This window comes from Streptococcus sp. ELY_90, assembly GCF_058314475.1.
The window spans coordinates 1-115343 of the sequence record NZ_JBZFUJ010000002.1 but is presented as its reverse complement, the minus strand read 5'-3'; the positions used below and the strand labels follow the sequence as shown (position 1 = coordinate 115343).

The window sequence follows — 115343 nt, the reverse complement described above, 5'->3', positions numbered from 1 at the left end:
TGCATTTTCGGTAATAATGGACAAAGTCAGGCCTTGATGCGTCAAACCCAGATTGCCTGACATTTTAATAATAGCTGACAATTCGTTTTTGTCAGCTGATTCCAAATTTAAAATTTCTTCTTTGACAGATGTCGTAAAACTCATAATTCCTTCATTCTAATCAGGCTCATCAATTCGGCAACAACACTGTCACCATTGTGAAAGGCTCCGCCATTTTCCAGACAGAGGAAATTTGATGAGACGACTCTTGGTACCTGCTCTTTAAGACCGGCAAAATCGTGCTCTACTTGAACCAGATACTCGTCAAATTTATTAGAATTCATATATTCCTTAGGTACCTTTTCAACATTGACCAAGACGGTATCAATAAATTTTTGCCCTAAATGCCGATTGAGCACGCGCACATGGTCGGCATCGGTAAAATGCTCTGTCTCACCGTACTGTGTCATGATGTTACAGACATAAGCCACCTCTGCCTTCGTTTGACAAAGTGCCTGACCAATCTCATCAATGACTAAATTCGGCAAAATGGATGTAAAGAGTGAGCCCGGACCTAAAACAATCATGTCACTGTCCATAATGGCATCAACAACCTTGCGGCTGGCCGCTGGTTTTATATCATCGTAGCTGTTGGTGACATAAACATGGTCTATCATTCCCTTATGCTTAGCAATCTGGCTCTCACCGACAACTTCCTGACCGTCCTGAAAGACCGCATGGAGTGTCAGAGCTTTTTCACTGGAGGGATAGATTTTGCCGGTAACGTGGAAAAATTTTGACAGAATCTGCATGGCATTGTAGGTAGAGCCTTGCATTTCTGAAATACCGGCAATGATTAAATTGCCAAGCGGGTGCCCGGCAAGCGCCCCGTCCTCGGCATTAAAACGGTACTGGAAAATCTTCTCGTAAAATCTGGGCATATCGCTCATCGCTACTAAAACATTGCGAAGATCGCCGGGAGGTGTCATCTGCATGACGTGGCGAATAGCACCTGAGCTGCCGCCATCATCTGCTACCGTGACAATAGCTGTAATATCCACATCTTCATGACGCAGACTGCTTAAAAGGACAGGCAGGCCTGTACCGCCGCCGATAAGGGTTATTCTTGGTTTTCTCATGAGCGATTCACTGTCTCCTTACGTCGATTCTTATCACGATGGCTTTCATGAACGGTCCAATTTTGCTTCAGATCTTCCGCCAAACGATGGGCAAAGGCCACGCTGCGGTGCTGGCCGCCTGTGCAACCGATAGCGATGGTTAAAACAGATTTCCCTTCCTTTTGATAGCCCGGCAGAATAGGTTTTAACAGCGCTAAAAGATGTTGGTAAAATTCTTCTGATTCCTCGTGATCCATAACATAGTCTGAGACATCTTTGTCAAGCCCAGTTTTGTCGCGCAGTTCAGGTTTATAGTATGGATTGGGCAGAAAACGCACATCAAATACCAAGTCGGCATCCAAAGGCAGACCGTATTTAAACCCAAAACTGACAACTTCCAGGTGAAAGCTGTCCTGGTCTTTTTCACCTGAAAACTGATCTGAAATGGTTTTGCGCAGCTGCCGCGGTGTTAATTCTGTCGTATCAACAACATTCTGACTGAGATTTTTTAAAGGAGCCAGAAGTTTTCGCTCAAGGGCAATACCGTCCAAGACACGCCCGGTCGTTGCCAAAGGATGGCTGCGGCGGGTTTCTTTGTAGCGTGACACCAGCTCACTGTCAGTAGCATCTAAAAAGAGAATGCGAAAATTAATAGAATCATTCAGTTCTATCTTGTCCAAAATTGAGCTGACTTCCTTGAAAAAAAGACGGCTGCGCATATCAACGACCAGGGCAACCTTATCATTTTCACCGCTGCTTTCAACCAATTCCAAAAATTTAGGCACTAAGGCCGGCGGCATATTATCAATCGTAAAGTAACCTAAGTCTTCAAAAGACTGGATGGCAACGGTTTTCCCGGCACCGCTCATGCCTGTGACAATGACAAGATCAATTTTTTTGTCAGACATTTTCACTACTCCTTTTTTCTAACTCTCCCACTTTTTCAATCAAGGCCTGATTTTGCTCCTGCATATCTGCTAACTGTTTGGTGATAGAAACCAGCATTTCTGCCTGCAGTTTCTGAATTTCCAAAAGATCTGACTGGTCTTGGTGCACCAAGTGGTCAATTTTAGCATGCAGCAGCCTTACGCCCTCTTCAGATTTCTTGTTAACATTATAATCGTTTTTAGCCTGCAGACGGTCATAGTCCGAAGCACGGTTTTGGCTCATCATAATCAAGGGAGCCTGGATGGCCGCTAAGGTAGACAGAGCCAAATTCAAGAGAATGAAAGGATAGGCATCAAAGACCAAACCAAAGGGTTTGATAACATTGAAAGCCATCCAAAGAATCATCAAGGCGACAAAGCAGATGATGAAGGTCCATGAACCGCCAAAGCGCGCGACATCATCAGCTATCCGCTGACCAAATGTAATTTTACTGTCCCACTCTTCCTGCAGATCTAAGGGCTTATAATCTTGATTCTTAGTTACTTCATAGACCGTTTCACGGACATAATCGTTCTTTTTATTGGCTTTTTTAACAATTTCCTGTAAAAACATCAAGCGATACTGCGCCAGATTCTTATGGCTGATAAAGCTTTGCTCAGTCAGCTGAGGATGATGCTGCAAGAGGAGCTTTTGCAGTCGCTTATCCAAATCAGATAAAAAAACCCCTTCCTCTAACAGATAGCTTTTATGGTCAATAGCATCCACTAACCGTTCATCCTTGGTCATATCCTGCCTTCTTTCTATTGCTTCTATTATAGCAAAAAAAACCGCTTCAGCGGACTTTTTTAAGAGGCGGATCGCTAAAAAACGGACCTGAAACAGCGCCCGCTTTTAATCACGGTTAATCGTTACCCCCAGAACAGTTAAATGCCCATTGCTGACCAGAGTAATAACCAGGCGTGCCAGTTCTTTAGCGGGCATGTCAAAATCAGATTTGATCCACCACATGAGCGTTCCTGTAAAAATACTGGTCAGATAAGCAACAATAAAATCCGTAGGCACTGACTCTCCGGATTCTGTAACATTTAATTTTTCCAGCAAATCAGCATACTTTTCTCTTAAGAGCTTACTAAAATTTTCCTGCATGATTTCCTGCGAAATACTCTTTAAAGCAATCTTGGCAATGGAGCGATTTTTCTCCAGACTGTGATAGAAATTGGCCAACAAATTTTCAGCTTTTCTCACCTGCACGATATCGCCGTTTGTCACCTGAGCCGCATCAATCATATCAGATAACTGCTGCAGCAGCTGCCTGTGAATCCCCTGCTGCAGCTCATCCTTGTCCGCATAATGGGCATAAAATGTCGCACGGTTAATCATGGCTTCATCGGCAATGTCCTGCACTGTAATTTTTTCATAAGGCTTTTCACTCAAAAGCTTAGTAAAAGCATCAAAAATCAGTTTTTCTGTCCGCAGGTAACGAATATCTGTAAATTTCATGAGCATTCTTTCTATTAAGACTAAACATATTCTCTAATCAATTCACTGAAACAGTCACCCGGATCAGCCATCATAAGCAACACTTTGTTTCAGGGTGTTGTTTAAGCAACAGTTTTCAAAAAATCAACGATTGAATTTGTCTTGCTGAGTTCTATAATAATATTATAACAGACAGACTGTTGACTAAGCAACAGATTGTTGCAGGGCCGACAGCCTGTCGCCTAAAATAAAAGAAAGGACCAAAACGGGCAAAATTTCAGCAGCTCATGCTGTCTTGTTCAGATTTTCAGAGCTATCAAACTTGTCATAAGCTCAGTATCTGGACAGACTTCTCCATTTTCTGCCGTTTTTTGCCTGTATGTGCTGTCTTACTATGTATAAAGCAGGAATTGATGTTGGATCAACAACCGTTAAGCTGGTTGTCTTTGATGAAGACTATCATTTAATTTTTTCACGCTATGAACGCCATTTTTCAGATGTCAAAACTGCTACTGTCAAAGTACTGAGAGAAGCTATTGCTGACATCGGCGATCAAAAGGTCAGTATTGCTATCACCGGTTCAGGGGGAATCGGCCTGTCTGATGCTGCTGATATTCCCTTTGTCCAAGAGGTTATTGCGGCTACTACAACAGTTGAAAAACTGATTCCTGAAACCGATGTGGTGATTGAGCTGGGCGGTGAAGATGCTAAGATGACCTTCTTTGGCGATACCCTGGAGCAGCGGATGAACGGGACCTGTGCGGGCGGTACCGGAGCCTTTATTGACCAAATGGCAGAGCTTTTAAAGACTGATGCCAACGGGGTTAATGAACTTGCCAAGAATTATGAAACCATCTATTCCATTGCCAGCCGCTGCGGAGTCTTTGCTAAAACCGATGTGCAGCCTCTCATCAACGAAGGCGCCCGCAAAGAAGACATTGCCGCTTCTATTTTTCAAGCTGTGGTTAATCAAACGATTGCAGGTCTTGCTTCAGGCCGTAAGATTACAGGGAACATAGCCTTTTTAGGCGGTCCGCTTTTCTTTATGAGTGAGCTGCGTCAGCGTTTCATCGAGACTTTAAATATTGCCCCTGAACATGTGATTTTCCCAGAAAATCCACAGCTCTTTGTTGCCATGGGAGCAGCTCTTGAAGAAGAGCAGGCCCAGCTGAGCCTGACACAAATTATTGACAATCTTGAAAAAAATACCTCGCAATCCTTGGTTCCTCAAAATACCTTGGACTGTCTTTTTAAAAATCAAGCAGATCTGGAAGACTGGCGTGAGCGCCATGATGAAGCCAGCGCTCAGTACAGGGACATCGGCAGCGTTTCTGGTCCCGTTTTCTTAGGGATAGATGCCGGTTCGACAACTTCAAAAGTCATCTTAACGGATCCCAGCGGCAGCATTCTCTTCCAGCACTACAGCAACAACCAAGGCCAGCCCTTGGAAAATATCATTGCTGTTCTGAAAAAATTGTACCGCCAATTGCCTGATGAAGCCTTTATTGCCCGCTCCTGCGTGACCGGCTACGGCGAAAACCTAATCAAAGCCGCTCTGCGTGTGGATTACGGTGAGGTTGAAACGGTCGCCCACTTCAAGGCCGCCAATTATTTCAATCCCGGTGTTGACTTTATTTTAGATATCGGCGGTCAAGACATGAAAGCCATGTCTGTCCAAGACGGAGCGCTGTCGAGCATCCAGCTCAACGAAGCTTGTTCGTCGGGCTGCGGTTCTTTCATTGAAACCTTCGCCAAATCGCTTAAATACGATGTCAGAGATTTCGCTCAGGCTGCTCTGTTGGCTGAACATCCTGTTGATTTGGGATCAAAATGTACCGTTTTTATGAATTCAAAAGTCAAGCAAGTTCAAAAAGAAGGTGCCACCGTTGCTGATATTTCTGCCGGACTTTCTTACTCAGTCATTAAAAATGCGCTCTATAAGGTTATCAAACTCAAGCGCCCTGAAGATTTAGGCGAAAAAATTGTCTGCCAGGGCGGCACCTTTTACAATGAGGCAGTCCTTCGCGCCTTTGAACTGGTATCAGGCCGCCAAGTCGTTCGTCCCAATATCGCCGGGCTTATGGGTGCTTATGGCTGTGCACTCATTGCTCAGGAAAAATACGAAGACGAGCTTGCCTTGGAACATCAAGGACAAACAGATCAAACTGCTGACCGGCCGGAAATAGCTATGGCCTAAAGGAGAATGCTATGTCTGAACAACTGACTCAACGCAAACGTTCAAGCATCATGAATCTGGATGAATTAGATACGTTTACTGCTGAAAAAGAATTCACACGCTGCGGTCTGTGTGAAAACAACTGCGCCCTGACTGTCACTATTTTCAGCGACGGTTCAAAATTTGTTACCGGCAATCGCTGCGAACGCGGGGCTGAAAAGGTTACTAAGATTAAATTTGACCGCAGCCGGCAAAAAGAAAATCTGGTTGATTACAAATACAAAAAACTCTTTAAGTTTAAAGCATTGTCAAAACGCGATGCCGTTCACGGTGTGATAGGCATTCCGCGGGTGCTCAATATGTATGAAAATTATCCTCTCTGGCATACAATACTGACTGACCTTGGTTTTCGCGTACAAATCTCACCGAAATCTGACAAGAAACTTTTTGAAAAAGGAATCGAAACGATTCCGAGCGACACAGTCTGCTACCCTGCCAAGATGGTGCACGGCCATATCCAAGCCCTGATTGACAAAAAGGTTGATGCCATTTTTTACCCAAGTGTTATCTATGAACGCATGGAAAACAGTAAGGCACCCAACCATTACAACTGCCCTATCGTCCAAGGTTATCCGGAAGTGATTGAAAAAAATATGGATCCCATTCGTGACGGCCAAGTTAAATTTTATCACCCATTCGTCAATTTAGCTGACCCGGAAACCCTTGTTCACTCTCTGAAACAAGCCTTTGCGAACTACGATGACATAACAGCCGAAAAAATTCGTAAGGCTGTTGAACATGGCTACCAAGCTTTGGCTGATTTCAAGGCTGATTTGCAGGCCAAGGCTGATGAGCTGCTGACCGCCCTCAGCATGAAGGGAGAAAAAGCAATCGTTCTCTCTGGACGCCCTTATCATCTTGACCCGGAAATTAATCACGGCATTGCCAATATCATCGTTCAGGAAGGTTTTCATGTTTTGACAGAAGATATGGTCTCAGGCTTAGAAGAAGTCTCTGGTTTGCGCGTTATCAATCAATGGGTCTACCATTCCCGTCTCTATGCAGCAGCCAAAGTCGTCGCTAAAAATCCCAATCTGGAATTGGTTCAATTAAACAGTTTCGGCTGCGGTCTTGATGCCGTAACGACTGACCAAGTTGAAGAAATCATGCGCGGCCACAACAAACTCTATACCGTCCTTAAAATTGATGAAGGCAGCAATATGGGAGCTATCCGCATCCGCCTGCGTTCGCTCAAGGCCGCTGTCAAAGAGCGCGATAATAAACTTAAAAAAGCCAACTTAAATCACATCTTCAATCAAACGCCGCAATTTATCAGTGACAGTCAAGGCGGTGAAGAGGAAGATATGCCGGCCGATAAACCTGTCTTCACTAAAGCAATGAAAAAAACGCATACGCTGCTCATGCCCATGCTGTCTCCCATTCACCAAAACGGGCTGATCGAAGAAGCCTTCAAGCAAGCCGGTTACAATGTTGTTATCCTGCCTGCCATGGACCGAAAAGCCGTTGATGTCGGTCTCAAGTTTGTCCACAATGACGCCTGTTACCCTGCTATCATCACTATCGGCCAGCTGGTTGAAGCCTTAGAAAGCGGCAAATACGACCTCAGCAACACCAGTGTCATGATGACTCAGACAGGCGGCGGCTGCCGGGCAACAAATTATATCCCACTCTTGCGCAAGGCCTTAAAAGATGCAGGCTTCCCGCAAATTCCGGTTGTTTCGATTTCCATGGGCAATCAGGGGACAGAAGAAACCCCGGGCTGGAATATTACGCTTCCTTTTGTCAAACGGCTCCTCATTGCCGTGCTCTATGGTGATCTTTTCGAACGTGTTCTCTACCGTGTCCGTCCTTACGAAAAAGTCCCCGGCACGGCCAACGCCCTCTATGATAAATGGCTGAGCACCGCCAAGAAAAATATCAAATCCGGTTCTTACTTCGAATTCAACCGCAACATGAAACGGATCATCAAGGAATTTGATCAGCTTGAAACGGTTGATTTTGACAAAAAACCCCGTGTTGGTGTGGTTGGCGAAATTCTAGTTAAATACGCACCTACTGCTAATAACGACATCGTCGGTATTATCGAAAGGGAAGGCGGTGAGGCCGTCGTTCCTGATTTGATCGGTTTTATGAACTACTCCCTTTTCAACCAAATTTGGAAGGCTGATGAACTCAATATGAGCCAAAAGACCAAGCGTCTGGCTAAACTGGGCATTGATGCCATCAATCTCCTTGAAAAACCGGTGAATAAGGCCCTTGAAAAATCGCAGCGCTTTGAAGGCATCGAATCTATTTATGACATTGCTGACGGTGCATCCAAAATTATTTCCATTGGCAATCATACTGGTGAAGGCTGGTTTTTGACAGGTGAGATGATCGAACTTCTCAACAACAACGTTAAAAATATTGTCTGTCTGCAGCCGTTCGGCTGTCTGCCAAATCACATTGTTGGTAAAGGCATGATCAAGGAGCTGCGCCGCCAATACAAGGGGGCTAATATCGCTCCAATCGACTACGATCCGGGCTCATCAGAAGTCAACCAGCTCAACCGTATTCGTCTCATGATGACCACAGCCAAGAAAATGCAAAAAACTTAAAAACTTGCTGACTGACATAAAAAAGCAAACCAATCAAGTTCTTCACCAATTGGTTTGCTTTTTTTCTTTTTCAAACGTCAAAAACTCGGGCAGCATAAGCCCCGAGTTTTTTGATTCGTCTCTCATCAGTCAATATAAGCAATCACTTCAATTTCAATCTTAGCGTCTTTGGGCAGACGGGCAACCTCAACAGCTGAACGCGCCGGAAATTCCTGACCGAAAGCTGTCGCATAGACTTCATTGAAAGGTACAAAATCCTTGATGTCAGCTAAAAAGCAAGTCGTTTTGACAACATGGTCAAAGTCCGTGCCCGCTTCTGATAAGATAGCTGAGATATTCTTTAACACCTGCTGGGTTTGTTCCTGAATGGTTTCGCCGACAATGTCGCCTGTTTGGGGCGACAGGGCGATTTGGCCGGAGGCAAACAAAAGATTGCCGGCAATTTTTCCTTGAACGTAAGGCCCGATAGCTGCGGGCGCTTTATCTGTCTGAATTTTTTTCATAGCTCTTCCTTCTTTCTGTTTATCTGGTTTATAATTGCTGGCCCAGATCATCGACTGTCCGGATGGCCTGAGCAAATTTTTCAGGGTCAAAAGGCGTATTGCGGTATTCATTGGTTGTCAAAGCCACCTCAACAATCTTAGGAATATCGTCCTGACTCAAACCCAATTCTTGCAGGCTTACTGGCAGCCCTAATTCCTTGTTGAACTTGGCGACACGCTGCAGTTCTTCCTGCTCATCAAAATAAGCATGCAAAACCAATACACCGTAGGAAACAACCATACCGTGGAGATATTCCCCTTCACGCTTAATGGCAGTTGTTCCATTGTAAAAAGCATGCGCATGACAAGAATTGTAGTAAAAATCAGGCTGATTGACTAAATTAGAAGCATAGCCGGTTGATACCACAATATCAAGCGCAATCTCTTCCACTGCCTGAGAAGCCTTGTTATTGCGAACATCTTCCAATCCTTGCTGGCCATAGCGGTAAAAGGCGTCCTTTGAAGACAGAGCCACAGCCTCACCCAATGTTGCGGTATGAGGAAAGGCTGCTGCTCCTTTTTTCTTTGCTTCTGAAATCGCATGCTCTACCTCAGGAGCTTTCGAAATACCATCACCAATACCGGCCCAGAAGTATTTTTCAGGTGCTTTGGCAATGACTCGTGTATTGATGAAAATATGGAGCGGTGAGTCAGGATAGCCATATTTTAAAAGGGAATGGTCATCATTATAAACGACCGCTATTGCTGTTCCGGCTGAACAATTAGAACAAATCGTGGGGAAAGTAAAGGTCGGTTTATCCAGTTCTTTAGCAACCATTTTAGCGGTATCCAGTGCTTTTCCGCCGCCAAAACCAAAAATAGCATCCGCCCGCTGCACATCAGGATTAGCTGCCAGTTTATCAATGTTTGTTTGTGTCGAATCAACACCGTAAACAAAACTGCCCGTCACGTCAATATCTGCCTGTGCTAAAATAGCACGGACCTCATTCTCACTGCTGGCCAAGGCTCTTTTCCCTCCAATTAAGACCACACTTTTAATATGGTAGGGCTTTAAGACCTCAGGAATTTCCTGATAGCAGTCTTCACCGTAGCTGTAGTTTGCCATTACAGTAGTTGTCATTATATCTCCTCCTATGAAATAAGTGGCCATCGTCTTTTTCTAGGCGGTGACAATATCTATTAATGAGGCAGAAAGACAAAAAATGGTCTTCAAACAGCTTGAAAACCACCTCTTATAACTGCCTGATGCTTTCTATTATAGCAAAATATTCAGAAAATTAAAATAAAGACTTTATTAAAAAACCAGTCCCGGCTGCGGGACTGGCTGCCATCAGAAGCAAGCGCCAAATTAAGATAATTTACGGTTCAATCCGATGGAGCATCCGTGGGAAAGGAATGGCTTCACGGATATGTTTCGTTCCTGCCACAAAGGTTACCATGCGCTCTAAACCAAGACCAAATCCGCAGTGGGGAACAGAACCGTATTTGCGCAGGTCAAGATAAAAGGCGTAGTCATCCGGATTAAGGCCGTTCTCTTTAATTTTCTCAAGCAAGGTGTCATAATCCGTTTCACGTTCAGATCCGCCGATGATTTCACCATAGCCTTCCGGAGCAAGCAAGTCGGCACAAAGCACACGTTCTGGATTGCCCGGTACCGGTTTCATGTAAAAGGCTTTTAAGCTGGCCGGATAGTTGACGACAAAAGTTGGCAGGCCAAAGTAGTTGGAAATCCATGTTTCGTGGGGCGAGCCAAAATCATCGCCGTGCTCAACATGTTCATAATCGGCATCTTCATCTGCTTCATGCTCCTGAAGAAGTGTGATGGCATCATCGTACGATACACGCTTAAACGGTTCAGCAATGTATTTTCTGAGTAAATCAGCATCACGCTCTAAAATGTCAAGAGCCTGCGGTGCCCGATCGAGAACACCCTGAATAAGAGCCTTGACATAGGCTTCCTGCAAATCAAGGGACTGTTCATGTGACATGAACGGGTATTCCGCATCCATCATCCAAAATTCTGTCAGATGGCGGCGGGTTTTTGATTTTTCAGCACGGAATACCGGTCCGAAGTCAAAGACCCGTCCAAGCGCCATAGCACCTGCTTCCAGATAGAGCTGGCCGGACTGGCTGAGAAAGGCCGGCTCACCAAAGTAGTCTGTTTCAAAAAGATCGGTCGTGTTTTCAGCTGCATTGCCTGATAAGATCGGACTGTCAAATTTGATAAAGCCGTTTTGATCAAAAAATTCATAAGAAGCATAGATAACTGCATTACGAATCTGCATGATGGCCATCTGCTTGCGCGAACGCAGCCAGAGATGGCGGTGATCCATCAAAAAGTCTGTTCCGTGTTCTTTAGGCGTGATAGGATAATTTTCTGATTCGCCAACGACTTCAACACCTGTGACATCAAGCTCATAGCCGAATTTTGACCGTTCATCTTCCTTGACAACACCTGTTACCAAGACAGCTGTTTCTTGGTTGAGGTGCTTGATAGTATTGAATTTTTCGGTTCCTTCTTCTTCACCGAATTTTTCGATAAAGTTTGGTTTAAAAGCCACGCCCTGAAAAAAAGCGGAGCCGTCACGCAGCTGAAGAAAGGCAATTTTACCCTTGCCTGACTTGTTGGCAACCCAGCTGCCTATGGTTACCTCTTCGCCAACGTGTTTTGGAACATCGATAATGGATACTAAGTCTTTAGACATGTTTAGTGGTTCTCTTTTCTACTTTCTTATTTGCTTATGATTTCTTTGATGGAGATGAAGCTGATGACAGGTTCTGAGGAAGTCTTGCCATAGTGCCTTGTTCGACTTTCGACAGTCACAAGATAGTGTCTATCCAGAGACGTTTTTTCCCATGGACGTTTATAAGACAGTTTAAACTGGTGGCGGCCACTTGCCAGCACTTTCCCTTTAAGATAGGCAAGGTCTGAGCGTCCTGCCCACAATTGATAATCAGCTCCGTAAAACGGCGACAAATCTTCAGTGGTTATATCATCTAAATCCAGCTTTTCTGAAACATCACTGACTTTCCAGCCATAGCCGGTCGATCCATTGGAGACAAAAGTCAGCTTAAAGGTATCATCAGACTTTTGAATCTGAATGTCCCCTCGGTCAAAGGCAAGGTGCATGGCCTTATTTTTAACGGTCGTGAGCTCCCTTTTGGTTTGAAAAAGGACCCAGCTGAGACCTATGATGATTATAAGCAGAATGGCCGGGATGGCATAACGACGAAGTATTTTAGCCATGGCTTAGTTCTCCATAAAGACCTTGAGACGGCGGACTGCTTCTTTTAAGGTATCCATGTCAGTCGCATAGCTCATGCGGACATTTTCAGGAGCTCCAAAGCCTGCCCCCGTCACCAAAGCAACACCGACTTCTTCCAAAATAGCCGTTGTAAAGGCAGTCACATCTGTATAGCCTTTCATTTCCATGGCTTTTTTAACATTTGGAAAGAAGTAAAATGCTCCCTGCGGCTTCACTAACTCAAAACCGGGAACTTCTGCCAGCAGCGGATAGATCGTATTGAGACGTTCCTCAAAGGCCTGACGCATTTCTTCAACACTGTCCTGATCGCCGGTCAGAGCTTCAATAGCCGCATACTGAGCCGCAGTTGTCAAATTAGATGTTGTCTGGCTGACAATTTTTGAAATGGCTGCAACAATTTCAGAATCTGCAACAATATAGCCGACGCGCCAGCCGGTCATTGAATAAGTTTTGGAAACGCCATTGACAACAATCGTCTGCTTACGAATCGTTTCTGACAAACTTGAAATTGGAATAAATTCAGCACCGTTGTAAACCAAGCGGCCATATATGTCATCAGCCAAAATTAAAATATCATGTTCTACAGCCCAGTTGCCGATAGCTTCCAGCTCTTCTTTGCTGTAGATCATTCCTGTCGGATTGGAAGGGCTGTTGAGCAGAAGCATCTTAGTCTTATCTGTCCTTGCTGCTTCCAGCTGATCCAGACTGGCTTTAAAGTGATTGGCTTCACTGGTTTTGACAAAAACCGGAACCCCTTCATTCATCTTAATCTGATCAGCATAAGACACCCAAAAAGGCGTCGGAATGATGACCTCATCCCCTGAGTCAATAAGGGCGGCAAAGAGCGCATAAAGCATAAATTTAGCACCGGTTCCGGCAACGACCTGACTGCGCTCTACAGAATAGCCGTAAAATTTTTCAAAGTAGCGGCTGACGGCATCTTTTAGCTCAGGCAGGCCTGAGGCAACCGTATAAAATGAAGCGCTGCCGTCTTGGATAGACTTAATAGCTGCATCCTGAATATGCTTAGGCGTTATAAAGTCCGGCTGCCCCACAGAGAGCTCCAAAATATCCCGTCCCTGTGCTTTCAGTTCTTTGGCCCGTGCACTGGCAGCCAACGTAACTGATTCTTCCATCTCTAAAACACGCCTTGATAATTTAACCATCCTGTCTCCTTCTTCTCAAACACTGACTCATAGCATTATACACTAATACTTTTTATTATATCAAACATAGCCTAAATTTCAATTGCCATTTTGAATATTCTTAACGGTCCGCACAGCTAAAACTAAGATTTTAGAAAACGTTTGACTTGAAAAGATGCCTTCATTGTGTATTTATCATTTTCTTTCAGATTAGGTCAAAAAACAGGCATTTCAAAAAGGAGTGCCTGTTTTGGTTGATATCAAGACCTTAAAAAACGAGACGTTTCATCGAGGATTTTTTGAAATCCCTGACTGTTAAGAGGGAACTGTGCAGATAAGGCATCATAAATGGTCTTACCATATCTCTTGCGTATAATCCGGCTGTCTAAAATGACAATGGCTGACAGCTGGCTGCTGCTGCGCTTTGTTCGGCCGATAGCCTGCCGCAGGCGTAAAATTGCACTGGGCAGGGCATAATCATAGAAAGGATTCTTGCCTTCCTGTCTGAGCCTGCGATTCAGTTTTTTAACAAAGAAATTTTCAGGATTGTCAAAAGGCAGACGCGTAATAACTTCAATCAGCCGATCCTGCTCAACAAAATCAACTCCCTCCCAAAAACTGCCGGTTCCCAAAAGAAGACCAGTCTCTCCTCGGTCAAAGCGCCGTTTGACATTAAAAGCCGTCCCGTTTTTGTCCTGGGTTAAATGAGGCAGCTGAGCTTCATCAAGCCGTTCAGACACGGCAAACATTGTTTTTTTAGAATTAAAGAGCGCAAGCACAGGTTCTTGGAGCTGCGCCAAATGCAGCAGGCGCTCTGCCAGCAGATGCTCATAATCTGTATCTGACAGCTCACTGATATCAGGCATACTCTCATCAATCCAAATAGCCTGCTGCTTAGATTTATCACTGGGCACACTGTCAAAGCTAAAGGTTGTAAAGCCCAGCAGATTTGCTAGACTGACCTGAGGACTGATACGAAGGGTAGCCGAAACCAGATACGTTTTCTTGGTCGGCGGCAAAAAACCGGTGAAATCTGTAAAATCCAAGCGGGCAGACTTGAGCAGCACAAGCCGGTGATCCGGAGAAACTTCTTCTTCAAACCAAAAATCCGAAAAAGGCTCTGCAAACAGCTGCTGCAAATCAGCCAAATCCGCAAGATCAAGTTCTGCCAGATTCTGTCTCAGATGCTTGACATCCTCTTCTTTAAGCTGCTTTCTTCTTCGTTTATAAAAAAGCGTCAGCAAATGATTCAGTTCAAACTGGATGCTCTCCAGCAGCCGCTTCTCTAAAATATCCTGAGAATTTTCCAGGAGCTGACTCAATGTCTGCAAGGTCTTAGTCATGTTAAGCTGTTTTTGTGAAAATTGCTCCAAAGCTAAAAATAATTTTTGTGCCTCATCAATAACTAAAATCTGATTTTCTACAAAAGCCTTGTCATCTTCGATCCGTGTCAGCAGATAGGCATGATTGGTAATAATTATTCGGCTGTTCTGAGCCCTCTGATAGCTTTTTTGCCAGAAGTCGCAGCCGTCAAAAAGCGAGTGCCTGCTGAGACGGCCATCGTGCCTGATTTCATCGAAATAAGCGGCATAGCGCTGTTTCTGCCTGATTTCATCCAGATCACCGGTTTTTGTTTCCAGCAGCCAAACCAGAAGCTGCATTTTATAGCGGTTTAACAGACGGTTGTCATCGCTTCTTGCTAAAGTCTCGTAAAAACTGTCCAATTTGAGGTAGTTTTGAGGGCTTTTCAAACTGTGGCAGTTGAGGTGAAAAACCTCCCTCAATGCTTTGGCTTCATTAGCCATAATCTGATCCTGCAGCACCTTAGTCGGAACACTGACAATAATCTGCTCTGTCGCAGCATTATTAAGCAAAGGCAGCAGGTAGCCGTAGGTTTTGCCGATGCCTGACTGCGCTTCGATGAAGCTGGCTCTGGGATCGTCAAATTGTTTTTCAATAAGATTGGCAAATGCCAGCTGCTTGGGTCGGTCTTCAAGATTCAAAAGAGCAATATTGGTTGCAAAATCCTGAGATAAATGGCGTTCCTGCAGCACAGGCTCCTCTTTTCTTAAGACAAGTCCTGCTACTTCCTGATAGTCTTTTGTCAGGTGAACAGGAGCCAGCTCCAAGGCTTCTTCAATCGGAATCCTCGACTCATAAAGCAGACTGTCAGAAAAAGATAAAATTTTCTCCAGCGTTATCCTGGGCAAAGCAGCCATTTTCTTTTTCAGCTTTAAAAACAGCTCAGCGGTTGCTCTAGCGTCAGCGATTGCTGTATGGGCATCCGACAGTTCAATTTCCAAAAGTTCCGTCAGATTGCTTAGTGAATATTTTTCAAAAGTCGGGTAAAAAACCTGTGCCAGCTCAACTGTATCCACACGAGGGTTCAAAAGTTCATACCCTTCTAAAAAAAGATGTTCAGCCAAAAGATTGGCATCAAATTTAACATTGTGAGCAACAAAAATACAATCAGCAATCAGCTCGTAAATATCGGCAGCCACCTCGGAAAAATCAGGAGCTTTTTTTAAGCGGGCATCGGTAATCCCCGTCAAGCTGACAATGGCTGGAGAAAGCTTCTCGTGAGGATTGACATCCGTTGCATAAGTCTCTGTAATGCGATCATTTTCTATAATGACAATGCCCACCTGAATAATAGAAGCTGAACTGCTGGCACTTGTTGCTTCCAAATCTACCACAGCATACTTTCTTGAATTACGTTCCGTCATAACACTAAAATTATATCATATTTAAGGGGAAAATGATGGCTTATCCTCATTCCCAAATACCCAGACACAGGCTTCTCCCGCATGTGAAAATAGTTCTAGCTATTTTTTCAAAATGTTCTATGTTATAATAGGCTTAATTCTATTTTACAAGGGAGACTGCTGTGAAAAAGAAAACCAAGCTGAACAACTACTATCTTGAGATGAAAGAGCACTATTTGGAAGTCCCATACTATAAGGAAAAAAGACGGATTCGGGTGCTTCTGCCTAAGGACTACGACAAGGAAGACTGGGCTTCTTACCCCGTTCTCTACATGCATGACGGTCAAAATATCTTTTACAGCAAGGAATCTTATTCTGGTTATTCTTGGAAAATTATCCCTACCATTAAGCAGCACAAAGAGCTTCCCAAACTGATTATCGTGGGGATTGACAATGCCGGCACAAATCGGCTTAATGAATATGCTCCTTGGATGACAGATGTGGGAACAACACCCGAAACCGCCAGCAGCGGCGGCGATGGCATGGCTTATGGCGACTGGGTAGTCCATACGGTTAAACCCTTTATTGACGAACATTACAGAACCAAATCTGACCGCCAAAACACTTTACTGGCCGGCTCATCTATGGGCGGTATCATTACTGCTTACATGGGGGCAGCTTATCCTGATATCTTTGGCAATCTGGGCGTCTTTTCCTTAGCTTCCTGGTTTAGCGAACGTGATTTCCTGCGCTTTTGCGACCACCATCCTTTGAATAAAACCAGCAAGGTCTTCATTCAGGTCGGCACCAAGGAAGGCGACGAAGTGGACGAAGCCTTTGCTCCCAATATGAATCAGGCCTACATTGACTGCACTCTCCACTACTACCAATCTCTCCTGCGCACAAAGCATCCCATGGAAAACATTGATTTGCATATCATGGCCAACGAAATCCACCATGAAAAATACTGGGCCGATCATTTTATTGACTTTTTAAAATTCACCTTAAACGAATAAAGCAAAAAACATGACAGGCTGCTGCTTATCACAGCAGCCTGTCATGTTTTTATATGATTTAAAAATAATTCAGAAAAACTAAATCCGTCCTTCTTCTTCCAGTTTTCCTAAGAAATAGGGCATCTGCACGCGCCACCATTCCCAATCATGGGCAACATCATGCCCCCAAAAATCAAAACAGGCCGGAATTGATTTAGCTTCAAATGCTTCCCGAAGACGGATGGTATCAATCACATGCGGCTCTTCCCAAGCTCCCTGACCAACAGCCACAATAAAACGATTGCAGCGGTACTGATCCAAAAACCACGGATCATTCTGATTCCACAAATAATCGATAGGCGAATTGTAATAGACAGCTAAATCACCGGCAAAATCGCCTGTGAAAAAGCGCGCATCATAAACACCGGATAAGGCAACAGAAACATCAAAGAGATCCGGATGGCGCAGCGCAAAATTGACCGTATGAAAAGCTCCCATCGAACAGCCCGTAGCAATCATACCGCCGTCCCAATTGGATTCATAACGAATCAGCGGTACCAGTTCATGAATAATGTAGCGATCATAAGCTTCATGCGCTAAGGCCATATCATGACCCAACTTTCCTTCAGCCAGCCAAGATTCCTTATCCAGGGAATCGGGCGTGTAAAATTTAACCAAACCGCGGTTGATAAAATCCTGACAGGCTTCAATCATGCCAAAATCGCCATATTCATTTTGGCTGCCGCCTGACGATGGAAAAACAATGACGGGCTTGCCCGCATGGCCGTAAACATTAAAGTACATTTCCCGGCCGAGCTCTCCCGACCATTGGCTTCTTCTCTCAAAATGCATAGTTAAAATACCACTAGCGAATCAAAAAATACTTGAAATGGGGTAACAGCTTAAAATCAGAATTTGTTAAACGGTTTTAGCCCCTTTTCAAGTCTTTTAATGGCGCTTATTCCTTTCACACTTGTTGTTTCGATGATAGCAGCTTACACTTTAGCATGGGCAAACTGAACAATATCCCGTAATTCAGCCATTGTTTCAGTCCGTGCAAGAATACCGACCTCACCCATGATTTTTGAAAAAATTCCCGGTACAGATTCGATATCAATGATGTGCTGTCCGTATTGGGCCTTAATGTCCTCCAGCGTGTGAGCATAGCGTTTATTGGCCTTACGCGAAATATAAACAACATTGTAGCGGTGCTGCACATCTGCTGTAAATTGATTGTCTCTGACCACCTTAGCGTATTGATCAAAAATATCAAAGTCATCTGCATAATTCCACATGTCAATGGTCAGGCCTCCCGGCGGACGGCAGTTCACTTCCAACGCCATCAGCTCTTTTGTCTTTTTAATGCGGAAAAATTCAAAATGGAAAAACCGTTCCTTGACATTGAAGGCTTCAACACACTTCTCACCCAGCTGAATCAAGTCCGCTGAAAAATCGCGGGGAACATAATAGAACATATCGCTGTCTTTTTCTACCGTATCAAGAACAGCTTCAGAATATTCCAAACCGGAATAAAAAACAATATTGCCGTCGTGATCTGTCAAGCCATCAAAGGTAATGATATCGCCGTCGATGAATTCTTCCATGATGTATTCAACTGCCGGATTTTGATAGCCAAAGAAATCTTCCAGTTCTGCAGCTGACTTAATCTTATAAGTATCGGAAGCCCCAACCCCGGAGTTGGGTTTAATAATAACCGGAAAGCCGAGCTCTTTGGTCAAGGTTCGGGCATCGTCAGCTCCGGTAAAGACGCGTCCGCGGGCAACTTTTAAGCCGGTCTTGCGGAAGATTTCTTTCATCTGTGCCTTGGTCTTGATGGACAGCATATCCTCATTTTTATAACCAAACACATTGAAATCAGTCCGCAAGCGGGCGTCTAATTCCAGCCAGTATTCATTATGCGACTCAATGCGGTCAATTTTCCCATATTTATGGGCAAAATAAGCGACAGCACGGTAAACCTGATCATAGTCTTCCATATTATCCACACGGTAATATTCGGTTAAATGATCGCGCAGTCCTTGGCTTAGCTGTTCATAGGGAGCATCCGCAATCCCCAAAGTATTTATGCCGTTTTCATACAAACGGTGGGCAAAGGTTTCAAAATTTGCCGGAAAATGGGGGGAAATCATTACAAAATTCATTTTTCTATCCATCAATAAATCCTCTTTTTGTTTCTACTTCTTTAGTCTAGCATAATTTTTAGGATAATTCTATGGAAATGACAAAATTTTCTGATTATTTACTTGTTAAAAGATACGCAAAATGAAAAAAGACCCTGAGGCCTTTTCTTAATATTTTAATGAAACTGCATGCCGCCATCAACAAGCAGGGTTTGACCCGTAACATAATCCGAATCAGGTCTTGCCAAGAAAGCAACAACATTGGCTACATCTTCCGGCTCTGACAAACGCTGCAGGGTAATATCCTTAGCAAACTGCTGCATGCCCCACTCGTCATCCTTGCCGGCGTTTTTGCCAACTTTGTGAGCAATGTCATACATCATCGGTGTCTTGACAATACCAGGTGCAAAGGCGTTAACAGTGATGCCGTCCTTGGCTAAATCACGCGCTGTTACCTGCGTGATGCCGCGCACGGCAAATTTTGTTCCTGAATAAAGGGTTAATTCCGGATTGCCAACCACTCCTGCCTGAGAGGTGGCATTAATAATTTTGCCGCCGTGCCCCAAAGCCTTAAAATGCTTCTGAGCTGCCTGTATTCCCCAGATGACACCGCCGACATTGACACCGTAAACCTGCTTAAACTGCTCTTCAGTGATTGATTCAACCGGAGTTGTCGGACCAAGTCCGGCATTATTGACAACAACAGTCAAATCACCAAATTTTTCAACAACCTTGTCAAAGGCTGCAAAAACATCTTCACGCTTAGATACATCTACGCTGAGAGCAAGAGCATCTGTTTCTGAAAGACTGGCAGCGGCATCCTGTGCTGCCTGAGTATTGTAATCAAGAATAGCTACCTTAAAGCCATCCTTGTGAAGACGCTTGGCAATAGCAAGACCAATTCCCTGTCCTGCACCGGTAACAATAGCAACTTTTGTCATAAAAAACCTCCATTTCCCATATAGCAGCAGTATAAACAGGACATGGCAAAAAGTCAATGTAAAATATTGTTCAATTTCTTTCTTTTTAATTTCAAAAGAAAAACAATTTTGTTAAACTAAAGGTATGGAAATTTTACAAACATTAAATGACGCTGCACTTGAAAACACCTACTACCTTATCAATGATCAAGCTGTTCTCCTGATTGATCCGGGAAGCAACACTGATGAGATCATAGCACAGTTAAAAACAATCAACAAGCCGATTGCTGCTGTTTTGCTCACCCATGCCCACTATGATCACATTATAAGCCTTGATGCGGTGCGCCAAAACTTTGATTTCCCGCCTGTCTATATTTCTGAAAAAGAAGCTTCTTGGCTGACAAGCCCAGTAGACAACCTGTCCGGACTTGCCCGTCACGATGACATGGAAGACGTTATCGTGGCTCCTGCTGATTTTTACTTTGACTATGATAAGATTTATCAGCTGTCCGGATTTACTTTCAAAGTTGTTCCGACCCCCGGCCATTCTTGGGGAAGTGTCTCTTTTATCTTTGATGAGGAGGAAAGTGTTTTCTCAGGCGATGCTCTTTTTAGAGAAGCGATTGGCCGCACTGATCTGCCGACCGGCAATTTTGATCAGCTCATTAACAGCATCAAAGAAAAGCTCTTTACTCTCCCCAATCACTTTCAGGTTTTCCCAGGACATGGATCTGCAACCCATATCGGTCACGAAAAGAATTTCAATCCTTTCTTTTAGCTGACAGCTGCCGGCATAAAACCTCTTATAAAATGGCTGAAGCACTTACAAAACTGACTGATCAGATCAGACAAAAGGGAGCAGAATCAAAACCGTAATTTATTAGAAATCGGTTTTGATTCTGCTCCCTTTGCAGTTACAGTCTGAGGAGATTATCAGTAATTCATTTTCTTATATCTTTAAGAAGCGTCTCATAGATAACACGGAACCAATGGAGCCAATAATAATACCAATGACAAACATCGCTCCAATCAGATAAAAGACAAATGGATTAGGCTCATAAAGAGACAAATTTTGAGTTGCCAGATTAGGGTTAAACTGATCAAAGGCAAACTGATAGAGATAAAAGACAATCAATGACGGAACAATCGCGCCAAGAAGTCCTACCCAAGCACCTTCAAAGAAGAAAGGCATTCTGATATAACCGTTTTTAGCACCAACCAGACGCATGATTTGAATTTCATTGCGGCGGGAAAGAATGGTGATTCGAATGGTATTAGAAATCAAGAAGATAGCAACTAAGACCAAAAGAGCTGTTCCGACAAGCCCCCAAGTTCGAATGAAGTTGGCAAGCCCAAAGATCCGCTCTGTATCAGTACCGCCGTAAGCTACTGAATCAACACCTGAAATTTTGTTGATGGCCTTGGCTACTGTTTTAACCTTGCGAGGTGAGGTTGTCTGCACAATGTAAACATCGTACAAAGGATTGGAGTCCCCGTCAAACAGGGTCCAGTCATCACCCATTGTTTTCTTCAGTTTTTCTAACTGATCATCCTTACTTGAAAAGGTAATCGTTTTAACATTTTTGATCTTTTTAATCTGATTATAAACCTTGTGGTAGTCAGGGTTATCAATCTTTTTGTTTGAATTGTCAGGATCAACATAAGACTGCACATTATCTTTGGAATCAACCTGCAAATAGGTGTTGATCTGAACATTTTTTTCAATGCCGGATGCTAATTTTTCGGTATTCAAGAGAAAAGCTGCAAAAATACCGACTAAAGTCAGGGTAATGGCTACAGATGTAATAGCGGCAATAGACATCCAGCCATTGCGCTTGATATTTTTAATGGATTGCCATAAGTGACGGAAAAATCTTCTAATCATTGTATCCGTAGTCTCCTTCCTCCTCATCGCGGACAATGCGGCCGTCTTCAATGGCAACCACACGGTGGCGAAGTGTATCTACAATCTGACGGTTATGGGTTGCCATCAAAACAGTAGTTCCCTGAAGGTTAATACGTTCCAGCAACTGCATGATTTCCCATGAAATTTCAGGGTCCAGATTTCCTGTCGGTTCGTCAGCAATCAGAACCTGAGGATTATTGACAATAGCTCTGGCAATTGCAACCCGCTGCTGTTCCCCGCCTGAGAGCTGATCAGGAAAAGAACGCATTTTATTTTTGAGTCCGACCAAGTCAAGCACTTCTGCTACACGTTTTTTAATCACACGCGGCTTTTCGCCGATAACTTCCATGGCAAAAGCGATGTTTTCAAACACTGTTTTATTGGGCAGAAGTTTATAGTCCTGAAAGACAACACCGATACCGCGGCGAAGAATGGGAATATCCCGCTTTTTCATTCTGGCCAGATTAAATTTGCCGACCTTAAGAGAGCCTTTGGTCGTTCTTTCTTCACGGTAAAGCAGTCTGATAAGGGTGGACTTCCCTGCACCTGACGGCCCTACCAGATAGACAAATTCACCTTGATTGACAGAAAGCGATACATTTCTCAAGGCAGTTGTACTGCGGTGATACTTTTTGGTAACACCTTTCATTTGAATTAATGCCATGTCTTGCATTTCCTTTTCTTTAATAATATCTTTGGAGAATAGTTCTCCTTTGTAAAAACTGGTTTTCTACTCCATACGCCATTTTAAAAAGGCATCAATGAAGCCATCCAAGTCACCGTCCATAACCTTATCAACCTGCGCAACTTCATAGCCTGTGCGGTGATCTTTCACCATGGTATAGGGGGTGAAAACATAGGAGCGAATCTGACTGCCCCAAGTGATTTCTTTTTTGTCACCCTTAAGGGCATCTACTTCCTGAGCTTTCTTTTCCTGCTCCAGCTGATAGAGTTTAGCCTGCAGCATTTTCATGGCCCGGTCACGGTTGCCGTATTGTGTACGGTCAACTGTTGAAGCCACCACGATACCCGTTGGTATATGGGTCAGGCGAACACCTGTTGAAACTTTGTTGACGTTTTGACCGCCGGCTCCTCCGGAACGGAAAGTGTCCATCTTAATATCCTCATCCCGAATATCTACTTCAATCGTATCATCAAGTTCAGGCATGACTTCAACAGAGGCAAAGGAAGTGTGGCGGCGTTTAGCCGAGTCAAACGGTGAAATTCTTACCAAGCGGTGAACGCCCATCTCTGACTTCAAAAGACCGTAAGCATTTGGACCTTCAAAAGACAGCGTCACAGACTTGATGCCGGCTTCATCGCCCGCCTGATAGTCCAAAACTTCCACCTTGAAATGTTTGCTGTTGCCAAAGCGTGTATACATTCGCAGCAGCATGTCGCCCCAGTCCTGGGCTTCCGTGCCGCCGGAACCGGGATGAATTTCTAAGATCGCATTATTTGCATCGTAGGGCTCTGATAAAAGAAGGGTCATTTCATAGCTGGCCATTATCTTGTCCAGTTTTTCCAGACTTTCTTCCAGTTCAGCCTGCATCGAAGGCTCCTCATCGGCTAATTCATACAAAATCTCAGCCTCATCGGCTAAATTTTCCATGTTATGGAAAGTATCATACTTAAGTTTTAGGTCATTCAGCTCTTGTGAAGTCTTCTGAGCGGCAACATTGTCATCCCAAAAGTCAGGCTCAGTCATCCGATTTTCTAAGAGAGCAATCTCTTCTTCCAATCGATCTAAGTCAAAGAGACCTCCCAAAGCCAGTCAGCTTTTCTTTATTTTCTGCTAATTTTTGGCGTATTTCTGCCATATCCATTTTCCATACCTCATTTTCCAGTATCTGTTTTATTCTAACATAGTTCATTTAAAATTGCCATCTATTAATCAGGGCATTTTTTTCTTTTATAATATCGTCATTTTCTGAATCAATGCTTAAAATAAAGTCCCGCAGTTCTTCTGTCGGTTTTTTGACAATCTCTCCCAAAGCCCAGATGGCTGTCGCCGTGTGAATGGGATTTTGGCCGCTGTCAATGATTTCCAGAAGCTTTACAACAGCACTTTTATCGTGGGCATTAGCCAGAGCAATGATAGCATTGCGCTGCAAAATATTTTTCCCCCGCCATGAGCCTGCAATCATACCGAATTTTTTCTTAAACTGACTGTTAGACAAATTTAAAAAAGGAATCAGTTCCGGCTCTGCCAGCTCTGGATCAATAGTACTGGCCAAAGGATTATTGAGCCCTTTATTGTAGGGACAGCAGATCTGGCAGATATCGCAGCCATAAATAACCGTCTTCATTTTCTTTCTGAATTCAAGAGCCATCATGCCCTTATCCTGTGTCTGAAAGGAAAGACAGCACTTAGCATTCATGGTGCCATCGCCAAGCAAACAGGACGTCGGACAGGCATCCAGGCAGCGGCGGCAGTCTCCGCAGTCATAATCTACAGGACTGTCCGGCTCAATTTCCAGATTGGTAATCAATTCTCCCAGATACATGTAAGAGCCGAATTCTTTAGAAATGACCAAACCGTTTTTGCCGATAAAACCAATGCCGGCCCGCTGAGCCACGGCTGTATCAACAAGCGCTCCGGTGTCCACCATTCCTTTATACTCAAAATGTTCCGTCAGTTTTTCGATTCCCTCAGCTAAGCGTTGGAGCTTATCCTCCAGAACATAATGGTAATCCAAGCCCCAGCTGTTAGGAGTAATCTTGCCGCGCCGGTACTGTGTTTTAGGCGGTTTCTCAGGGAGTCTGTGCGGATAGGCTACAGCAATGGAAATGATGGTTTTGGCGCTTGCTAGAGAAAGCTTAGGTTTAATCCGCTCTTCAATATTTTTATGTTCAAAACCTGAAGAACGCCCTTCCTCAACTGAAGCGCGCAGCGATTTTTCCAAGTAAGCAAAATCATCGGCAGTTGTAAAGCCAATCTTTGAAATCCCGATTTCCCGGGCCAGTCTTTGGATTTCTTCTTTAATGTTCATAAGTCTATCTTAAAGGATTTTTAAACAGAGAGCAAGTCGCAGGCTGACAGAAGCACAACTAAAAAAGCAGGGCAGAAAATCAGTCAGCTGACGGTGCTGATTCTCTTGCCCCGCTGTTTGTACAGCTTGAAGCGATGCGAAAGTAAAGCTGATTCAGGCTCACTTTGCTTAAGCAGACAGAGTGCTTCAAATCAGCTGTTAATACTTATCAAAATGCTGATAAAGATACTCCAGATGTTTAATTTCATCGCAAATACGATGTCCGATATTGGTATCTTTGACTAAAATACGGCGGCTCGACTCCTCAACCAGACGTCTGGCTGAAAGGATATCATACTTGCCCATTAAAACATCCTGACTGTTTGTAAAGGGCTGGTGTGCCACCAGAAGCATGCCATAGCTGTTAAAAACCAAGGTATAGCCTGCAAGACCTGTTTTCTTTTGATAGGCTTTGGCAAAACCGCCGTCGATAACAAGCATTTTACCGCCCGCCTTAACAGGGTTCTCGCCGTCTTTTTCCTTTACAGGCGTGTGGCCGTTGATAATGTGTCCTTCTTCACTCAAGCCAAATTCCTTGAGGATATCCCGGCAGATACTTTCGTTATTTCGCAGCCGGTAATAAGGATTTTTGATTTCTTCATGCGTTGCCTTATCTTCAATGAAATACCGTTCAAATGTGGTCATGGCTTTTTTCCCGAAAAGAGAGGAATTTTCACCAATCCAGAGATACCAAAACAAATCCGTTGAAAAGTCCTCGTGCTTATCAGGATGCCGATAAGACTGGCGAATTTCCTTCTCATATAAATCCAGCAATTCTTTGCCGGAATAGCTGCGGTCCTTGATTTTCAATGATTTAAAATCACCGTTTTCATGCAGGGGAATGCAGCCGTGAAAAAGCAAATTGCCGTTGTACTGCAAATACATGGAACCTTTTTCAAATAAAAAATCAACATGGCGCTTCAAGCTTTCTGATGTCTGAAAGGCATGCATCAGCTGCTGCAGAAGTTTTTCTTCTTCTGCATCTAGTGCATAGGGCTTGTCAGGCACAATACGGCTGCTGTTGAAATCTGACAGGGCATACTCTTTGCCTTGCAGGCAAATTGTCTTATTCGCATAGTCTATCATGTCCAAAACCTGCCGGTGCTCCAGCTGGAAATCCGGCCGACGGTGAATTAAACGGCTTTCTAATTTAAATTGTAAAATAGCCGTGGCCTGCTGAACAAGATTGAGCAAGTCACTATCTTCCTGAGACAGCCGTCCCTCATCTAAAATAGGATCAAAAGCCGGCACAGGCTGATAATATTTGCGGCTGTAATCAACCAGTTTTCTCAGATTGATGCCGTAGCGGTCTTCAATCAAAGTTAAATTATTATATCTGGCAGCAATACGAATGACATTAATCATGCAGACATAAGAGCCCGAAACAGCCCCCATCCAGGTAATGTCATGATTGCCCCACTGAATGTCAACATTGGGCAGTTTTTCCAAACGGTTTAAAATGATATCAGGGTATTTGCCGCGGTCATAAATATCACCGACAACGTGCAAGACATCTACAGCTAAGCGCTGAATAACATAGGACAGAGCAATGACCAGCTCTTCCAGCTGGCTGAGGTCTGTGATTTTATCAATGATAGCATCAAAGTAGCCTTCTTTATCAGGGTTTCTTTCTATTTCTGCCAAGAGTTCTTCGATAATATAAGCAAAATTAGCCGGCAGACTTTTGCGGACCTTGGAGCGCGTGTATTTATTACCAAGATATTTCAGAACCTGAATCTGAACGGGTACCATAGTAATCAGCTTTTCCTGCAGAGCATCTTGCGAGAGATCTTGTCTGTCAAGAGCTATTTTTTGTTCAGGATAGTAAACAAAGAGGCAGAACTCTTGAACATCTATAGCAGACAGCTGATAGAGGTCAAAACACTCCTGAATTTTAGACTTAATAGAGCCTGAGCAGGTTCTCAAAATATAATCAAAGGCCGGGTATTCCCCATGCAGGTCGCTGACGAAATGCTCGGTTCCCTTAGGCAGATGGCAAATCGCTTCCAGATTGATAATTTCAGTCAGAATATCTGCTCTGGTGGGAAATTTTTCTTTAAGTAGTTGATAAAAGGCCTTCATTTGTCCTCCTTTAGCTATACACTCCAAAAAATCGCTGACCATGCTAAAAAGCTTCTGCAGTAAACAGCAGCTGCATAAAAAATTATAAAGCTTTTTGGCAGCGCTGTCAATCAACGGCAGGCGGCATTTCCAGCCCCACTAAATTACCAAAACAGCCCTGCTTGAACCTGCTAATTATCCAAAATGTCTACGTGAACTTCCTGATAAATCCAGTCTAGATCTTCTTGCTTAAAATGCCCCGTATGCGGCGACAAAGCGTTGGCTGTTCCTGCTGCCACAGCATAAGGCAGACAATCTTCAGGAGCCTTATTTTTGTTCAAATCAGCCAGTATGTACAATTAATTTTTGCAAAAATGGTTGTCGCAATCTTTCTGCCCCTCTCATTTTGAAAAATCGTGGTACAATATTTTTATGACAAAACTTGCTATTATGAGCGATCTCCACATTGACCTCAACCATTTTGGAACCTTTGAGATGCAGACTCTTAAGCAATTGCTGCAGGCACAGCATATTGACCATCTTCATCTGGCAGGAGATATCTCTAATCATTTTTACAGCCACACGCTTCCTTTTATTGACGAATTGCAGAAGGATCTGACCGTCACCTATAACCTGGGCAACCATGATATGCTGGATTTAGATGAGCGTCATATTCAGGCTTTTGATTTTCAGACACATCAGGTCGGTGAGGCATCTTTGCTGGCGCTTCATGCTTGGTATGATTACTCTTTTTCTGCCCAAGATCCTGCTCAAATCGAGCGGCTGAAAAAAACATTTTGGTTTGATCGGCGCCTGCAGCGGCTGAAAGATGACCCCGCTATAGCTCAGGAATCATTGGCAAAACTTGATCAGACTCTGGCTTCTTTAGAAAGTCAAAAGCTAATTGTCGCCATGCACTTTGTTCCCCACGAGCAGTTTATTATGACCCATCCGCGCTTTGCTCCCTTTAACGCTTTTTTAGGCAGCCAGAAATTCCACGACCTCTTTGTTCAGCACAATATCAAAGACGTCACTTTCGGTCATGCTCACAGAAGTTTCGGCGACGTCGCCCTCGATGGTGTTACCTATCATTCCAGACCTCTTGGCTATATCCGAGAATGGGATTTGACTATTGATTTCGTCAATCAGCACCCCGAATACAATCCTACCGGCAGCTGGAATCTCAGTAAACGCTACAATGCGGTCAGACATCTGACAGCTTTTCAAGCGTATAAGAACAAACATTTGGCCAAAGAGCTGCTTAACTCCATGACGATATTTGATCTTTAAAGCCCTAGCGCTAACACTCTTATGCAAACAAAAAAAGACTGGCAAAAATAATTGTCAGTCTTTTTTGAAAAGCATAAAGCGCCTCCAGAAGCACTTATTTTCTTCCCAGCTTTGAAAATACAGTTTGCCGGGATTTTCAAAATACTGGTGAAAAAGGCAAAATCCCCTCAACTGCTGTGCTTTATTTCCGTCTGTGACAGAGACCTTCTGACTCTGTCCGCTTCTTCCGGTTTATCTGTAATAATGCCTTTAACACCAGCTAAATAAGCTTTTTTCATATCACTTTTTTTATTGACAGTCCAAAGCCTGAGCGGCTTTTGCTTTCCTTTTTGAGACTTGCTGTCCAAAAAGTACGAACGATGACAGTGTATTGTTTCAATAAACTTTAAATGCCGTCCCAGCCAGTAATAAAAGGGTTTTAGTTTTACCAAATAAGCCCGCTCAGCCTTGGGATCGTGCTTTTTCATTAGAAACAAACTAAAGAAATTAAAACTGGAATACATATGAGAAAAAGGCCTTTTTTTAGCAAGCATCAACTGTGCAATCTGTTTTTCAATTTTAGGATAAGGGTACCTATTAGTTTTCAGCTCAATATTCAGAATGCCTGTAAAGTGATGCTCCTCTAAAAAAGTTAGAACCTCTTCCAGAGTTGGCACTTTTTCACGAAAATAAGACGGATGAAACCATGATCCGGCATCAAGGGTTTTAACCTGCTGCAAAGTCAGATGCCGCACAAGCCCCCGACCGTTTGTCGTGCGGTCAACAGACTCATCATGAATAACAACCAGCTGATTGTCTTTGGTTCGGTGAACATCAAGTTCAATGCCGTCGCTGCCAACACCTGCCGCCTCCGCAAAAGCAGCCATTGTATTTTCCGGACGGTTGGATTTACTTCCTCTGTGAGCAAAAATTTGAGTCATCAGTTTCTTTCTAAATACATAAAGTAACTTTATTTTACCATAAATTCTTACCTGAAACACTTATTCCGACTAGAAATAACCGTTTCATCAAGTGAAAATTTATCCAGCTCGCTTTCAGCATATAAAAAAGGAAAGCACTGCAGCTTTCCTTAAATGGACTTTAGACGCCCAACTTTTAAATAGCTTTTTGATCTTGTCCCAATGCCCGCTGAACAGCTTTGACTATTTCAACAATAACCAGCATGAGCAGACTTCCTATAATAACAGCCAGCCACTGCGTCACACTCAAATGCGCCACGTGGAAGAATTTATTAAAGCCCGGAACAACGATTGTGACCATCAGAATAATGAAGGCCAAAGGAATGGACCAGTTGAAGAGCTTGTTGCGGAAAAGTCCGACTTTAAAGACAGATTGGTAAACAGACTTAACATTATACGCATGAACAAGCTGAATTAAGCCCAAAGTAGCAAAGGCCATCGTTAAGGCATCTTCATGGATATCCCGCATGGCTGAATGTTCCGGATAAAGCAGAGACCATCCGTAAACACCAAGTACCAGAAGTGTCTGCAGGAGACCTTGATAAATTATGGCTCCCATAACACCGCCTGAGAAGAAGCTTGACTTGCGGCCGCGCGGTTTATGTTTCATGACACCAGGCTCAGCAGGCTCAACCCCAAGCGCAATCGCTGGCAGCGTATCCGTTACCAGATTGATCCAAAGCAAATGAACAGGTTCAAGCACATCCCAGCCAAACAGTGTCGCAAAGAAGATGGTGAAGACTTCGGCCATGTTAGCTGAAAGCAAGTATTGGATAGATTTTTGGATATTGGAGAAGACCTTGCGCCCTTCTTCGACAGCTACGATAATGGTTGCGAAGTTATCATCGGCAAGAACCATATCAGAAGCACCTTTAGAAACTTCCGTACCGGTAATTCCCATACCAATACCAATATCGGCTGTTTTCAGAGACGGTGCATCGTTAACCCCGTCACCGGTCATGGCAACAACCTTGCCTTCATTTTGCCAAGCCTTGACAATACGAACCTTGTGTTCCGGCGAAACACGCGCATAAACAGAGTATTGCTTGAAGACCTTTTGGAAGTCCTCGTCAGAAATCTCATTGAGTTCTGCACCTGTAAATACATGGTCAACGCCATCATCATCAATGATACCCAGACGTTTAGCAATCGCTTCTGCTGTATCTTGGTGATCTCCGGTAATCATAATCGGACGAATACCGGCTTCCTTGGCTACACGAACAGCGTCTGCAGCTTCCGGACGTTCCGGGTCAATCATTCCGACAAGACCTGCAAAAATCAGGTTGTTTTCAACAACTTCTGTTTCCAAAGTCGGAATCTGATTATCGTACTTATAGGCCATCATGAGAACGCGGAGAGCTTGCTTAGCAAGCGATTTGTTGGTTGCAAGGATGGTCTTTTTATCGTCTTCAGTAATCGGACGAACTGTTCCGTTTTCCTCAATCTGGGTGATACGTTTAAGGAGCTGATCGGGCGCTCCTTTTACCGCAATGAGGTACTGATCCTGATCTATCTTATGAATGGTTGACATCAGTTTGCGATCAGAATCAAACGGCAGCTCTGCTACGCGCGGTTCTGCCTTGAGAACATCACGAATATCAAAATTATGATCCAAGCCGTACTGCACAAGGGCGGTTTCAGTAGGATCCCCCAGTAATTTTCCGTTGACATCAAGTTTGCTGTCATTGGCAAAATTCATGACCCGCAGCGCCATATTGTCAGTATCAATATCATCATTAGCATCAACCAGCTGACCGCTGTAGTATAATTTTTCAACAGTCATTTGGTTCATGGTCAGCGTCCCGGTCTTATCCGAAGCAATAATTTCGGTTGACCCGAGTGTTTCAACAGCCGGCAGTTTACGGACAATAGACTTACGTTTAGCCAGTGTCTGAGTTCCCAGAGAAAGCACAACCGTAACAATCGCCGGCAGTCCTTCAGGAATAGCAGCTACGGCCAAAGCAACCGCAGTCATCAAACCTTTAAGCGGCGGCTCATGACGGACAAAGACACCGACAATAAAGGTAATAATGGCAATCGCCACAACCAAATAAGTTAAAACTTTGGAAAGTTGATTGAGGTTTTGTTTCAGCGGTGTATCGGTTTCATCAGCATTGGCAAGCATGCCGGCAATATGACCGACTTCTGTAAACATACCGGTGTTGGTAACCACACCCATACCGCGGCCGTAAGTGACATTGGAATTTTGATAGGCCATGTTTAAACGGTCGCCGATACCGGCATCCTCAGCAATTTCAGCTGCCAAATCTTTGTCAACAGGAACCGATTCACCCGTCAGAGCTGCTTCTTCAATTTTCAGCGAAGCCGCTTCCAGCAGCCGCATATCAGCCGGCACAACATCGCCCGCTTCCAGCAGGACCACATCACCGGGAACCAATTCTTTAGAGTCAACCTCCGTTACATGCCCGTCACGGCGGACACGCGCTAAAGGACTGGACATTGATTTAAGAGCTTCAATAGCCGCTTCTGCCTGACCTTCCTGATAGACCCCAAAAGCTGCATTAAGGACAACAACCACAAGGATAATGACAGCATCTGTCAGGCCTTCCATCCCTTCAGTAATCACTGAAAGCACAGCAGCCACAAGCAAAATGATAATCATTAAGTCTTTGAATTGATCCATGAACTTAGCGAATATCGAACGCTTTTCGTCCTCATCCAATTCATTGTGTCCGTAATCAGCCAGACGCTGTTTGGCCTCAGCAGTTGTCAGCCCCTTTTTAGAGGTCTCCAAACTGGATAAGACAGTCTTTTCGTCTTGGACATAGAAAGCTTCTTTTCTTTGTTCTTTCGACAAAATATTTCTCCTTCTCGGTCTTTAAAAGAAAAAGACCTGTTTATTTGATAAACAAGTCTCGCTATTTAATATGTTGCCGGAAAACAGTTTCGTATTGACGACAACATCACGGCAAAACCGCTAGCTACTCCCTTGATAACTTTCATTATACCATAAATAAAAGCCTTTTCAATATTTTAAAAAATAAAAACGTTTTATTTCAGCAGATTTAAGAAAGTCAAAGTTTTTCATTTTTCAACACCTTCACCTGAAGTTGGGTTGTAAACAGCATCTGCTTCTCTTTTTTCACCGAAGACATCGGCTACTGAAAAACGTACATACTTGACACAAAGTCTGTTCTTGTAGGCATAAACAAGATGCAGCAATCCGTCTTTAGTCTGATAAAGCGTTGGATATTCGTATTGGGCATTATTTGTTTTGTTTTCTGTTCCCATAAACCCTTCTGCCGCTTCGAAAATTCGGCCGATAGGCCAAGTTTGCCCAAAATCTTCTGAGATTGAAACAGCAACTGGATTACGCAGGCCCGGCCAAGCAACCTTGCCAAATTCTGGATGAGGAGCGGCATTAACATTATAGGCCAGAGCAATTTCACCTGACTGCAACTTGACAGCACTGATGCTGGCATTATTATTGGGTAAAACAGTTCTTTGCGGTACAGTCCATGTATCGCCGAAATCATGAGACTCACTAGTATAAATATTGTCTGCAAAACGGCTTCTCATAAAAGCCACTAAATGTCCTGGTTCTGTTTCAATAATATTAGCATGTACCCGGCCATTGCTTTCCGGCATGCGAACACGTTTCCAAGTTTGACCGTCATCATCAGAAACCCGAAATTCAGTTGGGTCATTAGTCAAGCCTTCTGCTGAATCTTCACACAGCCAAGTTGCAAAAATCCAGCGGCCGTTGCTCAAAATCTGAATCGCCTGACGCGAGAAGGTTCCTTCTTCTGGGAAGAGAACCTCTGGCTCTCCCCATGTCTGGCCTTCATCACTTGATTTTTGAACCATGATAACGGAAGTAAATTGCATGTTATCCTTGCCTTCTTGACGGCTGAGCTGAGACGTATAAATCAGCCAAATTTGCCCATCGGGAGCACGGAAAAAGGCAGGATTTTGCTCACTTCTGTCCTTCCCCTTAGAAACAATAACAGGAACAGACCAGACTTGCCTTTCTGGGTCAAGTTTAGAAAGAGCAATAGAAATATCACCGCTGCCTTCAAAACTTCCTGCGAACCAAGCACATAAGAGACCGCCGTCTTTGGTTTCGATTAAAGCGGGAGCGTGAGCTGTTGCTTTGCCGCCAGTTGGGATCAGGGAAAAATCTACACCCAAAAATTCATCTCGATAAACAACCCCATCAGGGTCTGACATTCTTACCTTTGGTAGCTCTGTAACCATAGTTCACCTCTTTATTTTATTTCTTATTTTATGACTGTTTTTGTAAAAGTTAAGGGTCCATCTACAAACTATTTTGTGCCCTTTTTCTCTATAAGAAAACAAATAGGAATCATTCTTGCTGCTGTCTTCATTAAACAAGTTGATTGCATTAAATATTTTCTACATCTGCATTATGAATTTTCTGCTAAGCGAATGGCATAGTCAATCGCATTTTCCAAGCTCAATTCACTTGCTGTCCAGTGTCCAGCCTGATCAAAGGCAGTTCCATGATCAACAGATGCACGGATAATTGGCAAGCCCAGTGTGATATTGACCCCTTGAACAGCTTGCCAAGATCCTTTTTCCTGATCGTAGACAAAACCAAGCAGTTTCAAAGGAATGTGACCTTGGTCATGATACATGGCCACAACAATATCATACATACCGCCATTAGCTTTGGAAAAAAGTGTGTCCGCAGGCAAACTGCCCTCTACATTGATTCCTTCAGCCTTAGCCGCCTCAACAGCCGGATTAATCTGTTCAATTTCTTCGCGGCCAAAAAGGCCATTTTCACCGCAATGAGGATTAAGTCCTGCAACAGCAACTCTAGGCTCTTTAATGCCAAGATTCTTACAAGCTTTATCAGCAATGCGGATAACATCCAAGACACGTTCTTTAGTCGCACGATCACAAGCCTCACGCAGTGACACGTGGGTAGACACATGGACAACACGAAGGTTGCCGTCTGCCAGCATCATGGTATATTTATCAGTTCCAGTCAGATCAGCATAAATTTCAGTATGACCGGCATAGTGGTGACCTGCTGCATTCATGGCTTCTTTATTAAGCGGATTAGTCACCGTTGCATCAATTTCTTTGGCTAAAGCTAGCTCAATGACCTTTTTGACATATTGGAAAGCTGCATCGCCGCCTGTCGTTGACACTTGACCAATTTCAAAATCAGCCATATCAACTATCCCTAAATCAATCAAATCAATCGTCCCATACTCATACTTACCGTCTTTAGCATTCTGAATAATATTAACCTTTAAATTAAGCTCAGGATGTTTGGCTAAATAATAGGTGAGCACTGATGCGTCGCCAACCAAAAGCGGATGGCAGCGTTCATAGAGTTCAGGTTTATTAAGGGTTTTAATCGAAATTTCAGGTCCGATTCCGGCAGGATCTCCCATAGTAATACCAATAATTTTTTTAGTCATTTGTCCCTCCTTATTTCACTTTCTTGCCTTTTTACAAAACTTGTTGATAGATTTTACGTGCATCGTCTGCTGTTACTGGGCGCATATTGTTCACCAGAAGACGCTGAACTTCCATACCCGAAGCCACCAATTCTTCCAAATCGCTTTTGGGAACACCAAACTCTGTCAGGCTTTTTGGAATTTGGAGAACGTCAACAATTCGATCCATTTCTTGGATAATATAATGAGATTTTTCATCGATTGATAAAGATCTATCACCGTCATGAACAACACGGTCATAGGCCTCTGCCAAATATTCCTTGATAGCTGGCTCATTAAATTTCATAACGGGCATTAAAAGAATGGCATTGGAGACCCCGTGTGCAATATGGTATTTACCGCCTAATGGATAAGACAAGGCATGGATAGCCGTTGTTCCAGAAGCTGTAATGGCGACACCAGCGTAGAAAGCTGCAATCAGCATCTTTTTCTTTGGCTCCATAGCATCTGGGTTCAAAGTCGCTTCTTCAATATTATTAAAAATCAAGTCAAACGCTTCTAAGGCAAATGAGTTTGAAAAAGGGTTGCGTTTTTTAGATGTAAAGCATTCAATCGCATGGCACATAGCATCTACACTGGGAGCTGCTGCAATTTTTACCGGCAGATTTTTAATAAAGCGAGCATCTAAAACAACAAAATCCGGAATCATTTCTGCATTGACAATACCCACCTTAAGGTTTTTCTCAGGAACAGATACGATAGCATTGGGAGTTGCTTCAGAGCCCGTTCCTGCGGTTGTCGGAATCAATAAACTAAGCACTTGTTTTTTAGCCAACAGTGGATCATCCAATAAATCCTTGACACCATAGTCGTCGGTTGAAAGAATAGAAGCCAGTTTAGCAGAGTCCATGGCCGATCCTCCGCCAATTGCAATGATAAAATCAGCATTTTCAGCCTTAAACTGATCGACTACTTTCTGAACTTGATGATAAGTCGGTTCAGCAGGAATGTCTGATACGATTGTATAAGGAAATCCTAAATCTATCAAAACTTCCTCAAGCACTTTAACTAAACCCGCCTTGATGATTCCCTTATCTGTGAAAATCACGATTTTTTTTGTGGAAGCCGGAATAACAGTCTTTATTTCTTCTAGAGCATGTTCCCCAGCCAAGACATTTTTAGGCATTTTCAAACTGTAATCAGTTAACATAGTTTTCCTCCTTTTGTATCATTTTGCTAATATCTTCAAATAATTCCCGATGTCCAAAACCACCGGATTTTGTTATAACTTGAATCGTTTTGCCTTTCCAAGTCAGTTCAGCTAAAACGACGCCGGCACTAACTTCACATATCGGCTTGATCTGATTAATCTGCAGTACCTGCATAGACTGATAAAGTGTATCTCCGCCTGTGAAAAGAAATGTTCGAACTAAGTCCCTTTCTAAAAGCTGCTTAGTGAGTTCTCCTAAAGAGCGGCCGATTTTAAAACGAATAGCATTTCTGTCTAACCCTTGTGCTCGAGCATAAGCTACAATATCCTGGCTGGTTTTTTCACCCAGCGTTTCAATAATAGCCAAATCACTTTGCAAAATACTTTCTAAATAAATCTTCAACTGATCTTGACCACTGTCGCTCTGCCAAAAATTTTCTTCCAACAATTCCTGAGAACTCAAAGAAATACGCAAGTGGTGTTTTTCCTGAGCGTACTCAATTTGCTGTCTGGTAATCGGGTTAACTGAGCCACAGATAACAAGGAGCGGTTTAGTAAGCTGTGGCTTTAAGATTTTCTTTTTAAGAAAAAGCTGCTTAACCAGATACTTAGCAAAGCCTGCACAGCCGATACTAACTGACAGTAGGTTTTGCTGATAGAGGTCAGCTGCAATTTCTTCTATCTCTTCCTCTGTTTCACTGTCGAATAGAAGTAACTGTTGCTGAGCTTGCAAAAATGAGTGACGGCTTACCAGTGATGTTTCAATACCAGCCTCCTGACTGAGACGTTTGGCAATATCACTTTCAGTCACAGGTTCATAAGGGTCTTTGGCAAAAACACTATCTGAAACAGGCGCCTCATCAATGTACAGTTTTCCGCCCCGAACCACTCGCTTGATAGCTGGGTATGCAGGAACCATTACTGCTTTTTTCTCCTGAAATTGGTCTAAAAGTGCTTTAATCTCACTGCTGATATTCCCTCTAAGAGCTGAATCTACTTTTTTATAAAAATAAGGAATACCGTAATTTTTAGCATCAGACAGAATGTTGCTAACTATCTGATACGAATCTTCAAAGGACAGATAACGGCTTTCTGTATTGATGACAAGTACTTCTATTTCATCTTCTAAACTGGCATAATCTACTGATTGATTAGTTGTTACTAATGTATTGATACCTTGACTTGAAAACTGAACTCCTGTATCGAGAGCACCCGTAAAATCATCAGCCAAAATTAGCAGCTGTAACACTGCAACACCTCCTCTGATTATTTATAGTCCTAGTTTATACTTTGTCAGGAAAAAATACTAGGTTTCAAAAAAAATAATTGTCTTTTTTTGAATCATCACAAAGAATATTGAATTTTTTTAGAAATATTTATATAATGGTTTATAAATGAAACAGGAGGCTGTTATGAGACCTATTCGCTTACTTGGTATTGCTCCCTATGAGGAACTGAATCACTCTATGAATCTGGTTGCCCAACAATTTGATTCATTATCCATAGATGTGTTTAATGCAAACTTACAAGAAGGGAGAGACTTAGCTATAAAATTAGCTCATAATGATTATGATGCTATCATTTCTCGCGGAGGTACAGCTCACCTTATTCAAGATGCTGTTAATATACCGGTAATCGACGTTTCAATTTCTGTTTATGATATTTTGAGCAGTATCAAATTAGCTTACAATTACAGTCAAAACATCGCGATTGTCGGATATGAAAGCATTACAAAAAATGCTCATCTTATCTGCAATGTCCTGCAATATAATATCAAAATAATCACAATTGACCAGCCTGAACAGACCGCTGATATTCTAATACAACTTAAGCAAGAAGGCTGTGAATTGGTTCTTTGTGATGCAATCACTAATCATACAGCTCTTAGACTTTCATTGAACACAATTTTAATTACTTCTGGATTAGAAAGTATCAAAACTGCTTATAAACAGGCTATAACATTCACCAAATATATTCAAAAAATAGAAACTCAGCGAAATTTACTTCAAGAGGTACTCTCAAAGCAAGCGCTGGCAACACTGGTCTTGGACAAAGACTTCAATCCCATCTCGTCTAATCTCTCAGAAAAACTTACCCATACTTTAATCCGTTTTCTAAAAAAACAAAAGCACCTGGATAATCGACAGCTCTACCATACACACAAAGGACAAACATATCAGGTTCGGAGCAATGTCTTAACCCTTAATGATCAACGTTATTATCATTGTGAACTAAAAATGGTAACACCCCCTCTAATTCACCAGCAATTCGGTGTTACATTTAACAGTCGTTCAGTAATTGAAGATACGATATCGCAAAAACTGCTTTTTTCTTCTTTTATTCAAGAAAAAAACCTAGTTCTCATGTCCCAGCTCCTAAAACATTACAATGCTATGATAATTTTTGGAGAAGAAGGAACAACAAAAACAAGCCTAGCCTATTCTTGCTTTTTGAAATTTCAATATCATACGGCAAATCTTATCAGTATAAATTGTAAATTATTTGGTGAGCGTCTTTGGAAATACCTTAGCCACACCAGTAACAGTCCTTTGCTTTACTCTGGCAACACTCTCCTCTTCCAACATTGTGAACAGCTGTCTCTGGAGGATTTACGCAAACTTTTAGAACTTATAAAAAGCAGCAACTTATTGCAAAGACAAAACGTTATATTCACATACACAACAAAAAAAGCCGATCCCGACAAGCTGATTTTTAAAGAAATCATGCAAGAACTTGACTGTGCCAGCCTGTACTCCTCTTCATTATCTGAACGCCGTACAGAATTAGCAAGTATTATTACTCTCCTGCTTAATAAAGCCAATATTGAGTGTCATACACAGGTTATCGGCTTTGAACCTCAGGCAATGCATACTCTTCAAGAATTTCAATGGACTGGTAATTTTTATCAGCTAGAAAGGGTTATTAAAAAGTTAATACTGTCTGCGAATTCTTATTATATTTTAGAGAATGAGGTAATAGAGGTTCTATCTGAGGAACGCAAACATCAAAATCATCTGCAGCTAACTTCCACAAACCATTCAAAAAAGTCTGAACCGGTAATTATCGAAGAAAAAACTCTCTTTGATTACAGTCAAGATATTGTACGCACTGTTCTTGAATATAATAAGGGAAATCAAACAAAAACCGCAAAGCAATTGGGTATCAGCAGAACAACGCTTTGGCGTTATCTCAAAATGAAATAAAGGTTTTGGGTTAGCCCCAAAACCTCAGACCGAAGACAAACTTCTTTTTGGAGGTTTGTCTTTTTTTAAAATTCTCCAGAAAGTATGTCCTGAGGTGACAATAACTAAGGCATTTACTTGAATTTGACCAAAATAAAAAGGCTTTCCTGCCATCATTTTTACTAACTTTTTGAGATTTAAACACGCTAAAATCAGCCCAACCTTATCCTCCATTTTGGACTTGCCAATCTCTCTCGTATATCTGAGATTGTGATATTCTTTAGCTGTCCCAAAGAGGCGTTCAATGGTTTCTTTTCGATGTTGGTAACGTTCCCTCATCCCTCTTTGATAGCGAATGTCCTCACAAATCTCCATATCCTCTTTCCAAAGATGTCTCGTGACGATTTTTTGATGCTTCTGACTCTCTGTGCAGCTCCCTAATAAAGGACAAGCGGCACAAATCTTGGCCTTACTCTTATACTCCCGATAGCCCTCACGAGTCGTTGTACTATATTCTAACGTCTGATTTTCGGGGCAAAGGTAACAATCATAATACGCATCGTAAACAAAATCCTTAGGCTGTAACAGCCCTTTCTTTCCTTTCGGTCTGGTGTAAGGAAAAACAGGGGTGATGTTCTTTTCTAAAAGAAATTTGGCAATACTTGGCGTCTTGTAACCTGAATCGGCAATGATAAAGCTAGGCTGGAAGGGCTCAATCTTGGCAAACAGCGCAGGAAAAGCCTGGCTATCATGAACATTCCCTGCTTCTACACTATAAGCTAAGGCCCAGCCATGTTTGTCGCAGGCAACCTGAGCATTATAGGCAAAAACTTCTTTATGCTCACCTTTATGAAACCAGCCGCTCTCCGGGTCAGTCGTTGAGACTTTCTTTTCTTTAGCCTCGCTTTTTGCGGCGGGCTTTAGCGACTTTTTTACGTGCTTTTTCCTGTCCAAATCAATCTCAAGTTCCAGCTGGTCACTCATAAATTTAGCCTGTTGTTTCACCATTTCCGTGCGATACTTGTGATTATTAGCAGCGGCTTTGACGTGAGTGCCGTCCACGAAAATCTCATTGGGGTCAATCAAACCAGCCATCAGAGCTTGATGCAGCACCTGATTAAAAATTTCAGTAATGACCTGTTTGTCTTGGAAACGCCGACTGTAATTCTTACCATAGGTGGTGAAATGAGGAACCTTATCGTCCAAAGTCAACCCCAGAAACCAACGGTAAGCAGTATTGACTTCAATTTCCTTGATGGTCTGACGCATGGAGCGAATGCCATAGAAACATTGAATGAGAGGGATTTTGATGAGCATCACAGGGTCTAAACTCGGACGCCCATTATCACAAGAGTAAGTCTCCTCAACTAAGTCATAGATGAAGTCAAAATCAATCACGGCCTCAATCTGACGCAGAAAGTGATCCTCAGGAACAAGCTGGTCAAGCGTATAGAACCCGTATTGATGACGGTTATAATCTGGCTTTTCTTTGTGAAACATGGCCTTACCTCACAAACTGTTTTCTTTTAGTATACTCCTAAACAGAGCAAAAAGCTCTTAGAAATTCAATTCTAAGAGCTTTGTCTTCAGTCTGAGGTTTTGGGTTAGCCCCAAAACCTTTTTGCAATGCATCTTATTTTTTTAAAATATGGATAGCAAATCCGCCAAATTCACCATCAATATAAATATTTTTTAATTTTCCATCTTCAGTTAACTGAATCGTATCATCTAAAAAATTAAAACCTTTTTCTTTTAATTCTTCAACAGCAGATTCTACATCTGCAGTAGTCATGGCAATATGACCGTTTTGTCCTAGATATGGACTTTTAAGACATTCAAAATAACTGCCTGCAAATTCTGACTTCATCCCATGTCTAGGTCCTAAATTAAACATTAAACTTAACAATTTAGCTAGTTCTAATGCTTGTTCTTCAGATTCTGTGTTAATCCCAATGTGGGCCAATTCAAATGTATTTTTCATAATGAAACCTCGAAAATATTAAACCGGAAACAAAAGCAAAGCTCCTGCTGTAAGTGCCAATAAACGGATAAAGTACTGAGGAATAGTAAATTTCCAAAATTCAATCATCGTGTACTTTCCTGTCCCCATAATCAGAGCCGGCATTCCATCTACAGGTAAGAAATGACCGCACCAGCCAGAAATAACAATGGCTGTTGCCGCTGCAGTTGGATCAAATCCAAGTTTTAAACAAGTTGCAATTGCCAATGGAGCAAAAACATACACAGTGCCAATTGTGGATCCAGTCAAAGTGGCCAACAAACTTGTTAAAATACAGAATGCAAATATCAATAAGAACGGATTGATGTTAGAACCTAGCATGCCAGCTACAGATTTACCAACCAATTCTGTGAGACCGGTTCCCCCTAAAGCATCTGCCACACCAATAACCCCTGCTGACATGATAATGATTGGTGCGCTGATCGCATCTCTTATTTCTGTAAAATCCAGAACACCTACTAAGAAAATTGGGATAACCGCAATACCTGTCAAAGCATACCCGGCATCACCGACATAACTTTGTGAAACCATCCCAATTACAGCAAGTGCAAAAGACAAATAAGTTACTATTTCTTGTTTTTTAGTAAGATGCGTTTCTTCTTTTTGATCTGTTTCATCATCGGAAGGACCTTTAGAAATTGGATGCTCTGGTAAAAAATTATAAGCCAGAATTGACCAAACAAGGAATCCTAAAGATAAGAAGAGATTAACAATTGAAAATTTCACCAGATTAACGTTAGTAGCTGCTCCGGCAGCATGCAGTACAGCAACAGTAATTCCATACTGTAAGGCTGTATTAAATGGAATCAAAGGGTGATTAGCAGCAAAGCCGGCGGGCATTAAAACCTTAGATGGTGCAAGTGCCTTATTTTCAGGCAAAGCAGATAAGAGCCCAATGACTAAAACATAATAAGCTGTAGAACCTGTACCAAACAAACTTGTTCCCAGCATGACAATGACAATCAATAAGATGTAAGCTTTATAGCCACCCTTTTTAGCCATATTAAACATCGCTGCTTTAAATTTAGTAATAAAACTCGTCTTCTGTAAGGCAGCAATGATGGCCATAAAAGCAGCAAGCATCATGATTGTTGAATTGGCAAATCCTGCAAAAGCCCCCTTAATATCAGTTATCCCTGTCACAACCAAAAGAAGCAAAGCGATAAGCGGCGGAGCTCCAAAAGGCAATTTGTCTCTCATAATTAAAATAATCATAAAGACAGTAATTGCTAACACAATAATCATCTGACTTGTCATAATTATCCTCCTTTATTTACTCTTGGATTAATTCATTCCTTTTTCTTTATTAGCTGCTAAAACAGTCTTCAAAGCAGCTATTCCTTCTTCGGGTAAATAATTGAATGGACGGCGGCAGTCGCCAACAGGATAACCTAATAATTTTACAGCTGTTTTTACTACCGTATTTGGATTTCCATATTTGAAAACAGCTCTAAAATCAGCAATAGAGTCCTGAGCTTGTTGAGCTTCTTCAAGTTTCCCTTCTTGGAAAAGATTGTAAATTGATGAAAGAACATGAGGATAGACATTTGAACAGCCTGCAATTCCTCCTGTTCCGCCTTCTTTTAAAGCTGGCAAAATCAAAGCATCATTTCCAGATAGCACAAAGAACTTTTTATCTAAATTTTTCGTCCTGTGGATATATTCTTTGAGATTCTCCCAATCACCGCTTGAATCCTTTGCACCAATGATATTATCAACATCTCGTGCCAATTTTTCAACTGTTTCAGGCAGGAGTTTATTCCCTGTCCTCGCTGGAATGTTATATAAAACAATTGGTAAGTCAACTTCTTTTGCAACCGCTATATAGTGATCATACAGTTCCTTTTGTGAAGCAAGAGCAAAACTTGGTGTGATAATAGATAAAACATCTGCTCCCAATTCCTGTGCGGCTTTACTTAACTGGATTGTTTCTTTAGTAGAGATACATCCTGTACCAGCATAAACAGGAACTCTTCCTTTAACTTGTTCAATAGTCGTTTTCAGAACTTCGATCTTTTCTTCATAGCTTAAAATGTATCCTTCTCCATTTGTTCCAAACGGAAAAATGCCGTGCACACCTCCTTCAATGAGACGTTCAATTTGATTTCGCAGTTCATCTAAATTTACCGACTCGTCATCTCGCATTGGAGTTAAAATAGGAGTAATGATTCCTTTTAGCTCAATATTGTTCATGTGTAACTCTCCTTTACCCCAAAAGGGGATTTCTTGTTTTTGACAACCATAATTATACTATTTTGGTAGCAGTTTAGAAGATTTTTGCAAGGAAATACGAAACAAAATGAAACATTATAAAATAAAGTTCAGTCATTTATTCCATTCTTTGTTTTTAGTTCCTTTTTGAAACGTTTTTGCATTCCTAATGTCCTTAACTTTATTACATCATGATATGAATGAGGGATTCTCTCTAAAATGAAATCAATGCCTCTCTGACCTTCCTAGATCTTTAAATTATTTTCAGTCAGCATCTTATAGCTGAGTAACTGAAGTAGCGATATTTCTTTCTGAATAATACAAAATAGAATCAAAAAAACGAATGAGTTCTGCAACTAAGGCCACTGCAGGTTGCTATCATTCGTTTTTTTCATTTTTATATAATTGTTTAGTCTGTTTGTTGCCCATCAAGCTTTATAAGAAAATTTGCAGGCTTATATTTTAAAAACAGTATTTCACTTTACAATAAGTTATTATCATTTCCTATGACCATTTCAATTCTAAGTGATAGTCTGCAAAGACGGTCTGTGACTCTGGATCTGGAGCTTTCAATACATAGTCAATCCGGATAGACTGCTGAGTTTGGTCCATTCTAAATAAGCTGGTTTCTGTGACAAAGTGCTGAAGGCCTGCAGGGGTAGGCAGGCTGACTAAGGCCCGTTGATTCTTGTGAAATCGCATGATGGTTTTGGGAGTTGAAAAACGGGTCATGACAAGTTCTTCATGGCTGCACTTGATAATGACTTTCTCGTCTTCTTCATTGACAAATATCAGGTAATGAAAGCCGTTTTTTTCTGTCACATCAACAGGATAAGACTCTTCAATGATTTCAATGTCACCGTCCAAATCAATCTCATTTCGTAAATGAAGCTGCATACTGTCTCCTATCATTTGACTTTCTTTCACTGCTTCTTTGCCCGCTTATCTTTTGATAATGGAAGAGCGCAATAGGGTTCCTCCGGTAAAAAGGGCAATGAAAATAACTAGAATCTTAAGATTATTAATATCTAGGCTGCTAAGGAAAAAGGCTGCTGTCAAAACGCCGAGAACTCCGCCTATAATAATTCCCAGCGTCCCCGGCCAATGCACGCGATCAGACTTGATAAATTCTAAGGAACTGGCAGTCAGAATCATTGCCGCATCCAGCATCATAACCGGCAGAGCAATGGAAGGGTTAATTCCCATTAACGAAAAGAAAATCAGCTCGGGCGCATAATTACCAAGACCCATAGTCATCAGCATACCGATGACAAAGTCAAAGATAATCCCCACCAGAAGCCAGATACCTGTTAAACCGCGCACATCAGATGAGATACCGGCTCCCGGATTAGTCAGCATCCGGTAGACCATCACCAAAGCCGCAATAATCAGCAGAATCCCCAGCACACGCTGTACCTGTCGGGTATTCCAGTTTTTAGTAATGCGGCTGCCAACAAAGGCGCCGGTAAAAGAAGCTGCGGCCATACAGACCAACGTTGTAATATCGACCTTGACAATCGTTACAAAACAAAGCGCCTCTACCAAGACAGGAATTACATGGGCCGTTGACATGGTGGCTGGTATTTGGCGGTCATCCTCAACTAACTTTGTTGCCTTAAACAAAGTTGTCGTTGTTGCAAAAGTGCCGATTCCCAAAGTATCAAGCAGATCAGTCAGATAACCAATCCAAAAACCTGTTAAAAATTTTTCTTTTAAATTAATCCGATGTTTTTTAGCATGTAATAAAATAGTTCCCATAATCCCGATAATCAGGGTAAATAAGAGCAGCTGAATGACATGGAGTATTAAATTATTCGTCATTCATTCATTATAATGCAAATTGAGAAATCCGTAAATACAAAAAGAAATTTTTTCTATTGCTGATACCCAGAAAACAGGCATTCTAAACAATTTTTGTTATAATGGAAGTATGAATGAAAAAGTATTTCGCGATCCTGTTCATAATTATATTCCTGTTGAAAACGAAGTCATTTATGATCTCATCAACAGCAAAGAATTTCAACGGCTGCGCCGCATCAAACAGCTCGGTTCTTCCAGCTTTACTTTCCACGGTGCCGAACACAGCCGTTTTTCGCATTGTCTGGGAGTTTATTATCTGGCCAGACGCGTCACGAATATTTTTGACAAGAAATATCCTGAAACCTGGAATAAGGATGAATCGCTCTTGACTATGACCGCTGCTCTTCTTCATGATATCGGTCACGGAGCTTATTCGCATACCTTTGAAAGACTTTTCGATACCGATCACGAAGCCATTACCCAGCAAATCATATTGAGTCCGGAAACAGAAATCAACCGTATCCTGCGGAGTGTTTCCTTTGATTTTCCTGATAAGGTGGCCAGTGTTATCAATCATACCTATCCCAATAAACAGGTCGAGCAGCTGATTTCCAGTCAAATTGATGTTGACCGAATGGACTATTTGCTGCGGGATTCTTATTTTACCGGTGCCAGTTACGGTGCCTTTGATTTGACCCGAATTCTGCGGGTTATCCGCCCGATGGAAAATGGTATTGCCTTTTCCAGAGACGGCATGCACGCTGTTGAAGATTACATCATCAGCCGTTACCAGATGTATATGCAGGTTTACTTTCATCCGGCCAGCCGAGCTATGGAAGTGCTGCTGCAAAATCTCCTCAAGCGCGCTAAATATCTCTATCCGGGAGAAAAAGAATTCTTTGCCATCACATCGCCTCATCTCGTTCCTTTTTTTGAAAATGCTGTTACTTTGGAGGACTATCTCAGTTTGGATGACGGCGTTATGAACACCTATTTTCAGACCTGGATGAACAGCGGTGATAAGATCCTGGCCGATCTGGCCGGCCGCTTTGTTAATCGCAAGGTTTTCAAATCCATTACTTTTGATGAGGACAAGCTGTCTGAACTGGATAAACTAAGAGAGATTGTTTCCTCACTTGGTTTTGACCCCGATTACTACACAGCGGTCCATCTTAATTTTGATCTGCCTTATGATGTTTACAAGCCGGATGTCAAAAATCCACGGACACAAATTGAAATGCTGCAGGAAGACGGATCCATTGCCGAACTGTCGACACTGTCTCCGCTTGTTCGTACCCTGTCGGGGACAATACACGGCGATCGGCGCTTCTATTTCCCAAAAGAGATGCTGATTAAAGATGATTTGTTTGCTGAAGCTAAGGAAACCTTTGCGGGCTATATCAAAAACAAGCATCTGACCATACCTGACAGCTCAAATTAAACGGAAATTCTCACTGTGCTCTTTGCTGTCTGTGTAAGCTGATTAAGCCGGATGACACTCTTTCAGGCGCGCTTAGGATAAATTCTTTCCGTCAGCATGACAAACAGCGTGATTTTTAGTAAGATAGTTTGTAGAAAACTGTATTTAGAAATTAGGAAAACTTATGTCAATTAAATTAGTTGCTGTTGATATTGACGGCACACTGCTCAACAATAAACAAGAAGTAACGCCGGATGTCTTTTCAGCCATTCAGGACGCTAAGAAAAAAGGGGTCAAAATTGTTATCGCTACCGGACGTCCCATCGCCGGCGTCACTGGCCTCTTAGAAGAACTCAACCTCAGAAACCAAGGCGATTATGTCATCACTTTTAACGGCGGTCTGGTGCAGGATACGGCTACAGGAGACGTTCTTGTTAAAGAACCTTTAGCTTATGAGGACTATCTTGATATTGAGCTGCTCAGCCGTAAATTGGGCGTACACATGCATGCTATCACTAAAGAAGGCATCTATACGGCCAACCGCAATATCGGCAAGTTTACGGTTCACGAAGCCAGCCTTGTCAATATGCCGCTCTACTACCGCACTCCCGAAGAAATGGCTGACAAGGAAATCGTCAAAATCATGATGATTGATGAACCGGATGTCCTGGCCGCAGCGATTGCCAAGATACCGGCCAGTTTTTATCAGGATTTTACCATCGTTAAATCACGTCCTTTTTACTTAGAATTTATGAATAAAAAGGTCAGCAAGGGAACTGCAGTCGCTAATTTAGCACAAAAACTGGGACTCAGCAAAGATGAAACCATGGCAATCGGCGATGAAGAAAATGACCGTACCATGCTTGAAGCAGTAGGCAATCCTGTTGTCATGGAAAATGGTATCCCTGAACTTAAAAAGATCGCAAAATACATCACCAAATCAAATGACGAAAGCGGCGTTGCCTACGCCCTTAGAGAGTGGGTCTTAAACTAATGTACACTTATAAAATCGGTATCTCGGCTGAAGAACACGACCGCTTTGTTCAGGAGAGTCAGCAGACAAACCTCCTGCAAAGTGCCAGCTGGGCTCATGTGAAAGATAACTGGAAAAGCGAACGCATCGGTTTTTACGAAGACGGAAAGCTGCTGGCTGCTGCTGCTATCCTCATCAAGCCTTTGCCCATGGGCATGTCCATGCTTTACATCCCCCGCGGACCGATTATGGACTATGAGGACACGGCATTGCTGAGCTTTGTATTAAGCTCCCTGCAAAAATACGCCAAAACTCAGCGCGCCCTTTTCATCAAATTTGATCCCTTTATTTTGCTCAGCCATCATCAAGTTGACGAGGAAGCAGTTCCTAACCCCAAGGCTCAGGGCATTATCAAAAGCCTTGAAAAACTGGGCTGTGAGTGGCTGGGACAGACAGCTGATATGAGTGAAACCATTCAACCGCGCTTTCAGGCCAATATCTATGGCAAAGATTTTGCTGAAGCCAACCTGTCCAAAAAAATCCGTCAGTCTATTCGCACGGCCAAAAATAAAGGGGTTGCCATCCAATTCGGCGACTACGACCTTTTAGAAGATTTTGCCATTTTGATGAAAAAAACCGAAGACCGTAAAAGTATCCATCTCAGAGGAATTGACTACTACAAAAAGCTTTTGGATACTTATCCTAACCAGTCTTACATTACCTTAGCAACACTGGATTTAACAGAGCGGCTGAAGACTTTGGAAGAGCAAAAGAAAAAGGCTGAACAGACCTTAGCCAATTATGGTGATAAGGTTAAGCCCGGCAAGATTGACAATACCAAAAAAGAAATCGAGCGTTTGGCCGATGAGATAAGCTTTTTACAAGAACAATTAGAGGCAGGCAAAGATATTGTTCCGCTGTCCGGCACTCTGTCACTTGAATTTGGCGGCACTTCTGAAAATGTCTATGCCGGCATGGATGAAACATTCCGCCGCTATCAGGCAGCTATCTACACATGGTTTTCAACTGCCCAGCATGCCTTTGAAAGAGGCAATGACTGGCAGAACATGGGCGGTATCGAAAACGACCTCTCCGGCGGACTGTACAGTTTCAAGTCAAAATTCAAACCGGAAATTGAAGAATTTATCGGTGAATTTAATTTACCGGTCAGTCCTCTCTATAAATTAGCCAATATTGCTTATACCATACGCAAAAAACGAAGGAGCAAGCACTGATGTCCTTACAAAGCATTTCAAAAGATGAATTTGCAGACCATATTCAAAAAGCCCAGCACAAATCGTTCATGCAGACCTTGGAAATGGCTGAGCTTCTTGCTAAAAGAGGCTATGATATTGACTATGTTGCTTGGAAAGAGCAGGCAGAAATTGAAATCTCTGCTATTTTATACAGCATGCCCATGACCGGCGGCCGCTATTTTGAAATTAACTGCGGTCCTGTCATCACTGCTCATGACCATCTGAGCGATTTTTACCGAGATTTAAAAGATTATGTCAAAGAAAGAGGCGCTTTAGAGTTCCTCATCAAGCCCTATGATACCTATCAAAGTTTTGACAGCAACGGTCAGGCAACAGAAGCTGAGAAAAAAGAACTCATCACACAGCTGACTGACCTTGGCTATCATTTTGACGGACTTCAGACAGGCTATCCCAGCGGTGAAGGCAACTGGCATTATGTCAAAGATTTATCAGGTCTAAGTGAACAGACCCTCCTCAAATCCTTTAGTAAAAAAGGACGTCCCTTAGTCAAAAAAGCCAAGACTTTCGGTACCAAACTTCGAAAATTAAAGCGTGAGGAGCTGCACCTCTTTAAAGACATCACCTCTGCTACTTCTGATCGCCGTGAATACACGGATAAGGAGCTGAGCTACTACCAAGACTTCTATGACAGTTTTGGCGATCAGGCTGAATTCATGGTGGCCAGCCTTAATTTTCAAGACTACTTTGACCACCTTCAGCAAAGTCAAGATAAATTAGGAACCAAAATAACTAAACTCAAGGCTGACCTTGAAAAAAATCCTCACTCCGAGAAAAAACAAAATCAGCTGCGTGAATTCTCCAGCCAATTTGACACCTTCACAACCCGCAAAAAAGAAGCTCAGGAACTTCTTGAAAAGTATGGCAATGAAGATGTTATTCTAGCCGGCAGCCTCTTTGTCTATACTCCTCAAGAAGCTGTCTACCTTTTCTCAGGTTCCTACCCGGAATTCAATAAATTCTATGCGCCCGCTCTCCTGCAGGAACATGTCATGCTGGAAGCTCTTAAACGCGGCATAACCTGCTATAACCTCTTAGGTATTATGGGAATTTTTGACGGTTCTGACGGTGTCCTGCGATTTAAGCAGAATTTCAACGGCTCCATCGTCCGCAAGATGGGCACCTTCCGCTACTATCCAAAACCGCTCAAATATAAGATTTTAAACACGATCAAAAAAATCTTACGACGATAAGCTGTTTTTTCCGCATAATCTGAGATTTGTCTTTTTTGAAGCTTTCCTTAAGTGCTAACGGACGGTAGCGACTTTCTTCGAAATTCCATACCTAAGATTTGAGTCTAAGGTCTCAAATCTTCCGAGTGCCTGAAACATTAGCCTTTCAGGCACTTTTATCACAGCGGAAAGCTTCAGTTAAGGCAGAGTTCCTTCGCTTGCAAATTAATAATATTTAAATGGAAATTTGCAGAGCTTCAAAACATATATTGTATAGAAAAATAGACTTATTTTCAGATTGAAACGCCCTGATTAGGGGTGTTTTTTACACCTTTTGATTTTTACTTATCTTTATTTTCCAATAAAAAACACTGTTAATCTTTATCAACAGTGTTTTTTATATGAGATGAACTTCTTCTTATTTTAAAAATTCAAGGACAAGAAGAAATTTATCATTTTGGGTTAGCTGCTCAGCTTATTTCACAAAGTCAAGAAGAGCAAGGAAACTATCAGCCTGCAGAGATGCACCGCCGACAAGAGCACCGTCAACGTTTTCTTTTGCCATGTATTCAGCAACGTTTTCGGGTTTTACAGAACCGCCGTATTGGATACGAACAGCCTCAGCCACTTCTTTGCCGTAAAGTTTTTCAACAGTTGCGCGAACAACACCGCAGATTTCATCAGCAATGTTAGCATCAGCAGATTTACCGGTACCGATAGCCCAGATTGGTTCGTAAGCGATAACCAAGTTAGACACTTGCTCAGCAGTCAAATCTTTAAGGTCAGCTGTAATTTGACCTTCGATCCATTCAGCTGTCTTACCAGCTTCATAAGTTTCGAGAGACTCACCGCAGCAAAGGATTGGAGTCATGTTATGGTTGAAGATCGCATGAGCTTTTTTGTTGATTTCTTCATCTGTTTCATGGAAGTAATCACGGCGTTCTGAGTGACCGATGATGACATATTCAACACCGAGAGCTGCAAGAGCTGCAGGGCTTGTTTCACCGGTAAAAGCACCAAAATCTTCCCAGTAGCAGTTTTGAGCGGCTACTTGCAATTCAGTGTCTCTGACACCTTTTTTCATCCCTTCAAGGAACAATGCAGATGAGCCAACAACAGTATCAACAAGCTCATTTGAAGGAATATTGTTTTTAACAGCATCAACAAATTCACGAGCTTCAGCAGCTGTCTTGTTCATTTTCCAGTTTCCGGCAATAATTGGTTTACGTGACATTTCACATACCTCTTCTATTTTTTATTTACATTGTCTATTTTACCATAAATTCAGGGTGATTGAAAGATTAAGAAAGTATTTTACAAAAGTCTTGACAATAAAATTTTGACTGCTGCTGCCTATCAAGAGTACCAAAAAAAGAGTCTCATACGAGACTCTTTTACAAGATAAGTTGTCTGACTTAAATTGTTATCTGGGAAAACTTAATTGTTTTTGATTAAGCTTCGATTTCTGAAACGATACCTGAACCAACAGTACGTCCACCTTCACGGATAGAGAAAGTAGTACCTTGTTCAACGGCGATTGGGTGGATCAATTCAACGTCGATAGTAACGTTATCACCAGGCATAACCATTTCAGTACCTGCTGGCAATTCAATTGAACCAGTTACGTCAGTTGTACGGAAGTAGAACTGTGGACGGTAGTTGTTGAAGAATGGAGTGTGACGTCCGCCTTCTTCTTTAGTAAGGATGTAAACTTCACCCTTGAATTTAGTATGTGGATGAATTGAACCTGGTTTAGCAAGAACTTGACCGCGTTCGATTTCATCACGTTGGATACCACGAAGAAGCACACCGACGTTATCACCGGCAAGACCTTCATCAAGCTGTTTACGGAACATTTCAACACCAGTAACAACAGCTTTTTGAATATCGTCACGGATACCAACGATTTCAACTTCATCATTGACTTTAACAGTACCACGGTCGATACGTCCTGATGCAACAGTACCGCGTCCAGTGATTGAGAATACGTCTTCGACTGGAAGAAGCAATGGTTTATCAGTATCACGTTCTGGATCTGGAATGTATTCATCAACAGTATCCATAAGTTTCATGATAACATCTTCTTGTTCAGTGTCACCTTCAAGCGCTTTAAGAGCTGAACCTTGGATAACTGGAATGTCATCACCTGGGAAATCGTATTCTGAAAGAAGGTCACGGATTTCCATTTCAACCAATTCAAGCAATTCTTCATCATCAACCAAGTCAACTTTGTTCATGAAGACGATAAGGTATTTAACACCAACTTGGCGTGAAAGCAAGATGTGTTCACGAGTTTGCGGCATTGGTCCGTCAGTTGAAGCTACTACAAGGATAGCTCCGTCCATTTGAGCGGCACCAGTGATCATGTTTTTAACATAGTCCGCGTGTCCTGGAGCGTCGATGTGAGCATAGTGACGTTTAGCTGTTTCGTACTCAACGTGTGCAGTATTGATTGTGATACCGCGTTCGCGTTCTTCTGGAGCAGCATCGATTGATGAGTAATCTTTAGGTTGATTTACTGCGCTGGGAAGACGACGTGCAAGAACGGTTGTGATTGCAGCTGTCAAAGTAGTTTTACCATGGTCAACGTGTCCGATAGTACCAATGTTAACGTGTGGTTTACTACGATCGTATTTTTCTTTTGCCATTTTGGGAAAAGCCTCCAATAAAATATATTTTATAGATAGACGGTAGGCAATACAGTCTAACTTTACCTTATTATTTTAACAAATTACACTGAAAATGCAAGCATTTTATATAGATGTCTCTATCTTTTTTTCTGAGAAAAGCTAAAATCAGCCTTTAGCAGGTAAAAACAGGCAGCTCCTTCTTTTTCTGGCTTGACATTTTTGCCGCTGCTCAATGGTGCACAAAAAATAAAGAGGATTGGCCTGTTTTTGCACATTGCAAATCCAATCCTCTGTTTAAATTGTTCATCCGGCAGTTCAATCATTGTAGAGCTCTTGATAGATTTCTTCCTCAGATGCCACAAAAACATCATCAGTACTGCGCTCTGCCTCTGCTACTTCCCGATAAATTTCCTCTCGTTTCTCATTGGCATCAATATTTAAAACAAAGCCGATAGCCACAGAGAGAACCAAGAGGCTGTTTCCGCCCTGCGACAGGAAAGGAAAGGTAACCCCCGTTGAAGGAATGAGACCTGAGATACCGCCGATATTGACAAAGACCTGCATGAGCATCATGCCGCCAACGCCCAGAGCAATCATTGAATTGAAGGAACTTTTAGCTTTGATACCGACCAAAAGAATTCTCAAAATCAAAAAGAAAATCAAAGCCAGAATCAAGCTGGCACCAATCAGCCCCAGTTCCTCGATAACAATAGAAAAAACAAAGTCTGTCTGCGCTTCCGGAAGATAGCCGCGTTTCTCAATGGAATTTCCCAAGCCGCGGCCCAGCCAGCCGCCGTTGCTCATCGCATAATAGGAATTAGCCAGCTGGTGTCCTGAGTCGGTGACATCCTGAAAGGGATTGAAAAAAGCACTGAAACGTTTGGCCACATAACCAAAAACAGGAACCTTACTCATGGTTTTGACACCAACCATATTGATGATGCCCAAAAAAACGGCCGACAGGGCAATAATTCCGGTCAGCAGAGCCGAAAACCACCGGTAGCCGACACCGCTGACTGAATACATCACGACAGCTGTCAAAACAATAATGGTTGCATTTCCCAAGTCCGGCTGCGCTGCCACCAAAAAGATTAAGACCAAAGAATAAAAGCGCCAGTCTTTCAAATCACTCAACTGCTTGGGCAGCCATTTGCGCTTGGTCAAGGCCTGATAATCATAAACTTCAATGGTTTGCTGGCGTCTGGCAAAGGTAAAGGCCAAAAACCAAACCATAATAATTTTTAAATACTCCGCCGGCTGGAAACTGATGGGCCCCAGAACGATCCAGCCGTGTGCTCCGTTGACCTCCTGAGTCCAGAAACGGGCGATAATCAGCAGTATGGCTTCTATCAGCATCACAATGGTCAAAACACCGCTGTTTTTTAAGAAATTTAATTTCAGCCGGTAAATAAAAAGAATGGCGAGCAGGCTGATAATCCAAAAAATACCTTGGTTTATAACCGAGCGAAAGGGATTCAAGCCATTCTGAATCAAGTTGGCACTAGTCGTTGAATAGACAATAATCAACCCCAAAACCGACAAAATCAAATAGGGGAGCAGTATCGAATAATTCAGCAGGTGCCGCTTATCAATTTTCATATGTTTTCCTCAAAATATCTTACAAATCTAACATTAGCATTATACCATCTTTTAGATTTAAAACAAAGAAGAGAGCCAAACAAAAATTAGCAGATATCAAAGTAATTTTACTCCGGCACTTACTTGCATAGAAAAAACACCCCAATCGTTTTTAGGCCTAACGTTTGAGGTGCGGTTCATTTTCAGTAAAATTTTAATTTTGACTGTCTGCTACAGGGCGCTGATTAACCGGAATTACGCAGACCGGTCGCAACACCGTTGATGGTGATATGAATCAGATTTTCTAAATTTTCACCCAGCTCACCGCGGCGCTGACGCTTAATTAGTTCAATTTGAATATAGTTGAGCACATTGAAATAAGGCAGGCGGGAATCAAGACTGGCTTGCAGGTAACTGTTGTCCTCCAAAAGATGTTCATGATTTTCGATAGATAAAATAATATTCTTTGTCAGCTGCCATTCATCCAAAATCGTGTTAAAGACTTCTTTTGTTTCTTCATCCTGACACAGTTTGGCATACTCAAAGGCGATGTTCATATTTGATTTTGACAGAACCATGTCGACATTGGACAAGAGAGAATGAAAGAACGGCCACGATTGATACATTTCCTGCAGCGTAGCTAGATTTTTTTCATCTTTATCAATGAAATGTTTGAAAGCCGAGCCTACACCGTACCATCCGGGAAACATAATCCGATTTTGCGACCATGAGAAGACCCAAGGAATGGCACGTAAACCGCTGATCTCTGTAATTGTTTTACGGGCTGCAGGACGTGATCCGATATTTAAACTGGAAACTTCCCGAATCGGACTGGCTGCAAAGAAATAATCATAGAAATGCTCATTGCCAAAAACAAGGTCGCGGTAAATCGCATTGCTGTCTGCCACAACTTCGTCCATAATCAGACGGTAGCCGACCAAGTTTTCAGCATCAACAATTCTTCTTGTCACGATGCGATCCAGGGTTGCTGACACCAGCATCTCCAAGTTATAATAAGCGACATCTTTGTTGCCGTACTTATTGCCGATGACTTCACCCTGTTCTGTCAGGCGGATACGATCTTTAATAGAACCAAAAGGCTGTGACGTAATCGCTTCATAAGACGGACCTCCGCCGCGCCCTACTGTTCCGCCGCGGCCATGGAAGAAGGTGATTTTCACACCCTTATCCAGACCAATCTCTGTCAATTCATTCTGCGCCTTATACAAGGTCCAGCCCGAAGACAGATAACCGCCGTCCTTGTTGGAATCAGAATAGCCAAGCATAATTTCTTGGTAGCCATTATTGGCAGCAATCCATTTTTTGACAATGGCATAATCAAGATATTGCTTCATAATATCCCGCGAATTATCCAAGTCTTCGATCGTTTCAAACAGAGGAACAATCTGCACACGCGCTTTTTCGGTGTCAACCAGACCGACTTCTTTAAGCATGACTGCCAGCTCAAACATATCAGAGACACTTTCGGTATGCGAAATGATGTGCTGCTTAATAACATCCTCACCCAGAGCATCTTTCAGCTGTCTGGCTGTTTTAAAGATAGCCAACTCTTTTTGCAGAAGCTCCGACTTTTCAACATGGGTTGCTGAAAGAATCCGCGGATCTTCCAACAGCTGGCGGAGCAAGATCCGGCATTTCTCGTCTTCAGGCAGACTGCTGTAGTCATCCACAATATTGGCCGAAGCCAATAGCTCCGCCACACAGGCTTCATGAACACTTGAGTCCTGGCGCATGTCGATAGAGGCCAAAAAGAATCCAAACACATCAACTGCCTGAATCACTTCGGTCAAATCACCGCTAACCAAAGCAGAATCATTATTTTCCAAGAGAGAGTCCCTGATGAGCTCTAAGTCATTCTGAAATTCCCGAGCTGTTTGATAAGGCTGAGTTTGCTGTTCTTCAGCAGATTCCAAATCAAGCGAAGCCTTTGAGAAATCTCCTTTTTTCAGATAAGCCAAGGTTGCCTGCAGTCTTGACTGAATGTAGTAAAATGCTTTGCGGTAAGGTTCTTTTTCACGATAAATGGAGACATCTGCCGAACGATCCGCCATCTCTTTGACGGCCTCACTGATTGTAGAAAGACTGGAAGACAAAGAGAAGGTCCGATACAAGTCTGAGAGTTTGCTGATATAATAATTCAAAATGACTTCACTTTGAACCAAAGCAGATATTTTTAAGGTTTCAGCTGTTACATACGGATTGCCGTCACGGTCACCGCCGATCCACATTCCCATGGTAATCGGTTTTGCGCCATTCAGATCAATCCCTTTTTGTTCAGCCAGCTGCTTGTATTGACTGCTGAACTTAGTAACCGCCTTAATCAAAGAGGAATTGTAGTATTCCATGACATTGGTGATTTCATTGGTAACTTTGAGCTTTTTCTCACGGATAATATCTGTCTGCATAATCAGCTCAACATAGCGGCGCAGGTCATCGTACCATTTTTGCCTGTTGATAGAACCGGACTTAGTGTCACGGTACTTGCGCAAAAGCTCATGAATCCGATTGGTCAAGTCCAGCATGGTCTTGCGCTGCACCTGAGTCGGATGGGCTGTTAAAACCGGTACGACATTGACATTTTCTAAAATTTCCTGAGCATTGTCTTGTTCAGAAACCAGATCAATCGTTGCCGATATCTTGCCAAGATAGTCAATATCATTGTTGTTTTGATAATTGACCTCATAAGCCAAATTAACATCTTCAGAGATATTAATCAAAAGCGGCAAAATTGCAAAATAACGTGAAACCACAACCATCTCGTCATTATTGAGCTGCTTGATGGCTTGCTCTAAATCCTGATGCTTTCCTTCAGCAGATAATGTTTTTAAGAGGGTAATCTTATCAAAACTATCCTTTCCGATCATTTTCTTGGTAACATCATCCAATAATTCAGTAAGAATGCTGATTTCTTCGGCGATGGCCTCTTTATCATTTCTGCTCTCTAATTTACTGACTGTCACGAAATGCAATTCCCTTCTTTACATTGATAGTTTCTATCATATCATTTTTAACAAAAAAGTAAATAAATTCTCCAGTATTGGTGCGCTTTCATAGCGAAAACACAGCTGCTTCACTTTTTGTCTTTGTAAACTTTCTGGTAAAACTCAATCTTATCGCCGTCTTTGACCTTGATCTTATCAGCGGATTTAGACGCTAATTTATTGTTCACATCAAACATCCAGTAACGTCCGGCCTTCTTATCCTGGGACAAGCCGTCAATAGCCGTGATGAAGCCGCTCTTTTCTTTGACTTTGTAGTTAGCTTTCAGCACGTCCATCACCGTATCTCCCTTATTAAAGGAAACCTTTTCGTCAGTTTTGTTAGAACCGGTCTTAACAATCAGCCTGACCTGAAAATCTTCAGACGTCTTACTTTTACTGCCGGTTTCGCTGTCGCTGCAAGCTGCTAGAAAGAGAACGATTCCGGTTAAGGCTAAAAATTCATATAGTTTTTTCATTGGATAATAATCTCCTAAAAATGGATAAGATGATGGGATAGAAAAGCACAGTCGACACAGCATGCATCAGATTGAACGTCATACCAGCCAAAATATAAGCAAACACCGGAGCTGCAAACAGTAAGGCTGAGTAAGTATCAACAACGATACCGTAGATAACGCTCATCAGGCCTGCCAAAACAGCCTGCAGAATTATCTGATTTATGCTGCCAAGCCGCAAAGACTTCGTCAGAGGATAACAAATGAATTTCCATAAGAATAAGATGCTGCCAAAACCAATAACCTGTCCTAAAACCCAAGGGCCAAAGCCCAGCAGAAAACTGGTAACCAGCATTGTTACAGACATAATCAAAAAGCTTTCCCAAAAGCCGTAAAAAACTGCGCATACTAAAAAGATGGCAGTTATCGGCTGAATATTGGGCAGACCGGCAAAAGCAATTCGCAAAACAATCGCTAATGCCGACAAAATCGCAATGCGGCTGATTTTTTGAAGCGGCATATTATCCCCAAACGTCATCAATAATTTCTTTTACAAGTTCTAATTTAGCCCATTGATCTTCCTCTGTCAAGATATTTCCTTCTTCTGTTGAGGCAAATCCGCACTGAGTGGACAGCCAAAGCTGATCCAGCGGCAAATATTGGCTGGCCTCTTTAAGGCGGGCAATGACAGCTTCTTTATCTTCAAGTTTAGCATCCTTTGACGTAATCAAGCCAAGGACAGCCACCTTATCCGGATCTTTGAATTCCGCTAACGGTTCAAAACCGCCTGCACGTTCACTGTCAAATTCTAAAAAGTAAGTTTTAGCGGCTTCTTCTCCAAACAGTTCCTGAGCGACCGGACCGTATCCGCCTGATGACGCCCATGTTGAATGATAGTTGCCTCGACAGACATGCGTATTGACCTGCAAACCGTCCGGAACATTTTGGTAGACATCATTATTTAAGGTCAGAAAAATGTCTGCCAATTCATCTCTGACTTGTTTAGAACTTTTATTCTGCGGAGCACCCCAGGCTGTTAAAAAGACTTCATCAACCAAAGTTCCCCAGGTACAGTCATCAAATTGAAGGGTTCTCAGACCAGCCTTATACAGGTCTTCTATCACTGTCAGGTAGGCCTTTTTGATATCCTGCCGCAATTGTGCAAAATCAGGATAGACTGCATTTAATTTTGCAACATGGTCGGCATCGCGGATCAATTCAAAATAAAACTGTGCCGGAGCCGGAATAGTATATTTGGCTTCAACGCCCTCTTTGTCAGCAAGGAGATCATATAAGAACTTATAATCAGCAACAAAAGGATGATTTTCTCCGCTTATCTTTCCGGCAATTAAAGCTGAGTCAGCCTTGGTTGTTTCATCATGAAAATGATAGCCTTCTGCTGCCTGAACATGATCAATTCCTTGAAAGCCCCAGAAAAAGTCCAAATGCCAGTAGGCTCTGCGGAATTCACCATCAGTTACCTTTTCAAGGCCCACTGCTATCTCCTTATCAACCAATTCTTTGATCAGCCGGTCTTCAACAGCCCTCAGCTCTTCTTTGGAAATTTTCCCGGCTTCAAATTCTTCCCGTGCTTTTTTCAGAGCTTCCGGACGTAAAAAGCTGCCAACATGTTCAAAATATTTTTTTGCCATCTTTTTCTCCTTATTATAGATAGAAATGATTATCTTTCATTTTATCATCTGTTCCTATAGCTGTAAAATATAAATATATTATGATTTGCTATAGCTAATGACTATATGTGCTGCTGTTAAACAGACTTATTTTGCTTTTTTCCAAACTTTACGTTAAAATAAGGAAGATGAGAAGAAGAATTAAGCCTGTCTTTGTTCTGGCTTTCTTCAGTTTGTTCGGACTATTGCTCATTCTGGGCAATGTTCGTTCTGAAAGTGCGCGGCAAAAAGAATTAGCTGCTGCTAAAAAATCAATTCCTGAAATTGAACAGACTGCAAAGAAACCAAAAGCAAATTCAGATGGAGACACTTTTACTCTTAATCCGATTATTGATATCTCCGGCTGGCAGCTGCCCAGCGAAATTGATTATGACACCCTGTCCAGTAACATATCGGGTGCCATTATCCGGGTTCAGGGAGGCTCAGGCATTGCTAAAAAGAACAATGCTGCTCACAGTTCCGGAGTTGACAAATCGTTTAAGACACATATTGAAGAGTTCCAAAAACGAGGCATTCCTGTAGCTGTCTACGCCTATGTCCGCGGGTCCAATGTCAAGAAAATGAAGTCTGAGGCTAAAACTTTCTACAAAAACGCTTCGCCTTACAACCCGACTTTCTACTGGCTTGATGTTGAAGAAAAAACCATGTCTGACATGAATAAAGGTGTTAAGGCTTTCCGTGATGAACTGAAACGTCTCGGTGCTGAAAATGTCGGCATTTATATCGGCACCTATTTCATGGAAGAGCACAGCATTTCCACCAAAGGCTTTGATGCTATCTGGATACCGACCTATGGCACAGACTCAGGCTATTTTGAAGCCGTTCCAAAGACCAAATTAAACTATGACCTGCACCAATATACTTCTCAAGGTCAGCTGCAGGGCTTTAAACACACCTTGGACCTCAATCAAATTGCCGTCAACAAGGACACCAAAGCAACCTATGAAAAATTATTCGGGCCGGTGAATGAATAAGCTTGACAGCTTTTAGCTTCCGTCATATAATGTAGGTAACAGAATATCACAAGGAGTGCTTCTTAGCTGAGATTGCCTTTGGCGAAATCCTATGGACCTGATCTAGTTAATACTAGCGTGGGGATGTGACTAATTGATGAAATTAACACATGCAAACTCCTTGAATGAAAGGAGTCTTTTTATGTCCAAAAATTCAGTCATTCTGGTTGAAGCGGCTCTGGCTGCTGCTTTAGCCATGGTCCTGTCGCTCCTGCCTGATTTTGCCAGTTGGTTTACGCCGTCTTTCGGAGCTATTCCCCTCATCATCTTCGCCTTAAGAAGAGGAGCTAAATATGGGATTTTATCCGGCCTGCTCTGGGGACTGCTGCATTTTCTTTTAGCAAAGGTCTACTACCTAAGCCTTTCACAGGTCATTCTGGAATATATCCTTGCCTTTCTTTGCATGGGCTTTGCCGGTTTTATGCAACATCCCCTGCAAGCAGCTCTTAAGAAGGAAAATAAATCCAAGGCCCTGTTTTATGCCATTACGGGAGCTTTTGCAGCTACTCTCAGCCGGTATATCTGCCATTACATCGCCGGATTTATCTTTTGGGGAAATTACGCACCAAAAGGAATGTCTCCTTTTTGGTATTCTTTTACTGTCAATGGCAGTGCAGGATTGTTTACGTTTTTGGTAGTTGTTTTGGTTCTGCTTGTTCTGGTGCCCGGTCAGCCGCAATTCTTTTTGCCTAAGACCAAGGCAAAAACAAAGAACTAAACCAATTCATATCCTTTGAAAGCACAAAGAGGCGGAAGAATTTCGCCTCTTTTCAATTTGGAAGCCTAATAGGCTGATACAGCAAGTAAGATCAAAATGTCTTACTTTTTTATTTCAGTTTTTTAAGCCAATCATGCTATTATAATGGTATGGCTAAAAAACGAAAAAGCAAAAAACATATGTCAAAGAAAAGCCGGCGCAGACGGCAGCAAAAAAAGAAAAAGCAGCTTAAATACTTTATTCTCACAGGATTTGTGCTTGTTGTCTTGGGACTTGCTCTTTTTCTTTACCAGCATCGCTTTCATGTCTCTGCCTCTTATGAAACGAAGCAGACAGCCATTGTTGCAGCTGACTCTTCACCGGCTCTCTATCCTTATCTATTTGATCTGGCTGCAGACAAATTGGAACAAAATGCCACTGTACAAGTAGAAGGCTATTTTCTGACCAGCTTAAAAGGCAGGCAAGTCACTCTGGCTAAAATAAAATTAAAGGGGCGCACCTGCTATGTCAATGCTAAAAAACTTCAAATTCAGCAGACCAATGCCATCAATCAATATATCGCCGCTTTACAGTACCCTCATGTAGAGATGACCAAGGCTATCTATTCACAGTTTGATAAAAAAGCCTATTATAGTTTCTCCGGCCAGCCCAAAGGCATTATTATTCACGATACCGGAAACGATAGTTCATCTATCCAGAGTGAAGTCTCTTATATGGAGAAAAATTATAAATCAGCCGGTGTTTTTGTCCACAGCTTTATTGACAAAGACAGTATTCTTCAAATTGCCGATGACCGCTACATGGCTCAGGGTGCCGGTCCTAAAGGGAATCCTTATTATCTTCAGTTTGAAATGATTCGCGAGCACAGCCAGTCAGATTTTGCCAAACAGCTGGCCAATGCTGCTTATTATACAGCTGTCATGCTTAAAAAATATCACCTGCCGGTTACGCTGGGACAAAAAGATGCCTCAGGCACTGTCTGGACGCACCAGATGGTATCCAGCTATTTGGGCGGAACAGACCACCAAGACCCAGATGACTACTGGAACACAGCTGCTGCAGAATTTTTTGCCAGCGATTACTCCGTAAAAAACTTTTTAGATTTGATTCAAGCCTACTATAATCAGCTTTAAAATGATATAATGGGAAAGTATATTATTTATTTTGGAGGAAATCATGCTTTCTTGGATAACAAGATTAATCAAAGGGATCATCATTGCCCTGGGCTTTATTCTGCCCGGTGTATCAGGCGGAGTCTTAGCTTCTATTTTAGGTCTGTATGAGCGTATTATTTCATTTTTAGCACACTTGTCAAAAGACTTTGTCAAAAATGTTCTCTTCTTCATTCCGGTAGGAATCGGCGGTATTCTGGGAATCGCGCTTTTTTCTGCACCCTTAGAGTACCTTTTGGAACATTATGAGGTCCCTGTCCTTTGGGCCTTTACAGGAACAATCGTCGGTACCCTGCCGACTCTGTTCGCTGAATCCACGCAAAAATCTAAGCGCGATAAAGCAGACTGGGCCTGGCTTCTGGGAACTTTTTTGATTTCCGGTCTCCTGCTCTACTTTTTAAATGACTTAGTCGGTACCATTCCGGCTAATTTCGCAAGCTTTGTCCTTGCCGGTGTTCTGATTGCTCTTGGTGTCTTGGTACCGGGGCTCAGTCCGTCTAATCTTCTTTTAATTATGGGACTGTATTCACCCATGCTGACCGGTTTTAAAAATCTCGACTTACTGGGAGTTTTCCTGCCGATTGCCATCGGCGGTATGGCAGCTGTCCTGCTCTTTTCAAAGCTTATGGATTACGCCTTGACCCACTACCATTCCCGCGTTTATCACTTTATTTTGGGACTTGTCATTTCAAGTACGCTTCTAATCATCATTCCAAATCCAAGAAATACGGAGAGTATCTCCTATGCAGGCAGCAGCTGGCTGACCTTCTTAGCAGCTGCTTTGTGCTTTGCTGCCGGTATTGCTTTGGGACTTTGGATGAGCAAACTTGAGGAAAAATACAAATGAGCAAAAAGCATAAACTGAAAAAAACACTGGTGGATCAGATTTTGGATAAGGCCAAGATAGAGCACGACAGTTTAGCACTCAATGCCCTAGAAGGCAAGCTGCCAGAGGACATCAAAAAAGAGGATATTTTTAAAACGCTGGCTCTGACAGGTGACAAAACAGGAACTCTTATCGGAATTCTCCCTATCACAGAACACCTGTCTGAAAAAAAGCTGGCTAAAGTATCCGGTAACAAGAAAGTCAGTATGATTCCGCAAAAGGAATTGCAAAAAACAACCGGCTATGTCCACGGTGCTAACAATCCTGTCGGCATCAGGCAAAAACATCATTTCCCTATCTATATTGACCGCATCGCGCTTGACAAAGGAAAAATGATTGTATCAGCTGGTGAAATCGGCCGGTCTATCCGCATCGACAGCCAAATTTTAGCACAGTTTGTCAAGGCTGAATTCGCTGATATTAAGGAGTAAGCATGCGTATACTTGGAAACATTGTTTGGTTCTTTTGCTCCGGACTTTGGGCTGCTATTGCCTGGTATGCAGTAGGACTGCTGCTTTGCATCACTGTTATCGGGATTCCTTTTGGACTGCAGTGTTTTAAAATTGGCTCTTTCGGCCTTTTTCCCTTTGGCAAAACAATCATCTTTTCAGACCGTTTCTCCAGCCTCTTAGGAAATATCATCTGGATTTTACTGGCCGGCTGGGAGCTGGCTCTGCTGCATCTGGCCAGTGCTGCTGTACTTTGCCTGACCATTATCGGAATTCCTTTTGCCATACAGTCGGTAAAGATGGCCGGCATCAGTCTTTTTCCTTTTGGCGTTGAAATTATTGATTAGAGTTGGGAGATATAAGAATTGTGAAACTGTATTTTATCAGACATGGAAAAACTGAGTGGAACTTAGAAGGCCGCTTTCAGGGTGCCGGCGGAGACTCACCGCTTTTAACGAGCTCTGTTAAAGAACTTGAGCTTTTAGGCCGACATTTGAAAGACATCAAATTTGACAGGGTATATTCCAGTGATCTCAAACGCGCGAAGCTGACCAGCCAGATTATCACTCGGGAAAATGTTCATCCTACAGACATTACCTATACTAAAACCCTGCGGGAATGGAATCTGGGCAGACTGGAAGGCCAAAAAATCAGCTTAGTCAGCTCCATCTATCCCAAACAAATGAAAGCTTTCCGCCATAATCTGGCACAGTTCAACCATTCCATCTTTGACGCCGAATCTGTTTACCGTGTGACGCACCGCGTCTCAAACTTTGTTAAGTCGCTTAAAGACCTGCCGGCTCAAAATATTTTACTGGTGGGCCACGGCGCTACACTGACAGCAGCTATCCAGTCACTCTTGGGCAATGAACCTGCTCAGTTTCGCCGCGACGGCGGCCTGGATAATGCCAGTATTACTATTTTAGAAACAAAAGATTTTGAACATTTTGACCTTATCACTTGGAATGATGTTTCCTATAAAGAAAAAATGCCTCAAGAAGTCAACGTACACTAAAAGAGAGCCAATTAAAATCAAAAATCGTGATTTTAATTGGCTCTCTTTTTACTTAGCGTATTTCAAGCGCAGTACTTTTTCTTGGTTCTTATCCAGCCTAAGCAGAATAACAACCTTATCAATGCTGATATTGCTTTCCAGTAAACGTTCGGCAGCCATCATAAGACCGTTATTAATTCCCAGCTGTAAGACAGGATTGCTACGGTCATTAGTGTCAAAAATAAATTTATGGCTGGGCAGATCAAACAAGACCTTCACTGCTCCGTAGAGCTGCTCAAAGGAGTCAATCTGCAAATCAAAAACAGGCTTTGTTCCGGGCTTCAAGCGGCGGCCGCGATGATTAAACCACATGGAGTGCCAGCCGCTGTTATGAGCTCCAATGATATCATTGTCATAAGAGTCTCCCACATACAGCGTCGTATCCGGATCCATATCAAATTGCTCGGCAGCCAAATTAAAAATTTCTTTCTGCGGTTTTTGAAAACCTGTCGCCTGGCTGACCAAGACCCGCTTAGGAGCAACATAATCGTAGAGTCCTAATTTTTTTATCTTTTTCAGCTGATGCTCGGTCGGACCATTGGTAATAACGCCCATGGGAATATTTTTTTCTTTCAGAAAATCCAGTGTCAGACGCATTTCATCCAGCATTGTAATCTGATCGAGCTCTTTTTCGTAAATAGCCTGAAAATGATTGCCCTCATCTTCACTGATCTGCCGATAGCCAAACTCCAATAGGGTCTGTTCACAGCGCCAGAAACGAAAATATTCGGTTGTCCATTCTCCGGCCATTACCCGCGGAAAACCGGTGTCGGAATAATGGCGAAAACGAATATAAGCCTGATTGATCTGAGCCATGTCAAAATCAGGAAAACAGTTTTCGACAGCACTGCGGTACGGTGCCTGCTGGTCATAAATAGTGTCATCAACATCAAAAACAATAGCACTAATCATAAGTAAGTCTTTCTAAATCTTAATTCTAAAAAATTATACTATTTTTTCAGTGTTTTTTCAAAATCTTTATCACCTGCTTTCTCGGCATGCAAAGGTAGCTTTTCCCACTGAGACGGCCCTTGGTCAAAAATATTATTCTTTTGTTTGCTTTCAAACTGAGTTTCTTGCTGCATTATGACCATTAAAAAAGAGCTTAGTTCATCAGCTGATGAACTGAGCTCTTAAGCTGTCCTGCATTCAGGACGATGACTATAGATCTCTGCCTTTACGATTGTTAATCAATTTGCTCAAAACGCATCTTTTGTTTTACCTGTCCTTGACCGGCATCGGAAATCTGGTAAGTAAAACTGCGTGAGCTAAAATGCTTTCCAAAGGCTAAGACGCTGTTGTACTGCCATTGAGACAGCTTATTGTCTTCTACTTTCCCTAAAGTCACTTTATTGCCTTTGGCCTTATATTTCCAGGCTGCGCTTGTGCTCTGATCTTTATAGACTTTTTCAAACTGCCTGTCGCTCTGTACAGCTTTTAAAGCAGCAGCTTTATTCCGAGTAACAATGGCCTTGTCACCAGTACCGGAAAACACAACATACATCACCCGGTCATTCTTTTCGCCTTTAAGAACACTTGAATACTGATAGGCATGCCCTGGAATCATCTTTGCTACATGGTGGCTGGCATAGTAATAAAATCCGCCGCCAATGACGAGAAGACCAAGAAGAGCTACAGCGATAACAGTTATTAGCTTACGTTTAGTCATTATTTCCCTCACTATTCTACGTCACTATAAGAGTCATCAGCCGCTTCTGTTACAGCTTGAGTCGTTTCTTCCTCATAGGAATATGATGCGTCTGAATCTTCATTTGCATCGTTACTGTCCGGAATATCTGCGGCATCACTGTCAGTACTGCTGTTGTTGCTGTCAGTATCAGTATCTTCATTTGGAGTATCAACCGCATTATCATCTGAAGCATCGCTTTGCTCTGTTTCTTCTTCGTCAGACTTATTGTAAATACTCAGATCAAGGCTAAGCGTTTTCTCACCTGCTGCTGTAACATCCAGCTGAACTGCTTGTGCATCAAGCAAGTTTTGCAGATAGCCATCATTTAGCAGTTGGTCATAGATAGCCTTAGCAGCTTCTTTAGCTGCTTTTTCGGTCCGAGCAGTGCTCTTTACCTGAATGTTTTGATTTTGGTACAAGCTTTCTTCTTCCAAATCTTCTGTCTGACTGGCATCTGTCGAATCATGGGAGATAAAACTAATCTGTCCGGAAGTCCCATTATTAAGGATAAGCTGGTTAATTTCGTCTTGAACAGCATCCTGATATTCATTTTCTTCTAAGGTATTTTCTTTAGTCTTCCGTTTTTTACTCTTATTTTTACTGCTAGTACTTGATTTCGTTTTACTGTCGGCTATTGATTGGTCAGCTTCGTCATCGCTAGAAGAACTATCTGCATCATTCTCGTCAGCCATTTGATTGGCAGATGATGAGGCATCGTTGTCATCATCGGCAGCAGGATAATTGTGCTCAATATGATTGTCTTCATAGTAAGCTGTGTTGTTGACAATAACCACAGTGTCATCATCGCTGTAAAAATTAATATTGATTGAGGTGTGGGCACAGTAGTGTCCGGTTCCCTCATAGGTATAGGTTACAGGAACTTTTCCGTCACGGTTAAGAATGAGGACATCCCCCGCATAAATCAAATCGACGTTAGCGATGTTATTGTCATAAGCAAGTTTTTGGATAGAAATACCAGTTGCCTGAGAGATTCCCCAAAGGGTATCGCCCCACTGAATAACATAGCGTTCACCATTGAGGCTGTTTAAATTAATATTTTGAGATGAGATATTGTTGCTGATTTGATCCGGAGTACTGGCAACCCAGTTGGTAATGTCAGCACGCTGAGCGTTAGTCTGGTCAGCATAAAAATCACCTGCTGCTGCTTTTGTCTGCACAAGCATCGGCAAAACAAGCGCACCCAGCATCATAGCACTGCCAAAAAGCTGTTTCTTTTTCATTGATAATCCTCCCAAAAAGCCTGCCAATCGCCATTTTAACCGTTGATGATATTAAAATTAAAAAATTGGCACTGATTAACATTAGTTTTCAACTATGTTACAGTTTATTTACTTTTATTATAGTCCTTATAATACTCTGCTGTCAACTTATTTTAAAATTTTTCACAAACAAAATCGGACTTTTGTTTCTTTTCTCTCTGACAAGACATTTTTACCAGAGTTTATATGCCACATGTCCTTATTTTATGATAAAATGGTATAAATGACTTTTTGGAGGAAAACATGTCAAATCAACATACAGAAGAATTAAATGACCAGCAGATTGTCCGCCGTGAAAAGATGGCTGCCCTTTCTGAACAGGGAATCGACCCCTTTGGCAAACGTTTTGAGCGTACTGCCACTTCTGGCCAATTAAAAGAAAAATATGCTGACAAATCAAAAGAAGAACTGCACGACATTAATGAAACGGCTACTATTGCCGGCCGGCTCATGACCAAACGTGGCAAAGGCAAGGTTGGTTTTGCCCACCTGCAGGACCGTGAAGGACAGATTCAAATTTATGTGCGCAAAGATACCGTCGGCGATGACAACTACCAGATTTTTAAAAAGGCTGATATCGGAGACTTCTTAGGTGTTGAAGGAGAAGTCATGCGTACAGATATGGGTGAGCTTTCTATCAAGGCGACTCACATCACGCATCTGTCAAAATCCCTGAGACCTCTGCCGGAAAAATTCCACGGTCTGACAGATGTGGAAACCATCTATCGCAAGCGTTACCTTGATTTGATTTCCAACCGTGACAGTTTCGAACGTTTCGTAACACGCTCAAAAATTATTTCAGAAATCCGCCGCTATCTTGACGGACTTGGTTTCTTAGAAGTGGAAACACCTGTCCTCCATAATGAAGCCGGCGGTGCTGCCGCTAAACCATTTACCACACATCACAATGCCCAAGACATGGATATGGTCCTTCGGATTGCTACCGAACTGCACCTGAAGCGGCTGATTGTCGGCGGTATGGAACGGGTCTATGAGATCGGCCGTATCTTCCGCAACGAAGGCATGGATGCGACTCACAACCCTGAATTCACATCCATTGAAGTCTATCAAGCTTATGCTGATTTTGAAGATATTATGGATCTGACAGAAGGCATCGTCCAGCATGTGGCCAAGGCTGTCAAAGGAGACGGTCCTATTCAATATCAAGGCACTGAAATCAGAATCAATGAACCTTTTAAACGTGCTCACATTGTTGATTTAATCAAGGAAGTAACCGGTATTGACTTCTGGAAGGAAATGACCTTAGAAGAGGCACAAGCTTTAGCCAAGGAAAAAAATGTTCCGCTTGAAAAACACTATACTTCTGTCGGTCATATTATTAACGCTTTCTTTGAAGAATTTGTCGAAGAAACACTCATTCAGCCAACATTTGTCTATGGACATCCGGTAGAAGTTTCGCCGCTGGCTAAAAAAAGTGCAGATGATCCTCGCTTCACCGATCGCTTCGAACTCTTTATCATGTGCCATGAATACGGCAATGCCTTTACCGAACTGAATGATCCTATCGATCAGTTGGAACGCTTTAAAGCACAGGCTGCCGCCAAGGAACTGGGAGATGATGAAGCAACAGGCATCGATTATGATTATATTGAAGCCCTTGAATACGGCATGCCGCCAACCGGAGGACTGGGTATCGGTATCGACCGCTTAGTCATGCTCCTCACTGACACCACTACTATCCGTGATGTGTTGTTATTCCCTACAATGAAATAGGTTAGACTTATTTGCACGTAACTACTCCACAACCAGTACCTCTCGCTCCTTTATTTTCAGGTGAGAGGCTGAACTAGAGCTTTTCACTCCCTACAGCGAAATAAACAGTCAAATCCAGAAGCTGACCTTTTAAGTTTTAGCTTCTGGATTTTTTTGACTGTGCGGCACAGCTATCCCTTACTTTTAATCACTGGTTTCCAGCTGCTTTTCATGGTACAATAAAATCAACGTTTTGTATGATACTGACCCCTAAAGAAAGGACGTTTGGCCTCCCATTTGCCAATTAATCATTAACATGAAAAAATATTATATTTCTTTTTTATCCGCTGCTATTTTTATTGCCTATGGGCTCTTGCAAAAACATTATATCTTTGCGGTTCTCGGTATCGTTTTTATCCTGATTGGTATTAAGGATATTTTGGATCATAAGAAAGATTAGCTAGTAAATAAATTATAATGAGTTTGGAAACGCTGAACAGAAGACACAGCTTAGGTTTTGTACCCACTTGTGAAACTGGTTCATCGTTGGCCAAGCTTTTTATTTTTCCTATAAAATAAGGCGCACCTAATTTTTTACTTTGTTATACTTAACTTTTTAAAATTTTTGTGCTATACTTGAGACAAAAGTAAAACGTATTTAGAAAAGAGATTTTCAAATGGAAACTCACCATCCTTCAGCAACTCCTCCTCAAAAGCAGTCTCTCAGTGAGGTCAATCAAAGTGTTAAAGTTCCTAAAAACGCTTCTTTCTGGACAACTCTGAGAGCTTTTTTAGGTCCGGGAGCTCTTGTTGCCGTTGGTTATATGGATCCCGGCAACTGGATTACCAGCGTTATCGGCGGAGCCAGTTATAAATACCTGCTTTTGTCGGTTGTCCTCATTTCCTCCCTTATTGCCATGCAGCTGCAGCAAATGGCCGGAAAATTAGGCATCGTTACACGTCAGGACTTAGCTCAGGCTACAGCAGCACATCTTCCTAAGGGCTTGCGCTACCTCTTGTTTGTCATTATTGAGCTGGCTCTTATGGCTACTGATCTGGCAGAAGTTATCGGCTCAGGAATTGCCCTGCACCTCTTATTTGGCTGGCCGCTGCTGTTTTCAATTTTCATTACCATCTTAGATGTTTTCTTGCTCCTGTCTATTATGAAATTAGGCTTTAGAAAAATTGAGGCTATTGTTTCAACCTTGATTTTGACGATTTTAGTGATTTTTGCTTATCTCGTTCTTATTTCTAATCCAAATGTGGCCGGTATTTTCAAGGGCTATCTTCCCAGCACTTCAATTTTTGATCTGTCACAAACTGCTGATAACAGCAGACTGACCTTAGCGCTTGGTATTATCGGTGCGACTGTCATGCCCCATAACCTCTATCTCCATTCGTCCATCTCACAGACACGCCGGGTCGATTACAAGCATAAATCTTCTATTCGGCAGGCCGTAAGATTCATGACCTGGGACTCCAACATTCAGCTGAGCTTGGCCTTTATTGTTAATTCTCTTTTGCTGATTCTCGGAGCATCACTGTTTTATGGCCATGCCAGTGAAATCAGTGCCTTTTCACAAATGTACAATGCCCTTTCTGATCACACGATTGCCGGAGCAGTTGCCAGTTCCTTTTTATCAACCTTGTTTGCCATTGCTCTTTTGGCCAGCGGCCAAAATTCAACTATTACCGGAACACTGACCGGTCAGATCGTGATGGAAGGCTTCTTGCACTTGAAAATGCCCCAATGGCTCATTCGTTTGGTAACACGTTTATTGGCGCTGCTTCCCGTTTTAATTGCTGCCATCATTTACGGCAGTCAGGAAAAAGTTTTAGACCAGCTTATCGTTTACTCACAGGTTTTCCTGTCTATTGCGCTGCCCTTTTCTATCTTTCCGCTGGTCTATTTTACCTCCCAGAAAAAAATCATGGGCGACTTTGTCAATGCTAAATGGAATACCTATCTGGCCTATGGAGTTGCTGTTTTATTGACCATCCTCAATTTACAGTTAATCTTAGACACCCTCTTTTAAGCAGGGCAGATTTTCCATTTTACGGCAAAATAAAAAAGGGAGTGGGAAAGAACCCAAAAATCGAAAATTTTGGTTCGTCTTCCCACCCCCGCACAGATGGCTAGGTTTTCCGCTTTGGCCTTGTGGCAAAAGGAAAATCAGCCAACCACTGCGCCAAGAGTTTATTCTAAAACAGGAATACTGGCCGAGTTTTTGCCCAGCCTCTTCATTTTTTAAATTCATTGACTAAAACGTCAAATTCTTCATTGGTCAGGGTAATCCCCTTGCCCATCTTAGTATGATCAGGGCTCCAGGATCTGATATCAAACTTAGCCGGTGCGCCGTTAAAGCTGACGCGGTTGAGTTCCTTGGTCCAGCCCTTGTCATTTTCAGACAGGACTAACAGTTTTTCTTCAATTTCAAATGTAAATTCTGCCATATATGCCTCCTATCAAAATATTCGTAAGAAAAAATGCTAAAAAGAATCACTTGTTAAATTTATTGTTTTTCTTACAATTTTTAATTAAGTATTTCATTTTAATCTAAAATGAGGTATAATCATTCTAACAATTTTTTAGAGAAAATGCCATGAAAAGATTTATACAAATGATTTTAGAGCATGTGAGGGAATTCATTGAACCGACCAAAAAATCTCCTGACATTGTTTTAAAAACCAATCAGCTGCTGCACACTATCTTACAAGCCCAAAAAAAGCATGAGGCCGTCCATGTGATTTATCTTGATAAGAGTTTTACGGGAGATATTGTCAAATATGACAGGGAAAACAATAAGCTCATTTTAAAAAATTTTCAAAAAAATATATCAGCGATTATCAGCATCTCAGACATCAAACGTTTAACCCTGGTGCCAAAAACGGTCAGAGACTCACAAAAACTAAAATAAGCCATGCACTATTATGTACTGACCTCAAAAATTGGATGTCATATCTCACTTTTGAGGGCTGTTCATAGTGTACTGGCTTTTTTTATTAACCACATACAGCAGTCACGTTCTGAGCGTTACACTGCTACCGTCTTCTTTATATAAATTGACTAAGCCTTCCTTGCAGGCACGAATCATATCGCCTGCTTTGACTTCCTGAGGCACTGTAATCGTCAAGAGCTCCATAGGCTTAGGGGCACGTTCGATCTTGATGCCGTCGGCATCGTGCAAATCCTGAATAAAGGTTTCAAAGTGGCGGAAGCCCGGTCCGTAAAACTCAACCCGGTCACCTTCGTTGATAACATTTCGCTGACGGATAGTAGCAGTCATGCTCGTTTCATCGAAGTCAACAACTTCGCCAATAAATTTGTACTGCGGAATTTTGCGGCGCGCTCCGAAGAGCTGCTCGTTTTCTGTTGGTATACTGTAGTAAAATCCAGTCGCCAATTCACGCTGAGCCACTTTCCATAATTCATCAATCAGATCCTGCTTGATGGCTTCAAATTTCTCCGGACTTTCAAGATAAGTATCAACGGCAGCCTTATAACAGTTGGTTACTGTGGAAACATAGTGAATGGATTTCATGCGGCCTTCAATTTTGAGGCTGTCAACACCATTTTCAATCATATCCGGAATATGCTCGATCATGCACATATCAACGGCTGACATTGAATATTCCTCAGGAATCTCGCCCTTAAGCGATCGGCGCTCCTGTCCAAAAGGCATGTCAAAAAGGTCATATTTCCAGCGGCAGGATTGTGAACAGCCGCCGCGGTTGGCATCACGATGGCTCATGTGATTGGACAAGACACAGCGTCCTGAGTAAGAAATGCACATAGCCCCGTGCACAAAGGCCTCAATTTCAACGCTGGTTCGCTTACGAATTTCAGCCAGCTCTTCCATAGTGACTTCGCGCGCCAAAACGACACGTGTCAGCCCCAGCTCTTTCCAAAACTCAAAGGTTTCATAATTGGTTGACGACGCTTGTGTAGACAGGTGAATTTCAAGACCCGGTGCCTCAGCTGCACAGATGGCAATCAAGGCAGGGTCTGATACGATAACAGCATCAAGACCTAAATCACGCAGCTCTCTAAACCATTGTCCTGCTCCGATTTCATTGCCTTCATGAGTAACCATGTTAGCAGCTACATAGACCTTCACACCGTGTTCATGAGCATAATGAATGCCTTCGGCCATTTCCTCCATGGAAAAATTACCGGCACGGCTGCGAAGACCATAAGCCTGTCCGCCGACAAAAACAGCATCTGCTCCGTAATCTACAGCAACCTTAAGCTTTTCTAAGGTTCCGGCCGGTGATAAAACTTCCGGACGTTTTTTTATTGTTTGTGTCATTTTATATCCTTTTCCTTTATTTTACTAAATCAGGGTCAAAGTCATAGAAACCGGTATCCAATCCGCGGCCTTTGGGATGGAGTTTTCTGATTTCTTCATCAAAGAGGAAGGCCTGATCCTGCGTAAAAGTTCCTGCTTCTATCAACGCACGCGCCTTGACAAATAATTTGGCAATCTCGACAAAATTGTGCCCCGGGCAGTAAATGCCATCCAGTTTCCAATGATTATAATGGTGATCGGTTAATTCCGAAAGCTTAGTCATCAAATCAATATCATTATTGATAAAAATATGAGTCCCATGCTTATCTTCGTAAATGGAATAATGCGATTCCGGATCGCCCGGTTCTGCCAGAAAAAGCCCGCGTTCTCTTGATTTCTCATCATCAATGTGTGTAAAATGATAATAATTTTGAATTAAAGGCCTCTTGGAATGGTGAATGACAGAAGCTCCGTAAACCAAGATTTCAGCCGGAATTTCTAAATTTTCAGACATGGCAAAAAGCTCTTGTGAAGGAATTTCACGCGCCAAAACAGCTTCTACTGCTCCATGCTGACCCCAAAAGTTAACCTGACGGCTGGAAGTGACAAAAACAGATGTATCGTAAATCAGCTTAAAATGATAGCCGTCGCGTTTATTGACATAAAAAACACCGGCGTCGCCGACAACCAAATAATCGACTTGAATTTCTTTCATCAGCTCTAAAAAGGGCTTGATATTGTCCATCATCTCCTGATGCATGAGAGCATTGGCAGCAACAGTCAGTTCTTTTCCTGCCTCATGGACTAGGGCAGCAATCTCCCGCAATTCATCATAGCTGAAGGTATGCGGCAGACGCAGGGCATAGTCTTTCTCACCGACATAGATGCGGTCTACACCAATTTCCAACAGTTCTTTGACTTGCTCAACAGATTCTGCGGTTGCAGTAATAACAATTTTTTCCATACCTATTATTGTATCAAATTTAGGATAAAAATCTACTTTTTTAAAAAATTGAAGCTCTGCGGGAGAAAAAACAGGCTTATTGCAAAAAAATTTTCAGAAAACAGATGACAAACTTCACAATTTGTGATAAGATGTTAAGGAATATTTAGAGGAGGAACTCATGTCAGCAAATCTTAACAGGCAGCCAGACAATTATGAAGAACTTGACTATCAAGAAGATCTGACGCCTAAGTACCAAGAATTTCAAGATTTTGATGATAGCAGAACAAAGTTAGACGAACTGATTTTTTTCGCCAAACTGGCTTTTTTCTGTGTTGTGACAATTCTGACATGCTTTATTCTTCTGGTTGCTAAGTTCTCTCCTGTCTTTGCTTTCCCGCTGTCCTTGCTAATCAGCTGGGGAGTTACTGCAGCCGCTCAGGCAGGTTTAAAACGACTGAAATCATAATTAAAACCACCGGTGTGTGACCTAGTGGTTTTTTATTTTGTTTGTATCCGGCAAAGTGATTTAATGTCATAACATAAAAAGATCTGAAATAAAAATCTCAGATTTTTATTTTGCAGACAAGTTTGATCAGCGGTTTAATAATTGGTCTTGTCTGCCGGATAAGACTGTTCAGCTATAGATAAAGAGAGTGAGAAAAATCAGTTTGCCGATTGTCAGCTCACTCTCTTTTATTATCTGCTGTCAAAAAGAAGAACTCCCATACCTTGACTCAAGGCAGGTCAAGTCTACTTTTTATGCTTCACTGTCATCATCTGCAGCTTCTTCTTGGTAATCAATGACAATGTCATCAACTTCAGCTTTTACTGTTTCAGCTGCTTCTTCTGATTTTTCGGCAGTTTGGGACAGGCGGTCCTTAACTTCAGACAAGGTTTGATTAGCAAAGTCTCCCACCTGAGAGGCTTTTTCTTTAACAACAGATACCACATCATCTTTTGTCAGCTCGCCAGTCTCAATTTTTTCTTTATATTCCTTGACGGTATTGACCGCCGCAGACTTGTATTCATTAGCTTTTTGAGCAGCATAGTGATGATATTCTTCAGGATTTTCTTTATAGGCAGTAAAGGTTTCGCTGACTTTCTGCTTAATTTGTTTTCCCTTATCTGTAGAGAGAAGATAGGCTGCTGCAGCACCTGAGACAGCACCGATAATAACTGTATTTAAAAATTTACCCATAATTATTTTCCTTTCTTCTTAAATAATTTAGAAGCTACTTTGCCAACTGTATAAGCGGCGCCTGCCTTACCGACATTAGAGGTAGCATTGCTTGCCTTTTGGCCAAAATAGCGGGCTTGCTGATTAAGATCAGACACACTTTCTGATAAATCAGCTATGGCTGTAAAGAGCGGGTCAATAGTCCCAACCTTGCCGTTAACGTCTTCTACCAATACATTGGCCTTAGCTAAAAGCTCGTTGGTCTGATAAAGTGTCACGTTGACATCGCTGGTCAAAACTTTCAAACTTTGCCTGGATTCATCAACAGTGTCTGAAATTTTTCTAAGCAAAAGAATGACAAAAACAGTTAAAACAGCAAAGGCAATAGCAATAATCAATAAAGCAATTTCCCACATAATTTTCTCCTAATCTAAATAACTTTCTCAAGCTGTCTGATAGTAAGGCACTGTTTTCCGGCGGCGCCTAAAGACAACGAGGATAACTCCAACAATAACCAGCAGAGCAGAAAGCCACTGTGATACTCGTAAATTCATGAACATAAGACTGTCTGTCCGCATTCCTTCAATAACAAAGCGGCCGCAGCCATACCAAATCAAGTAAAAGAAAGTCACTTCGCCTTCTTTTAAAAATTTGGGTTTATGGCGCAAACTCATGATAATAGCAAATCCCAGCAAATTCCACAGAGATTCATAAAGAAAGGTTGGTGTGCGGTAGCGGCCGTCAATATACATCTGATTTTTTATAAAATCAGGAAGATAATTCAAGTGAGCTACTGCTTTTCCGTAAGCTTCTTGGTTGACAAAATTTCCCCAGCGGCCAATGGCCTGCGCAAGCATTACTCCCGGTGCAGCAATGTCCAGAAAAGCAAGCGGCTTAATCATCCGGTAGTAAGAAAAGACAAAGAGTACGATAGCTCCTGTAATCAAACCACCATAGATGGCAATTCCGCCGTGCCAAACAGCAATCATTTCACTGAAAGGCTGAGTGGAATAGTAATTCCAATCAAAGAGGACATAATAGATGCGTGCACCGATAATAGACAAGGGAAAGGCGATTAAAATAAAGTCTAGGATATCATCAGGATTGATGTTCTTACGAGGCGCTTCCTTTGTTGCCAGATAAACCGCCAAAATGAGGCCGGTTACGATACAAATAGCATACCAGCGAATAGCCACAGGACCAATCTGAACAGCAATAGGATTAATCATTTAGCTACCTCATTTTGATCAATCAGGTTTGTCAGACGATCTTCAAAGGTTTTTGTCGCATCGTAGCCCATCTGCTTAGCACGGTAATTCATGGCAGCAGCTTCAATAACTACTGAAACATTGCGCCCTGTCTTAACCGGTATACGCACACGGGGAATCATAACTCCGGACATCTCGATCTCTTCATTGCCGTTTCCTAAACGGTCAAAAATCTTATCTTTTTCAAAATTTTCAAGATAAATGGACAGCTGAACCTGTGATGAATCTTTGACAGCGCTGGCTCCATAGAGGCTCATGACATCAATGATACCAACTCCTCTGATTTCCAGCAAATGCCGCAGAATCTCAGCCGGTTCCCCCCAAAGAGTCTCCTCATCTTTGGCATAAACATCTACTCGGTCATCAGCAACCAGACGGTGGCCGCGTTTCACAAGTTCCAGTCCTGTCTCACTCTTACCAATACCTGAGTCCCCCTGAATGAGAACACCCATGCCATAAATGTCCATAAGAACACCATGCACACTGGTCCTCTCAGCCAGACAGGAATCCAGATACCAAGACATTTCACCCGAAAGCCGGCTGGTAGGAATGTGACTTTGCAAAACGGCAATGCCTCCTTCCTTAGCTGCTTTCAGCATTTCCTCCGGAATCGTAAGAGATCTGGCCACAATAACAGCCGGTGTTTCTGTCTTAAACATTTCCTTCAAAACAGAGTAGCGGTTATGCGAGGTCATCTGTGTTAGGTAGGACCACTCCTTCATTCCCAGTAACTGGATACGTTCAGGTGCATAATAATCAAAGTAACCGGTCATCTCAAGGCCCGGACGGGAAATATCAGCTGTTGTAATATCCTTTTGCAAAAGCTCAGGCGTCCCATAAACAACATCTAATTTCACCTTGTCAACCAACATCTGTACTGTAACTGACATACTACCTCCTTAGCACCCTATTATACCATAAATACGTATAAAATGGGATTTCCACTGTAAACGAAAAAGAACCCTGTCAGCCTTCAGCAAGAATGAAAACTGACAGAATTCTCTATTGATTATAAAATATCTATTTTACTATTAAAATTTAGCCGCATCTAGTGGAAAAGCAGCCGGCTGCATTTCTGACCGGCAGATTATTCATGATTCTTTCCTGTTCTAAGAATCTCTGAAAAACCGTTTCCTAGACTGTCAGCCCTATCGCCAAAACCATTTCTCATCATCTTTATCATCAATGACCTCAGCGTCCTTTCGCTTGCGCGATCCCTGATGATAGCTGCCTGATTGGCTGTTCTTGCCCAAGTCTTCCTTATAAGGCAGACAAATCGCTAAAATGATATAAAGGACAATGCCAAAGCCTCCTGAAAAATAGACAAACAGAGCTGTCAGAACTCTGGCAATCGGCAGATCCCAGCCGTATTTATCGGCTAAGCCGGCTACCACTCCGCAAATCATACGATTTTTTCTTTGCTTATAAAAGATGGCCTTAGACATAAAAAACCATTTCCCTTCTTCTATTCATTTTTAAAAAGATCTGTCACAAATCTCATTGATAATATCAGTATAACATTTAAAAAAAGTTTAACATCAGCCTTACGACTGATTTTGCGGACTTAATCTGCCCTGACAGCTCCCGCAGGCAAACTTTTCAGTGTTGATGCGCCGTTTTCTCTGGTACACCTGACCGCAGCTCTGGCATTGATAGTAATAATAAAAAGTTCTGCTTTTCAAGTTCGGTGCATAGCGGCTGCCGTTAACCTTGAGCAATAATTCTTTAAAATCCTTGTCCCGATGCCTGTAGCCCTTGCCCGCATAATAAAGGTGATAATGGCAGAGCTCATGGCGGACAATTTTTCTAAAGGTCTCTAGGTCATCTCTTTTATAAAATTTCGGGTTAAAATCCAAGTGACCGTCTTCTGGGAAAAAACGTCCGCCGGTCGTCTGCAGACGTGAATTCCAAAGAGCCTTATGCTGAAATTCCAGACCGAAATCCTGGCGTGAAACATCTTTTACATACTCAGTTAAGTTCATTTAAAGCCACCAGAGAAAGATTGACTTTCTCACGTTCCTCATCTATTTTTGATACCCAGACCCTGACAACATCACCAACTGCTACGACCTGACTGGGATGTTTAACAAACTGGCTGCTCATCTGCGAAATATGAATCAGACCGTCCTCATGAAGACCGATATCAACAAAAGCCCCAAAATCAACAACATTGCGGACGGTTCCCTCCAGCTGTTGCCCAATTTCCAAATCAGACAATTCCAGCACATCCTGCCGCAGCTGAGGAGCGGCAAAATCATCACGCAGATCACGGCCGGGTTTCAGCAAATCAGCAATAATATCCTTGAGCGTTTCCTGACCGAGACCAATCTCTGCAGCTCTTTTTTCAACATCTAAAGACTGAAGCTTAGCCTGAGCAGCATCATCCAATTCTGTAATTTCAAGCAGGGAAAAGAGTTTTTCTACAGCATCGTATGATTCCGGATGAACCCCTGTACTGTCCAAAATGTTATCCGCATTTGGAATCCGCAGAAATCCTGCTGCCTGCTCAAAAGCTTTGGCTCCCAGACGAGGCACTTTTTGAATATCCTTGCGGGATTTCAGACGTCCGTTTTCTTCACGGTATTTAACAATGTTTTCTGAGATTGTTTTGTTGAGACCGGAAACATGCGATAAGAGAGCAGGACTGGCTGTATTGACATTGACACCGACCTGATTGACCACCGTTTCCACAACAAAATCAAGATTTTCGGCCAGTTTTTTCTGGCTGACGTCATGCTGATACTGACCGACACCGATAGACTTAGGATCGATTTTTACCAATTCTGCCAAGGGATCCTGCAGGCGTCTGGCAATGGAAATAGCTGAGCGTTTTTCAACCGTCAGCTCCGGAAATTCATGCCGGGCTAACTCAGAAGCAGAATAGACTGAAGCTCCGCTTTCATTGACAATAATATAAGAAACCTCAGGGAAATCTTTGAGCACCTCAGCGACAAAGGCCTCGCTTTCCCGGCTGGCAGTCCCGTTGCCAATCGCAATAACCTCAATCGCATAGTCTGCGATTAAATCCGCCAAATCTGCCTTTGCTTGTTCAATCTTTGTCCGGCTGGCTGGAGGAACAGGATAGATAACCTGCGTTTCTATTAATTTTCCCGTTTGATCAACAACAGCCAGCTTTGCTCCTGTCCGAAAGGCAGGGTCAAAACCCAGCACCATTTTGCCTTTTAAAGGCGGAATCAAAAGCAAATTTCTCAAGTTATCAGAAAAGAGCTGAATGGCTCCGTCTTCGGCTTTTTCGGTCAGTTCAGAGCGAATCCTGCGTTCCATGGCCGGCAGGATTTTCTTTTTGAGAGCTGCCTGCACAACCTGCTTGATATACTCATTTTTGTCCCTGAAACGAGCTTCAAAAAAGCGGAGCATTTTATCAAGATTGTGCTCAAAATGCACCTTTAAAATACCAAGCTTTTCTCCCCTATTCAACGCTAAAACGCGATAGCCCTGAATTTTTGACACACGTTCGGAAAAGTCATAATAAATTTGGAAGACCTTTTTCTCATCTGCCTCGGCATCTTTGACGTCTGATAAAATAAGACTGTTTGCCCAAATGTCATTGTAGGTCCACGAACGTAGCTTGGTATCGTCTGCCAGGGCTTCAATCAGGATATCCATAGCACCGCCAAGGGCATCTTCAGCTGTCGTAAAGGTTTCATTGACAAAGGTTTCAGCCTGTTTTTTTAAATCCGGCACATTTTGCAAAATGAGCCGCGCCAGAGCAAAGAGCCCGTTTTCACGCGCAATCGTTGCCTTGGTTCGTCTTTTTTCTTTATAAGGCAGGTAGAGTTCTTCAACATCTGCCAGCTTATCGGCTGTTTCAATGGCCTTTTGCAGCTCCGGCGTCAGTTTGCCCTGACTTTCAATCTTGGCTAAAACACTGGCCTTGCGCTCTGCCAAGGCCGTCAGGCTTTTATTGAGATCAATAATAGCTTTGATGTCAACTTCATCAAGATTGCCGGTCATTTCCTTACGGTAGCGGGCTATAAAGGGAATAGTATTCCCTTCTGCTGTTAATTCTAAAACTTTATTAACCTGACTTTCTTTTAAAGTCAGATCCTGAGCAATGTTTTCAATAATTTCCATAAAAAATATTATAGCATAATTACACTTATTAGAGGCAAAGAAAAATAATTAGGAATGATTTTAATTAGCAGATGGAAGGGCTTTTGACGGTAACAATTTTGTTCTTATTGCTAATAAAAAAGGGCAAACGTCCTGAATTTCTCCCGGAATTTACCCTTTATTTTAAAAATAATTTTAAATCACGAATACCAAACGAATGCTTTAGTGTATTGAGTTACTGCTATGGGAGCAGCCGGTAGAATCAGACTGAAGCTGAGTTAAGAATCGCTAGTGCATTTTGCAAACCAAGCATTCGGCTATGAATATAAGAGAACGGACTCGCAACAATCATCATAGCCAGCAGCTTTTTTTCGTATTTTAAATATAATCACGCCCTTGCGTTTCTTTCCAATCAGCTGCAAAATCATCAACAGCTTTTTGAATGGATGGATTGGCAAAGCCGGCCTCCAGCACATCGGCACTAACGGTCACAGCATCGGCGCCTGCTGCCAGTGCCTTAGTCATCTGACTGACATTTTTGAAGCTCGCTGCCAAAATTTTCGTCGCCGCTCCCTTCTTTTGAATCGCTTGCGCAAGCTGAGCGATCACTTCCTTGGAATCAGTGTTCAGATTTTCCATCCGATTATAGTAAGGTGCCAGGTAATCAGCACCGGCTTCGATGGCTAAAAGCCCTTGAAAAACTGTATAAATAGCTGTAGCAGTGATATGAAAGCCTTCTTTTTTGAGTGTCTTTATAGCTGTCAGGCCTGCCTTAGAAACCGGAACTTTAATGTATAGGTTTCCGCCCAATTCATCCCTTAATTTGTGAGCATCCTTAATAATTCCTTCAGCATCATCCGCCACAACCTGTGCGTGGAAACTTGGTTCTTGACCAATAAGATCACGCACTTTTTTAGCCTGTTCAAAAAAGTCAATAGAACCTTCTTTTTTAACGATTGAAGGGTTGGACGTTACACCGGCCAAGGGCAAAATAGCTGCCCATTTTTCTATTTCTTTAAGATTTAAGGTATCAAGCATGAATTCCATTGATTTTCCCCTTTCTGATTTCAGATGGCATTATGGTTGTTTTTTCGAGATTATAATAACATGCTCATCACACGAAAACAAGGCAAAAGCAGAACTTTTCTGAAATCTTATATAAAGGTCCAGATACCTACTGTTCAACTGTGCTGTGATTAACTGATAAGAACACCGTTTTACAGTAATCATAAACTGCCTCTTTCCCTGACAGGCACAGTTTAAGCTATCATATTTTGATATTTGGTAGTATAATAATACTATTGACTTAGAAATGAGGTGCTTTTATGGCTATTACATTTAAGAAAAAAGATGAATTGGAAAAGATGATGGAAAATTTTGCTAAGCTGCCTGATTTAGAAGATGTAACATTTCCGGATTCCAAAGACGGCGATCAAAAAACCAAGCAGAAAGATAAGAAATAAGTTTTATGGCTGTTTTTAACCATCTGCCTGATAGTGTTCTGCAGTGCCTGGCTATTTTTCTTTCCATTATTATCGAGGCGCTGCCTTTTATTTTGCTGGGAGCTATTCTGTCAGGCTTTATCGAAGTTTATCTCACACCCAGTCTGGTTCAAAGATTTCTTCCTAAACACAGATTTCCGCGGATTCTTTTTGGAACTTTTATCGGTTTTGTCTTTCCGTCCTGCGAATGCGGTATTGTTCCCATTGTTAATCGCTTCTTGGAGAAAAAAGTACCCAGCTATACAGCTATTCCTTTTTTAGCAACGGCCCCTATTATTAATCCTATTGTCCTCTTTGCCACCTTTTCGGCTTTCGGCAATTCCTGGCGCTTTGTTTTTCTCAGGCTCTTTGGTGCCATTATCGTCGCTGTATCTTTGGGGATTCTGCTGGGCTTTTTGGTTGATGAAAATATCACCAAAGAAAATGCCAAACCTCAGCATTATCACGATTATTCTGATAAAAAAATCTATCAGAAAGTCTTTTATGCCTTGGCACATGCCGTTGATGAACTGTTTGATACAGGGCGTTATTTGATTTTTGGCAGCTTGGTGGCTGCTGCTATGCAAATTTACGTACCGACTCGGATTTTGACCACTATCGGTCACAATCCCTTAACAGCTATCCTGATTATGATGCTTCTGGCTTTTATCCTGTCACTGTGCAGCGAGGCTGATGCTTTCATCGGAACATCGCTCCTTGCAACCTTCGGTGTCGCTCCTGTAGTGGCTTTCCTGCTGATTGGTCCGATGGTAGATATTAAAAATCTGATGATGATGAAAAATGTTTTTAAAGGCAAGTTCATTGTACAGTTTGTCAGTACATCGAGTCTTGTCATCATCGTTTACTGCCTGATTGTGGGGGTGATTTAATGATTCGTTTTTTGATTCTTGCCGGCTATTTTGAACTGGGCATGTACCTGCAGCTTACCGGTAAACTGGACCGTTATATCAATACCCACTATTCCTATCTGGCATATATTTCCATGGTTCTGTCCTTTATTTTAGCCATTGTACAGCTGATTATCTGGATGAAAAATTTAAAAGTTCCTTCTCATCTGTCAGGAAAATTAGCCAAGTTTTTCAGCCCTCTTATCTTAGCCGTGCCTGTCTTTGTCGGACTGTTGGTACCGACTGTGTCTCTGGACTCAACAACAGTATCAGCCAAGGGCTATCATTTCCCGGTAGCTGCCGGATCGGCCGGTTCAGGTGTCAGTCCGGACGGTACCCGTGTTCAGTATCTTAAACCGGATACCAGTCTGTATTTTACCAAGTCAGCTTATCAAAAAGAAATGCAGGCGACCTTGCAAAAATATAAGGGCAGCAAAAAACTGCAAATTACAACGCAGAATTATATGGAATTAATGGAAATCATCTACCTTTTCCCAGATGAATTCAAAAACCGGCAAATTGAATATACCGGCTTTGTTTACAACGACCCTAAGGACAAAAACAGCCAGTTTCTCTTTCGCTTCGGCATTATCCACTGCATAGCCGACTCAGGAGTTTACGGCCTGCTGACAACAGACGGGCACACTCATTATGACAATAATACTTGGGTCAGGGTATCAGGAAAAATTTCTGTTGAATACAATCAAAATCTCAACCAAACCCTGCCGGTGCTGCATATCTCACAAAGCTCAAGAACCGTACAGCCTAAAAACCCTTATGTTTACCGTGTGTTTTAGGCCCATTGCCAAATTCTCCAAAGAGCTTGGCAAACCTTTTTAACTAAATTTAAAAGAGCAGGATAGAGCCTTCTTGTATTTATAGCTGTTCTGCCTCTTTTTTTCGTTAGAGTGATAAAAATTAAGAATTAGAATAGGAGACCTAATGACCCTCAAACACCATACAGACACCGTTTCACCTAAAACTCAGCTGTCTATTGTTGCAACAGCTCTTCTGGGCTTTTCCGGAATCTTATCTGAGACCAGCATGAATGTGACCTTTACCAAGCTGATGTCTGTTTTTCATCTGCCCTTAAGCAGCCTGCAGTGGATTACAACTGTTTATCTGCTGGCGGTTGCTGTTTCCATGACTCTCAGTGCCACCTTGCAGCAAAATGTTAAAGAGCGGCAGCAGTTCAACATAGCCGTTTTGCTTTTTCTTTTGGGAACACTGACCTGTATTGCCAGCAACAATTTTACCCTCATGATTGCAGGACGTGCCCTTCAGGGAGCCGGCACCGGTATTGCCATGCCTTTGATGTTTAATCTTATCATTGAGCGTGTTCCTATCAGCAAAATCGGAACCTACATGGGCATCGGCGGACTTATCATGGGCTTAGCACCTGCTTTTGGACCGACTTACGGCGGTTTTATGATTGCTCATTTTTCTTGGCAGTGGATTTTTATCTTAACGCTTCCCGTTCCTGTTATCGCTTTTTTCATCAGTCACTTTACCCTTGAAAATTCAGTAAAAAACCAAAAGCGGCCCTTTGATCTGATCAGTTTTCTTCTGCTGGCCGTCACTTTAACTTTCTTTTTAATCCTTATTTCCGGCTTGGAATCAGGTTCTGTCAACTGGCTTTCGCTGCTTGTTTTTATACTGGCCTGCACCCTTTTTATTTTCAGAACGTTAAAATCAGAAACGCCTTTTTTGGATATTCGGATTTTAAAACAGCTTCCTGTCATTTTAGGGTTGATTCCTTTTTTTATCTATCAATTTTCAAATCTGGCATCCAACTTTCTTATTCCTAATTTTCTCGTTCAAGTCGGACATGTTTCTACCACTGCAGCCGGCTTTGTCCTTTTGCCGGGAACTCTTCTGGGCGGGCTTTTAGCACCGTTTTTCGGGAAACTTTATGATGTTAAGGGTCCGAAACTGTCTCTCTACACCGGAAATACCCTCTTTGCTGTCAGTCTGTTCACCTTTGCTTTATGGGCTGACTCGCTGACAGTTATGCTGATGGCGCTTGTCTATATCATTTTCACATTCGGACGCAACATGTCCTTCAACAATACCATGGCCGTTGCTATTTCACAATTGCCGAGAAACAAAACGGCTGATGCTACAGCTATTTTTCAGATGATGCAGCAGTTTGCAGGAGCTCTGGGAACATCACTGTCTTCTGTTGTCCTCCAGCTGGCACCAAACATGACTGCTGGTGTAAAAACTATTTTTTGGTCGCTCTTTATTCTGGTTTTGCTGATTTTTCTTTGCTTCCGAATGCTTTTTGCCTCTCTGAAGAAAGGATAAGAATAATTTGGGCTGTGCCTTGATTTTAAAGCTGTTCACCTATTTAATAACGAAAAAGTGAGCTTGCATCAACTTCTTGACGAAATGATGCAAGCTCACTTTTTAAATAGATTTTCAGCCTCTAAAGCAGGCCTTCTAAGAGGCCTTTCATAAAGTCCTCTGAATTGAACTCCCCGATATCATCAATTTTTTCACCAAAACCAATGAATTTCACAGGGATATCCAGTTCCTGACGAATAGCCAGAACGACACCGCCTTTGGCTGTTCCGTCAATTTTTGTCAGCACTAAGCCTGTCAGAGGGGTAATTTTTGAAAATTCCTTAGCCTGCACCAGGGCATTTTGTCCTGTCGAAGCATCGAGAGCCAGAAGGGTCTCATGTGGTGCATCCGGAATAACGCGTTTGACAATCCGGCCGATTTTTTCCAGCTCTGCCATCAGATGATCCTTATTTTGCAGACGGCCTGCCGTATCAATCATAAGGATATCAACTCCTTCTGCGACCGCCCTTTCAACACCGTCATAGACAACACTGGCCGGGTCAGCCTTTTCAGGACCTGTGACGACAGGCACATCCACACGGCGGCCCCATTCGACCAGCTGAGCGACAGCTCCGGCTCGGAAAGTGTCTGCTGCTACCAGCATGACTTTTTTCCCTTGATTTTTATACTTGTAAGCTAATTTCCCGATGGAGGTTGTTTTGCCGACACCGTTAACACCGACAAAAAGCATAACCGTAACGTCATCCTGCAGATTAATTTTTTCGTTAAACTGTCCGTCTTTTTCATAAATGTCAACCAATTTTTCAATAATCAGACGGCGCAGAGCTTCTGGTTTTCGGGCTTTTTCCAGCTTGGCTTCGTAGCGCAGATCCTCAGCTAGAGTTGAAGCAACCTGAACACCGACATCCGACAGAATCAGCACTTCCTCCAGCTCTTCAAAAAATTCTTCGTCAACACTGCGGAAATTAGCCAAAAAGGCATTGAGACGGGCTCCAAAACCAGTCCGCGTTTTCTTCAGGCTGCGGTTATATTTTTCTTCCTCAGACTCTTTCTGACTGGCAGTGTCTGGATGAGAAAGCTCAGCAGCTGTTTCATCTGCCATATCTGTTTCAGTCTGAAGTTCTTGTGTCTCTGCTTCCTGCCGGACATCTGCTGATGCTTGATTGACTTGCTGAGCCAGTTCTGCCTTGCGGGCATAGTAATCTGCCATAAAATCTTCTGAACTGCTTTTTTGCTCATCAGTTTGTGACTCCGTTTCGGACTGAACAGCAGTTTCATCACTGACAGTTGCAATTTCAGGAGAGTCTTCTGCTGTCTCTTCAGATTGATTCTCCAACTCAGCAGCATCTAAAGCAGCTGCTTCCTGAATTTCAGCTGTTTCTGCCTGGGCTGCAAAAACAGCATCCGGCAAAGACTGAGCAGTTTCAGCCGAATTTTCAGCTGCAGTATCAGATGCTTGAGCTGTATCCGACAGATTGTCCGAGCCGGCAGATAAGTCTGTCTGTAAAGCTGTTTCGTCGGCTGCTGCCTGCGAAGGGTCTTTCGTTTCCAGACTGTCTTCTTGTTTTTTCTTTCCAAATAAACGGTCAAATAATCCCATTTCAATCCTCACTCAAAATATAGTGTTTAATAGCCTCGGCAACTCCGGATTCGTCGTTGGTCCGCTTTGTAACAGCATCGGCTGTTTCCTTAGCAACGGCAACTCCATTTGCCATAGCTACTCCAAAGCCGGCCCACTCCAGCATGGTCAGGTCATTTTCTTCATCTCCCATAGCCATCACTTCACTTTGGTCAATTCCCAAATGCTTAATCAAAAGATTCAGTCCGACTGCCTTGTGAACACCTTTAGGCATAAATTCCAAGATAATATCCCGCGATTTAAAAACTTCAAATTCTTCATACATGTACTGGGGAATTTTCGTAATCTGCTGATCCAAAAAATCAGCATCGTAAACAACAACTGCCTTATTGTAAATCACATCAGGAAGGTGCTTAAGACCGTCAATTTCACGAAAAGTCAGCATGGGATTTGCCACCTGATAAAGCGAATGGTTGTTTTGGTTGCTGATACTGTAGACAATCCCATCGCTCAGCACATCAACCGGCAGGGCTAATTTTTCCATCTCCATCTGAATAGTTTCAATATGCTTTCGAGTCAGGGCACTCTTATCCAGAATTTCTCCGGTTGTCTTTTGAACCAAACCGCCGTTAAAAGTGATAAGATAATTATCCTCTGATATAAGATCAAGTTCTTCCAGCAAATGTTCAATAGCTTTCAAAGGACGGCCTGTCGTAATAACAACTTTAACCCCTTTTTCCTGAGCTGCTTTGAGAGCCGCCTTGTTGGCAGGACTGACTTCTTTTTGTGTATTAAAGAGTGTTCCGTCCAAATCCAAAGCCAGCAATTTAAATTCTGCCATTTTTTACCATACCTTCCATATATGCAATCACCGATTCTTCCTGATGATGGGCAATAATGTCATCTGCAATTTCGCGAATCTCAGCCCGTGCATTCTCAGGCGCAACCGCTCGTCCTGCAAAACTCAGCATTTCAAAATCATTTAAATCATCACCAAAAGCTAAAACTTGGTTCGATTTGATGTCCAAAGTCTGACAGAGGCGATTAAGACCAAAGCCTTTGTTTGCCCCCCGCAAAATAACGTCAATCGATTCAAAGCCTGTTGTTACAGCCTGCATATGGGGCAGTTCTTGATTGAGCCAGGCCATACCTTTGTTAACATCCTCAGCAGGAAAATTGGTCGTGATTTTAAAAATATCATCATCCAGATGTTCAAAATTCTCAACCAGGCAGACATTTTCATAGTAATAACGCATTTTTTCCATATAGCTTTGCGGACTGTCTGCCAAAATATAAGCTGCTTTTTTCCCGGACAAAAGCAGCTCTGTCCCTTGATTGTAGGGATTTTCTAAAATTTTAGCAATTAAAGAGAGATACTGTTCCTCAGACATAAACCGCTCAAACAGAACTTTATTTTTATACTGAATAGCACTGCCGTTTTCAGCAATGACGGCAATCCGATCCATAAAGTCAGCAAAAAGCCTGTCTAAGGCCAAAAGCCCTCGCCCGCTGGCAACGGTAAAGATAAGACCCTGCTTGTCAAACTCCCGCAGCAGCTTATCCAAGCGTTCATGGTTAAAGCTGCCGTCAGGAGTCAAAAAAGTACCGTCCATATCTGTAGCAACTAGGCGTATGTCTTCCATCAGAATCTCCTTTCATATGTCACACTACCATTATTTTATCAAAATTTGAGTAACTTTTGGGAAATATTTCCTAAAATACCTGACGGTCATTTTCGTTTCCATTTCAGTTTGAAAATTTCCTTTTTAAATTGCCGCACCTGCTTTTTTACAGCCTTAAAATTACTCTTGCGGCTGTTGGCATAAAGACCTTTCTTGTTAAAATAACTCCTCTGCCAGTCCTCAATAGAACCGGCCTTAGATTTTTTAGAAACGGCCTTGGGAGCCCGAAAGTGAAGATTCGCATTAGCCATAAGCTCATTTCTGAAAGCAGGATCATGCCTTTTGGCAGGATTGACATCCAGCTCCCAATGGCGCTTGTCTGTTCTGTTGGCATAGTTAAAGCTGGCACCGTTGATGATGGCATTTTGGCTGACAGACTCAGCATCAATTTCATTTAAAAAGCAGCCTTCATCATCAAGAATAAACTCGGTATGATAATTCAGCAGTACCTTGAAATTGACCCGCAGGCGATTATCCGGATAAATAACGGTATCGTCTTTAAAGGCTCGCTTATTGTGGAGTCTGGCAGATTCCTTCAAACTGTAATCAGCCGTCTTCCGCCAAAATCGCGGCTGCTTTTTGCCTTTTAGAAAAGTGGCCAAGGCTTCTTTATCTGTCATTCCTGTCTTTTTAAAATGCCTGCGAATATATTGGGCCTGCTGGCTGGAGATGACATAGCGAAACTGATGGATGCGTTTAGCAAAGGTAGATTTGCCACTGAGTTTGTCCTTGGGAAAAGCCTCTTGAACCAGCAGCGACAGCTCCTGCCAAAAAATATGATCCGGCGCCAAATCATTTGAAAAACGGCGGATTAGTTTTTGGTTTTCTGCTAAACGGCCGGATAATTCGTCCGGCATAGCGCTCATATTTAAAACAATAGTGAGCAGTTTTTGCGGTTTTTTACTGCCGTAAGCATGCCGCCACAGCAGCTTAAAGGCTTGGGAACCTATGCGAAAATCAGCTGGCTGCAACTCTCTTTGAGCCAGCTGCTTTAAATCATCTCTGCCCCATCCCGCCTGTTCCCATATAAGCAGCTGCCGGGCTTGCTCATAGCGCTTGTTCAGCCCTGCTTGGGAAAATGGGCAGTTTCCTAAAATGCGCCACATAAGCCTTTCTCCTTTCAAAACCTTATTATAACAAAAAAGCTGCAGGACAAAAAGCAACTCCCGGGTACAATTTTTCTTAAGCCCTTATCCGACTTTCAAACTATTAAAAGTGGTTTATCAAAAGTTTTAATAAAGAAGAAGCCCAATCGAGCTTCTTTTTTATTTCTTATTCAGCATCAGCAGGTTTTGATTTACGGGCAATATCAGCTAAGATATTTTCTGTAAATTCTGCGACGCTTTCGGTGTGTGTCTGTTTGCTGCCGTAACGGCGGACATTGACAGACTTATCAGCCATTTCCTTGTCACCAACGATAAGCTGGTAAGGCACTTTTTGGGTTTGGCTGGCCCGAATCTTGTACTGCATTTTTTCGTTGCGTTCATCCACTTCCACGCGGATACCGCGGTCACGAAGCGTTTTAGCGACTTCCCAAGCGTAGTCAATGTGAGCTTCATTTGAGATTGGGATGACGGTTACTTGTTGCGGTGCCAGCCAGGTTGGGAAGGCACCCTTGTAGTTTTCAATCAGGATAGCGGTGAAGCGTTCCATGGTTGAGATAACACCGCGGTGAATCATGACCGGACGGTGTTCTTCGCCATCGGCGCCAACGTATTTAAGGTCAAAACGTTCCGGCAAAAGGAAGTCCAGCTGAATGGTTGAGAGCGTTTCTTCGTTTCCCAGAGCTGTTTTCACCTGAATGTCAAGTTTTGGACCGTAAAAGGCTGCCTCTCCTTCTGCTTCAAAGTAATCCAATTCCATATCGTCCATGGCTGCTTTGAGCATGGCTTGGGCATTTTCCCACATTTCGTCGTTGTCATAGTATTTGTGCGTGTCTTTAGGGTCACGGTAGGACAGGCGGAAACGGTAGTCTGTCAGATTGAAATCTTCGTAAACATCAATAATCAGCTGCAATGTCTGCTTGAATTCGTCTTGAATTTGCTCTGGTGTGACGAATGTGTGACCGTCGTTCAATGACATTTCACGCACACGCTGCAAACCAGTCAGGGCACCCGATTTTTCATAACGGTGCATCATGCCGATTTCAGCGATACGGATTGGCAGCTCACGGTATGAATGAACATGGTGTTTGTAGACCTCAATGTGGTGAGGGCAGTTCATCGGACGCAGAACAAATTCTTCCCCATCACCCATATCCATGGTTGGGAACATATCTTCGCGGTAATGATCCCAGTGACCGGATGTCTTGTAGAGGTCAACAGAAGCAATCGGCGGTGTGTAAACGTGTTGGTAGCCGGCAGCGATTTCCTTATCGACAATGTAGCGTTCCAGAGTACGGCGAATGGTCGCTCCATTTGGCAGCCAGAATGGCAGCCCTTGACCGACTTCCTGAGAAATCATGAAGAGATCAAGCTCTTTACCCAGCTTACGGTGGTCTCGCTCTTTAGCTTCTTCTAGGCGTTTAAGGTAAGCCTTAAGGTCTTTCTTGTCAAACCAAGCCGTCCCATAGATCCGCTGCATCATAGCGTTATCACTGTTTCCGCGCCAGTAGGCACCCGCTACATTGAGCAGGTGGAAGACTTGGATACGGCCGGTTGACGGCACATGCGGGCCGCGGCAAAGGTCGACATACTCGCCCTGACGGTAAATAGTCAAACCGCCTTCATCATCAGAATGCTCTTCAATCAACTCTAACTTATAAGGGTCGTTTTTGAAAATCTCACGCGCCTCATCCTTGGTAACTTCTTCGCGGATTGACGGGAAGTTTTCTTTGACGATTTTCTTCATTTCTTCTTCGATACGCGGCAGGTCTTCGTTGGAAATTTGGCCGGCTTCGTTATCCGTATCATAGTAAAAACCATCTTCGATGGCAGGACCGACACCCAGATGAATATTCGGGAAAAGACGGCGCGCAGCCTGAGCAAAGAGGTGAGCCGCTGAGTGACGTAAAATCGGCAAAGCGTCGTCATGGTCAGGTGTCACAATCTCAATGCTCGCATCTTCTGTAATGGCACGGGTCGTGTCAATCAGTTTGCCGTTGACCTTGCCAGCCAAGGCTTTTTTAGCCAAAGATTTGCTGATTGATTCAGCAATTTCAAAAGTTGTAACGCCGCTTTCGTATTCACGGACAGCGCCATCTGGGAAAGTTATTTTTACCATTGGATTTTCTCCTTTTGTCAAATTCTTTTTTATTGCCAGCTGCCTTAAGTGGTCGGCACGCAAGCGACAGTCACCACTGTCCACTGTGGTGCAAGCCTTTGGACAGACACCCATGCTTGCTGCGCAATCACCCAAAGTAACTGTCAAGACATAAAAAATACGACGGCCTCGAAAGGACGTCGTAACGTGGTTCCACCTTCATTTATCAGCAGAAAAAACTGCTGACCTCAAGTTTGGCTATATCGTGGCCGCCGTTTTATGTTTGCATAAAAACTTGGGGAGTAGTATCAAATGATAGGTTTACGCTTTCTCAGCTGCCAAGCGCTCTCTTAAAAACCAAACACACCTGATGTGTCTCCGAAATTTATTATAGCAGGATTTTTTAAATTTTCAAGCCTCTTAATCAAGAAAATCGCGAATAGCATTGACCAAACGAACCGGAGCCTTAACGACCTTGACAGATGTCTTAGCCGTTTTTTTAAGAGCGGTAGCCGGAAGCTTGACGGTCGATTTGACAATTTTAATCGATGTATCTGTCTTATTGCCTTCAACAGCCAAGGACAGTTTTTCTCTTTTCTTAGCCTTTTTCGAGATAATCATATCCAAGTAAAAGGCGAAAACAGATTTTCCAAAATGCTCAGCAGAAATTTCATAGAGTTTTTTCTGCCAGAGTTTTTCATCCTTTGCTGGTGTCGAAATGATAGCATCCAAAACAGCATCTGCCAAATCAGACTCTTTTTGGTAGAGGGTACCGAACATTTTATCGGTAATTAAATCATTGAGATAAGGATTGGCCTGAGCGATAATGGGCTTGCCGCTCGCTAAACTTTCAGTATAGGTCAGCCCTTGTGTTTCACTGGTTGAGGCACTGATAAAGAAATCAGAAGCTTTGTAATAAAGAGCCGTTTCATCATAACCGACCATTCCTGTAAAAATAACATGATCAGTCACACCCAGATCTTTTGCCTGCTCTTTTAACTCATCCAGATACGGGCCGTCTCCGACGATAAGCAGCTTTACCTTAGGATTGCCGGCTAAAATCTCCGGCATCTGTTGAATGACTGCCTGAATATTTTTTTCATAAGAAACTCTGGACAGACTTAAGAGAACTGTCTCATCATCAGCAAGACCCAGCTCCTTTCGCAAATCGTCCACGTCTTCCTGGCTGATGTCCGGACGTTCATATTTTTTTAAGTCAATACCTGTCGGAATGATCCGTTTGGGAATTTTCACCGAATAGCCCTCAAGCAGATTGACAACAATGCGGCTGGGGCAGATAACACCGTCAAGATCACTCAGATAGCCGCGAATGATATACTTAACCATACTTGGACGGATAATTTTACCGTTGGCGATATAGCGGACATAGTCTTCGTACTGAGTATGGTAGGTATGAATGACCGGAATCCGCAGCGCTTTTCCAACCATTTTTCCTAAAATCCCCACACTGAACTCTGTCTGAGTATGGATAATATCTAATTTATAGGCCTTGGCAATTTTATAAGACGCAAAAAGTCCCCGATACACAACTCGGCGATCCGTAAAGGAAATAAACGGAACGCTTGGCAGACGAATAATAGTCGGATCCTCATAGCGTTTCACATGCTTATCAGTCGTTGTAAAAATATAGACCTCATGCCCCTGCTTTTCCAACTCTTCTTTCAGGATTTTGATACTCGTTGCAACGCCTGAAATCTGCGGCAGATAGGTATCGGTAAAAAGACCTATACGCATCTTATTCCTCCATTACTTTTTGGTAAACACTGACCAGCTCATGCGCCACCTTGTCAATATTGCGGCTGCGGGCTACTCTGTAGCCGGCCTCTTTTTTGTCACTGCGCCCGTCAAGAACCTTTTGAATTGCTTCTGCAAACCCTTCAGCAGTTGTTGCAAATTCGGCATCTTTGTCTGTGATCCAGCCGTCATAAACCGGTATGTCTCTCAGGATAACATGCTGGCGGCTGGCGAAAGCTTCCAAAACGACAATTCCTTCTGTTTCTTCCAGACTGGGAAAAAAGAAGGCGTCCGCACCGCTCATGGCTCCTTCAAAGACATCACCCTTTATATAGCCGGCAAAGGTAACATTGTCAGGGTGGTTTTTAGCCACAATTGCCCTGACATCATGGGGTATAACCCATTTATTGGTTTCTCCGAACCAGATAAAACGGACATGGGGCATCTTTTCAGCAACCTTGATAAAATCCTCAATGCCCTTACGCTTAAAATACAGCCCTGCGCAGATAACCACCTGCTCATCTCCGGTCAGCTGAAAATAACGGCGAAAGGCCTCTTCCTTGGCTTTGCTGGGCACATAGCGATCCAAATCAATTCCGTTAGAAACAGCATAGATAGGCTTTGTAATCCCATATCCAGCGATTAAGCGTTTTGAATAAGGGGTTGGGGTAATAATGGCATCAGCTTTTTTATAAAAATGACAAAGATATCTTCTAAAAAGCGGCGCCACTAAATTAGAACCGATAAAGGAATTTCTAAAGTCTTCCTCTGTCGAGTGTCCGTGCATAATAATCTTTTTGCCTGATTTTCTGACACGGTTCATGAGACGCCAGCTTTTAAAACCATAAGTATTTATATGAACAAGATCGTAATCATCTTCTGGATTTGTCGTGTATTCAATCCCTGCCAGAGTTAGGGCACGCTCTTGATGTTTGATGGCACGGCCGATACCTGATTTTCTCAGATAGTGCTCTGCCTCCAAATACAGTAAAACTTTCATGTTTCTAATTATAACACTAAATTTGCTGAGATGCCACTGACTGCTGTCACACTGATTTTACCAGTAAAGCCTCTATAGAGCCGGCAGTTTCTGCAAAAATGCCTTGAATAAATCAAGCTGAAAACCACTTATTTCCTGCCTTTAAAGCCCTCTAACAAGCCTAAAAATAAACTGCAAAAAAACGAGGCCCAGACTTCAGCAGTATCGCCGCAGACTGTCAGCCTCGCTTTTTAATTACTGGTGAGCGTCCTTGCTGACCCAGGCAGAAACAGATCCTGCCTGAACCGGAAAATCGCCCCAGCCTTGATCATCTAAAATAACTTCTTCGGAACAGTTATTGAGGTAATCCACAAAAACCTTATTCTTGTTGTATTCTCCCATATTCATATGCTTCCAGCCGGCATCCCCGTTAGTCATGACAACAGCCACACCATCAGGATGGTCGTCATCGCCCAGACAGGTCCAGCCGATACAGTTGGGATGGTCAAAATAATTCTCAGTCGGACCGTAAACATGGTATTTCCTGATATAAAGAAGCTTGTCTAAAACAGTTTGGAAGGACTCTTGCGCAAAGTCGCCTGAAATACCATAATAATCACCATAGAAAACACAGGGCGTTCCTTCCTGGCGCAGTAAGATTAAACTGTAAGCCAGAGGCTTAAACCATTCGGCAACCGTTGATTCCAAGGCCTGTCCTCTTTGTGAATCGTGATTGTCCACAAAGGTAACAGCAAAATCAGGATTGCTTTGCATAAGACTGTCATCTAAAATGGACGCCAAATTGAAATCTGCTCCCTTTTGTCCGGCTTCAAAAAAGTTCATGTGCAGCATGACATCAATTAAATCCATTTGAAGCCCGGTATCATTGAGATAGTCGGTAATGTCAAAATTACTGTCCTTCCAATACTCACCAAAGACATAGAGATCTTCTTTAAAATGGCTGCGAATATAGTGAATGAAATCCGCCATAAAGGTCTTATCAATATGTTTAACTGCATCTAAACGAAAACCGCCGACACCGGTTGTGTCCAAAAACCAGCCGGCCCATGATTTGAGATGCTCAGCGACATCAGGATGCTTGAAGTCGATATCATCATACATGAGATAGTCGTAATTGCCATTTTCCTGATCAATATTTTCCTGATTGGCCCAGCCTTTATTGTCCCCCAGAATCATATAAATTCCTGTTTCATTATGCAGGGCGTCATAGTCGACCCCGGTAAAATGGTACCAGTGCCACTTGAAATCGCTGTAGGCATTCTGCCGTCCCGGAAAATTAAACTGGGTCCAAGCCTCAATCTCATAAGGCTCTGAAATCTTCTCCTGACGGTTGCTGGGATTGACCTTAATGACTTCAAATTTTTCCTTGGCATCCCCATTGGCCTTGTGGTTAAGAACGATATCTGAAATAGGCATAATTCCTTGTTCTTTAAGGGCTCTGACTGCATTCAGATAGTCTTCTTTGCTGCCGTATTTCGTGCGGGTCGTTCCGTTTTGATCAAATTCTCCCAAATCATAGATATCATAAACACCATAACCGACATCATTTGCCCCTGTGCCTTTAAAAGCCGGCGGCATCCATACCTTGCTGATGCCTATTTCTCCTAAATGCCGGGCATCCTGGGCTAAATGCTGCCAGTGCTGCCCGTCAGCCGGCAAATACCATTCAAAATACTGCATCATTGTTTCATTTGTCATGTGTACTCCTTTTATGAAAAGAGTCCAGAAGATAACTCCCAGACTGCTTGCAGAGATAATATCACCCTTAATTCAGACAGCTCCAAGTGCTTTTAACAAGACAAGACCTTGCAAGCCTATCATTTTTAATTCTGTTAAGGGACTGTGAAAGTTAAGATTTTCGGGAAAGCAGAAACAGTGCTGTTTCTGCCGAAACTACCAGCATTTTTGCTCGGCAGCCGCCTTTATTTGGTGGTTCCCCGTTCGTTAATGCCGTGGTTAAGCACAATTTCTTTTTCTTCCAGTTCTTCTTTGTTCATAATCTTGGTTAGCATGCGCATGGCAACAGCACCCAAATCATAAACCGGCTGGCTGATAGAAGTCAAATTAGGACGGGTATAAGACGTAATGGCAGAATCATCGCTCGTAACAATCTCAAAATCTTCCGGCACTTTTTTACCGGCAGCAAAGAGACCGTTTAGAAGACCTGCAGCCAATTCATCTTCAGCAACATAAGCAGCCGTCGCACCCGAATTAATGACCCGCTGAGCAAGATTGTAGCCTTCCTGATATTTGTACTGTGCCTCAAAAACAAGCCCTTCTTTGAAACTGAGCTTATTGTTCTTAAGCCCTTCCTTATAGCCGGCAAGGCGTACCTTGCCGTTGATTTCATCAATAAGAGGGCCTGAGACAAAGGCAATCTTTTCGTGATTTTTAGCCAGTAAGTCAACCGCATTTTGAGCCGCTAATTTATAATCAATATTGACACTTGGCAGCTGGTGTTCAAGGTCAACTGTTCCTGCCAACACAATCGGCGTGCGTGAACGGGAAAATTCTGCACGGATTTTTTCTGTCAGATGGTGTCCCATAAAGATAATACCATCCACCTGCTTTGCAAACAAGGTATTGATGACATTAACTTCTTTGTCATCATCTTCATCACTTGAAGCAAGAACAATATTGTATTTATACATGGTTGCGATATCGTCAATTCCCTTAGCCAGAATTGAAAAATAAGCATTAGCAATATTAGGAATCACAACACCGACGGTCGTCGTCTTTTTGCTTGCCAAACCACGCGCCACAGCATTGGGCCGATAGTCCAGACGGTCAATGACTTCCAGAACTTTTTTCCGAGTATTTTCTTTTACATTTTTATTGCCGTTTACAACGCGGCTGACCGTTGCCATAGATACGCCGGCCTCCCGGGCAACATCGTAAATCGTAATAGTGTCATCTGTGTTCATCCTCGCATCATCCCTTCTACTTTGAAAATTACGCTTCCAATGCTATTCTAGCACGATTTGAAAACACTTTCAAGTATAAGAGTGCAAGTTTTATGAAAAACTTGGCATAAACTTGATTTTTTCCTCCTTTTTTGAAAAAATAGAAGGCGAAAGAAGGTTTTTATATGTCAAAACAAGCACAATTAATTCAAGCGCTCAAACAGGAAGGAACTGCTGCAGCCGTCCTTTCTGACCCTGTTTCTATCAGTTATCTTACAGGCTTTTACAGTGATCCGCACGAACGGCTCATGCTGCTCTTTTTGTTTGCAGACGCAGAACCTTTGCTTTTTTTGCCTGAACTCGATGCCGCAAGAGCCAAAACGATTGTCGATTTCCCTGTTGCCGGTTATATAGATTCTGAGAATCCTTGGGCAAAGATTAAAGGTTTGCTTCCCAAAACCGATTATCCTAAGGTAGCACTTGAGTTTGATCAGCTTAATGTCACTAAATTTAAAGGTCTTGAACGTATTTTTTCGGGACAGTTTACCGATTTGACCCCGCTGATTAATCAGATGCGCCTCATTAAATCAGCTGATGAAATCCAAAAATTATTAAAAGCCGGTGAACTTGCGGACAGAGCTGTTCAGATCGGCTTTGACACTATTTCCCTTGAAGCTTGCGAAACAGATATCATCGCCCAAATTGAATTTGACATGAAAAAGCTGGGTGTTGAGAAGATGAGTTTTGAAACCATGGTTTTGACCGGCAAGAATGCGGCCAATCCTCACGGCATTCCCGCAGCCAATAAGATCGAAAATAATCATCTGCTGCTCTTTGACCTTGGCGTAGAAAGCAAGGGCTACGTCAGTGATATGACCCGTACAGTCGCTGTCGGTCAGCCCGATCCGTTCAAAAAAGATATCTATAATATCTGCTTAGAAGCCCAGCTGACAGCTCTTGACTTTATCAAGCCCGGCGTCACTGCTGCTCAGGTAGATAAAGCTGCCCGTTCGGTCATCGAAAAAGCCGGATACGGAGAGTACTTTAATCACAGACTCGGTCACGGCATCGGCATGAGTGTCCATGAATTTCCATCTATTATGGCCGGCAACGACTTGGTTCTCGAAGAAGGCATGTGCTTTTCTGTCGAGCCCGGTATCTACATTCCTGAAAAAGTCGGTGTCCGCATTGAGGACTGCGGATACGTCACCAAAAACGGCTTTGAAGTCTTTACCAAAACGCCTAAAGAATTGTTGTATTTCTAATATTTTGACCCCCAAAAAACAGACGGCTGTGAAAACCGTCTGTTTTTTAGTCTTCCAGAATTTTAAGCTCTATAATATCTGTAGTGGGGAACTTATAATTAAGCACGAGAGAGAATCAAATGGGTTCTTTCTTTTGTGATGTTTAAAGCGATAAGAATTTTCGTTTTGAAATTCTTGAAGTTTTGAAAGCCAAAGGCTTGATAGTTGATATCTTTGATGAGTTTGTTGGCTGCCTCTAGCTTAGCATTGAAATAAGGACATTCAAGGGCGTTAGTGATATAAGACTTATGTTTAAGAAGATTCTGAAGACAGTTGAAAATAAGGATAGGGATGGTAAGGATTTCTAAAAATCATATTTGAACATCTTTTCCTGACAGTGTGAGCGGGCAAACGCTTAATAATCTAGCTTAGCTTGTATTTCGATATGGATTTGATGATATAAGATAAACAAGATTTTGATGTTTTTATCTTCCCATCTGCTTAAATCTGTGTACTCTTAAGGTGTTCCATTGAAAAGACAACAGTTTTCTGAACAAAAATTATAAAGTGTTTTTCTAAGCGCGATGAGCTCACGCTGCTCATCCGTTAGGTTATCTGCAGTTTTAAAAGAACCAGTTGTTTTAGCCTGTCTGACCCACTTATCAAAAAGAGAAGCACAATGGCCTTGCCCCTCTTGAAATGAGGAACAAGGCCGTTGCTTGATTGTTTATTATTTCACTGTCTACTTGACCGGGAGCAGTTCACTTTTTTTCCAAACTCTTAATTCTTTTATGAAACAGAAAATCTTTATGGCAAAGCCTTTCTTTTAGCTTGAATAACCTGCAAAAGCAAATCAAGCAGAAAAGCTGTAAGGCCGCCTAAAAAAACATAGCCGATATAATACGAAAAAGTCATGGAAGTGAACGCTGCGATAACAGCAATACTGCCTAGAAAAGGAACCACATGATCCAAGACAATGAATACCCACCTGGCCTTACCTTGACCTTCCTGACCTGCAGGAATATTGAAGCGGCGTTTAATGAAACTGTTGGGCAGCTCACAGAGAACATAGGCACTTCCTAAGAGAAAACCAAAAAAGAGATTGAAGAATATATCATTGTGATAGTCAGCAACCAAGGACAGGGAGAGAAAATGCGGAATGATTCCCAAAATCAGTCCCCAAATAACCTGAAAAAAAGTCGTCAGGGCAATCATCCCCCAGAAACCCTTCCACGTTTTATTGGGACCTAAAAAATATCTGCCATCGGACATTTTGAGACCGCCGTCAATCGGCTCATAGGTCCAAGCCAGAAAGTCAGATTCACAAAAAAACTTATTGGCAACCCCGGCCAAAAAGACGGGCAAAAGGGTCACATACATCATCGCAATTGTCTTCAAAAGGTCTCTCCTCTTTTCATATATGCTTATTATAGCACATTCTTAGAAAAGTGGAATAAAGACGTTTCAGGAAAATAAGGAAAAATGATAAATACTTAGGAAGTCACATTAGAATATGAATAAAAAAACCAAAATGATCATGGGCTGGTAAACCAAATGGCTGTTTTATACACCGATAAAAAATTGAAATAACCTAACCCCATTGGGATTAGGTTATTGATTGTATTAAGCACCCTGTTCTTCTTTAAGCAGTTTTCTATCATAATTTCTAATAAATGGATAGTAGACAAGAAAGGCAGCTAAAGCACAAACTAAAGCTAAGATAATGGCTTTCCAGTCTCCTGTTCCTGTAAAGGCACCGATTCCTACCGGAGTTGGCCAAGCAACCTGAGCAAATACCGCCTTAATCAAATTCAATTTCATAGCAAAATAATAAAGAGTAGCAGAGGTCATAGGCGCCAAAATAAACGGAATAATCAAAGATGGATTATAGATAATTGGAATCCCGAAAATAAGCGGCTCATTGATATTAAAAATAGCTGGGACAACTGAAGCTTTACCAATAGCACTCAATTGTTCTGATTTAGCACGAGTAGCCAGCCAAATACATAATCCCAGAGTTGCACCGGATCCGCCGGCGATAACAAACATATTAGACCATTCACCGGCAACAATATAGTGAGCTCCTTTAGCGTTAGCTGCCATATTGGCAAGAGCAATTGGGTTAACAAATGGCGCAAAGATAGTATTAGCACCGTGAATACCAACACTCCACAGAGCTTGTGTTAAGAGGTAAATAATCATAATACCTAACCAAGTATCGGTTAAGTTTCTGACAAAGCCAAATGGTGCCGCAATAACTTGGAAAATGTCTGTCCCTAATACAATAAAAATACCGTTTATGAATAAGACAACAAATGCAATGACAAATCCGGGTATTAAGGCGGTAAAACCACGGGCTACTCCTTCTGGCACAGCTTCCGGCATTTTAATAACCCAATTATGTTTCACACACATACGATAAAGCATAACAGATAAAATAGCCATAATGATAGCTGTAAAAATCCCTGACGTTCCAAAGCGTGTAATAGCGCCGTCAGCAATTGCCCAACCATCTGATATCACTTTCCCTTTTTTCAGATTAAGAACTGATGTCATAGCACCGCCTTTAAAAATAATTTGCGGAACGGTCATCAGAAAGGCAAAGAGTGAAAGCATTGCACCATTTAAAGGATTAAGATTTAATTCTTCTTCATCAGCATATATTTTAGTTAACTCATAACCCATGGTTAAAACAAAATAAAGTGATAAAGATCCCATAGTAACATAGTAAGCAAGCATATAAAGACTTGAAAACTTATAAAATGATGCTTCATAAATATCTCTTATAACCGGCCAAAAACTAAATGAATCTGGTAAAACGTTAAATACCAAAAACATTGAGCCAACAATTGTAAAAGGTACAGATGCAACACCTGCTGCCGTAATGGCTCGGACAACCTTATACTGCGCAATGATACTCATTGGCCCCATAAGATACTTGTCCAAAAAACCGAACAGTCCTTTTTGTTCATCCATAAATTTTTCCTCCATTAAATATATTTTTCGATATGGTTGTGAAAACGGTGATAAAATTTGTCTTCATTGTTCTTGATTTGTCTGATACGTTTGAGATTATACCAGCAGATAACTAAACCAAGAAATTGCAGCAGGGCAAAAAATATATGAGCCGACACAGTATCTGAAAAGAATGGAACAGCTATTGACAGCTGCTGAGGAATCATCGTAACAGCCAGCAGCAACAGCTCTACGATGACCTGCATTTTTAATGTTCGCTCAGTATGTTTAAGCTGAACCTCCTTAGCTCCGTAAAGTTTAAACTGCTCGGCACAGGCTGCAATAATCAAAAACAGCAAAATGACTGGTAAAATAAGATAAACACTTGGCTTATAAACCAGAGAAAGTATCCAATAAAGATTCACAAAGAAAAATAAGGCCAAACTGTATCTAAACAGCAAATAGCGTGAAAACAGATTATTTTTCAGAGTCATCTTTTGTTTTATCTGCTGATTGCCTGCTTTTTTTGATCCTCTGTCTGATTGATGAGACATTTGCCAAATTCCTTTCTAGTTAATTTTCTTATACAACTCCAGCATTTCAAGGGCGACTTCTCTTAAGGTCATGGTTGTCATGAGATGATCCTGTGCGTGAACCATGATAATTTCAATTTTAATCTCAACGCCGCTGGCATATTTCTGCAAAAGTTCGGTCTGCGCCTGATGGGCTTTGAGCATCTCACCGTTTGCTTCCTCGAGCTTTTGCTCAGCTGATTCGTAATTGCCTGTACGCATGGCATCAAAAGCCTCATGCACCAGTGTTCTGGCATTTCCGCTGTTTAAAATAATTTCAAAGGCCGCAACCTGTAATTCTTCTGTATCCATAAAATTCCTACCCTTCCTTATTCTCAGATAAAAAAATTTTCCTAAACGCTGTGAACGAGTCACTTGCAATCAGCTGCTTCTGCCGTCCGGGCTGATCTGTTAAGTCAACAATCTTATTTGTAATAGCGGCCAGCCCATCATTTTCATAGACAGACGGTGACACCAAAAAAACAAGCTGAACATTGTTAAAATGAGTATCCCAGTCAATCCCATGCCTGATGACAGCCACTGCAATTTTATGCTGTTTGTCGATTGCCTTGATTGGATGAGGTACCGCAATCACATCGCTGAAGGCTACAGTACTCATTTCCTCCCTGCGATGCACCAAATCAAGCATTGATTTAGCGTAGCAGGCATCCTGTTTGTCATTGAGTGCATCTACCATAGATTTCAAGAGCTCTTCCTTATCAGTGCTGTCAAAAATCTGAAAATAGCGTTCTGAAAAATAATCATCGAAAATCTGTTCTAAGATAAGGTTATCTTTAGGTTTTTCTATCTTTTTAGAAGACGGCTGAAGCGTCATCAGTTTCTCTTTAATCTGAGCCACTTCTTCCTCTTTTAAAAAGACACTGACGGTCAGGACGGGAACACTAAAAACTAGATGCGACAAATCAATGGAAGAAATAATGAGATCGATTCCTTGCAGCTTATCATCGCTGAGGTCGTAATAGCCGATAACATCGGCAATATTGATGTAAGGACTCAGCTCATTTTTAAGGCGGTTGTTCAGCATTTGAGCACTGCCATAACCTGTTGCACAGATAACCAAAACATTTAATTTATTTTCTTCGCGCTGCCGCTCCAAAGATGCCATCAAATGGAGAGTAATATAGGCGATTTCATCATCAGATAAACGGTAATCTGCAAAAGTCGCCAAATCGTCCACCAGTTTTTGAGTCAACTGAAAAGCATCGCTGTACTGCTCCTTGATTTCTGTAAGCAGCGGATTGTCCAGATGAACATCAATAGCTAAACGCTCTGCCAACACTTCCAAATGAACCAGCAAGCCCTCAATCAAAGTAAAGTCATCTGCAAAATGATAACCGCAGAGCCCGTCCATTTTTTTAAGACTTTCTGTCAGATCATGGCGTAAGAGCATGCTGCTGTCTTTAGATGCTAAAGGCTGCCCGTCATTTTTCTGCGCAATCAGATGAAGAGCGATATAATTCACTTCTTCTATCGGAAAATTCAGTTCCATGCGGTTTTGAATCCTCTTTAAAATGCGCCCGGCAACCTTAATCTCTCTGTGAAATTTTTCAGCATCAATAGCAATAGGAGAAAGATCAAAACCACTCTTAACACGATTGATGGCAAGCGCAATGTGCACCACCAAATTTTGAATCATAAAGTCTGACAGTTTTAAATTCTCGCTACGGCATTCATCAAGAACGATGATGGTCAGCTCTTCAAAACTGATAGGAAGATGGAAGAACTCATCGCCTACATACTGATGCAGATTTTTAAGGAAGTGACCGCTGAAAAAGTAGTCCATAATGAACCGCCTTTTATCGTGCTCACTTCCTTTGACAAAAACACCTTTATTCGCTCTGCTTTCAATACTGAGATCGTATTTCTGCAGTTCTTTTCGGATTTTTTTGAAATCTGAGGACAAGGTGGAACGGCTGACATAGAGCTGATCCATCAGGTCGTCAAAGAAAATCTTATCCTGTTCAAAAATAAGTTTATTCAGAATGTAATTATGCCTGTCAGTGATGTCAATCGTTTCTCTGGCCTGGTCTAAGTTGTTTTCTGAAAGAAAGGTCAGATATTTTTGTTCATCGTTGACCTGCAGCTGATAGCCATAACCTTGTTTAGCAATGATTTTGATACCGGTATCCTGCGGCGAATAAGCCATAAGAGACTTAATATAGGTTCGGGCTGTTCGATCTGAACAGGATAAATGCACAGCCAATTCTTTACTCGTCACAAATCGGTCTCGGTGCTGAGATAAATAATTGACAATTGCCTTTTCCTTTTGACCCAGCATCATTATCCCTCCTTATTCTGCTCTGGGAATAACTATACTGCCATCTTTTCAGAGATTATCCTTAACCAGCTTAGCCATTTTTTCGATTCCCATAGGAATTGGAATATAGGCTTGCGGCGGAATTTGCACAATCGGTTTGTTTTTCTTAGCAGCGGCATCTGCCAGCTGTTTGAAATTCATTTTCGTTTGAGGGCTGACAAGATAGAGATCATAGTTGTCTGCTTCAATGCGTTTTTGTCCTTCCGGAACTCCTACTGCATCCATTTCAATGTCTTCTCCCCGTTCTTGAAGAAGAGTCATTGTTTTTTTAGCAATCATCGAAGATGACATGCCTCCTGCACAAATAATTAAAGCTTGTTTTGCCATAATGGTTTCCTCCATATAATTTTTTCTTTGACTCTATTATATTTGTATTCGTTTACATTATCCATAGATAATATTTCCGTATCATTACGGAAATGCCGTAGCACATGAATAATGCTTTCCGCAATGGCCTGAAAATAGGCAAAAAAGACCGGCTGCTCTGCTTATTTTACCGAAAAATCTATAAAGGTTGTCAGCCGAACAAAATAAAGGGAGTGGGAAAGAACTCAACAAATGACAAAAGAGTTCGTCTTCCCACCCCCGCACAGTTGGCTAGGTTTTCCGCTTTGGCCTTGTGGCAAAAGGAAAGCCAGCCAACCACTGCGTCAAGAGCTTATTCCAAAACAGGAATATTGGACAAGTTTTTGTCCAGCCTCTCTCTGACTTCTTAAGATAATTCAGCATATCATAAATTTTCCCCATTTGACGCAATGACTTTCTTGTACCAGTCAAAGGATAATTTTGGTGAGCGGGCATAGGTTCCTGAACCGTCATCATGCTTATCAACATAGATGAAGCCGTAGCGTTTGCGCATTTCTCCAGTTCCTGCTGAAACCAAGTCAATACAGCCCCAAGGCGTATAGCCCATGAGGTCAACACCGTCTTCATCGACAGCCTTAATCATCTGTTCAATATGAGCTTTGAGGTAATCAATCCGGTAATCATCATGCACCATACCATCTTCTGCTACTTGGTCAATAGCGCCAAAGCCATTTTCCACGATAAAGAGCGGCAGATGGTACATATCGGTAAACCAGTTGAGGGCATAGCGCAGACCCTCAGGATCAATCTGCCAGTCCCAGTCAGATGCTTTAACGTAGTTATTTTTAACCAAATCTTCTGTTTCCAGATAGTCATAGTGAGGGTTGTTAGGCCGGTGACTGTCAATGGCAAAGGACATGTAATAGCTAAAGCCGATATAATCAACGGTTCCAGCTAATAACTCTTTCTTATCTTCGTCAGTCACATCAACCTCGATACCTTTACGTTCCCAGTATTTAAGGATATGTTTTGGATAATAGCCATGGACATGCACATCAGTGAAGTAATAGCGTTTTTGCATAGCCTTTTGGGCCATCAGAACATCAGACGGCTTGCAGGTTGCCGGATAAATGGGGCACATGGCAATCATGCAGCCAATCTGCAAGTCAGGGTTAATCTCATGACCGATTTTCACAGCACGCGCAGATGCTACCAATTCATAGTGGGCTGCCTTGTACATGATGGCTTCACGGTCATCACCTTCTTTGTAGACAATACCTGAATTGGTAAAAGGTGCAAAGTCTTCTTGGTAGTTGGCCTGGTTGTTGATTTCATTGAAAGTCATCCAATATTTGACCTTGTCCTTGTAACGGCGGAAGCAAACTTCTGCAAAGCGGACAAAGAAATCAATAGTCTTGCGATTAGTAAAGCCGCCATATTCTGTAACCAGATGATAAGGCAATTCAAAATGCGATAGGGTTACAACCGGCTCAATGCCGTATTTGAGACATTCATCAAAAAGGTCATCGTAAAATTGCAAGCCTGCTTCATTAGGTTCTAACTCATCACCATTTGGAAAGATGCGGGTCCAAGCGATGGAAGTCCGAAAACATTTAAATCCCATCTCAGCAAAGAGTTTGATATCTTCCTTGTAATGATGATAGAAATCAATCGCTTCATGATTGGGATAATATTTGCCTTCCAGAACTCCTGCTGTAATTTCCCGCGGAACACCGTGCCGGCCTGCTGTCATCACATCAGCAACAGAAATTCCTTTGCCGCCTTCCTGCCAGCCGCCTTCTAACTGGTGAGCAGCAACAGCACCGCCCCAGAGAAAATTTTCAGGTAATTTAGACATACTTCTACCTCCTTGTTTTTCTAGTTTCATTTTAGCAAACGGTTTCAAAATTTAAATAGGAGAAATTTCCTTAGGGGCTAAGGAAATTTTCAGCTTGAAGCAAAAGTCTCTTTTCTTGAATCCATCCTTAGGCGATATCAGACGGCAAAACCAAACGCCAACGCTACAGCTCTTGACTGAGTTTTGCATTAGCAATCAAATCCGGTTCCTGTAAAAGCCAAAATGATCATCTCTTCTTATCCTTTTTAGGGAAAATTATGGTATGATAAATTTATCAAACTAAACTAAGGAGACATTGACCATGACTAAAGAAGACATTAAAAAACAAGTCCGTCAGGCTTTTGATCACCGTGTTGCTGTACGGGTTTACAATGACCAAAAAATCCCCAAAGAAGATATGGAATTTATCCTTGACACTGCCTGGCTCAGCCCGTCTTCTATCGGCCTTGAACCTTGGCGTTTTATCGTTTTAGAAGACCCGGCCATCAAGGAGCAGCTCAAAGAGATTGCTTGGGGAGCCAAGTACCAGCTGGAAACAGCCAGTCACTTTGTACTGTCCATAGCCAGAAAAGATGTCCGCTATGATTCGGAAAATATCCGTCAAAGTCTGATTCGCCGCGGGATAAAGGAGGGAGAAGGCCTGGATGCCCGTCTCAAGCTGTATGAATCTTTCCAAAAAAATGATTTGAAGCTAGACAGTGAACGTGCTTTATTTGACTGGGCTGCTAAGCAGACTTACATTGCCATGGGCAATATGATGACAGCTGCCAGCATGATTGGCATCGATTCCTGCCCTATTGAGGGATTTGACTATGATAAGGCTGATCACATTTTAAGTCAGGCCGGGCTGATTGACCCTCAAACCGAAGGAATTGCCAATATGATTTCCTTTGGCTACCGTCTGCGAGACCCTAAACATCCTAGAGCACGCAAACCGCGCGAAGAAGTGATTACTTGGCCTAAATAGCTGCCGGTTTAAGAGCTTCTCAGCCTAGATGTGCTGATGTTATCTTTACTCATAAAGAAAGGAACTATCTATGAAATTTTTACATACCTGTGTCCGCGTTAAAGACCTGGACGCTTCTCTGGCATTCTATCAAGAAGCTTTAGGGTTTAAGGAAGTGCGCCGCCGTGATTTTCCTGATCATAAATTTACCATTGTCTACCTGCAATTAGCAGACGATCCCGACTATGAACTGGAATTGACCTACAATTACGATCACGAGGCTTATGACCTCGGTAACGGCTACGGTCACATTGCCGTTGGTGTTGATGACCTTGAAGCAAGCCATCAAGCGCACAAGGAAGCCGGCTACACCGTAACCGATCTCTCAGGCCTTCCCGGAAGACCAAAGATGTACTACTTCATCACTGATCCTGATGGTTATAAGATTGAAATTATCGATTTAAAAAAATTTAACGCTTAAGGGCGAATAAAAAAAGCGGGAGACGTCTTTTCCTTTCAGGAATTGACTCTCTCGCTTTTTTTATATAGAAACGGTGTTGATAGCAAGATTTACTAAGCTCGCATGTTGACATTCTTCATGATACGCTTAATATTTCTTTCCTGCTCGCGGCGCTTGATGGACTCACGCTTGTCGTAATCATGTTTTCCTTTTGCCAAACCGAGCAAGACCTTGGCAAAACCATTTTTGAGATAGACCTTAAGAGGCACCAGCGTCATGCCGCTTCCTTTCAGTTCATTTTCCAGTTTTGCAATCTCTTTCTTTTTAAAGAGGAGCTTGCGTGTCCGGTCAGGATCCTGATTCCAGATATTGCCCTGCTCATAAGGCGTAATATGCACATTGTTTAGCCAGGCTTCACCGTTTTTTATCTGAGCAAAGCCGTCCTTGAGCGTTATTCTGGCTGCACGAACACTTTTGATTTCCGTTCCCGTCAGCACAAGTCCGGCCTCGTAGGTTTCTAAAATATCATAGTCGTGTCTTGCCTTCTTATTTTGCGCGACGACGTTTCCCTGCCCCTTTGCCATGCTTGCCTCCTTTCTTCACTGCCTCTTTATAAAAAGGCTTTTTCGTTTTTGATTTCTTTTGCGAAACAGATGACTTTCTGCTGTGTTTATCAGCTGTTGAGCTGCTGTCACTATTGGTCTTATACAAAGAACGCTTTTTAGCTTTTTTAGATCCGGACATCTTTTCAACAACGTCATGGCTGCTTGGCAGGTATTCAAAGTCTATATCTCCCGTTGCTTTGTCCGCCTTAGTCAATTTGACCTTTATTTTCTGGCCGACACGGAAAACCGTACCGGATTTTTCCCCTTGAAGGCTGAGGCTGCGTTCATTAAAATGATAGAATTCCGGCAGAGTTGTCACATGAATCAGGCCTTCAATGGTATTTGGCAGCTCAACAAAAAGCCCAAATTTGACAACACTGGATATGACACCTTCAAATTCTTCACCGACATGGGTTTCCATGTATTCGGCTTTCTTCATAGCCTCAACGAGGCGTTCGGCATCAACAGCCCGACGTTCCAAACTGCTGCTTTGTGCCGCAATTTCAGGAATTCGTTCAGCAAAATGGTCTATTTTTTCAGCAGTTGGCTGACCATATTCACGCACCAAGCGATGAACCAAAAGGTCGGGATAACGCCGAATCGGACTGGTAAAATGGGTGTAAAACTCAGCGGCCAAGCCGTAATGACCATGATTATGCTCTGAATACCGCGCCTGCTGCATAGATCTCAGCAGCATCATTGAGAGGACTTCACTGCCGGGCTGACCTTCCATTTTTTTCATAAAGGCCTGCAGAGCTGCTTGGCTGATATTATTGGCAGTGCCGCCGATGCTGATGCCAAAAATGCTGGCATGATCTATAAATTGCTGTATTTTTTCGGCCTTTGGTTCCTCATGAATCCGGTAAATAAAAGGCAGTTCTTTCTTAGCAAAATGCTCAGCCACACATTCATTGGCGGCCAGCATGAAAGATTCAATCATGCGCTCAGCAATCCCGCGCCGGCGCAGGACGACTTCAAGAGGCACTCCCTTGTCATTAACCAAAATCTTTGCTTCTGAGGTATCAAAATTAAGCGCCCCGCGGTCTTCACGCATCTTCTCTAAAATCTTATGAAGAGCCACCATTTGACGGATAGACGGCACAATCTTGGCATATTTCTTAATCAGGGCTTCATCACCGGCAATAATCTGATTAACATCGCTGTAAGTCATGCGAAATGCCGTTTTGATAACCGTCTGAGTGATTTGATAACGGACAACATGCCCTTGCTTGTCAATTTCCATAATGGCCGACTGGGTCAGGCGGTCAAGATTAGGATTGAGCGAACAGATACCGTTTGACAGACGCTCAGGCAGCATAGGAACTACTCGGTCTGTCACATAAACACTGGTCCCTCTGGCCAAGGCTTCCTTATCAAGAGCAGAACCCTCCTTTACATAATAGGAAACATCGGCAATATGCACGCCAAGTTCAAAATTGCCGTTATCCAGCAGTTTGATATGGACCGCATCATCCAAGTCTTTAGCATCAGCCCCGTCAATGGTAAATGTGATTTCATCGCGCAGATCAAGACGGCCGATGAAATCCTTGCTATCGGGTGTTTCTGCAATAGCCTTGGCTTCTGCCAAAACAGCGTCAGGAAAGGCTGACACGATGTCCATAGACTCTAAAACTTCCAGAACATCTATACCGACATCGTCTTGGTGTCCCACAATATCGCGGACACTGGCGACAAAATAATCATGCCCCCGTGTCGGATACTTATCAATAGCAACCTTGATAATTTCAGTCCCGTCTAAGACGATGGGCTCTTTTTTGATGAAAATCTTTTGGCTGATCTTTTGATTTTTACTTTTGATGTAGCCGGCATAATGAGGTTTTTCATCATCTAAAATAAAGCGGCCGACAACTGTCTTTAAACTGTGCTCAACAATCTTAACCACACGCGCTTCTGCAGCTGTACCCTTAAGACGGTTAGCTACCTTTTTAATGACTACCTCAACCGTATCGCCGTCAATCGCATAGCCGGTATCACTTCTGCCGATAAAAAGGTCTTCTTCGGCTTCATCCACACTGACAAAACCAAAGCCTGCCTTGTTAGCCCGAAAAGTTCCCGTAACGGTAATCTGGTCTTTCTTTTCTGGTTTTTTTCGCAGTGAAATGGTCCCGTCTTTCTCAAAGCGCAGCTTGCCCTTGCTTTCAAGACTGGAAATCTCTTTAATCAGCGAAGGAAACTTTTTAGCACCTGCCATGTTAAGGCTGCCGGCTAAATCATCAACACTTGATTTGCCCTTCTCCTGCAAATAATTAATAATTTTTTCTTTCATTTTCTTTCCTTGATTGTTTCAAAAAAAATAAGCCAGACTAGGTCAAGCTCACTTTTTATTTACTTGATAAAATAGCAAGCGCCAAGGCAATCGCTAGCCAAAAGAAGACTAGAACCGCTGTAAAGCGCTGCATGAAGGCTTCAAAGCCCCGAGCTTTCGTCCGTTCAAACAAAGCTTCCGATCCGCTGTTATCAAAAACATTGCTGCTGGGGTTCTTTTGCGGCTGCATAAAAATCGCAATTACTAAAATAAGGGATAAAACCAGCAGTGCTGTTAATAAAAAGTTGTACATCTACTTACTTCCTCCACTGTCATCTTAGCCATTCTAACATATTTCCTATCAAGATTCAACATGCAGGGTTACTTTTCTTTCCTTAGGGCAGTATTTGAGCACTTGAATTTTTTCAGGGTGATTTTGTTTATTTTTGCTGGTCAGATAATTCTTGCTGCCGCAGCTTGAACATTGTAAATGGATCTTAATACGCACTAAATTTCCTTAACTTTCAAATAATGTCTAAAATTGATGAAACTCCAAGAGAAATTCACAAAGACAATGGCACTGGTCACATAAAAGACCCAATCATAGCCCAGTCCTGCAGCTACGCTCGATCCGATAAAAGGCCCGATAACCTGACCCATATTGGTAAACATCTGATTGTAGCTAAAAATACGTGAAATGCCTTCCTTAGGAGTGATCTTGGTTAAGAGAGAATTAACACTGGGCATGAGAGCTCCTGTGCCAAAGCCGTACATGAACCGAAGCAGTCCCAGCTGCAGAGGTGTCTTCGCATGGGCAAAAGAAATATACATGCAAAAACTGTAGAAAAGAGCTGCCAGCAAAAGACGGTGATTGCCGATACGGTCGCCGATTTTCCCCAGAAAAGAACTAGAGAGCATGCTGGAAAATCCCATGCTGGACACAATCAACCCTGATACAAACATAAGGTTTTCGGTCTGCCCCAGGTGACGGATATAAAGCGTCAAAATAGGCGCAATGGACTGAGCGGAAACCTGAATAATCATACTGGTCACAAAAAGACCCAGCATAACCTGACGGTTCTTGACCTGCTTCAGCAGCTCTCTGGTTGGCAGTTCATCGCTTCTTTTAACGGGTGTAAAATCTTCCCTAATCAAAAAAATAGTCATAAAATTAAGCAGTAAAAGTAAACTGCCGACAAAAAGAAAGAGATTGCGAATCCCTAAAAGATCGGCAAAATAACCGCCTAAAAGCGGACCGATCAAGGTCCCGGCTGTAACGCCCGTTGCCAGAGTTCCAAGTGCATAGCCTAATTTTTCCTGCGGTGCCTGCCCGGCAATTAAGGCTGTTGAATTGGGCACATAGCCGGCAAAGGCGCCATTGACAAGTCTTAGGAGCAAGAGCCAAAAAACATTGGGAACAAAGGCTAAACCTCCCATGGTAAACGCCATAACCAGACTGGCCCGAATCATCATCGGCTTACGGCCGTAACGGTCAGCCAGTTTTCCCCAAACAGGGGCAACCAAGGCCGATGCCAGAGCCGACAGTGACACCGACAGCCCGGCATAGAGCTCAACCTTGCTCGGTTCAGCTCCCAGTTCTTCCACAAAAAGCGCCATAAAAGGCATTACAAGCGAAAAACTTGCTCCGGTAAGAAAATTACCAAACCAAGCCACCCTTAAATTCTGCCGCCAATTAATAGTACTGACACTGTGATTAGTTATAAGTCATCATCTTCCTTCTCTAAACTGCTTCATTATTATAGCACAAAATAAGCCGATTTGATTAGCAATCAGCTTTAATTGAAATTATTTTTAATCTTTTAACTGTTCAGCCTCTAAACCTCAGGCTTATGAGCTGCAATGAGAAACTGCAAGGGCAGCGTGTCCTGTGCCTCTTTAAGAACATAGCCGCCGGAACCTTTCTCCATATTTTCCCCTTTAAAAAGGTTGTCCCTTTTCTAAACGCTCTATCTGCTCCTGAAGCTGCTTGCGAGTTTCTTGCGGACGGCCGTTGTTGTCAATAATGACCTGAGCTAATTTTTTCTTATTCTTTAAAGGCATCTGCGCAGCAATCCGCTTGAGAGCCTCATCACGGCTGTAATGATTGCGCTCCATCAGCCGCTTTAGCTGCTTATCATCATCAACATAGATTAGCCAGATTTCATCAAACCAGTCTTGATAGTCCAACTCATAAAGAAGCGGAATATCCATAAAAAAGAGAGGCTCTTTAACAGCCAAAGCATCACGCCTGCGGGCCAATTCCTCACGAATAATCCGATTTTGCAGCTTGGCAGATTTTTCCTGATTTTCTTTGCTGGAAAAAATCAGCTGAGCCAATTTAGGTCTGTCCAGCTCCTCATCAGCTGCTAAAATCTCTGTCCCAAAGGCAAGAATGAGCGCCTGATAAAGTCTGCCTCCCTTTTTTTGCAGCTCATGCACGACCTGATCCGCATCAATAATCTGATAACCGGCTTGGCGAATGTGCTCCACAACCGTTGACTTACCGGAGGCAATACCACCTGTAATTCCAATAATCTTGCTCATCGTTTTTGACAGGACGGGCAAAAATGCGTCCCGCGTCCTCCTACTTTGATTTTCTGAATCTCTGTTCCACAGCGCGAACAAGGCTCACCAGGTCTGCCGTAGACCTGCAAATACTGCTGCATGGTTCCATCTTCACCCAGCGCGTTGCGATAGGTGCGAATGGTTGAGCCGCCCTGCGCAATTCCCAACTGCAAAATACGGATGGTTTCGTCATGGATCCGTTTGATTTCTGCTTTTTTCAGGCTGTCGGCCGAACGTTCCGGATAGACCTTGGCTGCCCAGAGAACCTCATCGGCATAGATATTGCCTAGGCCGGCAACTAATTTTTGCTCCAAGAGCAGCGGCTTGATGAACTTATGAGAAGACAAGACAGCCCGCTCAAAGGGCGCCAGCTTAAAGTCTGTTTTGGTCGGCTCGGGCCCTAATTTCTTTTGTTTAAAATAAGCATTTTCAGCCGACTTTTCCAGCAGTTCAAATGTTCCAAACTTACGGACATCCTGATAAACCAAAGTGGAGGCGTCATCTAAATGAAAAAATGCATGAAAATGCTTGTTATCAGGCACATCATCAGGAAAGAGCAGGTACTTGCCTTCCATACGCAGATGCGAAATCATAATCTGCTGTCCAAAATCAAAGATCAAATATTTCCCGAGGCGGCGCATGGAGTGAATGGTTTCTCCCGGCAGATTCATCTCAAAGGCATCCAAATCCGTCCTAACCATTTTAGGCACATGCACATCTGCTGACACAATCTTCTTGCCGACAATCAGGCTTTCTAAGCCGCGCCTGACGGTTTCAACCTCTGGTAATTCCGGCACTGTTTCCTCCTTAGCTCTGCTATTCCCAAAAAACTAATCCTTCAGCCCCAGCAAGCGTCTGGCATAGATGACTTGACCGGAGTGCATGGCAGCATCGTCAATGATAGAGACCAAGCGGGCACCGCGAGTAACCGCAGGTGTCCAAGAGTCATCCACAATGTCAGCAAGAGCAGCTTCATTCAGCGACTTAAGGTAGTCTTTAGCAAGATTGGCAGCTGCTTCCAGATAACCCAGCGCAATACTCAGATCATCCACTTGGACTTTTTGAGCTTCCTCCAACGTATGGCACCAGTCTTGCGTGTCATCCGGCAAATCTAAGTTAAACTTTTCCTTCCAGCCCTGGCTGAGCCAAATCGGCTCTGTACCTGCTAAATCTGAAATTTGAAAATCAAGTTCGCGCGCCGTGTGCCATGCCAGCCAAGTCATGGATTTAATTTGACCTGAAATTTCAGCTGCCGGAAAACGATTGGCCTCTTCGACCGTCACTCCTTCAAATAACCGCTCAAACCGTTCCTGCGCACGGTCAACACTTTCTACTAACATATCTAAACAGGTCATAACAACTCCTCCTTATATTATATTTAGTGCAGTTAGCTACTGCCAAAGCCCAAGTGATACACTTGGAATAAGCCACTGTGGATTAGTTAATCTTCTCCAATCGCTTGACGATTTCGAAAAGGCTCTAACCACA

At 42.5% G+C, this 115343-nt stretch carries 106 protein-coding genes, 3 pseudogenes and 1 riboswitch (1 of these 110 running past the window's edge); of the genes and pseudogenes, 29 read left to right on the top strand and 80 right to left on the bottom strand.

Features of this window, described 5'->3' with window-relative positions; translation table 11 throughout:
• From whiA to AC4HAF_RS02130, 5 genes are all read right to left on the bottom strand, one after another.
• Positions 1–144 carry the start of a DNA-binding protein WhiA gene (whiA, locus tag AC4HAF_RS02150; protein WP_491096476.1) on the bottom strand. Its footprint begins 768 nt before the window's first position, so only the first 144 of its 912 coding nucleotides appear in the window; the start codon lies at positions 142–144; the stop codon falls past the left edge of the window.
• Positions 141–1118: a YvcK family protein gene (locus AC4HAF_RS02145; protein ID WP_491090842.1), complete on the bottom strand. Its 978-nt coding sequence runs from the start codon at positions 1116–1118 to the stop codon at positions 141–143. Before AC4HAF_RS02145 ends, whiA begins: the two co-directional genes overlap by 4 nt.
• On the bottom strand, positions 1115–2005 hold the full coding sequence (rapZ, locus tag AC4HAF_RS02140) for an RNase adapter RapZ (RefSeq protein ID WP_491096475.1): 891 nt from the start codon (positions 2003–2005) through the stop codon (positions 1115–1117). The genes AC4HAF_RS02145 and rapZ overlap by 4 nt, the downstream gene beginning before the upstream one ends.
• Complete coding sequence (locus tag AC4HAF_RS02135; protein WP_491096474.1) at positions 1998–2771, bottom strand: DUF1003 domain-containing protein; 774 nt, start codon at positions 2769–2771, stop codon at positions 1998–2000. The genes rapZ and AC4HAF_RS02135 overlap by 8 nt, the downstream gene beginning before the upstream one ends.
• A gap of 105 nt (positions 2772–2876) precedes the next feature.
• A complete protein-coding gene (locus tag AC4HAF_RS02130; protein ID WP_491096473.1) occupies positions 2877–3485 on the bottom strand; it encodes a TetR/AcrR family transcriptional regulator in 609 nt (202 codons plus the stop codon).
• 373 nt (positions 3486–3858) lie between these two features.
• Here AC4HAF_RS02130 and AC4HAF_RS02125 point away from each other — a divergent pair, with 373 nt between their 5' ends.
• Both AC4HAF_RS02125 and AC4HAF_RS02120 read left to right on the top strand, forming a co-directional pair.
• Entirely contained in the window at positions 3859–5661 is a 1803-nt protein-coding gene (locus tag AC4HAF_RS02125) for an acyl-CoA dehydratase activase (protein WP_491096472.1), read from the top strand.
• An 11-nt stretch (positions 5662–5672) separates the two neighbouring features.
• Positions 5673–8258 carry an acyl-CoA dehydratase activase-related protein gene (locus AC4HAF_RS02120; RefSeq protein WP_491096471.1) on the top strand — a complete coding sequence of 862 codons (2586 nt, stop codon included), beginning with the start codon at positions 5673–5675 and terminating at the stop codon, positions 8256–8258.
• Positions 8259–8383: 125 nt separating this feature from the next.
• Here the strand turns inward: AC4HAF_RS02120 and AC4HAF_RS02115 are convergent, their stop codons facing one another.
• From AC4HAF_RS02115 to AC4HAF_RS02090, 6 genes are all read right to left on the bottom strand, one after another.
• Entirely contained in the window at positions 8384–8761 is a 378-nt protein-coding gene (locus AC4HAF_RS02115; protein ID WP_491096470.1) for a RidA family protein, read from the bottom strand.
• 28 nt (positions 8762–8789) lie between these two features.
• Positions 8790–9881, bottom strand: coding sequence for an iron-containing alcohol dehydrogenase family protein (locus AC4HAF_RS02110; RefSeq protein WP_491096469.1), 1092 nt, complete (start codon positions 9879–9881; stop codon positions 8790–8792).
• 238 nt (positions 9882–10119) lie between these two features.
• Positions 10120–11466, bottom strand: coding sequence for an asparagine--tRNA ligase (asnS, locus tag AC4HAF_RS02105; RefSeq protein WP_491096468.1), 1347 nt, complete (start codon positions 11464–11466; stop codon positions 10120–10122).
• Between the two features lie 26 nt (positions 11467–11492).
• Positions 11493–12008: a protease inhibitor I42 family protein gene (locus AC4HAF_RS02100; protein ID WP_491090856.1), complete on the bottom strand. Its 516-nt coding sequence runs from the start codon at positions 12006–12008 to the stop codon at positions 11493–11495.
• A gap of 3 nt (positions 12009–12011) precedes the next feature.
• On the bottom strand, positions 12012–13193 hold the full coding sequence (locus AC4HAF_RS02095) for a pyridoxal phosphate-dependent aminotransferase (RefSeq protein ID WP_491090857.1): 1182 nt from the start codon (positions 13191–13193) through the stop codon (positions 12012–12014).
• A gap of 239 nt (positions 13194–13432) precedes the next feature.
• A complete protein-coding gene (locus AC4HAF_RS02090; protein ID WP_491096467.1) occupies positions 13433–15898 on the bottom strand; it encodes a bifunctional DnaQ family exonuclease/ATP-dependent helicase in 2466 nt (821 codons plus the stop codon).
• Between the two features lie 161 nt (positions 15899–16059).
• On the opposite strand from AC4HAF_RS02090, the gene AC4HAF_RS02085 reads away from it, so the two are divergent.
• Positions 16060–16893, top strand: coding sequence for an alpha/beta hydrolase (locus tag AC4HAF_RS02085; protein ID WP_027976396.1), 834 nt, complete (start codon positions 16060–16062; stop codon positions 16891–16893).
• 78 nt (positions 16894–16971) lie between these two features.
• On the opposite strand, the gene AC4HAF_RS02080 is transcribed toward AC4HAF_RS02085, so the two are convergent.
• The 3 genes from AC4HAF_RS02080 to AC4HAF_RS02070 form a co-directional block, all read right to left on the bottom strand.
• The gene (locus AC4HAF_RS02080; protein ID WP_491096466.1) at positions 16972–17724 is read right to left on the bottom strand and encodes an esterase family protein; all 753 of its coding nucleotides are present in this window, start codon (positions 17722–17724) and stop codon (positions 16972–16974) included.
• A 143-nt stretch (positions 17725–17867) separates the two neighbouring features.
• Positions 17868–19046, bottom strand: a complete 1179-nt coding sequence (locus AC4HAF_RS02075; RefSeq protein ID WP_491096465.1) for an ATP-grasp domain-containing protein — start codon at positions 19044–19046, stop codon at positions 17868–17870.
• Positions 19047–19189: 143 nt separating this feature from the next.
• Complete coding sequence (locus AC4HAF_RS02070) at positions 19190–19954, bottom strand: (S)-acetoin forming diacetyl reductase (RefSeq protein WP_491096464.1); 765 nt, start codon at positions 19952–19954, stop codon at positions 19190–19192.
• Positions 19955–20078: 124 nt separating this feature from the next.
• On the opposite strand from AC4HAF_RS02070, the gene AC4HAF_RS02065 reads away from it, so the two are divergent.
• A complete protein-coding gene (locus AC4HAF_RS02065) occupies positions 20079–20711 on the top strand; it encodes an MBL fold metallo-hydrolase (RefSeq protein ID WP_491096463.1) in 633 nt (210 codons plus the stop codon).
• A 171-nt stretch (positions 20712–20882) separates the two neighbouring features.
• Here the strand turns inward: AC4HAF_RS02065 and ftsX are convergent, their stop codons facing one another.
• The 6 genes from ftsX to AC4HAF_RS02035 form a co-directional block, all read right to left on the bottom strand.
• Positions 20883–21818 (bottom strand): permease-like cell division protein FtsX, encoded by a 936-nt coding sequence (ftsX, locus tag AC4HAF_RS02060; protein ID WP_491096462.1) that lies wholly within the window; start codon positions 21816–21818, stop codon positions 20883–20885.
• Positions 21811–22503 (bottom strand): cell division ATP-binding protein FtsE, encoded by a 693-nt coding sequence (ftsE, locus tag AC4HAF_RS02055; RefSeq protein ID WP_491096461.1) that lies wholly within the window; start codon positions 22501–22503, stop codon positions 21811–21813. Before ftsE ends, ftsX begins: the two co-directional genes overlap by 8 nt.
• A 66-nt stretch (positions 22504–22569) precedes the next feature.
• A protein-coding gene (gene prfB, locus AC4HAF_RS02050; protein WP_491096548.1) for a peptide chain release factor 2 occupies positions 22570–23665 on the bottom strand; the annotation gives its coding sequence in 2 pieces (ribosomal slippage) (positions 22570–23592 and positions 23594–23665; 1095 coding nt in all).
• Positions 23666–23713: 48 nt separating this feature from the next.
• Positions 23714–24832 carry a tRNA epoxyqueuosine(34) reductase QueG gene (queG, locus tag AC4HAF_RS02045; protein WP_491096460.1) on the bottom strand — a complete coding sequence of 373 codons (1119 nt, stop codon included), beginning with the start codon at positions 24830–24832 and terminating at the stop codon, positions 23714–23716.
• Positions 24833–25030: 198 nt separating this feature from the next.
• Positions 25031–26953 (bottom strand): fructose-1,6-bisphosphatase, encoded by a 1923-nt coding sequence (locus AC4HAF_RS02040; RefSeq protein WP_491096459.1) that lies wholly within the window; start codon positions 26951–26953, stop codon positions 25031–25033.
• Positions 26954–27123: 170 nt separating this feature from the next.
• Positions 27124–27273 (bottom strand): hypothetical protein, encoded by a 150-nt coding sequence (locus AC4HAF_RS02035; RefSeq protein WP_491090876.1) that lies wholly within the window; start codon positions 27271–27273, stop codon positions 27124–27126.
• A gap of 91 nt (positions 27274–27364) precedes the next feature.
• Between AC4HAF_RS02035 and AC4HAF_RS02030 the strand changes: the two genes are divergently transcribed.
• Positions 27365–28222, top strand: coding sequence for a metallophosphoesterase (locus AC4HAF_RS02030; RefSeq protein ID WP_491090877.1), 858 nt, complete (start codon positions 27365–27367; stop codon positions 28220–28222).
• Between the two features lie 167 nt (positions 28223–28389).
• On the opposite strand, the gene AC4HAF_RS02025 is transcribed toward AC4HAF_RS02030, so the two are convergent.
• The 6 genes from AC4HAF_RS02025 to AC4HAF_RS02000 all read right to left on the bottom strand — a co-directional run bounded on the left by AC4HAF_RS02025 (position 28390) and on the right by AC4HAF_RS02000 (position 37036).
• Complete coding sequence (locus AC4HAF_RS02025; protein WP_491090878.1) at positions 28390–29142, bottom strand: glycerophosphodiester phosphodiesterase; 753 nt, start codon at positions 29140–29142, stop codon at positions 28390–28392.
• A gap of 175 nt (positions 29143–29317) precedes the next feature.
• Positions 29318–31999: a cation-translocating P-type ATPase gene (locus AC4HAF_RS02020; protein WP_491090879.1), complete on the bottom strand. Its 2682-nt coding sequence runs from the start codon at positions 31997–31999 to the stop codon at positions 29318–29320.
• Positions 32000–32226: 227 nt separating this feature from the next.
• Positions 32227–33399: a sialidase family protein gene (locus tag AC4HAF_RS02015; RefSeq protein ID WP_491090881.1), complete on the bottom strand. Its 1173-nt coding sequence runs from the start codon at positions 33397–33399 to the stop codon at positions 32227–32229.
• Positions 33400–33569: 170 nt separating this feature from the next.
• Positions 33570–34598 (bottom strand): 4-hydroxythreonine-4-phosphate dehydrogenase PdxA, encoded by a 1029-nt coding sequence (gene pdxA, locus AC4HAF_RS02010; protein WP_491090883.1) that lies wholly within the window; start codon positions 34596–34598, stop codon positions 33570–33572.
• A gap of 31 nt (positions 34599–34629) precedes the next feature.
• On the bottom strand, positions 34630–35787 hold the full coding sequence (locus AC4HAF_RS02005; RefSeq protein ID WP_491090885.1) for an iron-containing alcohol dehydrogenase: 1158 nt from the start codon (positions 35785–35787) through the stop codon (positions 34630–34632).
• Positions 35777–37036, bottom strand: coding sequence for a four-carbon acid sugar kinase family protein (locus AC4HAF_RS02000; protein WP_491096458.1), 1260 nt, complete (start codon positions 37034–37036; stop codon positions 35777–35779). The genes AC4HAF_RS02005 and AC4HAF_RS02000 overlap by 11 nt, the downstream gene beginning before the upstream one ends.
• 163 nt (positions 37037–37199) lie before the next feature.
• Between AC4HAF_RS02000 and AC4HAF_RS01995 the strand changes: the two genes are divergently transcribed.
• Positions 37200–38990, top strand: coding sequence for a PrpR N-terminal domain-containing protein (locus AC4HAF_RS01995; protein ID WP_491096457.1), 1791 nt, complete (start codon positions 37200–37202; stop codon positions 38988–38990).
• Between the two features lie 24 nt (positions 38991–39014).
• On the opposite strand, the gene AC4HAF_RS01990 is transcribed toward AC4HAF_RS01995, so the two are convergent.
• The 6 genes from AC4HAF_RS01990 to AC4HAF_RS01965 all read right to left on the bottom strand — a co-directional run bounded on the left by AC4HAF_RS01990 (position 39015) and on the right by AC4HAF_RS01965 (position 45021).
• On the bottom strand, positions 39015–40469 hold the full coding sequence (locus tag AC4HAF_RS01990) for an IS1182 family transposase (protein ID WP_491096456.1): 1455 nt from the start codon (positions 40467–40469) through the stop codon (positions 39015–39017).
• Between the two features lie 133 nt (positions 40470–40602).
• Positions 40603–40950, bottom strand: coding sequence for a 2-dehydro-3-deoxyphosphogluconate aldolase (locus AC4HAF_RS01985; protein ID WP_491096455.1), 348 nt, complete (start codon positions 40948–40950; stop codon positions 40603–40605).
• 18 nt (positions 40951–40968) lie between these two features.
• On the bottom strand, positions 40969–42246 hold the full coding sequence (locus tag AC4HAF_RS01980) for an SLC13 family permease (protein ID WP_491096454.1): 1278 nt from the start codon (positions 42244–42246) through the stop codon (positions 40969–40971).
• A 27-nt stretch (positions 42247–42273) separates the two neighbouring features.
• On the bottom strand, positions 42274–43182 hold the full coding sequence (gene dapA / locus AC4HAF_RS01975) for a 4-hydroxy-tetrahydrodipicolinate synthase (RefSeq protein WP_491090891.1): 909 nt from the start codon (positions 43180–43182) through the stop codon (positions 42274–42276).
• A 522-nt stretch (positions 43183–43704) separates the two neighbouring features.
• Positions 43705–44097, bottom strand: coding sequence for a YwiB family protein (locus AC4HAF_RS01970; protein ID WP_491096453.1), 393 nt, complete (start codon positions 44095–44097; stop codon positions 43705–43707).
• Positions 44098–44142: 45 nt separating this feature from the next.
• The gene (locus tag AC4HAF_RS01965; protein ID WP_491096452.1) at positions 44143–45021 is read right to left on the bottom strand and encodes a TSUP family transporter; all 879 of its coding nucleotides are present in this window, start codon (positions 45019–45021) and stop codon (positions 44143–44145) included.
• Positions 45022–45130: 109 nt separating this feature from the next.
• On the opposite strand from AC4HAF_RS01965, the gene AC4HAF_RS01960 reads away from it, so the two are divergent.
• The 4 genes from AC4HAF_RS01960 to AC4HAF_RS01945 all read left to right on the top strand — a co-directional run bounded on the left by AC4HAF_RS01960 (position 45131) and on the right by AC4HAF_RS01945 (position 49860).
• Complete coding sequence (locus AC4HAF_RS01960) at positions 45131–46441, top strand: HD domain-containing protein (protein ID WP_491096451.1); 1311 nt, start codon at positions 45131–45133, stop codon at positions 46439–46441.
• 163 nt (positions 46442–46604) lie between these two features.
• Positions 46605–47414: a sugar-phosphatase gene (gene yidA / locus AC4HAF_RS01955; RefSeq protein ID WP_491096450.1), complete on the top strand. Its 810-nt coding sequence runs from the start codon at positions 46605–46607 to the stop codon at positions 47412–47414.
• Positions 47414–48628: an aminoacyltransferase gene (locus AC4HAF_RS01950; RefSeq protein WP_491096449.1), complete on the top strand. Its 1215-nt coding sequence runs from the start codon at positions 47414–47416 to the stop codon at positions 48626–48628. The genes yidA and AC4HAF_RS01950 overlap by 1 nt, the downstream gene beginning before the upstream one ends.
• Positions 48628–49860 (top strand): aminoacyltransferase, encoded by a 1233-nt coding sequence (locus AC4HAF_RS01945; protein WP_491096448.1) that lies wholly within the window; start codon positions 48628–48630, stop codon positions 49858–49860. The genes AC4HAF_RS01950 and AC4HAF_RS01945 overlap by 1 nt, the downstream gene beginning before the upstream one ends.
• A 454-nt stretch (positions 49861–50314) precedes the next feature.
• Here AC4HAF_RS01945 and tpiA read toward each other — a convergent pair whose 3' ends face one another.
• From tpiA to AC4HAF_RS01905, 8 genes are all read right to left on the bottom strand, one after another.
• Positions 50315–51073: a triose-phosphate isomerase gene (tpiA, locus tag AC4HAF_RS01940; protein WP_491096447.1), complete on the bottom strand. Its 759-nt coding sequence runs from the start codon at positions 51071–51073 to the stop codon at positions 50315–50317.
• 217 nt (positions 51074–51290) lie between these two features.
• Entirely contained in the window at positions 51291–52487 is a 1197-nt protein-coding gene (gene tuf, locus AC4HAF_RS01935; protein WP_491096446.1) for an elongation factor Tu, read from the bottom strand.
• Between the two features lie 119 nt (positions 52488–52606).
• Complete coding sequence (locus tag AC4HAF_RS01930; RefSeq protein WP_491096445.1) at positions 52607–52792, bottom strand: hypothetical protein; 186 nt, start codon at positions 52790–52792, stop codon at positions 52607–52609.
• On the bottom strand, positions 52785–54068 hold the full coding sequence (gene ftsW, locus AC4HAF_RS01925; protein ID WP_491096444.1) for a cell division peptidoglycan polymerase FtsW: 1284 nt from the start codon (positions 54066–54068) through the stop codon (positions 52785–52787). The genes AC4HAF_RS01930 and ftsW overlap by 8 nt, the downstream gene beginning before the upstream one ends.
• Positions 54069–54292: 224 nt before the next feature.
• Positions 54293–57028: a phosphoenolpyruvate carboxylase gene (gene ppc, locus AC4HAF_RS01920; RefSeq protein ID WP_491096443.1), complete on the bottom strand. Its 2736-nt coding sequence runs from the start codon at positions 57026–57028 to the stop codon at positions 54293–54295.
• 110 nt (positions 57029–57138) lie between these two features.
• Positions 57139–57525 (bottom strand): DUF4430 domain-containing protein, encoded by a 387-nt coding sequence (locus AC4HAF_RS01915; RefSeq protein ID WP_491090903.1) that lies wholly within the window; start codon positions 57523–57525, stop codon positions 57139–57141.
• Positions 57509–58024 (bottom strand): ECF transporter S component, encoded by a 516-nt coding sequence (locus tag AC4HAF_RS01910; protein ID WP_491091119.1) that lies wholly within the window; start codon positions 58022–58024, stop codon positions 57509–57511. The genes AC4HAF_RS01915 and AC4HAF_RS01910 overlap by 17 nt, the downstream gene beginning before the upstream one ends.
• A gap of 1 nt (position 58025) precedes the next feature.
• Positions 58026–59156, bottom strand: coding sequence for a 5-methyltetrahydropteroyltriglutamate--homocysteine S-methyltransferase (locus tag AC4HAF_RS01905; RefSeq protein WP_491096442.1), 1131 nt, complete (start codon positions 59154–59156; stop codon positions 58026–58028).
• Positions 59157–59323: 167 nt separating this feature from the next.
• Between AC4HAF_RS01905 and AC4HAF_RS01900 the strand changes: the two genes are divergently transcribed.
• From AC4HAF_RS01900 to AC4HAF_RS01870, 7 genes are all read left to right on the top strand, one after another.
• Positions 59324–60169, top strand: coding sequence for a glycoside hydrolase family 25 protein (locus tag AC4HAF_RS01900; RefSeq protein WP_491090906.1), 846 nt, complete (start codon positions 59324–59326; stop codon positions 60167–60169).
• A gap of 41 nt (positions 60170–60210) precedes the next feature.
• Positions 60211–60310, top strand: a riboswitch (TPP riboswitch).
• 40 nt (positions 60311–60350) lie between these two features.
• The gene (gene thiT / locus AC4HAF_RS01895) at positions 60351–60926 is read left to right on the top strand and encodes an energy-coupled thiamine transporter ThiT (protein ID WP_491090907.1); all 576 of its coding nucleotides are present in this window, start codon (positions 60351–60353) and stop codon (positions 60924–60926) included.
• A 149-nt stretch (positions 60927–61075) separates the two neighbouring features.
• The gene (locus tag AC4HAF_RS01890; protein ID WP_491096441.1) at positions 61076–62059 is read left to right on the top strand and encodes a peptidoglycan recognition protein family protein; all 984 of its coding nucleotides are present in this window, start codon (positions 61076–61078) and stop codon (positions 62057–62059) included.
• A 43-nt stretch (positions 62060–62102) separates the two neighbouring features.
• A complete protein-coding gene (locus AC4HAF_RS01885) occupies positions 62103–62945 on the top strand; it encodes a DUF368 domain-containing protein (protein ID WP_491096440.1) in 843 nt (280 codons plus the stop codon).
• On the top strand, positions 62942–63415 hold the full coding sequence (locus AC4HAF_RS01880) for an aminoacyl-tRNA deacylase (protein WP_491096439.1): 474 nt from the start codon (positions 62942–62944) through the stop codon (positions 63413–63415). Before AC4HAF_RS01885 ends, AC4HAF_RS01880 begins: the two co-directional genes overlap by 4 nt.
• Before the next feature lie 2 nt (positions 63416–63417).
• Positions 63418–63780 carry a YccF domain-containing protein gene (locus AC4HAF_RS01875; RefSeq protein WP_491096438.1) on the top strand — a complete coding sequence of 121 codons (363 nt, stop codon included), beginning with the start codon at positions 63418–63420 and terminating at the stop codon, positions 63778–63780.
• 20 nt (positions 63781–63800) lie between these two features.
• Positions 63801–64448, top strand: coding sequence for a histidine phosphatase family protein (locus tag AC4HAF_RS01870; RefSeq protein WP_491096437.1), 648 nt, complete (start codon positions 63801–63803; stop codon positions 64446–64448).
• Between the two features lie 48 nt (positions 64449–64496).
• On the opposite strand, the gene AC4HAF_RS01865 is transcribed toward AC4HAF_RS01870, so the two are convergent.
• The 3 genes from AC4HAF_RS01865 to AC4HAF_RS01855 all read right to left on the bottom strand — a co-directional run bounded on the left by AC4HAF_RS01865 (position 64497) and on the right by AC4HAF_RS01855 (position 67418).
• Complete coding sequence (locus AC4HAF_RS01865; RefSeq protein ID WP_491090914.1) at positions 64497–65399, bottom strand: HAD family hydrolase; 903 nt, start codon at positions 65397–65399, stop codon at positions 64497–64499.
• 274 nt (positions 65400–65673) lie between these two features.
• On the bottom strand, positions 65674–66156 hold the full coding sequence (locus AC4HAF_RS01860) for a hypothetical protein (protein WP_491096436.1): 483 nt from the start codon (positions 66154–66156) through the stop codon (positions 65674–65676).
• A gap of 11 nt (positions 66157–66167) precedes the next feature.
• Positions 66168–67418: a LysM peptidoglycan-binding domain-containing protein gene (locus AC4HAF_RS01855; RefSeq protein WP_491096435.1), complete on the bottom strand. Its 1251-nt coding sequence runs from the start codon at positions 67416–67418 to the stop codon at positions 66168–66170.
• Between the two features lie 282 nt (positions 67419–67700).
• Between AC4HAF_RS01855 and lysS the strand changes: the two genes are divergently transcribed.
• The 3 genes from lysS to AC4HAF_RS01840 all read left to right on the top strand — a co-directional run bounded on the left by lysS (position 67701) and on the right by AC4HAF_RS01840 (position 71206).
• The gene (gene lysS / locus AC4HAF_RS01850) at positions 67701–69191 is read left to right on the top strand and encodes a lysine--tRNA ligase (protein WP_491096434.1); all 1491 of its coding nucleotides are present in this window, start codon (positions 67701–67703) and stop codon (positions 69189–69191) included.
• Positions 69192–69486: 295 nt separating this feature from the next.
• Positions 69487–69630 (top strand): hypothetical protein, encoded by a 144-nt coding sequence (locus AC4HAF_RS01845; RefSeq protein ID WP_491090920.1) that lies wholly within the window; start codon positions 69487–69489, stop codon positions 69628–69630.
• A gap of 217 nt (positions 69631–69847) precedes the next feature.
• On the top strand, positions 69848–71206 hold the full coding sequence (locus tag AC4HAF_RS01840) for an Nramp family divalent metal transporter (protein WP_491096433.1): 1359 nt from the start codon (positions 69848–69850) through the stop codon (positions 71204–71206).
• A 205-nt stretch (positions 71207–71411) separates the two neighbouring features.
• Here AC4HAF_RS01840 and AC4HAF_RS01835 read toward each other — a convergent pair whose 3' ends face one another.
• On the bottom strand, positions 71412–71624 hold the full coding sequence (locus AC4HAF_RS01835) for a YdbC family protein (RefSeq protein ID WP_491090923.1): 213 nt from the start codon (positions 71622–71624) through the stop codon (positions 71412–71414).
• A gap of 149 nt (positions 71625–71773) precedes the next feature.
• Here AC4HAF_RS01835 and AC4HAF_RS01830 point away from each other — a divergent pair, with 149 nt between their 5' ends.
• A complete protein-coding gene (locus AC4HAF_RS01830; protein ID WP_491090924.1) occupies positions 71774–72088 on the top strand; it encodes a hypothetical protein in 315 nt (104 codons plus the stop codon).
• Positions 72089–72190: 102 nt separating this feature from the next.
• Here AC4HAF_RS01830 and AC4HAF_RS01825 read toward each other — a convergent pair whose 3' ends face one another.
• Positions 72191–73480, bottom strand: a complete 1290-nt coding sequence (locus AC4HAF_RS01825) for a peptidase U32 family protein (RefSeq protein ID WP_491096432.1) — start codon at positions 73478–73480, stop codon at positions 72191–72193.
• Positions 73481–73496: 16 nt separating this feature from the next.
• Positions 73497–74423, bottom strand: a complete 927-nt coding sequence (locus tag AC4HAF_RS01820) for a peptidase U32 family protein (protein WP_491096431.1) — start codon at positions 74421–74423, stop codon at positions 73497–73499.
• 160 nt (positions 74424–74583) lie between these two features.
• Here AC4HAF_RS01820 and AC4HAF_RS01815 point away from each other — a divergent pair, with 160 nt between their 5' ends.
• A complete protein-coding gene (locus AC4HAF_RS01815) occupies positions 74584–74871 on the top strand; it encodes a DUF3270 domain-containing protein (protein ID WP_491096430.1) in 288 nt (95 codons plus the stop codon).
• Between the two features lie 291 nt (positions 74872–75162).
• On the opposite strand, the gene AC4HAF_RS01810 is transcribed toward AC4HAF_RS01815, so the two are convergent.
• The 8 genes from AC4HAF_RS01810 to AC4HAF_RS01775 form a co-directional block, all read right to left on the bottom strand.
• Positions 75163–75603, bottom strand: a complete 441-nt coding sequence (locus tag AC4HAF_RS01810; RefSeq protein ID WP_491096429.1) for a YtxH domain-containing protein — start codon at positions 75601–75603, stop codon at positions 75163–75165.
• Positions 75604–75605: 2 nt separating this feature from the next.
• Positions 75606–75998 carry a DUF948 domain-containing protein gene (locus AC4HAF_RS01805; protein WP_491096428.1) on the bottom strand — a complete coding sequence of 131 codons (393 nt, stop codon included), beginning with the start codon at positions 75996–75998 and terminating at the stop codon, positions 75606–75608.
• A gap of 27 nt (positions 75999–76025) precedes the next feature.
• Entirely contained in the window at positions 76026–76811 is a 786-nt protein-coding gene (lgt, locus tag AC4HAF_RS01800; protein WP_491096427.1) for a prolipoprotein diacylglyceryl transferase, read from the bottom strand.
• Positions 76808–77740, bottom strand: coding sequence for an HPr(Ser) kinase/phosphatase (gene hprK, locus AC4HAF_RS01795; RefSeq protein WP_491096426.1), 933 nt, complete (start codon positions 77738–77740; stop codon positions 76808–76810). Before hprK ends, lgt begins: the two co-directional genes overlap by 4 nt.
• Before the next feature lie 258 nt (positions 77741–77998).
• Positions 77999–78295 (bottom strand): PspC domain-containing protein, encoded by a 297-nt coding sequence (locus AC4HAF_RS01790; protein ID WP_491090934.1) that lies wholly within the window; start codon positions 78293–78295, stop codon positions 77999–78001.
• Positions 78296–78394: 99 nt separating this feature from the next.
• Complete coding sequence (locus tag AC4HAF_RS01785) at positions 78395–78832, bottom strand: SprT family protein (protein ID WP_491090936.1); 438 nt, start codon at positions 78830–78832, stop codon at positions 78395–78397.
• On the bottom strand, positions 78819–80945 hold the full coding sequence (locus tag AC4HAF_RS01780) for a Tex family protein (protein WP_491096425.1): 2127 nt from the start codon (positions 80943–80945) through the stop codon (positions 78819–78821). Before AC4HAF_RS01780 ends, AC4HAF_RS01785 begins: the two co-directional genes overlap by 14 nt.
• 357 nt (positions 80946–81302) lie before the next feature.
• Positions 81303–81971 (bottom strand): fructose-6-phosphate aldolase, encoded by a 669-nt coding sequence (locus tag AC4HAF_RS01775; RefSeq protein WP_491096424.1) that lies wholly within the window; start codon positions 81969–81971, stop codon positions 81303–81305.
• Positions 81972–82249: 278 nt separating this feature from the next.
• Between AC4HAF_RS01775 and AC4HAF_RS01770 the strand changes: the two genes are divergently transcribed.
• The 4 genes from AC4HAF_RS01770 (at position 82250) to AC4HAF_RS01755 (ending at position 85620) form a co-directional block, all read left to right on the top strand.
• On the top strand, positions 82250–82387 hold the full coding sequence (locus AC4HAF_RS01770) for an SPJ_0845 family protein (RefSeq protein ID WP_491090939.1): 138 nt from the start codon (positions 82250–82252) through the stop codon (positions 82385–82387).
• Positions 82388–82392: 5 nt separating this feature from the next.
• Entirely contained in the window at positions 82393–83295 is a 903-nt protein-coding gene (locus AC4HAF_RS01765; RefSeq protein WP_491096423.1) for a permease, read from the top strand.
• Positions 83295–84110, top strand: a complete 816-nt coding sequence (locus tag AC4HAF_RS01760; protein WP_491096422.1) for a TIGR03943 family putative permease subunit — start codon at positions 83295–83297, stop codon at positions 84108–84110. Before AC4HAF_RS01765 ends, AC4HAF_RS01760 begins: the two co-directional genes overlap by 1 nt.
• A 145-nt stretch (positions 84111–84255) precedes the next feature.
• Positions 84256–85620: a DHA2 family efflux MFS transporter permease subunit gene (locus tag AC4HAF_RS01755; protein ID WP_491096421.1), complete on the top strand. Its 1365-nt coding sequence runs from the start codon at positions 84256–84258 to the stop codon at positions 85618–85620.
• A gap of 121 nt (positions 85621–85741) precedes the next feature.
• Here AC4HAF_RS01755 and ftsY read toward each other — a convergent pair.
• The 9 genes and pseudogenes from ftsY to ccpA all read right to left on the bottom strand — a co-directional run.
• A pseudogene (gene ftsY, locus AC4HAF_RS01750) lies at positions 85742–86893 on the bottom strand (signal recognition particle-docking protein FtsY); the annotation flags it as partial.
• A 328-nt stretch (positions 86894–87221) separates the two neighbouring features.
• Entirely contained in the window at positions 87222–88040 is an 819-nt protein-coding gene (locus AC4HAF_RS01745; RefSeq protein ID WP_491090946.1) for a Cof-type HAD-IIB family hydrolase, read from the bottom strand.
• Positions 88027–88842: a Cof-type HAD-IIB family hydrolase gene (locus tag AC4HAF_RS01740; RefSeq protein WP_491096420.1), complete on the bottom strand. Its 816-nt coding sequence runs from the start codon at positions 88840–88842 to the stop codon at positions 88027–88029. The genes AC4HAF_RS01745 and AC4HAF_RS01740 overlap by 14 nt, the downstream gene beginning before the upstream one ends.
• 86 nt (positions 88843–88928) lie before the next feature.
• Entirely contained in the window at positions 88929–89987 is a 1059-nt protein-coding gene (locus AC4HAF_RS01735; RefSeq protein WP_491096418.1) for a DUF3114 domain-containing protein, read from the bottom strand.
• Positions 89988–90153: 166 nt separating this feature from the next.
• Complete coding sequence (gene thrS / locus AC4HAF_RS01730) at positions 90154–92103, bottom strand: threonine--tRNA ligase (RefSeq protein ID WP_491096417.1); 1950 nt, start codon at positions 92101–92103, stop codon at positions 90154–90156.
• Between the two features lie 399 nt (positions 92104–92502).
• On the bottom strand, positions 92503–93837 hold the full coding sequence (locus AC4HAF_RS01725) for a glycosyltransferase family 4 protein (RefSeq protein WP_491096416.1): 1335 nt from the start codon (positions 93835–93837) through the stop codon (positions 92503–92505).
• 1 nt (position 93838) lies between these two features.
• Positions 93839–94837, bottom strand: a complete 999-nt coding sequence (locus tag AC4HAF_RS01720) for an LTA glycolipid anchor biosynthesis glycosyltransferase, IagA/BgsA family (protein ID WP_491096415.1) — start codon at positions 94835–94837, stop codon at positions 93839–93841.
• A gap of 234 nt (positions 94838–95071) precedes the next feature.
• Complete coding sequence (locus tag AC4HAF_RS01715; RefSeq protein ID WP_491096414.1) at positions 95072–96535, bottom strand: alpha-amylase; 1464 nt, start codon at positions 96533–96535, stop codon at positions 95072–95074.
• 224 nt (positions 96536–96759) lie between these two features.
• Positions 96760–97761 carry a catabolite control protein A gene (gene ccpA, locus AC4HAF_RS01710; protein WP_491096413.1) on the bottom strand — a complete coding sequence of 334 codons (1002 nt, stop codon included), beginning with the start codon at positions 97759–97761 and terminating at the stop codon, positions 96760–96762.
• 164 nt (positions 97762–97925) lie between these two features.
• On the opposite strand from ccpA, the gene AC4HAF_RS01705 reads away from it, so the two are divergent.
• A complete protein-coding gene (locus AC4HAF_RS01705; protein WP_491096412.1) occupies positions 97926–99005 on the top strand; it encodes a M24 family metallopeptidase in 1080 nt (359 codons plus the stop codon).
• 98 nt (positions 99006–99103) lie between these two features.
• Here the strand turns inward: AC4HAF_RS01705 and AC4HAF_RS01700 are convergent.
• The 8 genes and pseudogenes from AC4HAF_RS01700 to AC4HAF_RS01665 all read right to left on the bottom strand — a co-directional run.
• A pseudogene (locus tag AC4HAF_RS01700) lies at positions 99104–99310 on the bottom strand (transposase); the annotation flags it as partial.
• 481 nt (positions 99311–99791) lie between these two features.
• Positions 99792–100382 (bottom strand): CDP-archaeol synthase, encoded by a 591-nt coding sequence (locus AC4HAF_RS01695; RefSeq protein ID WP_491096411.1) that lies wholly within the window; start codon positions 100380–100382, stop codon positions 99792–99794.
• Positions 100383–100607: 225 nt separating this feature from the next.
• The gene (gene celB, locus AC4HAF_RS01690) at positions 100608–101960 is read right to left on the bottom strand and encodes a PTS cellobiose transporter subunit IIC (protein WP_491096410.1); all 1353 of its coding nucleotides are present in this window, start codon (positions 101958–101960) and stop codon (positions 100608–100610) included.
• Between the two features lie 14 nt (positions 101961–101974).
• Positions 101975–102493, bottom strand: coding sequence for a hypothetical protein (locus AC4HAF_RS01685; RefSeq protein ID WP_491096409.1), 519 nt, complete (start codon positions 102491–102493; stop codon positions 101975–101977).
• Positions 102494–102508: 15 nt separating this feature from the next.
• Positions 102509–102823, bottom strand: a complete 315-nt coding sequence (locus AC4HAF_RS01680; protein WP_491096408.1) for a PTS cellobiose transporter subunit IIA — start codon at positions 102821–102823, stop codon at positions 102509–102511.
• 7 nt (positions 102824–102830) lie between these two features.
• Positions 102831–104810 (bottom strand): BglG family transcription antiterminator, encoded by a 1980-nt coding sequence (locus tag AC4HAF_RS01675; protein ID WP_491096547.1) that lies wholly within the window; start codon positions 104808–104810, stop codon positions 102831–102833.
• A gap of 48 nt (positions 104811–104858) precedes the next feature.
• The gene (locus AC4HAF_RS01670) at positions 104859–105176 is read right to left on the bottom strand and encodes a PTS cellobiose transporter subunit IIB (RefSeq protein ID WP_491090961.1); all 318 of its coding nucleotides are present in this window, start codon (positions 105174–105176) and stop codon (positions 104859–104861) included.
• A gap of 403 nt (positions 105177–105579) precedes the next feature.
• On the bottom strand, positions 105580–107013 hold the full coding sequence (locus AC4HAF_RS01665; RefSeq protein WP_491096407.1) for a 6-phospho-beta-glucosidase: 1434 nt from the start codon (positions 107011–107013) through the stop codon (positions 105580–105582).
• Positions 107014–107314: 301 nt separating this feature from the next.
• On the opposite strand from AC4HAF_RS01665, the gene AC4HAF_RS01660 reads away from it, so the two are divergent.
• Entirely contained in the window at positions 107315–107980 is a 666-nt protein-coding gene (locus AC4HAF_RS01660) for an NAD(P)H-dependent oxidoreductase (protein WP_491090963.1), read from the top strand.
• A gap of 70 nt (positions 107981–108050) precedes the next feature.
• The gene (gene gloA / locus AC4HAF_RS01655; RefSeq protein WP_491090964.1) at positions 108051–108440 is read left to right on the top strand and encodes a lactoylglutathione lyase; all 390 of its coding nucleotides are present in this window, start codon (positions 108051–108053) and stop codon (positions 108438–108440) included.
• A gap of 92 nt (positions 108441–108532) precedes the next feature.
• On the opposite strand, the gene smpB is transcribed toward gloA, so the two are convergent.
• The 9 genes and pseudogenes from smpB to AC4HAF_RS01610 all read right to left on the bottom strand — a co-directional run bounded on the left by smpB (position 108533) and on the right by AC4HAF_RS01610 (position 115210).
• Complete coding sequence (smpB, locus tag AC4HAF_RS01650) at positions 108533–109003, bottom strand: SsrA-binding protein SmpB (RefSeq protein WP_491096406.1); 471 nt, start codon at positions 109001–109003, stop codon at positions 108533–108535.
• Complete coding sequence (rnr, locus tag AC4HAF_RS01645; protein WP_491096405.1) at positions 108966–111311, bottom strand: ribonuclease R; 2346 nt, start codon at positions 111309–111311, stop codon at positions 108966–108968. The genes smpB and rnr overlap by 38 nt, the downstream gene beginning before the upstream one ends.
• A 55-nt stretch (positions 111312–111366) precedes the next feature.
• Complete coding sequence (secG, locus tag AC4HAF_RS01640) at positions 111367–111603, bottom strand: preprotein translocase subunit SecG (RefSeq protein WP_491090968.1); 237 nt, start codon at positions 111601–111603, stop codon at positions 111367–111369.
• Positions 111604–111651: 48 nt separating this feature from the next.
• Complete coding sequence (gene rpmG / locus AC4HAF_RS01635) at positions 111652–111798, bottom strand: 50S ribosomal protein L33 (RefSeq protein WP_003087331.1); 147 nt, start codon at positions 111796–111798, stop codon at positions 111652–111654.
• A complete protein-coding gene (locus AC4HAF_RS01630; protein ID WP_491091121.1) occupies positions 111798–112988 on the bottom strand; it encodes a multidrug efflux MFS transporter in 1191 nt (396 codons plus the stop codon). Before AC4HAF_RS01630 ends, rpmG begins: the two co-directional genes overlap by 1 nt.
• A gap of 137 nt (positions 112989–113125) precedes the next feature.
• Positions 113126–113218: pseudogene (locus AC4HAF_RS01625) on the bottom strand (methyltransferase); the annotation flags it as partial.
• A 10-nt stretch (positions 113219–113228) separates the two neighbouring features.
• Entirely contained in the window at positions 113229–113834 is a 606-nt protein-coding gene (gene coaE / locus AC4HAF_RS01620; RefSeq protein WP_491096404.1) for a dephospho-CoA kinase, read from the bottom strand.
• Entirely contained in the window at positions 113831–114652 is an 822-nt protein-coding gene (gene mutM, locus AC4HAF_RS01615; RefSeq protein ID WP_491096403.1) for a DNA-formamidopyrimidine glycosylase, read from the bottom strand. Before mutM ends, coaE begins: the two co-directional genes overlap by 4 nt.
• Before the next feature lie 33 nt (positions 114653–114685).
• On the bottom strand, positions 114686–115210 hold the full coding sequence (locus AC4HAF_RS01610; protein WP_491096402.1) for a DinB family protein: 525 nt from the start codon (positions 115208–115210) through the stop codon (positions 114686–114688).
• Between the last annotated feature and the right edge of the window lie 133 nt (positions 115211–115343).

Coding starts and splice junctions, on each gene's coding strand:
- smpB (WP_491096406.1), bottom strand. CDS start 109,003: ATGGCAAAGGGGCAGGGAAACGTCGTCGCGCAAAATAAGAAGGCAAGA.
- AC4HAF_RS01880 (WP_491096439.1), top strand. CDS start 62,942: ATGAGCAAAAAGCATAAACTGAAAAAAACACTGGTGGATCAGATTTTG.
- AC4HAF_RS01900 (WP_491090906.1), top strand. CDS start 59,324: ATGAGAAGAAGAATTAAGCCTGTCTTTGTTCTGGCTTTCTTCAGTTTG.
- AC4HAF_RS01885 (WP_491096440.1), top strand. CDS start 62,103: ATGCTTTCTTGGATAACAAGATTAATCAAAGGGATCATCATTGCCCTG.
- AC4HAF_RS02075 (WP_491096465.1), bottom strand. CDS start 19,046: ATGGATAGAAAAATGAATTTTGTAATGATTTCCCCCCATTTTCCGGCA.
- AC4HAF_RS01675 (WP_491096547.1), bottom strand. CDS start 104,810: ATGCTGGGTCAAAAGGAAAAGGCAATTGTCAATTATTTATCTCAGCAC.
- AC4HAF_RS02130 (WP_491096473.1), bottom strand. CDS start 3,485: ATGAAATTTACAGATATTCGTTACCTGCGGACAGAAAAACTGATTTTT.
- AC4HAF_RS01725 (WP_491096416.1), bottom strand. CDS start 93,837: ATGCGTATAGGTCTTTTTACCGATACCTATCTGCCGCAGATTTCAGGC.
- ccpA (WP_491096413.1), bottom strand. CDS start 97,761: ATGAACACAGATGACACTATTACGATTTACGATGTTGCCCGGGAGGCC.
- AC4HAF_RS01815 (WP_491096430.1), top strand. CDS start 74,584: ATGTCAGCAAATCTTAACAGGCAGCCAGACAATTATGAAGAACTTGAC.
- AC4HAF_RS02095 (WP_491090857.1), bottom strand. CDS start 13,193: ATGGTTAAATTATCAAGGCGTGTTTTAGAGATGGAAGAATCAGTTACG.
- AC4HAF_RS02080 (WP_491096466.1), bottom strand. CDS start 17,724: ATGCATTTTGAGAGAAGAAGCCAATGGTCGGGAGAGCTCGGCCGGGAA.
- AC4HAF_RS01785 (WP_491090936.1), bottom strand. CDS start 78,832: ATGAACTTAACTGAGTATGTAAAAGATGTTTCACGCCAGGATTTCGGT.
- AC4HAF_RS01810 (WP_491096429.1), bottom strand. CDS start 75,603: ATGGGTAAATTTTTAAATACAGTTATTATCGGTGCTGTCTCAGGTGCT.
- AC4HAF_RS01915 (WP_491090903.1), bottom strand. CDS start 57,525: ATGAAAAAACTATATGAATTTTTAGCCTTAACCGGAATCGTTCTCTTT.
- AC4HAF_RS01740 (WP_491096420.1), bottom strand. CDS start 88,842: ATGGAAGACATACGCCTAGTTGCTACAGATATGGACGGTACTTTTTTG.
- AC4HAF_RS01670 (WP_491090961.1), bottom strand. CDS start 105,176: ATGGCAAAACAAGCTTTAATTATTTGTGCAGGAGGCATGTCATCTTCG.
- AC4HAF_RS02120 (WP_491096471.1), top strand. CDS start 5,673: ATGTCTGAACAACTGACTCAACGCAAACGTTCAAGCATCATGAATCTG.
- thrS (WP_491096417.1), bottom strand. CDS start 92,103: ATGGTAAAAATAACTTTCCCAGATGGCGCTGTCCGTGAATACGAAAGC.
- yidA (WP_491096450.1), top strand. CDS start 46,605: ATGTCAATTAAATTAGTTGCTGTTGATATTGACGGCACACTGCTCAAC.
- AC4HAF_RS01680 (WP_491096408.1), bottom strand. CDS start 102,823: ATGGATACAGAAGAATTACAGGTTGCGGCCTTTGAAATTATTTTAAAC.
- AC4HAF_RS02090 (WP_491096467.1), bottom strand. CDS start 15,898: ATGACGGAACGTAATTCAAGAAAGTATGCTGTGGTAGATTTGGAAGCA.
- AC4HAF_RS02100 (WP_491090856.1), bottom strand. CDS start 12,008: ATGGCTAAAATACTTCGTCGTTATGCCATCCCGGCCATTCTGCTTATA.
- AC4HAF_RS01875 (WP_491096438.1), top strand. CDS start 63,418: ATGCGTATACTTGGAAACATTGTTTGGTTCTTTTGCTCCGGACTTTGG.
- AC4HAF_RS01770 (WP_491090939.1), top strand. CDS start 82,250: ATGGCTATTACATTTAAGAAAAAAGATGAATTGGAAAAGATGATGGAA.
- AC4HAF_RS01980 (WP_491096454.1), bottom strand. CDS start 42,246: ATGACAAGTCAGATGATTATTGTGTTAGCAATTACTGTCTTTATGATT.
- secG (WP_491090968.1), bottom strand. CDS start 111,603: ATGTACAACTTTTTATTAACAGCACTGCTGGTTTTATCCCTTATTTTA.
- celB (WP_491096410.1), bottom strand. CDS start 101,960: ATGGATGAACAAAAAGGACTGTTCGGTTTTTTGGACAAGTATCTTATG.
- AC4HAF_RS01970 (WP_491096453.1), bottom strand. CDS start 44,097: ATGCAGCTTCATTTACGAAATGAGATTGATTTGGACGGTGACATTGAA.
- AC4HAF_RS02030 (WP_491090877.1), top strand. CDS start 27,365: ATGACAAAACTTGCTATTATGAGCGATCTCCACATTGACCTCAACCAT.
- AC4HAF_RS01950 (WP_491096449.1), top strand. CDS start 47,414: ATGTACACTTATAAAATCGGTATCTCGGCTGAAGAACACGACCGCTTT.
- AC4HAF_RS02115 (WP_491096470.1), bottom strand. CDS start 8,761: ATGAAAAAAATTCAGACAGATAAAGCGCCCGCAGCTATCGGGCCTTAC.
- lgt (WP_491096427.1), bottom strand. CDS start 76,811: ATGATTAATCCTATTGCTGTTCAGATTGGTCCTGTGGCTATTCGCTGG.
- ftsE (WP_491096461.1), bottom strand. CDS start 22,503: ATGGCATTAATTCAAATGAAAGGTGTTACCAAAAAGTATCACCGCAGT.
- tpiA (WP_491096447.1), bottom strand. CDS start 51,073: ATGTCACGTAAACCAATTATTGCCGGAAACTGGAAAATGAACAAGACA.
- AC4HAF_RS02005 (WP_491090885.1), bottom strand. CDS start 35,787: ATGTTAACTGATTACAGTTTGAAAATGCCTAAAAATGTCTTGGCTGGG.
- AC4HAF_RS01665 (WP_491096407.1), bottom strand. CDS start 107,013: ATGTCTAAATTACCTGAAAATTTTCTCTGGGGCGGTGCTGTTGCTGCT.
- AC4HAF_RS02015 (WP_491090881.1), bottom strand. CDS start 33,399: ATGGTTACAGAGCTACCAAAGGTAAGAATGTCAGACCCTGATGGGGTT.
- AC4HAF_RS01735 (WP_491096418.1), bottom strand. CDS start 89,987: ATGTGGCGCATTTTAGGAAACTGCCCATTTTCCCAAGCAGGGCTGAAC.
- AC4HAF_RS01755 (WP_491096421.1), top strand. CDS start 84,256: ATGACCCTCAAACACCATACAGACACCGTTTCACCTAAAACTCAGCTG.
- AC4HAF_RS01775 (WP_491096424.1), bottom strand. CDS start 81,971: ATGGAATTCATGCTTGATACCTTAAATCTTAAAGAAATAGAAAAATGG.
- AC4HAF_RS01805 (WP_491096428.1), bottom strand. CDS start 75,998: ATGTGGGAAATTGCTTTATTGATTATTGCTATTGCCTTTGCTGTTTTA.
- AC4HAF_RS02065 (WP_491096463.1), top strand. CDS start 20,079: ATGGAAATTTTACAAACATTAAATGACGCTGCACTTGAAAACACCTAC.
- AC4HAF_RS01790 (WP_491090934.1), bottom strand. CDS start 78,295: ATGTCTAAGGCCATCTTTTATAAGCAAAGAAAAAATCGTATGATTTGC.
- AC4HAF_RS01765 (WP_491096423.1), top strand. CDS start 82,393: ATGGCTGTTTTTAACCATCTGCCTGATAGTGTTCTGCAGTGCCTGGCT.
- AC4HAF_RS01720 (WP_491096415.1), bottom strand. CDS start 94,837: ATGAAAGTTTTACTGTATTTGGAGGCAGAGCACTATCTGAGAAAATCA.
- pdxA (WP_491090883.1), bottom strand. CDS start 34,598: ATGACTAAAAAAATTATTGGTATTACTATGGGAGATCCTGCCGGAATC.
- AC4HAF_RS01960 (WP_491096451.1), top strand. CDS start 45,131: ATGAATGAAAAAGTATTTCGCGATCCTGTTCATAATTATATTCCTGTT.
- AC4HAF_RS01705 (WP_491096412.1), top strand. CDS start 97,926: ATGTCAAAACAAGCACAATTAATTCAAGCGCTCAAACAGGAAGGAACT.
- AC4HAF_RS01780 (WP_491096425.1), bottom strand. CDS start 80,945: ATGGAAATTATTGAAAACATTGCTCAGGATCTGACTTTAAAAGAAAGT.
- queG (WP_491096460.1), bottom strand. CDS start 24,832: ATGAACATTAAAGAAGAAATCCAAAGACTGGCCCGGGAAATCGGGATT.
- AC4HAF_RS01835 (WP_491090923.1), bottom strand. CDS start 71,624: ATGGCAGAATTTACATTTGAAATTGAAGAAAAACTGTTAGTCCTGTCT.
- AC4HAF_RS01995 (WP_491096457.1), top strand. CDS start 37,200: ATGAGACCTATTCGCTTACTTGGTATTGCTCCCTATGAGGAACTGAAT.
- AC4HAF_RS01890 (WP_491096441.1), top strand. CDS start 61,076: ATGGCTAAAAAACGAAAAAGCAAAAAACATATGTCAAAGAAAAGCCGG.
- AC4HAF_RS01965 (WP_491096452.1), bottom strand. CDS start 45,021: ATGACGAATAATTTAATACTCCATGTCATTCAGCTGCTCTTATTTACC.
- AC4HAF_RS01945 (WP_491096448.1), top strand. CDS start 48,628: ATGTCCTTACAAAGCATTTCAAAAGATGAATTTGCAGACCATATTCAA.
- AC4HAF_RS01660 (WP_491090963.1), top strand. CDS start 107,315: ATGACTAAAGAAGACATTAAAAAACAAGTCCGTCAGGCTTTTGATCAC.
- dapA (WP_491090891.1), bottom strand. CDS start 43,182: ATGAACAATATTGAGCTAAAAGGAATCATTACTCCTATTTTAACTCCA.
- AC4HAF_RS01910 (WP_491091119.1), bottom strand. CDS start 58,024: ATGCCGCTTCAAAAAATCAGCCGCATTGCGATTTTGTCGGCATTAGCG.
- AC4HAF_RS01990 (WP_491096456.1), bottom strand. CDS start 40,469: ATGTTTCACAAAGAAAAGCCAGATTATAACCGTCATCAATACGGGTTC.
- AC4HAF_RS02070 (WP_491096464.1), bottom strand. CDS start 19,954: ATGACAAAAGTTGCTATTGTTACCGGTGCAGGACAGGGAATTGGTCTT.
- hprK (WP_491096426.1), bottom strand. CDS start 77,740: ATGTCAGTTACAGTACAGATGTTGGTTGACAAGGTGAAATTAGATGTT.
- coaE (WP_491096404.1), bottom strand. CDS start 113,834: ATGAGCAAGATTATTGGAATTACAGGTGGTATTGCCTCCGGTAAGTCA.
- AC4HAF_RS01985 (WP_491096455.1), bottom strand. CDS start 40,950: ATGAAAAATACATTTGAATTGGCCCACATTGGGATTAACACAGAATCT.
- AC4HAF_RS01830 (WP_491090924.1), top strand. CDS start 71,774: ATGAAAAGATTTATACAAATGATTTTAGAGCATGTGAGGGAATTCATT.
- AC4HAF_RS02135 (WP_491096474.1), bottom strand. CDS start 2,771: ATGACCAAGGATGAACGGTTAGTGGATGCTATTGACCATAAAAGCTAT.
- AC4HAF_RS01860 (WP_491096436.1), bottom strand. CDS start 66,156: ATGACTAAACGTAAGCTAATAACTGTTATCGCTGTAGCTCTTCTTGGT.
- AC4HAF_RS01865 (WP_491090914.1), bottom strand. CDS start 65,399: ATGATTAGTGCTATTGTTTTTGATGTTGATGACACTATTTATGACCAG.
- AC4HAF_RS01825 (WP_491096432.1), bottom strand. CDS start 73,480: ATGACACAAACAATAAAAAAACGTCCGGAAGTTTTATCACCGGCCGGA.
- AC4HAF_RS02145 (WP_491090842.1), bottom strand. CDS start 1,118: ATGAGAAAACCAAGAATAACCCTTATCGGCGGCGGTACAGGCCTGCCT.
- gloA (WP_491090964.1), top strand. CDS start 108,051: ATGAAATTTTTACATACCTGTGTCCGCGTTAAAGACCTGGACGCTTCT.
- ftsW (WP_491096444.1), bottom strand. CDS start 54,068: ATGAAAATTGATAAGCGGCACCTGCTGAATTATTCGATACTGCTCCCC.
- rapZ (WP_491096475.1), bottom strand. CDS start 2,005: ATGTCTGACAAAAAAATTGATCTTGTCATTGTCACAGGCATGAGCGGT.
- AC4HAF_RS02125 (WP_491096472.1), top strand. CDS start 3,859: ATGTATAAAGCAGGAATTGATGTTGGATCAACAACCGTTAAGCTGGTT.
- AC4HAF_RS01930 (WP_491096445.1), bottom strand. CDS start 52,792: ATGATTGAACTGCCGGATGAACAATTTAAACAGAGGATTGGATTTGCA.
- AC4HAF_RS01685 (WP_491096409.1), bottom strand. CDS start 102,493: ATGTCTCATCAATCAGACAGAGGATCAAAAAAAGCAGGCAATCAGCAG.
- AC4HAF_RS01610 (WP_491096402.1), bottom strand. CDS start 115,210: ATGACCTGTTTAGATATGTTAGTAGAAAGTGTTGACCGTGCGCAGGAA.
- asnS (WP_491096468.1), bottom strand. CDS start 11,466: ATGTCTAAAGACTTAGTATCCATTATCGATGTTCCAAAACACGTTGGC.
- AC4HAF_RS01840 (WP_491096433.1), top strand. CDS start 69,848: ATGGAAACTCACCATCCTTCAGCAACTCCTCCTCAAAAGCAGTCTCTC.
- AC4HAF_RS01845 (WP_491090920.1), top strand. CDS start 69,487: ATGAAAAAATATTATATTTCTTTTTTATCCGCTGCTATTTTTATTGCC.
- AC4HAF_RS01820 (WP_491096431.1), bottom strand. CDS start 74,423: ATGGAAAAAATTGTTATTACTGCAACCGCAGAATCTGTTGAGCAAGTC.
- thiT (WP_491090907.1), top strand. CDS start 60,351: ATGTCCAAAAATTCAGTCATTCTGGTTGAAGCGGCTCTGGCTGCTGCT.
- AC4HAF_RS02025 (WP_491090878.1), bottom strand. CDS start 29,142: ATGACTCAAATTTTTGCTCACAGAGGAAGTAAATCCAACCGTCCGGAA.
- AC4HAF_RS01855 (WP_491096435.1), bottom strand. CDS start 67,418: ATGAAAAAGAAACAGCTTTTTGGCAGTGCTATGATGCTGGGTGCGCTT.
- AC4HAF_RS01760 (WP_491096422.1), top strand. CDS start 83,295: ATGATTCGTTTTTTGATTCTTGCCGGCTATTTTGAACTGGGCATGTAC.
- tuf (WP_491096446.1), bottom strand. CDS start 52,487: ATGGCAAAAGAAAAATACGATCGTAGTAAACCACACGTTAACATTGGT.
- AC4HAF_RS01715 (WP_491096414.1), bottom strand. CDS start 96,535: ATGACAAATGAAACAATGATGCAGTATTTTGAATGGTATTTGCCGGCT.
- ftsX (WP_491096462.1), bottom strand. CDS start 21,818: ATGATTAGAAGATTTTTCCGTCACTTATGGCAATCCATTAAAAATATC.
- AC4HAF_RS01905 (WP_491096442.1), bottom strand. CDS start 59,156: ATGGCAAAAAAATATTTTGAACATGTTGGCAGCTTTTTACGTCCGGAA.
- AC4HAF_RS02040 (WP_491096459.1), bottom strand. CDS start 26,953: ATGAAGGCCTTTTATCAACTACTTAAAGAAAAATTTCCCACCAGAGCA.
- rnr (WP_491096405.1), bottom strand. CDS start 111,311: ATGAAAGAAAAAATTATTAATTATTTGCAGGAGAAGGGCAAATCAAGT.
- AC4HAF_RS02110 (WP_491096469.1), bottom strand. CDS start 9,881: ATGACAACTACTGTAATGGCAAACTACAGCTACGGTGAAGACTGCTAT.
- AC4HAF_RS01745 (WP_491090946.1), bottom strand. CDS start 88,040: ATGGCAGAATTTAAATTGCTGGCTTTGGATTTGGACGGAACACTCTTT.
- lysS (WP_491096434.1), top strand. CDS start 67,701: ATGTCAAATCAACATACAGAAGAATTAAATGACCAGCAGATTGTCCGC.